This window comes from Desulfoluna sp. (assembly GCF_030145185.1).
Lineage (GTDB): Bacteria > Desulfobacterota > Desulfobacteria > Desulfobacterales > Desulfolunaceae > Desulfoluna.
On sequence record NZ_JAQYWB010000015.1, the window covers coordinates 1 to 90,240 of the forward strand.

Consider the following 90,240-nt stretch of genomic DNA (forward strand, 5'->3'; position numbering starts at 1 on the left):
GCCCGAAGGGTGAGAAAATCAGACAGAATACCGTGGATTACATTTTGCATTTTTGAAACGACTGAAAATATTACTGCAAAGAGCTCTAATTATATATTATTCCTTAGCCCTGATTGTTTTCTCATGAAATATCCGGGCTAAGGCACCATCTATTATGGGTATGGAGTGAGGGAGATCCAAGATGAAAAAAATCGGAATGGTGCTGGTCTTTTTTTTCTGTAGCGGGACGGCCATGGCGGCATTGCCCCCCCAATATCAAAACGCCAACGATCTGGATGTTATGGTGGCATACATCAAAGCACACCCTGAGGTTGCCGCGAGATTAAAATCGATTGATCTTAAGTCCTATACCATCCATTTTGGAGAGGGGGGCTCGGTCATTTTTGGTCGAAAAAAAAGGGTAAAACCCTTTGGTTGGGTCGGACCGGCAGCCCCCCTGGAGTTTAAGAAGCGAACCTGCGTCGGCAGCTAATGGGGGATGCGAGGTGCCCAGAGCCTCCGGCGGTCCTGCGGGGGGCTAAATTTTTGCTTGATTTTATAAAGACGGGTTTAAGAATTATCTTTTTTATTTAATTTATTTTGTACCCGCTGCTCACGACAGCAAAGCTGTCTTGCCCCTGTCTGATACCCTACGCACGCATTGTCTATATTTTGGTATGAATTGTGTCTGGACCCACGACGACAAAGAGGACATACTGCAGCCATGCAGGGCGGGCATCAGATCGTGGGGATGAACCTCCCCTTATGACAGCCTGATTTCTATAAATATCATTACAGGGTCAAGCCATCTGCCGGTTGCACCTATCAGCCGCCGATGGCTGACGTTCGGCGGACCTCACATGAACTTGCTTTTTGATCTCGACGGCACGTTAACGGATTCCTTTCAAGGCATCACGAAGTGCATCCAACACGCCCTTGTTTCCCTTGACCGACCGGAGCCCCCGGCTGAAAGCCTGCGCTGGTGTATCGGCCCTTCGTTGAAGGAGAGCTTTACCAAACTTCTGGGCGCGCAGGATGAATCGCTGGTGGATGAAGCGATCGACCTGTATCGAGAGCGCTTCGGCTCCATCGGGCTGTATGAGAACAAGGTCTATCCCACCATCGAAGAGACTCTCCATGAACTCAAGGAAGGCGGCCACCATCTTTGTGTGGCGACCTCCAAGCCCACGGTTTTTGCTCGCCGAATCCTCCATCACTTTGATCTGGCATCCTATTTTTCAACGATTGACGGCAGCGAATTGAACGGTGTGCGGTGCGACAAGGCCTCGTTGATTGCTCACATCATCGCACGCGACGCCATGATTCCGGCGGACACCGTAATGATTGGAGACCGTGAGCATGACATGATCGGGGCCTGCAGAAATGGAATTGCCGGATGGGGCGTTTTGTGGGGCTATGGCTCAAGAGAGGAGCTGGATGCGGCCGGTGCCTGTGCGTGCATCGAGACCCCCGGTGATGTGTGTAAAAAAATGTAACGATTCAGCTTATGCCTCCGGCGGCCCTGCCGGGGGCCAACCTTTTGAAAAGGTTGCCAAACAGGCCTTTAAAAAAATCTTGGGTCAATTTAAAACCTAAGGCAAATGTGATTTGACCTGAGGAATCGCCTACGCCCATGTCAATACGTCACCATTCGAACAACGCCAATGGGCTACGGCGCGACAAGCGATCCGTCTTCGCCTGCGGCTACGCCGTGACATGGGGACAAAGCGCATTTGCAACCTGCTTTCAAGGTGGCACACCTTGCCGCCGGAGGCATTTTTTTGGCCACTTTAACCATGGAAGGCTGTTTTTCATGAGCTGAACAGTGACAATCGAAGCAGCGTTTCATTAAGGAAGTGAAGAGTTTTCATGGGATATTCAATCGAACTTTATTTTGATCGTCAGTTTGAGACAAAAATTCGCCTGTTGTGGACTCAACTCGCAGAGTCCGGGGTGCCCTCCATCCTGCATAAAATTGGCAGCAGGCCCCATATCAGTCTGGCCGTCCTGGACACGATTGATGTCGGCCAGGTGGTGAATCTGTTGGACGCATTCAGTCAAGAGTCTTCTTCATTTTGCCTTGAATTCTCAGCGATTGGATTGATTCCCGGAGACCTGCAGTCCGTGTTCTTGGCTCCGGTGCCGACGAGTGCACTTCTTGAGATGCAAAGCGCTTTGTACCGGCTGTTGCAGGACCACGGGTGCCTGCCACGGGACCACTACAAGCCGAATCTCTGGTTGCCGCATTGTACGATTTCCAAGGAATTGATCGCCTCGGATGCTTTAAAAACCGTGGGTATGTGCCAGGCCGGTTCAGTCATCGGAATGGCTCATATTATCGAGTTGGGTTTGATTGAATTCAGGCCAAGAAAAAAAATAAAAGGGTTTGTCCTGTAGAACAGGCCCTTATGAATCGGGAAGGCCCGAAGCAGGCGAAGAACCTCAGAGCGAGGGTGACGCGTCAAGCACGTCGGGCACCCTCGCTCAGACCGGGCGGATTTTGTGTGATGGTGCTGGGCATTTTGTTTACATCTTTCCATGAGTCAGAGGTTGCTATGCCATATTTCACCCATGATGATCTTTCTCTTTTTTACCGGGAAAATGGGACCGGAGAGCTCCTGGTCATCCTTCCAGGAAACACCTCGTCTTCTTCCTGTCATGAGGAAGAGTTGGACTATTTCGGTCAAACCTATCACGCCGTCTCTTTTGATTTTCGCGGGACCGGCAAGTCTCAGCGTCTCGCCACCTGGTCACAGGACTGGTGGGACCTGTGTGCGGAGGATCTGGCCGCCCTTGTCTCCCACCTGGGCCAAAAACGGTGCGCGGTGATGGGAACAAGTGGTGGCGCTTTGGTCGCCTTGTTGTTTGCGATTAAATATCCAGATCTTGTGTCCGGGGTTGTCGCAGACAGTTGTGCCGAATTGTTTGCACCGGACAATTTGCGTAGCGAAGTGTCTGAGCGGTCGCTTCGATCCATCGATCAGGTTGAATTCTGGGCGTATGCAAACGGTGATGACTGGGACACTGTCGTGGCCGCCGATAACAAGCTGTTGCTTGATTTTGCGGACCAGGGCGGGGATCTTTTCAAGGGACGATTGAACACCATCACATGTCCGGTTTTATTTACCGGGAGCCTTAACGACTCTTTTATCCCGGATTTGGGGGTACAAAACATTGGGATGTCAAAACAGATTCCAGGCAGCCGTGTTTTCGTACACAACGATGGGGATCACCCGTTTATGTGGGCCTGTCCCACTGTTTTTCAATCCGAGAGCGACGCCTTTCTGAGGGATGTGGTTTATGTCGAATGAGGCCATAAGACTCCCTTGCACCACGGGGTTCCCGATGTCTATTTTATAAAAAGCACTCTGGCGGCAAGGCGAGCTTGCTCGAAAGCGGCCTTTTATGACGCCTTGTGCCGTTTCCCCCAGGTTTATTTCTTACGATTTACGTCACATTTTATTCCTTGGACGCCCCGCCGTAAGGGTCGGGGGTTCAAGGACCTTCCTTTTTACTGACCCGTGTCATCCTGATGGGCTGAGAGACAAATATTCCGGTCCTGTGCGGGAAAATTCATGGATATCAGGAGAGTGAAATGTCTGAAATGAACAGGAATAGGCTGGCAGGCGTTGTCTGTGTGGTTTCAGGTGTGTCGCTGGCTTTGTGGGCCTTTCTCAAGGGGGGGGAGGCGCCCATACCCATGGGTTTGATTTTTGTCGGGATTTACGTCCTGGTGATGAAGCCCTTGGGGAAGGGGTAAATTCTCCGGGGGGGCGGTCGAATACCGTCCAGGAATTCTGACCTTTGGGCGTATTCGTTGTGAGAGACCGTCCGCTGAAAACCCCTTTAAAATTGAAATCAAAGCCTGTTTGATTGTCTCATTTGTTGATTTGAGCGATAAACTATGTTCTCTTATGGCGAGAAATTTAAGGGACAACCAACCGGGCTTAACTTTTTTAAAAAAGGAGTTTCAATGCTCTATTCATTCGACGGAAAGCAGCCAATCGTGGGGGAACATTCGTATGTCAGCGAGCTGGCAAGCGTCATCGGCGACGTGGTGATCGGCGACAACTGCTATATTGGCCACGGGGCCATTATCAGGGGCGATTACGGCAGGATTGAAATCGGGGACGGCACCGCCGTGGAAGAGGGCGTCATCATTCATGCACCTCCCGGTGCCGTGAATCATATTGGAGCCCGCGTGACCCTGGGCCATAAGGCCGTGATTCACGGGAAATTTATTGGAGACGGCGCCGTCATCGGTATGGGGGCGGTCCTGAGCATCCTCTCCGATGTGGGGGTGGGCGCCATTGTCGCCGAAGGTGGAATCGTCAAGGCGAACCAGGTGATCCCGGACCACGTTGTCGCCGCCGGGAACCCGGCCAAAGTCATCCGGGAGGTATCCTCCGACGACAAGGCTCTCTGGGATTTCGGCAAACAGCTCTATATCGATCTGGCCCAAAAATACCTGGATGAAGGGATGGAGCCGGTTCCGCTTTAAGTCCTGAATGTGCCGACAGGGGGCGCATCCTTTCCGTCTGCAGGCGGGATGCTTTGCCATCCGAGGGGGTGCCACCCCGGCCACGATGCGCCCATGGCACTGCCTACTGCATCTGCCAGGTGCCGTCGTCGGCCAGGCATCCGTTTTTAACGGTATGCTCTTTTTTTCCTGATTTCGGGATGAGGTCAAATCGCAGTGAGACACAGGCTGTGTCGCCATCCTTGAAGGCCCGCTGGAGGGAGACGGTTCCTTGGATGCCGGAATCGGGGTTGGCCCAGTGGGTGGATTTGAGGTCCATATTATTCAGAAGGCGTGCGGTGGCTTCCACCACACGCTTTTCGTCTTCTTGGGTCAATTTTCGTGTGGTGAAAAGGGAGCCGGTGATGCTGTTACCGGCCGCCATGAGCAGTTTGAAGGGGGAGGTGAGGACCCCTTTGACCATGCCGGTCACCGCCTCTTGAGAGGCTTTGCCGGCAATGCCCTGGGCGTCTGCCACGAGGACCTCCACCCGCGTCAGGGTGTCGGGTATCTGCAATCGAATGGCTTCGGACTCTTTGAGAGCCTGTTCAATCAGGGGGAGGGCGGTTTCCACCTGGGCCGTGACGGTGTTCACGGTCTCGGTGAGCAGGGGCAGGTGTGTTTCAAGCTCTTTTGCCTGGGCTTGGATGGCATCGACCCGGGTGAGGATAGAGGGGAGCGTTTCTCGGATTTTTTCCACCTCTTCAAGGATGGCAGGGACCGCGTTGCGCACCTGCGCCATCTCCGTGAGAATGGACGGCACAGTTTTTCTGATCTCTTCCACCTCCGCCATAACAGGGGGGAGCGCGTTGGTGATCAGAGGAATGGTGTCCACGATGTCGTCAATTCGGGTGTTTACCTCCTCCACGTGGGAGAGGATGGCCGGGAGTTCTTTCGTGACGCCCTGGATGCTGCAGGCCAGCCAGGCCATGGCGCCGGCAAGAAGGATCAGGGCGACGGTCAGGGCGATGGTGAGGGTGTTTTTCATGGGAGCCTTCTATGGTTACAGACGTTTTAGCCTAAGTGGCTTCGCCACCCTTGCCGCCGGAGGCAGGTTTTTTGTTCTTTAAAACACCCTGTCGGCTAATTTTTTAGCCTTCTGGAGCCAGTGTCCCACCCGGGTGTCCACGGCCGTCAGGGCCGCGTGGGGGCAGACCTCGACGCAGCAGTAGCAGCGGATGCAGGTCTCAAGGTCAAAGGCCACGGCCTCGTCGGTCTCGGTGATGGCACCCACCGGGCAGTAGGTGAGGCATTGATTGCATTTTTTGCAGGCGGCCGGGTTCACCACGGGGCGCTGGACCATGTGTTTGCGGATGAGGTCTTTCATGAAAGGCGGGCCAAAGGTCACTGGGCTCTGGGTCGGCAGCTTGAAATCTGAGAAGATTTTTTCGGGCAGGGGGGCGTTCGGGATGGCCTGGATGTGCCCCAGGGTCAGGGCGGCCGCCAGGGTGGGCAGGGCTTCAGGGGCCAGGCCCGCCATACGGGCGCAGGCCGCGTCGACGGCATGGATGTCCGCTCCGGCCACGAGGAAGCCCATGGGGCGAGGCGTTCCATTTTTTCCGGGGCCCTGGCCCTCAAGGCCTGTGATGGCGTCAACAAGCGTCACCGTGGGGCGGATCGCCTCGGCGATGCCCACCAGGAGCCTGGCGAATTGGTCCCTTTGAATGCCTGCCCGCGCATGCCATTTTGGTTTTTCAAATCCCACCACGCAACCGAAGAGGTTTTTAACGCCCAGGGTCAGGGTCATCATGGCGTGGGTTTTAAACTTGGGCAGGTTGATGATTGTCTGAGTCTTCAGGGCCTCTGCGGCCAGGCCGATGGTGCCAAAGGGCGCACCGATGTCAATGGGTGCGGCTGTTTCGAATCCTTTTACCTCCACAGGCATTCCCTTTAAGGCTTCCTGAAAACCTCCCATCCTCCAGATTTTTTCCACACTTCCCACGGCCGGGCTGTCGGCGATGAGGGGTGTTCCCCCATGGTCGAGAACCCAGGCGGCTGCAGCTCTCACCACCAGAGGATGGGTGAGGATCGCCTTGTCGGGTGGCGCGGCCAGCAGCAGATTGGGTTTGATGAGGACCCGCTCACCGGTGGTGATGGCCCTGGGAATATGGCGGTCCAGCAGCTCCCCCACCTGACGGGTGAGTAAAGTCTGGTCGTAGGCGGATGGGACGATCTCAGGGGTGGGCATGGCGCAACCTTTATTACATAAAATGGGTTATGAAATATTGACAGTTCGAAGACCCGAGTGGTAACATTTTTTCCCTTTCATTGGGGAAAGAACCTTGTAAACCAGAAGGAGACTCGTACGTGTTTCAACAACCTGAACTCTGGCAAATCCTGGCCGCCAATGTGGCTGTGGCCTTCGGTGCCTTTATCCAAAGCGGCACGGGGTTCGGCATGGGGCTTTTGTGCGTGCCCCTCCTGACCCTTATTAATCCTGTCTTCGCGCCGGGCTCCTTTCTTTTGGCCAGCATGTTTCAGAACAGCGTCATGATCGTAAGAAACCGTCAGGGCATCCGGAAGGACTGGCTTGCGGCAATTCTTCCCGGTATTGTCATGGGTGCTGCCGTGGCCTATGTCGCTTTGAAAAACCTGAAAGGCTCGGGGGTTGAGCTATCCATCGGGATCACCATTCTTCTTGCGGTGGCCATAAGTGCCATAGGCCTTCGCGTGGCCTTGGGGCGAAAAACCCTTGTGGCCGGCGGGACCATCGCCGGTATGATGTCCACCGTGGCCGGTGTCCCCGGTCCCCCCCTGATCCTTCTGCTTCAAAACGAACCCGGCCTGCAGATTCGGGCCAACCTCGGCATTACCTTTATGGCGGGAAGCTTTTCATCCATTGTTGCCTTTTACTTTGCCGGACGTTTCGGCCTTCTTCACGCGCTCCTCGGCCTCTCTCTCCTCCCCGGAATTTTGACGGGCAGCCTCCTGGCCGGACCCTTTGCCCGCCTTCTCGATCGGTCTTTCCTGCGGCCCGCTCTCCTTATTCTCGTCAGTTTCGGTGGCCTGGCCCTGATTCTTCGGAATATTATGTAAGTTTACATCAGGTTTTTTCCGTCCTGCAATTTTTGAGCGAGGGTATCGTCCAGGGCTGTCATGCCACCAAGATCTGAACCGGTCGCCGAGAATGCGGAGCCGGTTTTTTCTTTGATGGCGGCCTGAAGCCCTTTCCCAAATTCAACAGAGAGCTCTTGGGTGGCGTTTTTAAGGGCCTTTTTCAGGATGGTATCGAGATCGGACGAGATCGAGAGGTCGTAGTCGTCCAGGGGGCCGCTTGCAGACCCCTGGATGGAGAAGGCCTTCACCTCTTTCAGGGAGCGGCTGAGGGCCTGCTGGAGTTTGCCCTGGTCGGTGGATGTGGCAAAACGCACCTGGGTTAATTTTGCGGTGAGGTCGGCGTCGAGGGTGGTTCCTCCGGAGATGTCCGCTTTGCCGGTGACGGCAGCTGAGGCACCCTGCATGCGCAGAGAGTCTTCAGAACCCACGGGTTTGATGCCGATGCCGGTACCCGAAAAGGTGAATCGGTCGCCCGCGGTTTTGGGGCTGACCCGGTCCAGGATGGCCGTCAGAGCCACCGAATCGATCCCTTTGAGTTTTTTGCCCGAAAGGGTCAAGGCCATGGGGCGCCCCACCAGGGGTTGCTGGGCGGTGACGTTTTTAAGGGTCCCGGCGAGGATGCCTGCGGGAATTTCCACTTCAAGCGATCCGTTTGAGATGAGAAAGTCCGGCAGGGGCCGTTTTTCCGTGAAGGCTATGTCGATCCCTTTTCCCCGGATGCGCTTGACCTCGGCCTCTTCTTTTGTCTCCGTTGCGGGCGCGTTCTTGTCCGTCTTCTTTTTTTCTAACATCGGCTGAATCTTTTTGTACCACTTGACTGCGGTCGCCACTTTGCCTTTGAAGGCATCTCCGAAGAGAAGGGAGGTGACGTTGTCGAGGCCCGTGGCGGAAGGTCCGTATTTTTTCTCAAGCCGATCGTAGTCCGCTCTGGCCAGGGACGGCAGGGCCTTTACTCGTGTCTTAAGGGTTTGGATATCCGTCTCGAGATCTTTTTTAACGGTTTTTATGGTGCCCAGGTCCTGCTCAATTTCATCCGTGATTTTTTTGAGGTCCGAGGCCTTGCTTAAGAGTGCCTTCCACCCTGATTTTCCGCTTTTCAGAGCTTTAATGCGGTCTTCGTAGGCCTTGAAGTGGGCCTCATCGGGCAGGGCGGCGATGCGTTCTTTATATTTTGTTTCCAGTTGCTTGATGTCGGTCTGAATTTTTTTTGCCTCTTCCAGGCTGGCGAGGGGCTCCTGTTCCAGAATTTTTCTCGGATCTTTCATATCCAGGGAGGGCAGTGAGAAGGTTTTTCCGTCTTTTTCCCCAGGCTTAAGGGGCGGGGTGGCTTTCTCTTTGCCGGCCACAGCGCCGGAGCGGCTCCGCTCGGTATCGAAGCGGATGCCCGTGGCGGACATTTCGGGAAGAATCCATTTTCGAAAGAAGAGGGGGGCCGTCTCAATGGAGAGGGCAATGCGCCGGGCTTCTACGGCGTTTCGCATGGGAGCGTCCGGGTTGGTGACGGCCAGCCCGGTGAGGGAGAGCCCGGCCGGGAAGAAGCTGAGGTCGGCGTCGGCCAGCTCGACCCGGGCTCCGACGATGAGGGTGCCGGTGGTCTCAATGGCTTTTTTCACGAGGCGGTCGGCGAAAAGAAAGGTGAAGAGAACCAGAACGGCTGTGATGACCGCAAAGGCAGCGACACCCTTGATACGAATCCATTTTTTCATGGGAAGCTCCTTTGGATCAGGCCAGGGCCTTGTAGACGTCGTAAATTTTGGATGCCTTGAAAATCTTCATCAGGCGGCTCTTGTCGACCCAGGCGAGAAGGTGGGTCCGATAGCCGGCGATGAGTCGGTTGGTTACCAGAAAGAGGGGGACAAAGAGCACCAGGGCCGTAAGAAGGCTTCCCATGACCACGGTGTTGTTGAACCGGGCCAGGCGGAAGAGGGAGAGGTTGTACAAGCTTGTCCAGAGCCCTTCCAGGGAGGGCAGGGTCAAAATCCAGTGGCCCAGGCCATGGAAGAGGGGGTCTATCAGCCAGGCGATGCCGGAAAAGATCGCCCACCCGAGAAGGCAGGCGGAAAGGTTCACCCGGACGACGCAAATAATAAATAGGATGATGAGGTTATGCAGGGAAAAGAGCGGCGTGAACCCCAGCACCATGGCGAGGCAAAGGGCCAGGCTGATCTGGGCTGGTTCCGCCTCGGAATTTAACAGTTTTAAGAGATTGGCAACCAGCTGGATCATGGGGCCTCCTTGGGATTGAAACGAAAGTATATAGATAATATCATTGGATTTTCGCAGCTTCTAAGTGGCAGGCTTTCGACTATGCATATATTTTAAATAGATTAGGTGGGGTATGTCGCAGTGTCAAGCTGAAATCAATGGTGTGGGAGACCCCTGGCGTGCGGCGAACAGGGCCGCGTCTTGCCCCATGCGTTTCGGTGTTGACGGTGTCGCCGGAGCGTCGGGGCGAATCTGCGTATGCAGAGGCGTTCGCCCCATGAGTCGCGACACCCGGCGTGCGTTCTCCCCTGGATTTCGGGAGGAAGTCTCGCTGCCGGGGGCATGCTTTTTTAATCCAGAGAGGGGAACATGTCGTATTCACCGCTCTTTTTTTTGAGGACGGCATCGGTTCGGTCGAGGATTTTTTTTACCAGGGTTTTTGAGGTCCGTTCGGCAAATCGGATGCCGTTGCAGTCGCATGGGGAGAGCATGTCGCCTTTGAGCCCCGAACTGCGGGTGATGGCACCCTGCCAGAGGATCTCACCGGTTTCGATATGAATCGCCTTGACCGAATAACTTATCGTGGTGCAGGAGATGGCCTTCATTTTTCCCTTCACACGTTCGTATTTTGCCTTTTTAAAGTCCCGGACCCTGCCGAGGATGATGACATGGGCGTGGGTCTTCTGGCCGATCTCTTTGAGCTTTGTGTCGTCTGCGTGGCCCATGTAAGTAAATTCCATCTCGCGTAAAACCCTCTCAATATCGCTCCGTTCCACGATCGTGTATCCGGATTTCATAAAGGCGGCTTCAAAGGCGTCGGTGACCACTTCGGAGACATTAAAACTGAAATTGTCCCGCGCGGCCGAACGTTTGTCGGCAAAGGGGAGGATGGCGAAGTGGTCATGCTCGAGTTCGGATAGCTGTGGGCTCAGCTCCACGTTCTGTGAGGGCTGGAGAATCGCGCATCCGGTGAGGAGCAGGAGGGCGGCAAGGGAGACAATGGATTTTTTCATGGCAATTTCCTGTGACCGGTGAGAGGTGTGAATACCTGGGCTCTGGGTGCCATCATTGGGTGTGTTACAAGTGACTTATATCCTATGGGGGCGCTGGGAGCAAGAGGGCTTGAGAGGGATCAGGGGTTTTCTTTTGGAATGAAGAGAATTAAAATAGGCACCCTGATCACATTTTTTAATTGAGGGAGATTTACATGGACGTAAAATTTAACGGCAACCTGCCCAAGGCGGAGTTGCATGTGCATATTGAAGGCACCCTGGAACCCGAGCTGATGTTTGCCCTGGCTGAACGCAATGGCATCAAGCTTCCCTATAAAAATACGGAAGCGATTCGGGCGGCCTACCAGTTTACCGACCTTCAGAGCTTTCTGGATATCTATTACGCTGGCGCGGGCGTGCTTCAGACCTCGCAAGATTTCTACGATCTCACCTGGGCCTATCTGGAGCAGTGCAAAGCCGATCATGTGGTTCACACCGAGATCTTCTTTGACCCCCAGACCCACACAGAGCGGGGGATTGATTTTGAGACGGTGCTGGAAGGAATCGACGGGGCGCTTTCTGACGCAAAGCAGAAACTCGGGATCACCAGCCATTTGATTCTCTCTTTTTTGCGGCACCTCTCTGAGGCGAGCGCTCTGAAGACCCTGGAGATGGCCCTGCCCTATAAAGACCGCATCATCGGGGTGGGGCTCGACTCCTCCGAGGCGGGGTTCCCCCCCGAGATGTTTGAGCGGGTGTTTACAAGGGCGCGTCACGCGGGCTTTATTCCCATGGCCCATGCCGGCGAAGAGGGGCCTGCCGATTACATTCATCAGGCCCTGGAGCTTTTGAAGGTGGTGCGTATCGACCATGGGGTCAGGGCCTGTGAGGACCCGAAACTCATGGATCGTTTGATTAAAGAGCGCATCCCCCTTACCGTTTGCCCCCTCTCCAACGTGAAGCTGAAGGTCTTTGAGACGCTCGCGGACCACAACATTCTCGAGATGCTGGATCAGGGGGCGTGCGTGACGGTGAACTCCGATGACCCCGCCTACTTCGGCGGCTACATGAACGCCAACTTCGAAGGGCTGATCAATGAACTGGGGATGACCGAGCCCCAGGCCCGCCGCCTCGCCGCCAACAGCTTTGAGGCCAGTTTTCTGCCGGACGCCGAGAAAAAGGCGTGGATGGCCAAGGCCCTGGGAAACGGGGGGGGCGAAGGGAAAGGGGATTGGTAGCCTCTGGCAGTGGGGGGGGCAACACTCCCTATATAAAAATGCCTAACCCGGATATTTCATGAGAAAACAATCAGGGCTAAGGAATAATATATAATTACAATTCTTTGCGGTAATATTTTCAGTTGTTTCACAAATGCAAAATGTAATCCACGGTATTCTGTCTCATTTTCTCTCCCTTCGGGCGAGCCGGGTGCACTCATCTGCCGCGTTATCAAAGCTTTGAGGTAAACCACTACATCTTCAGCTCTGATGCCTTGCATATGAGCGCACCCAACTCGTGAAATATCCGGGCTAATGTAGTGAGCTCCGAATGTACGTTGTTTCTTGTTTTTTTGAGACAACGTGCATTCGCCTTTGATGTGGCTAAATGGTTGGGTTCAATTTCGGCTGAAATTGCATGGTGAAATATCGTTTCATGCTGTTTTTGTCGACGGTTATATGTCAAAACAGTTTACATCGATATCTTATTGTTTTATATGTATAAAAATATATAAATTTTGAGATACGACTCCTCTCCTCTCCTCTCCTCTTTCAAGCCAGCATTTTTTGGCGACGTCAGATCGCCGACTTCGAACCTCGTCGCATAGAGACAGACTGCCCGATAATTCTTCGTGTGAATAAATCCTGAAAATATCTTCAAAGCCTCCCTTGTGAGTTTCTATAGGTGGGGACTTCCTCTTCTTTGCTTATGGCTGATGCTCCGCATTATCCATTGCAGGCTAAAGGGTGATAACAGAGACGATGCGCCAGACCATATTCGAAGCTAAACAACCATTTTATTAAGGCCTTTTTCGCTTGTATTGAAAGCCTTTAGTTCGTGCGAACTAAAGAACCCTAACCCGGATATTTCATGAGAAAACTGTTGATTCAGGTTAATGAGAATTTATTACCGTTGGTTGCGTAAGAAAATACAGACATTTCAAAAATACAAAATGTAATTCACCGTTTTCTGCTCGCTTTTCTCACCCTTCGGGCGAGCCGAGTGCACCCATCTTCAGCGTTATCAGAGCTTTGAGGTAAACCACTACATCTGCAGCGCTGATGCCTTGAATATGGATGCACTTAACTCGTGAAATATCCGGGCTAAAAAAGTTAACATCAGAGGAGACAGTAAAATGAAGAAAAAATTATTTGTCAGTTTGGTGTGGGTATTACTTTTATGTGTGTCACGGAGTGCCGATGCGACTCCCGTTCGCTATGATGTTTGTGGTAAGGCGAGCCTATGCAGCGAAGCGCCTGGTGGCGTATTAGCTTGTGCAATGAGCGGATACTTATTCATTGATGATGTTATGAACGTAGAAGATAACTATGAAATTTATTATATTAATCAATTCGAAATTGAACTGGGTGAGTATTCTTTTTACGGTGACTCGGGAAGTATCAAACGTAGTGAGCATGATGACTATTTATCCCTTGACGGTCAGGGTGATTGGACCCATTGGGGGTTTGATAACTGTTGTAATCATGTCGGGGCAGGCTTGCCTGATATAATGAAGTACAAAGGAGATTATGGCCATCAATGCTCACAGGACCTTGATGGCTTTCATATCGGCGGGGACAGTTTGTGTATGAAGCTGACGCGGTCTCAAGCCCCCGTTCCAGAACCATCCACGGTGTTTTTGTTTTGTACAGGATTTTTGGCAATCTTCGGTCATCGGTTCAAACGTAAAAAAAGAGAATATCCATTTGTCGTGATTGATTGAATGGTCAGGGTAAAACTTGGTTTTTTCAATTTATGGGGCATTTTTTGAAGAGATTGAAACGCCTCAAGTCCGAGGGGGGCAGCCCCCTGCCGACCTTCTCTAAGGGGTGGGGTTCAACTCCTCTGAGGCGGGGTTCCCCCCTCCCCCGAGATGTTTGAGCGGGTGTTTACAAGGGCGCGTAACGCGGGTTTTATTCCCATGACCCATGCCGGCGAAGAAGGGCCTCCCGATTACATTTACCAGGCCCTGGAGCTTTTGAAGGTGGTGCGTATCGACGATGGTATCCGGGCCAGTGAGGGCCCGAAACTCATGGAGCGCCTGATTAAAGAGCGCATGCCCCTCACCGTTTGCCCCCTCTCCAACGTGAAGCTGAAGGTTTTTGAGACGCTCGCGGACCATAACATCCTCGAGATGCTGGATCAGGGGGCGTGCGTGACGGTGAACTCCGATGACCCCGCCTATTTCGGAGGCTACATGAACGCCAACTTAGAAGGGCTCATCAACGAGCTGGGGATGACCGAATCCCAGGCCCGCCGCCTCGCCGCCAACAGCTTTGAGGCGAGCTTTCTGCCGGACGCCGAGAAGAAGGCGTGGATGGCCAAAGCCCTGGGGAACGGGGGGGCGTAACGAAAGGGGACCAGAAGCCTTCTATGGTAATGTTCAAAAAAGGTAACTATTCAGCTCATGCCTCCGGCGGCCCTGCTGGGGGCTAAACTTCTGAAAAGTTTAATAAACAGGTTTTAATAAATAATCCCAGATTTACACTGAATCAAAGGCCGATACGCTTCGTTCCACATTTCTTGGGGCCAATCACATCCGCCATTGATTCGAGAATGAGGTTAAAGCACGGATCGCCCCTGCTTGCCCTTTTTATCCCCAGATTATTTTTCATGACCCCGTTGGACGCGCGAAGGCGTCCCGCGGGGTTTTTTCTTTTTTAAGGACGGTATCCCCCTGAAAGAGCAAGTCCAGGGGGCTTTGGGTGGACGTGTGTGGAGTTCTGATGTCAAGAAAAGTTAGGCACCCCTAAAAATGTCCTTGAATCAAAATATTATTTGGGTTAAATAGTTCCCCTCTGCGGAACAGCAGGCGGGCCACGGGGAGTCCCCGAGCCTGGAAATGAGGATGGCCTCTCAGGATGGGGCCGGTTGTTTATTTAAGGGGGGAAGGCGGCGTGGCGAGACCCTGCCGACGGCAGACCGAGGATCCACCGGTCGGTCCGGGAATTCCCTGAAGATGATGGATTGATGGATTGAACGGCTGGCCTGGCCAGTTTATTTGTTGGAGGAATGATGAAGATTATACTCAGCGCTCTTTGCGCCGTTATGGTGACCTTGACCGGCCTGTCCCAGGCCTTTTCTGAAGAACTCGTCGTCTATTCGGCGCGAAAAGAACACCTGATCAAGCCCTTGTTTGATGCCTACGAGAAGAAGACCGGCGTGACGATTAAGTACATCACCGGCAAGGCGCCGGTTTTGCTGGAGCGCCTCAAATCCGAAGGGGCTCAGACCCCTGCTGACCTTCTTATGACCGTGGACGCCGGCAACCTCTGGCACGCTGCCCGTGAAGGCGTGCTCCAGCCCGTCTCCTCCAGCGTTTTGGCGGCCAATATCCCGGCAAGTTTGAGGGACCCGGAAAACCGATGGTTTGGCCTCTCGAGGCGTGCCAGGACCCTTGTCTACAGCACCGAACGCGTCTCCCCCTCGGAGCTGAGCTCCTACGAAAACCTTGCTGATCCTGCCTGGAAAGGGCGCTTGGCCTTGAGGACCTCCAAGAAGGTCTACAATCAGTCTCTGGTGGCGATGCTGATTGCCGAACACGGCGAGACAAAGACCGAAGCGATCATAAAGGGGTGGGTGAGCAACCTGGCCGCGCCTCCCTTCTCCAGCGACACCAAAGCCCTTGAAGCCATTATCGCCGGGCAGGGCGACGTGGCCGTGGTGAACACCTATTATTTTGGCCGCCTCCAGAAGAAGACCCCCGGTCTGCCCCTGGCTATCTTCTGGCCCAACCAGAGCACGGGTGGTGTCCACGTCAACGTCTCCGGTGCGGGCGTGACGGCCCATTCAAAGCACCCCGACGCGGCCAAAGCCCTCCTCGAGTGGCTCTCAGGTCCTGAAGCCCAGAATCTCTTTGCCGACGCCAACATGGAGTACCCCGTGAACCCCTCCGTAAAACCCCACGACTTCGTGGCGGCCTGGGGCGAGTTCAAAGGCTCGGATCTCGGTCTTGAAAAAGCCGGTGAACTCCAGTCCGACGCCATCAGACTCATGGATCGCGCCGGCTATAAATAAAAGGCACAGGCAGAGATAAAAAGCAGCCTCCGGCGGCAAGGTGGCGCCACCTTGAAAGCGGGTTTGCGAATGCGCATCGGGTCTCGGAAATTTGGATTGAAATGCGTTCGCATTCGCGTGAAACCTGAGGGCAGGCGATGTGCGCCACAAGCGCAAGATCTGCGGGTCATTCGCGTTCAATCCAGAGGGTGACTGTAACCGGAATAACTCCGGCGGCGGGGTGTGCCCCCTCGAAAGCGGGTTTGCGAATGCGCATCGGGTCTCATAAATTTGGACCGAAATGCGTCCGTATTCGCGTGAAACGTGAGAGCAAGCTCGCTGGGGGCTTCTTTAAGCATGCAGTGCAAGGAATTTCATGGAACGTTGTGACACCGATATGATGATGGAAAGGCCTTTGGGTCTGTTTCGGGCGGGGGGCAGGGTGGAGCCGTCCCTGGTGCTGGCCAGTGGGGTGGCACTTGTGGTGGTGTTGCCTATTTTATTTGTTATGGTCTCCATCTTTGCGGACACCCGGGATATCTGGGGGCATCTTCGTGAGAATCTTCTGGCCGGGTTGCTTTTCAACACGGCGGTTTTGTCTGCGGGGGTTTTGGCGCTCACCGCTCTTTTCGGGGTATGGGCGGCGTATTTGACAGCGTTGTGCGAGTTTCCAGGGCGACGTTTTTTCTCCTGGGCGCTTTTGTTGCCTCTTTCTATTCCCACCTATGTGATGGCGTTTGTCTACACGGGGCTTCTGGATTATTCGGGGCCGGTAGCGACCTTTCTCAGGCAGCATGTTCCGACGGTGGCGCCTTTCATGCCGCCCATCCGGTCCACGGGCGGGGTGATCCTGGTGCTGGCGCTGGCCCTTTACCCTTACGTGTTTCTGCTTGCAGCCGGCGGGTTCGCTTCCCAGGGGGAGCGGGTTCTTGAAGCCTCGCGGTCCATGGGCTTGAGCCGGAGACGCCTCTTTTTTCGGGTGATGTTGCCCATGGCGCGTCCCTTTATCTTTGGCGGCCTGATTCTTGTGTTGATGGAGACCCTGGCGGATTTCGGGGCGGTGGCTGTGTTTAATTATGACACCTTTACCACGGCGATATATAAAGCCTGGTTCGGGTTCTTCTCCATTGACGCGGCCTCCCAACTCGCCTCGCTTCTTGTGGTGATGGCCCTTGGGGTGCTTACGGCCGAGGGGTGGAGTAGGCGTCGCATGCGTTATTTCCGGGGGAGAGACGGGCGACGGGCCAAGCGAATACCCCTCTCCCGGCGGCAGGCGTTGGGGGCTCATCTTTTTCTGGGTGGGCTTTTTTCCGTGGCGTTTGTGATTCCCATGATCCAGCTTTTCGCCTGGGTGGGTGAGGCGTGGCGGGAGGAGTGGCACCTCGGGTATGGTGAGCTTCTCGGAAACTCTCTGGCTCTTGCAGGGGCGGGTGCTTTTTTGACTCTCTCCGCCGCCTTGATTCTGGCCTTTGCCGGGCGCAAGCTCACGGGCCGCTTTATGGCGATACTTTCCCGGATTTCCCTTTTGGGGTATGCCCTTCCCGGCACGGTTTTGGCTGTGGGTATGGTGCGCGTGCTTACCGGTATCGACCATATGGCCACAGGCCTTTTTGCCGTTTTGGGTGTGGCGATTTCCGGCCCTTTTCTTCAAGGCACGGTCTGGGTGATGCCTGTGGCCTATATGGTCCGCTTTTTGTCGGTGGGATTTAATGCTGTTTCAAGCAGCCTGGGGCGGGTTTCGCCCTCTATGGATGAGGCGGCCCGGACCCTGGGGGTCAGTGGCTTTTCCCTGGTGCGTAAAATTCATCTGCCCCTGATTCAGGGGGGGATGGTCACCGGCGCGATTCTTGTGTTTATCGATATTATGAAAGAGATGCCCTTAACCCTTATGACTCGGCCTTTTGGCTGGGATACCCTTGCGGTGAAGATCTTTGAGCTCACCTCCGAAGGGGAGTGGGAACGGGCCGCGATACCGGCGGTGGCGTTGGTGGTGGCAGGGCTGATTCCCGTGGGGATTCTGGTGTGGCAAAAGGAGAGAACAAACCGATGATGTATCTGAATGTAAAGGCGATCACCAAGCATTTTGGCGCTACCTGTGTGGCCCAGGGGGTTGGCTTTTCCCTTGCGCGGGGAGAGATTGGGGCTCTTCTCGGTCCCAGCGGCTGCGGAAAGACCACCCTCCTGCGAATGATCGCGGGTTTTGAAGAGCCTGACAGCGGCTCCATTCACCTTCAAAGCCGTCCTCTCTGGGAGGCTGGGCAGGGGCTTGCCGCCGAGGCGCGTCAAATCGGGATGGTGTTTCAGGATTACGCCCTGTTTCCCCACCTCACCGTGTGGGAGAATATTGCCTTTGGGATGAAAGATGTCAGCCGCAGGGAGATCAAGTCGACCATCGACGAGCTTCTTTCCGTCACGGGGCTTGCGGGCGTGGAAAAACGTTATCCCCATGAGCTCTCCGGCGGTCAGCAGCAGCGGGTGGCACTGTCCCGGGCCATTGCCCCCAAACCCCGGTGTCTCTTGATGGACGAGCCCTTTTCCAACCTGGACGTCACCCTGCGTGAGAGCCTCTCAGCCGAGGTACGGGAGATCATCAAGCGTTTTGGCATCACCGCTCTCATGGTGACCCATAATCAGCATGAAGCCTTTGCCATGGCCGATCGCATCGGGGTGATGATGGCAGGAAATATTCTGCAGTGGGACACCCCGGAAGGGCTCTATCACAAACCGGAAACCCTCTCCGTGGCTCGTTTTATCGGAGAAGGGAGCCTGCTCGCCGGAACGCTGACCTCCGAGGGCACCCTGGACTGCGGACTGGGTGCCTTTTCCGTGGCGGAAAATATCGGGCGCGAGGCCGTTCAGAAGGTGCATGTATTTGTCCGTCCCGAGGCGGTCCAAATCGCTACCTCCGGTAAGCAAGCCGTGGCACGGCTTGAAAAAAGCTGCTTTCGAGGACCGGGGCGCAGCTGCCTGTTTCAACTCCCCTCGGGTGAATGGGTGAGGGCCGCCGCTGAAACCCGGTGCTGCCTTCGGGAGGGGGATGCCTATGGCCTCAGCGTGTCCAGGGATGGGGTCTCTCTCTTTTCTGAGCATGAGGAAGAGCGGTTTGCCGGATTTTCAGAATGATGAAACCCAGTGTGTTCCTCCGGCGGCAAGGTAACCAGGGCGTAAATCAGGTTCGTCACAGCGGTTTTTTAAACGGACCCATCGGTTTGTCCCTGGGTCTGTATCAGGCTGTGTTTTTCCCCTTTGTGCATTGCCATCCACCATCCTCTGGGTTATTCTTCCTTTAGCCTTTTTGTTACGATTCAGCTCCTGTGAAATCAAAAGAGCTTCCGGTGGCCAGGTGTAAAGAAAGGGTGCGCAAGCACACGGGGTGTCGCATGGCGGGATGTTTTCGCCACCCCGGCCGTCAGAGGTTACGTGAGCTGAATCGTGAGGCCTTTTTCATGTTTGCTTGACCTCTGGCCCTGTCTTGCCCCTGCGATTGATCCCTTCGCCGACATTTTCCCGAAAGATCTGAACATCCTTTTCACCCTGCCGTTCCCACGGCAACTGAGACCTGTGATCCCTGATAAATAAGCCCCAAGGGGCCTCCGTGGCCTTTTTATATCTGGCAGAGAGAGGAGAGAGCCTGTGAAGATTGGTATTCCCATAGAGACCTGTAATGAAGAGAAGCGGGTGGCCGCAACGCCGGAGAGCGTGAAGGCATTGATTCACCTTGGATACGACCTGACCGTGGAGGCCGGAGCCGGAGAGGCGGCTGGTTTCCCGGACGGTGCGTATGAGGCCGCCGGCGCGGCCTTGAGTGACGCGAAGGCGGTGTGGTCCGACTCCGATATGGTGTTGAAGGTGTGTCCTCCCAGTCCTGGAGAAGCCCGACAGATGAAGGCCGGGGCCGCCCTGGTCTCCTTTGTTCAGCCTGCCGAGAACCCGGAGCTCCTGGAGGTTTTGAAAACCCGGAACATCACGGCCCTTGCCATGGAGCAGGTGCCGCGTATCACAAGGGCTCAGAAGCTCGACGCCTTAAGCTCCATGGCCAACATTGCTGGGTACCGGGCCGTGGTGGAAGCGGCGGGTGCGTTCGGGCGTTTTTTTACCGGTCAGGTGACGGCTGCGGGCAAGATCCCGCCCGCCAAGGTGCTGGTCATCGGGGCCGGGGTGGCCGGGCTTTCGGCCATCGGCACGGCAGGGGCGCTTGGGGCCGTGGTCCGCGCCTTTGACACCCGTCCCGAGGTGAAAGAGCAAGTGGAGAGCCTGGGGGCGTCTTTTCTCATGCTTGATGTTGAGGAGGAGGGGGCGGGCGCCGGTGGTTACGCTAAGGTGATGAGCGAGGCCTTTATCCAGGCGGAGATGGCCCTCTTCGCCGCCCAGGCCAAAGAGGTGGATATGATTATCACCACGGCCATGATTCCGGGGAAAACAGCACCGATCCTCATTACAAAAGAGATGGTTGCGAGCATGATGCCGGGGAGCGTCATCGTCGACCTGGCCGCCGGGCAGGGGGGCAACTGTGAACTCACAGAGCCCGGTCAATCCGTGGTGAAAGAGGGGGTGACCCTGATCGGCTACACCGACATGGTGAGTCGCCTGGCCAATCAAGCCAGCCGACTCTATGCCACCAACCTGTCCAACCTTCTGGCCGATCTGACCCCGGCCAAGGATGGGGAGGCGGTTTACGATATGGAGGACGAGGTGGTGCGGACCATGACGGTGACAAAGGGAGGCGAGATCACCTGGCCGCCCCCTGCGCCGACGCGGTTAGCGCTGCCACCCGAGCCCCCGAAAACAGAGAAAAAGGCCCCCGAACCCAGCGTGATCGAAACGAGCTGGCAGCGTTGGGCACCCCAGGTGAAGCCCTTTCTTTTTCTTGTCGTGGGGGGATTTTTGCTCTATCACCTCGGGCGCGTGGTACCTCCGGATTTTCTGCAGCACATGACGGTGTTTGTTCTGGCTTGTTTCGTGGGGTACATGGTGATCTGGAATGTGACGCCGTCTCTTCATACTCCCTTGATGAGCGTCACCAATGCCATCAGTGGCATCATTGTGGTCGGAGCGCTCCTGCAGGTCTCCGGTCCGTTTTTTAGTTTGAAAACACTGCTGGCGGCCGTTGCCATTTTAATTGCCACCATCAACGTGTTTGGAGGTTTTCTTGTGACCCAGCGCATGCTGAAGATGTTCAGGAGAGGGGGCGACCATGAATAGCGGCCTCATCACCACCGCCTATATTGCGGCAGGCGTTCTTTTTATTCTCTCCCTGGGCGGCTTGAGCAATCAGGAGTCGGCCCGACGCGGGAATATTTACGGCATCCTCGGCATGGCCCTCGCCCTGGTGGCAACCATCCTCGGCAAAGCCGTGACGGCCTACGCCCTGATCGGGATCACCATGGGACTCGGCGCGGCCATCGGCGTGATGGTGTCCAGAAAAGTTCAGATGACACAGATGCCTGAGCTGGTGGCGATCCTTCACAGCTTCGTGGGCATGGCCGCCGTGCTGGTGGGGATCACCGGGTACCTGGACCCTGAGATGCATTATGTCGGGGTTGAAAAGACCATCCATGAGGTGGAGATCTTTATCGGTGTTTTTATTGGAGCCCTGACCTTCACGGGGTCTGTGGTGGCTTTCGGCAAGTTGCGGGGGACCCTCAGCAGTCGGCCCCTGCTTCTGCCTTTCCGGCATCTTATTAACCTGGCCGCTGTGAGTGTCACCCTAGGACTCGGGGTTCTCTTTGTGGGGGCCGAAGGGATGGGGTTTCCCCTGTTGGGCCTGATGATCATGGCGTGTATCGCCTTTGGCCTGGGCTGGCACATGGTGATGGCCATCGGCGGGGCCGACATGCCCGTGGTGATCTCCATGCTCAACTCCTACTCGGGGTGGGCCGCGGCAGCCACCGGTTTTATGCTGGGCAACGATCTTTTGATCATCGCCGGTGCCCTGGTGGGGTCCAGCGGGGCCATTCTCTCTTATATCATGTGCAAAGCCATGAACCGAAGCCTGATGAATGTGATCCTGGGCGGTTTCGGGACTTCGGGGGGGACGGTCGTGGAAGGGGGCATGCAGGGTGACGCAATTCCCACAAGCCTTGAAGAGACCGCAGCCCTGCTTAAAAATGCGAAAAATGTGGTCATCGTTCCCGGATACGGCATGGCTGTGGCCCAGGCCCAGCACCCAGTTTTTGAGCTCACGGAGAGATTGCGGAAGGCGGGCGTGAACGTCCGGTTTGCCATTCACCCGGTGGCGGGGCGCATGCCCGGACACATGAACGTCCTGCTGGCCGAAGCCAGAGTCCCTTATGATATTGTCTTTGAGATGGATGAGATCAATGACGACCTGGCTGAGACCGATGCCGTGCTGGTCATCGGGGCCAATGACATCGTCAACCCCTCGGCCCTGGAAGACCCGGGCAGCCCCATCGCCGGCATGCCTGTTCTCGCCGTGTGGAACGCAGGCATCGTGGTGGTCCTTAAACGCAGTATGGCCACCGGGTACGCCGGGGTGGAAAATCCTCTTTTCTTTAAAGAAAACACCCGCATGCTCTTCGGTGATGCCAAAGAGAGCCTCACCGGCCTGCTGGCGGCGGTGTAGCAGGGCGGCTGGGAAAGTATCTGTGATACGAGGGGTATAGGACGGGTCTCGAGCTCTCGGTTTATTGTTTAAAATCGGGTCATGTTTCATGCCCATGAAAAGCAGCCTCCGCCGGAGGCACATTCGGGAAGGGGATCGGTGGAATCAGGCCGTTCCCCTTCCCCTGTTTTTAAGGCCTCCTTTTTTCGTTTTTTTGACTTTTTCGTGATCGAAACCCGTCTTCCATCCTTCCCCATGACACACTCTTTCCGCCTTTCTTTTTCCACCCCTGTTTTTCCGGCGTGTTTCTCCTTATCAAAACAAGGAAACACGCCCACTATATTTTGTAGGGTATTGATAAGACAGCTGATAGTGACCCCTTAATTTTGAATTAAAAAAAAGTAAAACGGATGTGCTTAATTTTATTGACACCCTTTATCAGCTCTGACATAAAGCGCCTCAAGTTGTGTGGGTGCTGTGGTCCAAATCCCTTTGGATTACGGTCTATTCTTTGTTGTCCTTTTTGCCTGAGTGGAGCGATTTTCGCACATATTTTTATCGTTGTCCGACGGGGTGGGTCCCACCGCATGAACTGCCCCATTTTTCATTGCTAAACTGATCGATACTTTTAAACATGACACACCCTATTCGGGATTCCGCAGTGTTGACGTTTTTTTTACGTCTTCCTTTGCATGGCCTGCAGGATCCGGTGCGTCAGGAGGTTCAGCCATGCGTAAAATAGATTTCACCTATTCCATTTTCTGGAACTGTTTTCTGATTATTTTCGGGACCCTGATCTATGTCGTGGGGCTCAAGGGCATTGCCGACCCGCACAGCTTTGTGCCCGGAGGGCTTTTTGGCCTCGCTTTTTATCTTTACTACCTCACCGACTGGATGAACCCGGGGATTATTTTCGCCCTGCTTAATATTCCCATGTTTATCATTGGTAAGATTTACATCAGCGGTCGTTTTCTCTCGTACAGTTTCCTGGCCATGGTGGTCTCTTCCGTCAGTTACAACCTGATCCAGGTGGATCTGGGGATCGTGAATCAGCTCTATGCGGCGGTCACCTGCGGGGTGCTGGTGGGGATCGGATCCGGCATTGTGCTGCGGTCCATCGGCTCCAACGGCGGGCTGGACATCATCGGGGTGATTCTTTATCAGAAGTTTAACCTCGGGCTCGGCAAGTTTTTCATGATCTTCAACGTGGTGCTCTACAGCTTCAGTTTTGCCACCATGAACACGGACCTGGTCATCGCCTCCATCATCTCGGTCTTTGTGACCTCGGTCAGCATCGATTATGCTCTGTCGATGTTCAACCAGAGGAAGATGGTTCTGGTGGTGACAGATAAGCCAGACTGCATCTCCCGCGAGATTATTGATAAGTTGAAGATCAGCACCACCTTTCTTAACGGGCAAGGGGCTTACACCGGACGAGAGAAGAAGATTCTCATGACCGTGATCAACAATATTCAGCTCAAACGTCTGGAAGAGATTGTCTTCACCAAAGACGAGGAGGCGCTCTTCATCGTGGAAAACACCTTCAGCGTGATCGGGGCCAACTTTTCCAAGCGGAAAGTCTACTAACCCGGATATTTCACGAGTCGAGGCGGCCCCTTGGGCTTTATGTATGGGCGGCGGGTCTTTGACTCGCCGCCTTTTTTTTCGCCTTCTTTCCACCTTGAATTTTCTCACCCGGGCTCTGTGTATTCTTCAATGACATTTTGGTTTTTCCGTCGTACAATATGGACGTCATCTCATTGAATATGGATCTAAAGCGGAGGTGAACCATGGAACATGCGAAGTGGGAGAATGTGACGTATCATGCAATGGTTGTCTCTGAAGAAGAGGGGGCCTTTGTCCGAAGCGTTGAGACCTTGTCTGTGAAGGATTTGCCTCCGGGCGATGTCTTGATTCGGGTGGGATTTTCATCCCTGAACTGGAAGGATTGCCTGTCGGCCATGGGGAACCCCGGGGTGACCCGGCGCTATCCTCATACACCGGGTATCGACGCGTCGGGGATCGTTGCAGCGTGCATCGACGGTGGCTTTCAAAAGGGCGACAAGGTGATTGTGACCGGATATGACCTTGGCATGAACACCGCAGGCGGATTCGCGGAGTACATTCGAGTCCCCGCAGGGTGGGTGGTGAAGCTTCCCGACGGATTGACCCGAAAGGAGGCCATGATGTTGGGCACCGCAGGGTTTACCGCGGGGCTCTCCATTAAACGTCTCTTGGACCATGGGGTGGCCCCAGGCTCCGGGACGGTGCTGGTCACCGGCGCCACCGGAGGCGTGGGAAGTCTGGCCGTGGGGATCCTGAAAAAATTGGGGTTCACCGTGGCCGCGGTCAGCGGTCGGGACGAGCGGGGTGAGTACCTTGCCTCCATCGGTGTGGATCAGGTGGTTCCTTTGGCCGAGGCCGTGGACTCACGTGGCAAAGCGCTCGGAGGAAAACTCTGGGCCGGTGTGGTGGATGCCGTGGGCGGGGACGTCCTGGAGACTGCCATTAAAAACACCGTGAACCGGGGCGTGGTGACCTGCTGCGGGAACGTCCGCTCTGATGATCTCAGTTTCTCCATCTATCCCTTTATCCTTCGCGGGGTTTCCCTTTGCGGCATTGACTCTGCCACCTGCCCCATGGAGGAGCGCCAGTTCGTCTGGAAGCAACTGGCCGATGCCTGGAAGCCTGACATCCTTGAGCTCGTAGTAGAAAGCCTCAACGGGCTGGATGAACTCAGTATTCAGATTGACCGTATGGTGAGGGGGGAACGGACCGGCCGCAGCATTGTTCATTTTCCCTGATTTTTTTGCCGGGGATCTCTTCGGGTCTCCGGCATTGTTTTTCTCTTTTTGTCATGAACCATGACCTTTCCCTTCTGCCGTTTAGACGCAGAGATTTAATCCCCGGCCCTTCGTTTATCCGAATATCCCAGAACATTTTTTTTGATGACATCAGGACTCATCAACCCAAGGAGGATCCATGGAATCCATTGTGGTAAAGCTTCAGGAATGGTTGGCTTTTTATGGCTTAAAGGTGGTGGCGGCCCTCATTATTCTCGTGTTGGGGCGGATCGCGGCAGGGGTTGTGCGCCGCCTTCTTCGAAATGTGATGACAAAGGGGCGGGTGGAGCCCACCCTCATCTCGTTTGTCTGCAGTGTGGTTTACGTGGGCCTGATGGCCTTTGTGATTATCGCGGCCCTGGGGAAGCTGGGGATGCAGACCACCTCCTTCATCGCGGTCCTGGGTGCTGCCGGTCTTGCCGTTGGCCTGGCCCTTCAAGGCTCCCTGGCCAACTTTGCGTCCGGCGTGCTCCTGGTGATTTTTACGCCATTTAAGGTAGGGAACTTCGTGGAAGCCGGCGGATCTGCAGGCGTTGTGGATGAGATCGGGATTTTTTCCACCATCATTAAAAGTCCTGACAACAAGCGGATTATTATTCCCAACGCCCAGGTGACCGGAGGCATCATCATCAATCATACGGCCGAGGAGATTCGCCGGGTAGATCTGGTGGCGGGGGTCGGATATGGCGATGACCTCGATCTGGTAAGGAAAACGTTAGAGGAGGTGCTGGCTGGTGAGCCGATGATTCTCGAGAGCCCGGCCCCGACCATCGCGGTGAGTGAGCTGGGTGAGAGCAGCGTCAACTTTGTGGTGCGTCCCTGGGTGAAGACCACCGATTACTGGACGGTTTGGTTTGCTCTCCATGAAGCCATCAAGAAGAGCTTCGACGCCAAGGGGATTTCGATTCCCTTTCCCCAGCATGACCTCCACTTTGATATGCCGAAGGAGGGTTTTAAAGTGGCTTCAGAGAGGTAAGGAGCGCAGACTGATTGACGGGGCGACCACCGGGGGCGGGGTCGCCCTTTTTTTATGCCGTGGAAGGCGTGCTGGGTCTGTCTCGGGGGCTTACGCCAGGCAGGTGCAGAGCTCTTTGAAAATGGTTCTATTGAATTTTCCCTCGATGATGACCTCATGTTTGATGAGGTTCAGGGTGTCAAAGGGACTTTTTATTTTGCGGTGCACCTTGGACCGGTGGGTCAGGTATTCGTAGCTGTCGATAAGCCCGATGAGTTGGGCTTCGAAGCAGATGTGGGCGATGCCTCTGGGGTAGCCGTTGCCGTCGAGGCGTTCGTGGTGTTCCAAAATGGCCTGGGCGATGGAGGCATCAAAGGTCCCCGCCTCCTTGATGAGGTCGTGGCCAATGGCGGCATGGGTTTTGTATTCTTCGAACTCGTTGTCCGTGAGTTTGCGATTGGTGATGACGATATTGGCGTCCAGCTTCGTTTTTCCGATGTCGTGGAGCAGGGCCGCAAGAGACAGCTTGCGTGTCTCCTCCTTCGACAGATTGCAGTGGCTGCAGTAGAGCATGGCCATGGCCATGGTGTTGATGACATGATCCATGGTGGAGCGGTCTGTGGAGGAGGTCTCGGTCAGTTTTTTCAGGAGCTGGGCGTTGTGCCCGTAGCCTTCAAACATAATGTCGATGGTTTCGGGCAGTTCTTTAAGAGAGCCTTCTGAGGGACGGCTCATGGCCTCGGTCACCACATCGCAGAGGATGGACTTCACCTTGGTGAGGCCCTTGGAGTTGAGGCATTGTTTGAGGTGGGTGTTGAAACTTTTTTGCAACTCGGAGACGGCGGTCTGGCTGTCCTGTTTTTGGATAAAGAACTGTGGGGGAAGGTTTCTTTTGTCCTGGGTAAAGTTGATGTACTTCCCTTTGGGTTTGTAGAGGACGTAATCTCCGTTGTCTGCCTTGCAGTAAAGGGGGATGTTTCGGTAATGGTGAACCTGACTCTCCTTGACCTGAATAAAATCATCCATATCGTTATCTACCCATACCGTCACTGACACAGAAAAAAATATCAAACTGTAAGAAAATGGCGTCACACACTCCAGTGTGACCGCGTGATTGTAAATCGGTGATATCGGTAGTGGAAGTCAAGGCTTTTATAGCAAAGGGAAGGAAAAGTGGTAAAGGAAAAGTGGCCTTTTCCTCTCGGATGCAGGGCGTTCTTGTGGGCCACCACGGCTCGCGGTATCAGGGGATAAGAAGATCCAGGCCGACGGGGCAATGGTCGGAGCCAAAGGTCTCATTGTCTATCCAGGCGTTTTTGATCCAGCCCTTGTCGAGGATGTCCTGACTCACGTAAAAGTAGTCGATGCGCCAGCCCGCGTTGGACTTTCGGGCGTTGAAGCGGTAGGACCACCACGAATATTTTTCTTCCTCCGGGTAGAGGTGACGGAAGGTGTCCACGTAGCCCATGGACAGGATGCGATCCAGCCACTCCCGCTCGACAGGGAGAAACCCAGAGCGTTTGGCGTTGGGTTTGGGGTGCCTCAGGTCGATCTCGTTGTGGGCGGTGTTCACGTCTCCGCAGATGATGATGGGTCGTCCCTTGTCCTTGAGGGCATTGGTGTAGGCGAAAAAAGCTTCGTAAAATCGGAGCTTGTAGTCCAGCCGTTCATCGCTCTGCTGTCCGTTGGGAAAGTAGACGTTGAAGAGGGTGAAGGCCTCGTATTCCAGTTCCAGAATGCGCCCTTCATCGTCAAACTCGGGCATGCCGATACCGTGCCTGACGGCGATGGGCTTGGACTGGGTCCAGGCCCCCACGCCGCTGTAGCCTTTTTTTACGGTAGAGAAAGACCAGTGGGCCTCCAGGCCGTTGATTCCGGTCATTTCAGAGGTGAGTTGTGGTTCCTGAAGTTTGGTCTCCTGGACCATGAGTACGTCGGCTCCGAGTTTCTCCATGGAGTCTGTGAAATCTTTCTTAAAAATGGCTCGGAGTCCGTTGACATTCCACGACACCAGCCGTATTTCCGTTGCTCCCAATGTTCATCCTTTCACATGTTAAGGGTTGGGTCCCGTGTCAGGCGAGGCTGGCCAGAATCTCGTCGTAGGGGGGCTCTTCCTTTAAATCCTTTGCAAAGGATGAATAGATGACCGTTCCCTCTTCGTCAAGGACCACCACCGCCCGGGCCAGAAGACCTTCCAAGGGGCCTTCGGCAATGCGGACGCCGTAGGCATCCCCGAAGCCTCGGGTGCGAAGCTCTGAGACCGCGATGACCCCTTCAATGCCCTCGGTTTCACAGAAACGCTTGTGGGCGAAGGGGAGGTCGGCGGAGACACTGAGGACTCGGGTGTTGGTTAAGGCAGCGGCTTCCCGGTTGAAGCGACGGACCGATGCGGAACACACCGGTGTGTCGATGCTCGGGAAAATATTCAAGACCACTCGCTTGCCCGCAAGGTCGGGCAGGCTGATATCGGAAAGGTCGGTTTTGGTCAGGGTGAACCCTGGGCCTTTGGAGCCGATATTCGGAAGGTTGCCTGAGGTGTTGGCGGGGCTTCCGCCGATCATGATCTCTGCCATGGAATTCTCCTTGAGTTGGGGTGTTGTGGGCAACCCCGTTAATCCATTTCTTTGACGGATACGGGCATCCGTGATGCGGACCGTGTCGAAGGCGTCGCTTGTGAGGTTTACTACATACAAAATGTATGCCAGATCGGGAAATATATACGTGCACAGAAACATAGAGAGGAAGAGGATTCTGTTCTATTTAAAAGTATATCAGTTCTTCGCATCGGTGGGCAAGAGGGGATAAGAGGGGGCAAAAGACAGGGGATCGCAAGGGGAGTCGCCTTGTCCGGGGCAGATATGTCTCAGGCTGTCTCTAAAGGGTTCCATTTTAAAGAATCGCACGATACAATGAAACTTCAAAAACGACATGGGCGGCGTCTCTGACGGGTCAATAGCTTATGTGAGACCGAAACCAGATATCTTTCCTATCACCCGTTTATTTCATGATTCCTCTGGGTGCTTGCCGCTTTCCTTCTTCTGCTTGTCAGTTTCTTTCTGCGCTCCCTTTTATATTTCTGATGATATGACTCGTTTTTTCAGTCTGTTGATCTTCTTGACAAGGTGTTTGCGCTTGAGGTATCTAATGGTTAAACCATTTAACTCTTCAGCGTTGTCCTGCCCTCCCCGGTTGCTCGATTGCGTACCAGTGAAGCAATCTATCGCCGTGAGGAGACTCGGGAGGTGATTTGCTGTGACTGCGTTTTTATCCGGTCAGGGAGCCATCAGAAAAAGATGTTTGAGAAAGCGAAGCAGAATCGAATTTTTCAGGACGTGGTGGACCAGATCCAGGAGGCGATTCTCGACGGGCGCATTCAACCCGGTGAGAAACTGCCCTCCGAACGCGAGCTCAAAGAGACCTTTCATATCAGCCGAGGCACCCTTCGGGAGGCCCTGCGTGTTTTGGAGCAGAAGGGTTTGATCGAGATCCGCCTGGGGGTCCACGGCGGCGCTATCGTGACGCAGGTCTCCACCGAACCCATGCTGGAGAGCCTCTCCCTGATGGTGCGGCGCAAGGAGATCCCCTTTGAAAACCTTCAGGAGTTTCGAAGCTCCGTGGAAGCCGATATCGCCTCCCTGGCCGCCCAGCGCCGAACCCCGGAGGATCTTGAGATCCTTGCCAAAATCCTTGAAGAGGCCCGCCATCACCTGACAGAGGCCTATGACTGGGACGCCTTCATCGCCGCCGATGGCCGGTTCCACCAGGAGCTGGCCCGCATCGCGCGGAATCGGCTTTTTTCCCTGGTTCAGAAGGCCGTTCATGAAAATATCCACGAGTACTACGAGGCCTATCTGTCACGAAAGCCAGAGATCCTGGATGAAAATCATCAGGACCTCATCGATCTTTTTAACGCCGTCAAAGACGGCAACGGCGTCCGCGCCGCCGCCCTCATGAGCAGCCACGTCGTCAAATTCGACCGCCACATGACAAGGTGAGCCACCTTGCCGCCGGAGGCTGCTTTTCATGAGCTGAATAGTTACCTTACGCCTTCGGCAACCCGCTTTCGAGGTGGCACACCTCGGTTTATTTTGCCCTTTATGTATGATTCGCAAGCCCCAGGAAGGAAGGCCGATGGAAACTCAGATTGAAGCACGACTGGTTCAGGAAGCAACCGAGCTGGCAGAGCGCTGGCAGACACGCGCCAACGAGTTGTTGATCCCGGATGAGAAGAAGATTCAGAAGATGATGAGCAGGCTTCTCACCCACCCCATGGACAAGGTGATCCTGACGCGGATGATCGATGAGAGTTTTCGGTCGAGTCTGACCCCCAAGGTGGCGGATCGGGTGCACGCGCTTTTGAAGGAGAAGGGGATCCCGAAGTTCATGGGGCCGCTGGAGAAATCGTTGATGCTGCTGTTTATGGGGGTGGGGCGTCATATCCCCTGGGTGGCCGTGCCGCAGATGGTAGCGCAGATTAGAAAGCAGAGCAGCCGGGCCGTGGTTCCCGGAGAGACCGAGCCTTTTATGGCCCACCTGGCCATGCGGAAAGAGGAAGGGGTTCGCATGAATATCAACCACATTGGCGAGGCGGTGTTGGGGGAAGAGGAGGCGCAACATCGGCTGGAGGCCTATGTCCGGGATCTCTCCCGCCCGGAGATCGAGTACATCTCGGTGAAGATCTCCACCATCTATTCCCAGATCTCCTCCCTGGCCATGGACGAGACGGTGGCCGAGCTCAAGACGCGTCTGGCTGTGTTGTTTCACACCGCCGAGGCCCATACCTACACGCGCAAAGACGGCACCACGGTGAAAAAGTTCGTGAACCTGGATATGGAAGAGTACCGGGACTTGGAGCTGACGGCTCGGGCGTTCATGGAGACCCTGGACCAGAAAGAGTTAAAGAATCACTCTGCGGGCATCGTGCTCCAGGCGTATCTGCCCGACTCCTGGGCCATGCAGCGAACACTCACCGAGTGGGCGAAGGCGCGTGTGGCAGGGGGTGGGGCGCCCATCAAGCTGCGGATTGTCAAGGGGGCGAACATGGAGATGGAGCAGGTGGAGGCGGCCCTTCACAACTGGCCCCTGGCTCCCTTCGACAACAAGCCCTTTGTGGACGCCAACTACAAGCGCATGGCCGAGTATGCCATGGAGCCTGAGAACATCAGGGCCGTGCGCCTGGGCATCGCCTCTCACAACCTCTTTGAGCTGGCCTTTGCCTATGCCATGGCCAGAGAGAACAAGGTCACCGAGTTTTTTGGTTTCGAGATGCTCGAAGGGATGGCAGACCATGTGCGGCGGGCGATTCTGGAGACCACCGGCGATGTCCTTCTGTATGCACCGGTGGCGGGCAAAGAGCAGTTTATTAACGCCATCGCCTATCTGATCCGTCGTCTGGACGAGAACACGGCCCCTGAAAATTTTCTCCGGTATGCCAACGACCTGAAGCCCGGGTCCAAGGAGTGGGTCTTCCTTGAAAAGGGCTTTAAGGCCTCCCTGGAACTGCGTGGGATCGTGCCGACAATCTCCAACCGCGTGCAGAACCGCCAGACGGAAACCTGGGAAGATTTTACGGGCGGAAGTTATCACACCGGTCGGTTCGTCAACGAAGCGGATACCGACTGGGCTTTATCCGGGAACCGAGCCTGGGCCGAGGCCATTCGAGACGCCTGGATGCCCACGAACGAAAAATCGCCCCATGAGATCCCCGTGGTGGTGGCCGGTGAAGAGCGTTTTGTCGGTAAAAGAATCCGGGAGAGCGTGGACCCCTCGCAGTTCAGTGAGAAAAAGAAGGAGAACCTCGTCAGCGCCCGCTGCGCCCTGGCCGATGACGCCGACGCAGAAGAAGCCCTTGAGACGGCCGTGGCCGACCCCGACGGGTGGCGAGACTTGGGCTGGGAAGGCCGTCATGAAGTTCTTTCCCGCGTGGCCTGCGAGCTTCGCGCTTCCCGCAGTGAACTCATGGGGGCCGCCGCTGCCGCCACCGGCAAGCTGATGACGGAAGGGGACGTGGAAGTCTCCGAGGCCATCGATTTTGTGGAGTTCTATCCTTTGAGCGCCCGCAAGCTGGCCGGACTTGATGGTGTCTCCGTCTCAGGCAAGGGGGTGGGGTTGGTGCTCTCCCCCTGGAACTTTCCCATCGCCATTCCCTGTGGGGGTATTTCGGCGTCCCTGGCAGCTGGCAATACGGTGATCTTCAAGCCCGCCTCGGATGCGATTCTTCCAGCCTGGATCCTCTGCAACTGTTTCTGGCGGGCCGGCGTGTCGAAAAAGGTGTTGCAGTTCCTGCCCTGCTCCGGGGCCACCACCGGTCAGAAGCTGGCCACGGATGCCCGCGTGGATTATGTCATTCTCACCGGCGGTACCGAAACGGGTTTGGCCCTGCTGAGGCAGAAGCCGGACATGGCGCTCTCCGCGGAAACCGGCGGGAAGAATGCCACCATCGTGACCTCCATGTCCGATCGGGATCAGGTCATCAAAAACGTCATCTACTCGGCTTTCGGCAACACCGGTCAGAAGTGTTCTGCCACCTCGCTGTTGGTTCTGGAAAAAGATGTGTACGAGGACGCCCAGTTCCGCCAGCAGCTGGTGGATGCCGCCCGAAGCTGGAATGTGGGGTCGGCCTGGGAGTATAAAAACAGCATGGGGACCCTCATCAACCCGCCTTCGGGGGATTTGAAGCGGGGCCTCACCACCTTGGAGCCCGGGGAAAACTGGGCCTTGAAGCCCGAGCAGGTCGGCGACAACCCCTACCTCTGGAGCCCGGGCATTAAATATGATGTGACGCCCGGCAGCTACACCCACATGACCGAATTTTTCGGGCCGGTGCTGGCCGTGATGAAGGCGGACAGCCTGGACCATGCCATGGCTCTGGTCAATCAAACCGGGTTTGGGCTCACCTCCGGGCTTGAGAGCCTTGACGATCGGGAGCAGGCCCTCTGGAAAAAGGGCATTAAGGCGGGCAACCTCTATATCAACCGGGGAACCACCGGGGCCATCGTGCTGCGCCAGCCCTTTGGCGGGATGGGCAAATCCGCCATCGGTTCGGGCATCAAAGCGGGGAGTCCCAACTATGTCAGCCAGTTTATGTCCATAGAGGAGACCTCGGCCCCGACCTTTTTGCCGATTCAAACCGAGACCCATTTTTTCCGCTGCTGTCAGGACCTTGAGAACAAGGCCCACTGGGGCGGACTCGGAGACATGGCGCCGGAAATTGTCCGGTTTACCCGGGCGGCTTTCAGTTACATGGGGTGGTTTGAGAAAGAGTTTGAAAAAGAGACCGACCATTTCCGGCTGCGGGGCCAGGACAACATCGTCCGTTATCTCCCCGTCGGGGGTGTGGTGGTGCGTGCCACCGGGGAGGAGCCTCTCTCGGATATTCTCTCTATGTGCGCGGCGGCCCTGATCACGAAGAATCAGGTGATCTTAAGCCTGCCGGTAAGCCTTGACGCGGAGGTGGATCGGTTCCTCGAAAGTGCGGACGGCAGCCGATTGGTACGGGATGTCACCGTGGTCCGCGAGGATGAAAAGGCCCTTGCCGCACGCCTTCACACGGCAGACCGCATCCGCTATGCCTCCCCGGACCGGGTGCCTGCGTCTCTGCTTAAAAAAGCCGCTGAAACCGGTGTCTACATCGCCCGCAATCGGGTGGTGGCCGAAGGCCGCGTGGAGCTGCTGCAGTATGTGCGGGAGCAGAGCCTCTGCAACAACTACCATCGCTATGGCAACCTGGGAGAGCGGGGGTTGCTTTAAGGACAAAAAACGCCTCCGGCGGCAAGGTGAGCCACCTTGAAAGCGGGTTTGCGAATGCGCACTGGGAGTCGTCACGCCGGGCTGAAATGCGTTCGCATTCGCGTGAAGTGCGAGGAAACGCACAGTGATTCGCAAGTGCATGAGCTGCAGGTGTTCAGAATTCAACTCAGCCGTTTACTTTAACCGGAATAACTCCGGCGGCAAGGTGAGCCAACTTGAAAACAGGTTTCCGGTGGGCTTTGCCCCTCGTTCCTCGGGTCAAAGCCCACCGGAATTCTATCGAGTCAATCTGTGATTCTTTAATTCCAACCGCCGAACCTATTTTCTGACCTCCTAAAAAAAAAACGGCCCCACCAGCATGTCTGCTGGCGGGGCCGTTGCGCAAAGGGTCTGAAATCATGAATCGATGCGGGGTGCCTGAAGAGGAACCATCCCCCCCGGAAGGGCCCTTTCAAACGACATCGCATCGGGTGATCCCGACCCTTTACAACCCGGTCTGACCTCTGGGCGTCAATCGATGGTGATGGTCTGGCCTTTTTTGGGGACAAAGGCCTTGAATCCTTTCTCTTTGAGGAAGTCGGCAAAGGCCAGGGATTGCTCCTCTTCTCCATGAACCACAGCGATATTTTTGATATGAAGGTTGGACTTGCGCAGGAAGGTGTACATCTCTTCACGGTCGGCATGGGCGGAGAAGCCGCCTATTTTAACCACATCGGCCTTGAGGGGATACTCCTTGCCCAGGATTTTGACGATGGGGGCTTTTCCTGTGCGGCCTTGTTTTTTGTACTCCCATCCTGCTTCCATGATGCGCCGTCCCAGGGTGTGCTGGGCCATGTAGCCGACAATCACGATGGTGTTGTTCGGATTGTGGACCCGGTAACGCAGGTGGTGAAGGATGCGGCCTGCTTCACACATTCCCGAGGAGGAGATGATGATGTGGGGGGTGGTGGTCTTCATGCACTCCATGGACTCCGCCACCGTACTGATATAGTTGAGCCCCTTGAATTCAAAGGGGTTCAGACCTTTTTCCAGGAAGGTCTTGTGGGTCGCTTTGTCGTAGACTTCCGGATGCTCTGCAAAGACCCGGGTGAGGTTGCCAGCCAGGGGTGAGTCCACGAAAACCGGAAGTTTTGGGATGCGGCCTTCGTTTCTCAGCTCGTGGATGATGTAGACCACGTCCTGGGTTCTGCCGAAGGCGAAGGCGGGGATCACCACCACGCCGCCTTTGTTGTAGGTGGCGTTGATCACCTCGGCCAGCCGGTCCTTGAGCTCTTCTGCCGGTTCATGGTGACGGGCGCCGTAGGTGCTCTCCATGATCATCAGGTCGATGGGGCCGATGTTCTCGGGAAAGGAGAGGGTGGGGTTTCTCAGGATCGGACGGCCAAATCGTCCGATATCCCCGGTAAAAATGACGTTGAACCGGCGTCCTTTCTCACGGAAGGAGAGCAGGCACAAGGCCGAGCCCAGGATATGCCCGGCTTCGAAAAAGGTCAGGGTCATGCCTTTGCCGACGGTAATGGGTGTGTTGTACGGGTAGCCATCAAAGGCGGAGAGGGCGGCCTCGGCATCGGTCATGGTGTACAGCGGTTCGACGCTGTTCAGGTTGTATTGGGTGAGGAGCTTGGAGATGGCCTCCTTATTTAAACGAAGGCCGTTGTGTTTGAGGAGCTTGGTGATTTCCGATTGCTCTCGGTTGGTCAGGTCGTTTTTTTTGCCGTTGGCCAGGTTGTACAGGTGTCCTCGAACCGTTTTGTAGTTGAGGTAGAGCGCGTCTGATTCCTGGATGTGGGCGGAATCCCGAAGCAGATAAGAGCAGGCGTCTGCCGTGGTTCGGGTGGTGAAGACGCGGCCGTTGAAGCCTCCCTTGATGAGCAAAGGGATACGTCCTGAATGGTCGATGTGGGCGTGGGAGAGAATCATGTTGGTGACGTGGCTTGGATCCACGGGAAAGATACGGTTTTTGGCGTCGCTTTCTTTCCGTCTGCCTTGAAATAGTCCGCAATCCATCAGAATCGAATCTTTTCCGGACTCAAGCAGGTGCATGGAACCGGTGACTTCGCGAATAGCTCCGTAGAACGTGACATGCATGGAAGACTCCTTTCACCCCGGATAGCTGCCGGAGTTGCATGGGATGGAATATATTAAGATCTTCACTGTATGGCAGGGGGATCGGGGTGTCAACGAAGAGGAAGTAAAAGTGGTAAATGTCTGCCGGCCAAGTCGGCGGTGGCGTTTCGTCGGTGAATTCAAGTGAAGAGGCATTCGGTGGTGGGGCGATCGGTTTTTCATGAGGGGAGGGCACACGGCCAGGGGGCGAGAATGATCTGCGCAAGTTGTCGTTGATTCAGGGCATATTCCTGGGTGACATGCCTCGTGAAATGGTTTATACAGCGTTCTCTATAAAAAGGAATGAGGAGGTGGCACCCGTTTTTCACGCCGCCGTGACGATGGGGAATCCATCACAACCCTAAACGTCCTGAAGCACTGCCTATGAAAACGAACACCTTTTTTCAGCATATCCCGGTCGCGCACCTGCGACATGGTATAAAAACCGGCCTCGCCTCTCTCCTCTCCTATGAGGCGAGTCGATCCCTGGGGCTCCCCTACGCCTTTTGGGCGGTCATCTCCACGGTCATCGTCATGCAGGTCTATGTGGCCGATTCGGTGAAGATGTGCCTCTACCGTTTTTTCGGTACCACCATGGGGGCGGGCATCGGTATTTTTGCCATCTGGGCTTTTCCTGCCGGCGATCTCTGGAACGATGTCGCCATTGTGCTTACCCTCGGCTTCTGCGGGTTTATGACCCGCTACAGTCCCCGTTATCGCATGGCGGCCATTACCGTTTCCGTGGTCTTTGTGGGCAGCTTCGGCGTCCCGACGGACGAACGGATTCTCTATGCTCTTTTTAGGGTCCTTGAGATCACCCTGGGGGTGGGGATCGCCTTTCTTGTCTCGGTTCTGGTTTTTCCGGAACGCCTTGAAAAGCACCTGGCTGAGAGGCTGAGCAGCCAGAAAACCCAGGCGGCCATCCTCTGCCGAGATTTGACTGCGGCCTTTGTGTATGGAGAGATGCGTCCCCCGCTTAAGGCATTGCAGGAGCTTTTCGCCCAGATTCGGAGCAATCGCGCCAGCCTTTCCGGCATCACGCATCACGAGCTCCTCTTTGCCCGAAGGCAGCGTGGACATACCCTGGAATCGAGCATCGGCCGGCTGGAGAGGACGGGAGATCATCTTGCTGTGATGGCCCATGCCCTTGAGAACGAAGCCCTGCTGAAGGAGCGGTTTCATATGGAAACCGAGCTTCTGGCCCTTTCCGAGGCCTGTGCCCTCACCCTGGAGCAGATGCGAGACACTCCGGCAGTCGTGGACTGCCGGGATCTTCACGAGGCCCTTATCGCCTGCGATGCTCGTCTTTTGGCCTTGCGCCATCAAGGGGCCACCTTTCGTTTTGACTTAGACATGCTCGCCGGCTTTTATGAGTTTTACAGCGCCTTAAAATCCCTGGCCCTGGATCTCGTGAGTGGGAACGCCGGACCTTTCGGGACCCTTTCCTCTGAAACACCGGATCCATAATACTCTGGGCTTCCTATGGACTTATTGACCGGTTGTGGTTTCATTCTTCGGTGTGTGATATGTGCTTCTTACTAATGGAGTACAGATTCACGAAATGAGAAAGGAACCGATTCATGAAGATATCTACAATTGCCGTGATTATGGCGATGTCCGAGGAGGCAGAGCCCTTTATCCGGGCCCACGGCTTGCAACGCGCCGATTCCGTTTTTGACCGTCAACTGCCCATGGATGTTTTCCTGGGAAAGGTCCATGGCCTGGATGTTTCTCTGGTGGTCTGCGGCAAGGACCCCCGCTTCGGGGTGGACAGCGTGGGCACCCAGCCCGCCACCCTCTCCACCTACCTTGCCATCGAGCGCTTTAAACCTGATCTTCTGATCAATGCCGGCACGGCCGGTGGCTTCCAGGCAAAGGGCGCTGAGATCGGAGATGTCTACGTGGGGTCCGGTTGTATTCGGTTCCATGACCGTCGTATCCCTCTCCCCGGATTCGAGGCCTACGGCGTAGGCTCCTATCCGATGCCTGAGTTTCATCAGTTTGCCGCCACGCTCGGGTTGAAGAGGGGCATTGTCTCAACGGGCAACTCCCTGGACATGGCGCCCGAAGACCTGGCGATGATCCAGGATAATGAGGGTGAGGTCAAAGAGATGGAAGCCGCCGCCATTGCCTGGGTTGCCGATCTGTACCAGGTCCCGCTGGTTGCCTTGAAATCCATCACGGATCTGGTGGACTCCGGCAGGCCGACCCATGAGGAATTTCTGGAGAATTTAAGCGTGGCCTCCGAGGCCCTTCAGGCGAAATTGACCGCGGCGATTGATTACTGCGCCTGCACAGATCTTTCCCTGGCCTGATCCTGATCATGGTCCGGTCCCGAGGCTTTGCGGTTCCTCTGAATGTACAGGAGAGGGGAGCCCGTTGTCTTGGGAACCGGCCCCTGGGTGGAAAATATCCGTAAAAAGAAAGACCTTATAATGAGGGGGGCGTGAGCAGTTCTCGTTGTGCTTCGGTCCTCAGGTCAAACCACATCCTCCTTCAAACATGAATTTATCGGGTTCACTCATAAAAGCCTGTTTGTCTACTCCAGCGCGAAAATTGGCAAAAGTTTGGTCCCCGGCAGGTCCGCAGCCGGAGGCGTATGCTGAATAGTTACTTGAGTATAAGGTTATCTCTCATCTGAGATTCAAAACTTTGGCATAAGATAGCTGCGGTAAAGAGCCGAATAGTAGATCATTTTTGCGAAAATGCTTGCGAATCAAAGCGTAAGAGCATTTAATAACTCGAAATATAAGATGGTGCCTGCTCTTTTCGAAGGAGCCCATTCAAACTTGAGCCCAGGGTGGTTTCAAATACTGTCGAGTACAACTTATTTTCTATGAATTTAATGAAATAGATTTTGTGCATCTTTATGCAGCGTTACAGTCCCTGTCCTGAGCGGATGTCATCTCAAACAGGCTTTCCTGAAAACAGATCCATTAAAAATTCTCGAAAACGTTTCACGAAATAAAACAACTCTTGTCGCATGGCCGGGGAGTTACCACCCGAAAGTTAATTTATGCGACAGCTTGAGCATCCCGAATACCGGTGCTGTGAAAATCCTGATGCCATTATTGTTTCAGAAAATGATTTATGAAAAGTAAAGAAGGGGTTTCCATCGCCATGAAATCACAGCCACACTCGACACAATCGAGTCACATCACGATTTTGTCGAAAAGAATGCTGATTATGTATCAACGCTGATGCGACCCATGCAGACCATATCGTATAATCTATTTCTTCCGAGGCCCTAAGCATGACAAAAGATGAGCTGATCGATCGCCTGAATGGTTACGAGTGGAAAGATTTTGAGTGTAAAAAGGCACAAAAAAGTGTTTCCAAAGATGCTTACTCCACGGTAACTGCCTTTGCCAACACCGAAGGAGGGTGGCTGATTTTTGGGGTGGTGGAAAAAGGGACATCTTTTGAGGTGGTGGGAGTCAAAGAGGTCGATCAGGTGCAGAATGATTTTTTGAGCACCCTAAGAAGCCGGGAAAAGATCAACCGTGAGATTTCCGTGGAAGCCGAGCAGTTAAATATAGATGATAAGGTCGTGCTCGCCTTTTACATCCCCGAAGCATCACGCTACGACAAACCTGTGTATCTCAAGGGCAATCCAAAAGAGAGCTATATCCGGAGAGGTGCCGGGGATGAAAAATGCACCCAAAGTGAGCTGGAACGGTTTCTGCGGGATGCAAACCAGGAGTGCTACGACGGCCAATTGCTCCAAGATATTCCTGTGGATCGATTTTATGATCAGGAAACGGTCTCGTGGTTTCAAAGCGAACTGGTCAGGAGAGATCCCGCAAAACGAGAAACAAAGGACCTTCTGAATTTTCTGATGCGCTGGAATTTTGTAAAGGAAAAAAGCCATTCCCATTACCCTACCCGGGCAGGTGTTCTTCTTTTCGGCACGCCTCGATATATCAACCAGATCCTTTCTCGCCCCATTTTAGAATACAAGCTGGTCAATTCGCCTTTTGATGACGCCTTTTATCATGAAGGCGAAAGATGGGCAGACCGCCATCTCTACGAAGAGAACCTTTTTGAAACATGGCGCGGGCTCGTGGCCCGATACATGCGCATGGCGGAAAGGCCCTTTGCACTGGAACCTTCCACCTTAAAACGTGTTGAAGACCCGCCGGATTACATTGCCTTTCGTGAAGCCACCATCAATCTATTGGTACACCAGGATTACGGAGATCATCGAAGAACAGCATCTATTCAATTCTTTACAGACGTCAACCGCTTCTGGAACCCAGGCGATGCCTCTGCAAGCCGTGAAGAACTTTTAAAAGCATCATATACCGAAATACGAAATCCCGACATCATCTCCGCATTCCGCCGCATCGGCTTAAGCGAGCAAGCAGGCTCAGGTATTACCGCCATCTACAAGAACTGGAACGACCTGGACCGTGTGCCCCCACTGATTCAAAATGACAAAGCAGGAAAATCCTTTCTGCTCACCCTAAACAAAAAGCCCTTGATCAGTGAGAAGATGCGGCATTTTCAGCAGGAACTCGGCGTCCAGCTGACCAAAGAGCAAGCCGATGTTCTGGCCCTTGCCATTGAAACGCCAACCATCGGACTTACAGATATCCGCGTTATCATAAGACGCCCCTATTCAGAAGTGAAAAAAATTGTAGAATATCTTGTTTGTCAGCAACTGCTCAATAAAACAGGGGATGCTATCTTTGGGTTGGCGGATGCCATCCGACAACGATACGACAAGAGCGTCTTGCCTGACGATACCACCGCGCCAGGTCCACTTGGGGCACAAGTCGGGACTAAGTCGGGACCAAGTCGGGACCAAGTTGGCACCAAGTTGGCACCAAGTCGGCACCAAGTCGACATACTGACTGCATGTACAACAGAACAGGCGATTCCAGATTTGCTGACCCTTGTAGGGCGGTCTGATAGAACAAAATTTCGAAGAGAGTTATTAAATCCCCTCCTCGAAGAGGGGCTCATCGAAATGACCATTCCAGACAAGCCCAAAAGCAGCAAACAGCGTTACCGCATCACTAAAAAAGGCCAAAGCGTACTAGTCGCATTGACCCTTGGTGAGAAATAAGCATTACGCACGAGACCGTGTGAACGATATAAAGGAATCTGTTGATGGCCAAGCAAAGGAATTTGTATTTAGAACAGGAGTGTCTCAAATAGATAGAGACAAGTCAGCGGGACCTGTCTTCATTTTTCAATGGGCGCCTGATATGAAATGGTATATGATACCAGATGTTTTAAGCCTCTTCGATGCCTGATGTCCCCTTCGTTTTTTTCGCACCTTTCCTCTCTGGCCCGGTTCTTGAATGCATTATCCCTGACTGGCATCACACAGAAGAACCCTTCTTCGCGAGTACGCCCTGTTTGAAACCCGAACTATAGGAGTCCAGGCCATGTCTCAAGATATCCTCTTTTCCCCTTTTCATATCGGTTCGTTGACCCTTCCCAATCGTATGGTGATGGCCCCTCTGACGCGAAATCGCGCGGGGGACGGCAACACGCCCCATGCCTTGAACGTTGAGTATTATGCCCAGCGGGCCACGGCAGGTCTTATGATCAGTGAAGCAACACAAATCTCGCCCCAGGGCGTGGGGTATCCGGGCACACCGGGGATTCATTCGCCAGAGCAGATGGCCGGGTGGGAACGGGTGACGGCAGCCGTGCATAAAAAAGGCGGGCGGATTTTTCTTCAGCTCTGGCATGTGGGGCGGGTGTCTCACCCGTCACTTCAGCCCGATGGAGGGAAACCCGTGGCCCCGTCAGCCCTTGCTCCCCAGGGGGAGACCTTTACCGCAGATGGCATGGCCCCCTTTGAGACGCCCCGGACCCTGGACGCCGAAGAGATGCCCTTTATTGCGGCTCAGTATGCTCAAGGGGCGGAAAATGCCATGGCGGCCGGTTTTGATGGGGTGGAGATCCATGCGGCCAATGGCTACCTCATTGACCAGTTTTTAAGGGATGGGACCAACCAGCGTACGGATCTCTACGGCGGCAGCCCGGAGAATCGGCGGCGGTTTTTAAAAGAGGTGGTGGAGGCTGTCCTGGAGGTTGTGGACGCCGGAAAAGTGGGGGTGCGTCTCTCCCCGGAAAACACCTTTAACGACATCTGCGACAGCGAGCCCCAGGCCACCTTTGACGCCGTGGCCGAGATGTTGAACTCTTACCATCTTGCCTACCTTCATGTGGTGGAGGGGGATTTTGTCTCCGGAGAGAAAACCCTCGATTACCCCCGGATAAAAGACCTTTTTGGGGGGCCTTATATGGCCAACGCCGGGTACACGAAGGAGCTCGCGGAAAAAAGTTTGCAGGCGGGAACCGCCGACCTTATCTCCTTCGGGTCCCTGTATATCGCCAACCCCGATCTGGTGGTGCGCTTTGCAGAGAACGCCCCCTTGACCGAACCGGATGAGGCCACCTACTACGGGGGCGGCGCAAAAGGCTACACGGATTATCCTTTTTTACCTCGTTAAGGGGTTGAGCCCCGGGTCTCTCTATACCAGGCTTGATCGTCTTGAAAAAACAAAATGACCCCGCTTTATCCCGTTGATACGGGGAGAGCGGGGTCGTTTCTTTTTGAGCTTTTTCAGGGCCGCGTTTTAAACGATGGCCCAGGCCGGTCTTTCGATGTCTGACGTCTATCTGTGACACCTCGCCAGCGGAATACCCATAGCGTATGCGCTTGTGGTGAATCTCGCAAACCCTCAAACGTCGCGCGAATGCGGACGCATGACAACTCGAAGTAACGACATCCGAATCGCATTCGCAAACCCGCTTTCAAGGTGGCACACCTTGTTATTTTTTCAACGCCGCCAGGCGGTTGGCGATGGATTCGGTGGCCTGGGGCTGGCCGCTGGCTTCTTTCATGGCTGAGGCGATAAGCTCGCTCTCTTTTTCGGCCTTGCCGGGGGCGAGGAGCCTGGCTTTCATCTGGGCGGCCTCGGCTTTGGCGTTTGCGGCGTCGGCGTTTTTCTGCATGGCGGAGAGGGCACTTCCCAGCTGATTGGATTCGTCACGGAGCCCTGCGAGCTTGGCGGCCCGTTCGGCCGACTCCGAGGCACGTTCTTCACGAACTTTGGCCCGCTTCATCTCCTGAACCGCCTTTTCGAGGCTCTTTTTGGCGGTTTTCAGCTTCTCGGCGGAGAGGGTGGCCACGGCTTCGAGCTCTTCCATAAAGGCCTTGGCTTCCACGGCTTCCTGGGCTTCGATCTCCATTTCAGGCTGCATCTCTTCTAACAGCTGCACCAGCTCGGTGAGAGCTTTTTCGGTTTCAGCGCTCTCCGGTGCCTCGGCAAGACGCCCCTGAAGGATTTCCGCGGCCTTGAGGCGCTGGTTATAAAGGGCTTTTATGGCATCGGCCTCCGCCTGCTCTTTCTTGTAAACCTGGCGGGCTTCCCCCACCTCCTGAACCAATGTGTTGAGCCTTTTTTCCATCTGCTCAAGCTCCGCCTTCGAGGCCGTTTCCGGGTCCCAGGAGGCCAGGATCTGGACAATGCTCTGCCCAACGTTTTCGCTCTTTTTCTTGCCAAAAGATGAAACAAAACTGAAAAAACCCATGGAATGACTCCTTATCTGTCATGGTTGCTGAAAAAAATAAACATGCCTCCGGCGGCAGGGTGGCGAAGCCACTGTACCAAAAACCACCTTGAAAGCGGGTTTGCGAATGCGAGTCGGGTGTCGTTATCCGCAGCCCCTCGCGTCCGCATTCGCGTGGAGGGTGAGGGGCTGCATTTTACGTCGTAAGCGCGTAAGTTGTGGTGATCCGGTCTCTTTCCTGTCGGTTGGTTTTCTTTGGAATATTTCCGGTGAAAGCCAAGGTCAAAATTAGTCTCAGGCGGTGTCGGTTTGCATAGATGGATCCCCGGTGATCAGGTCGAACCTCGGTTTTCATATATCTGGCAGCCGTGAAATACGGCATAATCAGCTGCTGCTGAAATGTCACGGGCGAAGCCCGTCAGCGAATGCGATCATCCCGAGGAACGAGGGATGGGAGCATTCGCAACCCGCTTTCGAGGTGGCTCACCTCGCCGCCGGAGGCATGTGTTCTAATATTTTACGGTGATGGACTCGGGGATCACATCAATGCCGGAGGAGAGCTCGATGAGGGCGGCTCCATCTGTGTGTTCTTCCCGGGAGATGAGGATGAACTCGGCCATCTCGCTCTCTTCATCGATCCAGCGTCCGTAGAGCATGGAGGCGTGGGTGACGGTGGCGGTGTTTTCGCCGAAGCGGTCCAGGTAGAGGGTCTCGGTGATTTCAGAAGGGGCGATGCGGCCTTCGCCGTCACCCCAGACCCGCTCGTAGGGGCGGCCCTCTTTGTCTTCAAAGGCGGGCAGGCCGATGTAGCCGTCGGCTTCACCGATCCAGAAGTCCCATTCATCGGCGGACTCGGGGTATACTTCATCCAGGGCGGCGAAGAGACGGCACTCCTCGATGCCTTCGCCCACCACCACCTGAAGCACCGATTTCTGGTCGGGGTCGTCGGAGGACTCCAGGTAGAATCGATGCACAAGGGCCTCTCCCAGTTCCATGCGGCCGTAGGCAAACACCAGGGACTCGGCACCCGGCTTGGGCTGGGTGATCGCCTCCCCATGAATTAAAAACGGCGTCTGATCCAGCACCAGAGAGCTGCCCAAGTGAATCTGGAGGGGCAGTGAGGTGTCGATGGCCTCCCGTTTCCCCTGGGTCAAGGTCTCCTTGACGTCTTTCATCTTTTTTCCGGTCACGGCTTTCAATATGTTTAAGAATCCCACGCATCTCTCCTTTATTTAAAAAAAAGCGACCCACCGAAGGCAGGTTTTGGGGTTAACGGGTCAACCCGTTGGTCCGATTTCGGATGATGGGTTTACTCTCCATGATGGCGTAGGAGAGGGCATCCAGGGCTTCGGAGCCGTATTTCCTGGCCCAGTCGGTGCGGACCACGAGGACGGCAGAGACGGCGATGCTTTCCACGTCACTGCCCAGGAGAAATCCTTTCTGGAGGCCGGGGTAGGTGCGCGCCGGGATGGTGACGAACTGGTAGATGCGGTTTCCGCGGGTGTCTCGGGCGTCGTTAAAGTCCCAGTCGTTGACCTCGACGAGGCGGATTTTTTTGGTTCTTTTGGCTTCGTCTTCCGCTTTGTTCAGGAGGCTTGAGTTGAGGCCGGAGACGAACATCATGACGGCGTTGGGGTCTTCCATGACCCGCGTGAGGGCGCTCTCATAGCTCGCGTGGCGGGTTTTGATCTTTCGGTAGCTTTCGTCCTGGAGGCAGAGGCCTTCCCAGGTCATGGCGGTGCCGGAGCCTTCAGGCCCGATGAAGAGGATGTGGGTGCCGCCGGGCTTGATGTCCTGGACGCTCTGGATACCCGATTCCCGGTTGGCGATCATCTGGGTCACCTCGGGGTAGAGGGCCACCTGTTCTGAGGCGGTCAAGGGCGTGTTGGGGTAGGTGCGCCGGTAGACCTGAAAGGCATCAGATTGCACGATGGCGGCGTCTACCTTGTGGTTGGCCAGGAGGCGCAGGTTTTCCATGGACCCTGCCGTGGTGCGGATACGGATATCCACAGACGGGGTCGCCTGTTTTATCAGGTTGCCGAAATAGGTGTAGTTTCCGCCGGAAGAGGCCGTGGCCAGGGTAAATTCGGGTTTGGAGGCTTTTTTGTCGGCCATGGCCGTGGCGGCGAGGGCCACTTCCGGGGGCATGCCTTCGGGGAGGTAGTCGGCCTGGACCGGGGTCCCTTCAAGGGTGGCCACCTTGGCATCGAGTTCGGTGAGTTTGGCTTTTAAGGAGGTGTCGTCTTCGGCCAGGCGGTTGGCTTCCTGTCGCCACTCTTGGTAGCCGGGGTCATTGGCGTGGTGGTAGCCCATGGCGTACGAGTTTCGGCTTCCCAGGTTGTCTAAGACCATCCACCAGACCATGGCGTCCCACATGCCGAAACGGGGCCGGCTGCGGTAGGCGTAGCCTGGGGCTGTCCACCCGCGTCCCCTGTAGTAGCTGTCCCGGCGCTGGTAGTGGGTCTGGTAGTTAAAATCGCCCTGTTTTTTGGCTTTCGAATAGATGGGATTCGAGTTGTAGGAGCGTTTTTCTGAGGTCGTATTGGGTTGCTTGAACTTGCCGGTCTCTTTCTGATGGGCGGCGTAGGAGGACGCGGCCTTTTTTTTCTTCAGGGCCGTGGCGTTTTTTTTGTCAAAGGAGGAGGCCCCGGAGAAGGATTTTCCCGTTTTTGAGCCGGGTTTGCTGTAGCCCTTGGAGGTGGCGTTCTTCGGGTTGCCGGTGGCGGTACCTGTGGCCTTTTTATCCGTTCCCGGTTTGGCGTAGCCGGAGGATTTTTTCGTTTTTCCGAAGAGCCCCCCGCCGTTTCGCTGGCCCCACACATTTTTGCTGGGGCTTGTTTTTTTACTCCAGCTTTTGGAGCTTCGTTTAAAAGAAGAACGTCGGGATCTTCTGGCATCGGCATCGCTTGCGGAAAAGGAGACCACAAGCACGAGAAGCAGGAGAATGGTGAATCGGGAGAGAAATCTGGGTGTCATCTTAAAATTCATAGAAGCCCTTATGGTGCCCTCAAGTGTGTGAAACATGTTTTTTCGCGTGCCGGGTTCCAAAGGCCGCAGGACGGCCTTCGGATCTCGCCGAAAGATCAAACTTATGTATAGTTTGGGGGGTTGTCAACGCCGGATGGGTTTTGGGAGAGGACCCTCCACCGGAGAGAAACCGGTGAAAAAAAGCCCCCGGCGGCAAGGGCGGGGGGGCAAGGTATTGAAACGTCATGTAAATCGATCCAGGATGATCGCTTTATGCCCCGGAGAGGCCTGCTATCGCCAGTGGATGGCGTCAAGGACTCGGGTGATGGGGCCTCGGCCACCCAGGAGGTCATAGAATTCGGGCCAGATCCAGGCCTGGATCTGGTCGTTGGTGAGGACTGGGCGGGTGCGGGCTTCTTCCCGATTGATGGGTTTTAGAGCCTGCATGAGCAGGACGTATTGCTGGGCCTCTTTGCCGGCATTGACGAGAAGGGCCTGGTGCTCCGGGCTGAATCGCCGCCATGAGGCCCCACCGATGACAAAGGGGTTCATGCAGTAATAGTGATAGAGGGGCAGGCCCCTGTCACGGGAAGCGATCCGTGATTCAACGGAGGGGTCCGGTCCCGCGTCCCATTCTGCAAAGGCGGCGGAGACAACGAGATCCCGGATTTGTTCAGGGTTTTGTGGGAGGGGGCCGGGAGCGTAGACGGTGCGGACGCCGGAATAGGACCATCCCAGGATGCGGAAATCGGCTTTTTTGAGGCACCGGTCGTTCCAATAGCGACCGATGCTGCCGGTGGTGGCTTTGACGGCTTCTTCATGGGATTCCACGAGGCCGGGAAGGGCCAGGGTGCCGAGCTCTTCTACCGCCGAGACAGCGTTGCCTGTCGAGACGGTGACCGCGGCGAGGTTCCCTTCCCGAAGGTGATCCAGCAGCTCAAGATCGTTGCCAAAGGCGCCGTCGGCAAAGAGTGAGACATGGATTTCATCATGGGACAGGGTCTCGACGATGGTTTTGAATCGGCGGGCAAAGAGCCCCTGGTCAGATGCCAGGGAGGGACTCATACCGATGCGGAGGATCTGTTTTGCCGAGGCGTGGGTTGCCGGACAGGCCAGGGTGAAAAAGATGATGATTGCCATGGAAATTTGTTTCAGCATAGGGACACCTCATGTGGCATGAGTCGGGATACCCGGCGTGGAAAATTATATAGGATCGTCTGGTGTTAGAGTCGCGCCTGCGCGGTCATCTTTTCAAGACATCCGTTTGTCGATTATGATAAGCGAGTGGTCGTTTTTTTGATAAGAATTTTTTTTGATTATTATAAGAAAAATTGAACGACGTGTTTGAGTACCAGAAAGAACTCGGCTTGAAAAGGAGGCTTTTTTGGATCGGAGGCCTTGAAATACAGGGTTTTTCGATGGGTCAGTAGGGAAGGTGGCTAAAATGAAATGTTACTTTAGGGGGTTAAGCGGGGCGGAGAAGGAGGGGGTTGAAAGCAATATTACATAAAATATATTCTAAAAAACGTTGTTCAGATTTCGGGCTATTTTATCATGAGGGAAAGGGACCTCTCCGGCCCCTTTCCCACGCAGCAAGATCTCCCCTGGGCAGTGGCCTGCCCAGGGACGATTTATTTTTTTTTGTTTCGGCATTGCCGGGGCCGTAAGGTTTAGGCTTTGCCCGGCCCGAAGGGCCTCAATACGAGGATCAACTTAGGCAGGAGCGTCAGGGAAGAGATCAGGGCAATGGCCATGGCGAGGCCGGTGAGCAGCCCGAAGAGAATGCTCGGGATGAAGTTGGAGAGGATCAAAATGGAGAACCCGGTGATGATGGTGATGGAGGTAAAGTACATGGCGTGGCCGATGGAGCCGTGGCAGCGGTGCAGGGTGGCCATGTAGTCTCCGTCTCTTTTCAATTCGTCGCGGAAACGGTGGATGTAGTGGATGGTGTCATCCACGGCAATGCCCACGCTGATGGCGGCGATGGTGATGGTCATCATATCCAGGGGGATCCCGATCCACCCCATGAGTCCCAGCACCATGCCGATGGACAGGATGTTGGGGAGCAGGGCGATCAGGGCAATGACGGGGGAGCGAAAGAGGATCAGAAACATGCAGGCCAGCGCGATCAGCACAATGCCCAGGGTCAGGATCTGAGAAGAGAAGAGGCTCTGGAGCATGTTGTTGTAAAGCACCAGCATGCCATTGAGTTTCAGGTTTTCGGGTTTCAGCCCCACCTCTTCCAGGAGTCCTTTTTTCACTTTTTTCAGGAAGTCGTCGCGCCGGAGATCGGGGGCGGAGTCTTTGATACGGATGGAGAAGTGGGCTTCATTGTGTTCGACGGAGACGTAGGGTTTCAGGAGAAGCTCACGGTACTGATCGGGGATTTCACTGTAGAGAAGGGCCAGGGCAAAGTTATCCAGGGGCTTGCCGTCGTTGAGTTTTTCGGCGATCCGGGTCATGGAGGCCAGGGAGAGGACCTTGCCGGTTTCAGGCAGAGTCTCCAGATAGGCGTGGGTTTTTTCGACCAGGGCCACTTTGTCTTCGGTGAACCAGTATTTATCCCCGGTTTCGATTTCGTCAAACTCTTCGAAATCCGAGAAGTCATCGCTCTCTTCTCCTGGGGCCATCTCGTCGCCGAGAGCCGTCAGGGGCGCCACGGGGACCGGGTCAAAGGTGATGACCACGTCCAGGGGCGTGGTGCCGCCCAGGTGGTCATCGATGAGCTTCATGCCCTGGTAGATCTCGGTGGATTTTTTGAAGTAGTCGATGAAGCTGTTTTCCACCTGGAGCCGCATCATGCCTGTGAGGCAGAAGAGAACAGCCAGAACCGAGGCGACGAGGATCCCTTTTCCGTGTTTTTCGGTGAAGCTGCCGAGGAGCTCAGGCAGGGGGAACCGGAGGGTCAGGCGTTTGGGTGCCGGGCCTTTGGGGATCAGCACCAGCAGGGCGGGCAGCAGGACAAAGGTGACGCACAGGGAGACCACGATGCCTGCGCTCATCATCCACCCAAAGGTGATAACAGGCAGAATCCCGCTGTAGAGGAGGGACCCGAAGCCGGCGATGGTGGTCAGGGAGGCAAAGAGGCAGGGGGTGGCCATAAGGGCTGTGGTCCTCGCCGTCAGGTCCAGCTGGCTCCAGTCCGGGTTTGCTTTGTGAAGCTCCCGGTGGCGCACGATGAGGTGAATGGCGATGGCCATGGTGATGATGAGCTGCAGGGAGATGAAGTTCGACGAGATGACCGTTACCTCCCATCCCATGAATCCCAGGATGCCCGACATGTGGATCACCGAGATAAAGCAGCAGAGCATGGGCAGGATGATCCAGCGGACCTGGCCAAAGATGAGGCCCAGGGTGACGACGAGAAAAAGGGCCATGCCGCCGCCAAAGAGGCGGATGTCATTTTTGATGAAGGTGATGAGGTCGTCGGCGATCATGGTGACCCCGCCGAGGAAGAGGTCTGCCTTGTCCCGGTGGGTGTCCATGATGGCACGCACGACGCCGATGTCATGATGTCTTTCGCTTCGGGCCTCTTCCCGGTATTGCCAGAAGGTGGTCTCGGCTTTTTTCAACGCGGTTTTTTCTTCCGAGGTGAGGGCACGCTCACGGGAGAGATTTTTGAGGGTGTCCCTTTTGCCCAGCAGCTCCATGTATTTGTGATCGTATTTCAGGTTGATGATCACCGAAGTGAGGGTGCCTTCCGGGCTGACGAGGAGGTCCTTGTAGACGGGGTGGTGCAGGACCTCTTCTCTGGCCATGACCTGATCAGTTTCCGGGGAGAGAAGGGTTCGGACGCCTGCGGTGAGCTCTTTGACGGGTCGGGGCGGGCTCTCCAGAAGGGGCACATCCAGGAGGGTGAGGACCGATTCCACCAGGCCCACCCCTTGAAGCTCTTTTTTAAGGGCCGTGATGTCGTCGTACACCGGCTGGGAGAAGAGGTCCCCTTTGGGTTTGTAGGCGATGATCAGGTAGTCCTGCTGGCCGAAGCGCTCGCTGAGCTGGCGGAAGTAGTTTAAGTCTTCGTCGTCGTCCAGGACCAGAGTCTCGGCCGAGGCATCCAGCCGGAAGTCTTTCATCTCGTAGGCGAAAAAGAGCGTCAGGGCCGTCAGGAACAGCAGGGTGATGACGGGGCGCTTTAAAATGGTGCGGCGGTAAATCCGTTCGATGAGGTGGTTGAATCGCTCCATGGAGATCAGGCCTTTTCAGGATGTGAATGAGGGCGTTGAGCCTCCGGTCGCCGTTTTTTTACACGGGCCGGGAACATGTCGAGTTGTGGTGTACCGGATCAGGGGAGAGGAGACACGCTGCCTGGCCCGCAGGTTGCAGGCTGCGTGGGGTGTCTTACACCTTGATATGGCTGAGTTTACTGATCAGCTCGTCAAAGCCTCCTTCGGCGAGGACTTGATTGAACTGGCTTTGGTAGGTTTTGACCAGGCTGACCCCCTGGAGTTCGATGTCGTAGATTTTCCAGCCCTGTTTGGACTTATAGAATTTATAGCTCATGGCGTATCGGGTCTCTTTGGAGATGAGCTCCGTGGGGATGATCGCTTTTTTGGGCTTGGTCTGCTGGACGGGCAGGATTTTGATCTCCTCGTTGGTGTAGAGGGAGAGTTTTTCCGAATAAGAGCTCTTCATCACATCGGTAAAAGTCGTGATGAAGGTGTGCCTCTGTTTTTTGGTGAGGCCGGACCAGTTTTTTTTGCCCAGGGTGAGTTTGCCCATCAGGGAAAAATCAAAAATCGGAGAGATGTTCTCCACGATCAGGGCCTTTTTTTTATCGATCTGGATGTCGGTTCGCTGCAGGGTAGAGAAGACAAAATCCAGTTTTCCTTTGAGCAGGGATTCCACGGAGTCTGTCCCTTCGGCGCCGACGGTCTGTACCAGCAGCAGGAAAAGGGCCAGGGTGGTCATCACTGTTTTTTTAATCATGGGGTCCTCCGTGACGTGGTGCAGTTTTTTTGTGCAGGGGGTCACCGCGTCGGTGTGTGCCGGAACAGGGTTTCGGCAAGCGTGGTTAAGTAGTCGTATTCAATAGATTAGTTGACGTTTTCTCTTGTGTCAAGCAAACTGGGTTTGCCGGGGTCGCGTTTGGATACGTCGATGGACAGGTTCCATAGGATCCGTCGGAATGATCGATCGACACGGTCGGGCAGTTCCCAATGAGGGCTTTTAAAAAAAATCTTTATCTCAGGTGTTGAATGCATGTTGGCATAAAGTGGTCACCATGTCAGTGTCCGGGGTCACTCCGGGTACCGATTGACATCGGACCTTACTATGGACGCCTTAGAAAGGAAACTATGTTTAAAAGGAGAGCGCTGTGAAAACACCGATTACGGAACTGTTGGGAATCGAGCATCCCGTCATTGAAGGGGGGATGCAGTGGGTCGGCAGGGCGGGCTTGGCGGCGGCTGTTTCAGAGGCCGGTGGCCTGGGGATCATCACCGCTCTCACCCACCCGACGCCGGAGGCATTTGGGGAGGAGATTGCCGCCGTCAGGCGTCTCACCGAGAAGCCTTTTGGTGTGAACCTGACGTTGTTGCCGACGTTGAAGCCCGTCCCCTACGAGGCCTATGTTCGGGTGATGCTCGATGCGGGGATCACCATCGTGGAAACGGCCGGTCGCAGCCCGGAACCCTTTATGCCAGCGTTTCTTGCGGCCGGGATCCACGTGATCCACAAGTGTACCTCGGTGCGTCACGCCTTGAAAGCAGAAAAGTTGGGGTGCGCGGCGGTGAGCGTGGACGGGTTTGAGTGTGCCGGCCATCCCGGTGAAGACGATATCCCGGCCCTGGTGCTCCTGCCCCTGGCCAGTGATGTCCTCTCCATTCCCATCATCGCCTCAGGCGGGTACGGGGATGGCAGAGGTCTGGCCGCCGCCCTGGCCCTGGGAGCCGATGCCATCAATATGGGGACTCGGTTTCTGGCCACCCGTGAGGCGGAGATCCATGACAACGTGAAGCAGGCCCTGGTGGCCGCCGATGAACGTCAGACCTCCCTGATCCTGCGGACCTTTCACAACACCGCCCGGATTTATAAAAACAGGGTGGCCGAGGAGGTGGTGGCCCTGGAGAAGAGGGGGGATGTGACCATTGAAGAGCTGGCCCCCCTGGTGAGCGGGATGCGTGGGGCCGAGGTGTATAAAACCGGGGACCTTGACGCTGGGGTCTGGACAGCGGGGATGGTGGCCGGCCTGATTCATGACATTCCCACCGTACAGGAGCTGGTGCACCGTATCGTGGCTGAGGCCGAGGCCCTGATCCGAGAGCGGCTTTGCGGGGTTTTGATATAGATTGTGATGGATTAGCTGTTCATCCTGTGATAATTTTGTTTATTGTCATTTACAGATATATCATTCTTGTCCTTAGAGCTAGTTGGGCGCAACGCCCGATGTCAGGGGAGAGGGGCCCGGTCTCCTTGTAATCCTGCCGCGAATCCATCTTATCATGATCGCGCACAGAGTCTTTTCAGGGGTGTTCATGACGCACGACGCACTTCAAACTATTTCTTTGTCGATCGCCTTGGGAGTTTCTTCGTACATTATCTCAAGGGCTTATAAGATTCCCGCCATTGTTTTTTATCTGATGTCCGGGTTTGTCTTCGGGCCGGCCGGTTTCAACCTGATTCGAACGGAAGAGGCCATCGGCGGGGGCATTGCCCCCATGGTCGAGATCGCCGTGGCCATTATTCTGTTTGAAGGGGGGCTCTCTCTCTCGATTCAGAGTTTTCGCATGGAAAAAAAGGCCATCCGGCGGCTCCTTTTTATCACCATCCCCATTACAGGCGTGGCGGCGGCCCTCCTCAGCCACTTTTTGACCGGACTTCCCTGGCTGTTTGCTATCTTTTTCGGTGCGTTGATTGTGGTGACCGGTCCCACGGTGATCGGCTCCATTTTAAAAAGTGTGGCCCTGACTCCGCGGCTGGAGACACTTTTGAACTGGGAATCCCTTTGGGGGGATGTGATCGGCGTTATGGTGAGCGCGCTGGCCCTGGAGCTGATTCTGATCTCCAAGGGGGGGGTGATCACCGCCGGTGTGTTTTCTCATCTTCTGTTGGGAACCTTTGCCGGGTTCCTTGTGGGTCTTGCCGGCGGTGTGTTGCTGAAATACATCGTGGCCTGGATAGAGAAAATGAAGGACCCGGCCCTTTCGGGGATCGCCTCCTTTGGTGGGGCTGTGGCCCTGTTTTTCATCTCTGGGAGGATTGTGGAATCGTCGGGGCCTCTGGCGGTGGTTGTCGCCGGGATGTATCTCTCGTTGAAGTGCGGGGACGCCGTGGTGGGCATTCGTCATTTTAAGGAGCAGATTGCCAGTCTTTTTATCAGCACCCTGTTTGTGCTCCTTTCGGCCTTCGTGAATCCCATGGAGCTTCTGCATCTGTGGCCCACCATGCTGGCCGTGGCCTTTATTCTGGGGGCTGTTGTGCGTCCCCTGGCTGTTCATCTGGCGCTGATCGGATCGGCGGTGACCTTTCGGGAGCGGTGGTATATCGGGGTTATTGGCCCCCGGGGGATTGTCGCGGTGGCCACGGCCGCCTATGCGGCCTTTCTGGTGCCTGGATTTCCCCATGAGATGAAGGTGATTCTCAACCAGACCCTGGCCATTATTTTTTTCTCTGGTGTGGTGTCCACTGTTTTATGCCGGCCCCTGGCTTCGTTGCTGAAGGTGCGGGTCCCCCAGGCTCAGACCGGGATTCTGCTGGTGGGCTCCAATTTGATGAGCCGGGAATTTGCCCGGCTTTTATCCCAGCATGTGCCGGTGGCCTTTTTGGAGACCCGGAAAGAGGCCTGCACCCTGGCCACGGATCAGGGGTATCAGACCGTGTGCGCCGATATGCTGAGCGCCGAGGTGTACGAGGAGGCCTCCCGGGAAGGCTACAGCCGCCTGGTGGCCCTGACACGAAATAATGCCTTGAATGAACTGGTGGCCTTGCGAGCCGCTTCGCATATGGCTCCGGGGCGGGTCTATCGCGCGGTGGCCCGCCGTGCTGAGGAGACCCTGCTGACCGGCAGGGACAATGTGGCTCATATTGCCTTTTCCGAAGGGTTTTTTATCACGGAAGCGGTGAGACGGATGGAGAAGGGGCTGGCCTTTCTGGTGGAAAAGGATGCCGGGGAGTTGGGGGTGGGGGATATCCCCCTGGCGCGTATTAACGATGAGGGCAAGAGTGTGATGATTTTGCGTCCGGGGATTGAGCCCACCGGGTTGTTGATCTGTTACAGTCGAAAAAAGAGGCGGACGGTCGAGGGCGCTTCCTGAGAAGGGCGACGGTCCTGAAACGGCCTTTCGAATGGACTCAAAAAAATTGATTCAGGAGACCCATGGGACAGAGAATAGCCATTGTGACGGATTCCACCGCTGATTTTCCCAAGGGGGTGGCAGAGACGCTGGGCATTCGGTTTATGCCGGTTCATGTCGTTATCGATGGGGTGGATTATCGAGATGGGGTGAACATGACGGCCCGCCAGCTGGTGGATCGCATGACGCAGGGGGCGGTGGTCTCTACCCGTGCGGCGGCTCCGGCCGAGTATGCCGATCTCTTTGAGTCGCTTCTGGGGCGTTATGACCGGGTCCTCTCTTTTCAGGTCTCTTCGCAGTTCTCGGACAGCTATGAAAGCGCCGGCAATGCCCTGTCACTTCTCTCCCCGGAGGATGCCACGCGGGTGGATATCTTCGACACGGGGTCTGTGAGCATCGGGCAGGCGATCTATACCATTATGGCCGCGCGGTATCTCAAGACCTACGGGCGCATTGAGGGCATGAAAGAGACCTTGGATGCGGCCATGGCCGAGAGCGTGAACACTATCACCGTGGACGACCTCGTCTGGCTTCGCAAAAGCGGGGCGCTGGGATCCTTGCCAGCCCTGTTCGGGGGGCTGTTTGATATCAAGCCCATCATCGCGTTGAAGAATGGTCGCATGACACGGGTCAGTCGGGTCCGAGGCATGACCCGGGCCCTGGATGAGATGGCTGTCTGTGCCGGGCAATTGAAGGAGACCGATCTGGGGGGCTGGGAGGTTTGGGTCTGCCATTGCGATGCCGAAGCGAACGCCTTTTATTTGAGGAACAAGTTGGCGGAGGTCCTGGGCAAGGAGATGGACTCCATTCCCGTGGTGGCGGCAGGGGCGTCCATCGCCGCCAGGTTCGGACCCGGCAGTTGCAGCTGGGGTATGATCCCCTTGAAACGATGACGCCCCGCCTCCGGGGAGTATAGGGTCAGGACGCCTTTTCCAGCAGGGTTTTCAGCTCCTGTTGTGTGGGGACCCGGCCGGCGAGCTTCAGCTGGTCATTGATCACCAGCCCCGGATACGCAAAACATCCATACGCCGCGATCTCCCCGGGGTCCCGAAGGTGGTCGCATTCAGCGGTGATTCCTGTCTCACTGAGAATCTGACGGACGTCTGATTCCAGTGTCTCACATCGGGCGCAGCCCGTCCCCAAAATCAGCACCGACAAGGGGCCTGTCCCCGTCTCTTCCGTCTCTCCCGGTAATTCCCGTCCTGTAAAATTCAGGTAGGCTTTGAAAAAGGCGTGGCGGTATCGCTCCGACACCCCCGGGGCGATGAAGTTGCGTTTTTTCAGGCGGGTGAAAAGGGCTTCGGTGATTTCAGTATCCGAGGCCTCTCCATGGCTTTTGGCCACCTCGGCGAGGTGGTACGTGAGGCCGATGATTCCGATGGCGTTTGTGCCTACCCTGAGGCGTGTGATGGTTTCGGGCATGGGGTCTCCTTGTTTCAGACGTGTCGATGCAGAATAAGGAGATACCTTATCGGATTGTGGGCGGGAAGTCTTCTTTCATCCCCTTTATTCCGGGCGAGGATGCGTGGCGGTTGAAAGACGCTGTTTCTGGGAAAGCGCCAGGAGTCCCAGGAGCGCAAGCCCGATGAGGTAGGTCCAGTACCTCTGGTCCTGGGGCATGCCGAGCCAGCGGGCGATCTGATCGGGTCGCATGAGGATGAAGGTGATGGCCAGGAAGAGGGGGATTTCCCAGGCCTTGTTCCGGGTCAGGAACCACCCCTGGGTAGCTGAGGCAAAGGCAAAGTTGCCCAGGCAGGCCATGACGAAGATGAGAATCCCCTGGGACCAGCGGGTGACGTTGTGGAGAATCAAGTCACTGTTGAAGATGAACATGAAGGGGAGGATGGCGGTTCGAATATCATACATAAAGCCCTGAATGCCTGTCTGAATGGGGGGTGATTTGGCGATGGCGGCGGCAGCATAGGCGGCAAGGCCCACCGGGGGCGTGTCATCGGCCAGGATCCCGAAGTAGAAACAGAAGAGATGGGCGGCCATGGGAAGGACGAGGAAGTTCTGGGCATGGGCGATGGTGACGATGGCCGGGGCGGTGAGGGAGGCCATGACGATGTAGGTGGCGGTGGTGGGCAGCCCCATGCCGATGAGGAGGCTTGCCAGGGCAGTGATAACGAGCATCAGGTGGATGTTGCCCATGGAGATGGTGTCGATCACCTGGGTGATGAGACCGCCCAAACCCAGGGCCACGACCCCGACGATGATGCCGGCCGCTGCGGTGGCCAGGGCCACGGCGACCATGTTTCGTCCGCCCATGGCCAGAGCCGAGATGATGTTCTTAACCCCTGCCAAGAGGGAGGGCACTACGGGCTCTCGGTTGCGGAAGGCCTTGATCGGCTCTTGCACCAGCATGATCAGGGCCATGATCCAGATGGCGTTGAAGGCGGCCAGCTCAGGGGAGTGGCGCATCACCACCAGCTCGTAGATGAGAAAGCTTAAAGGGATCAGATAGTGAATGCCACTGATGAAGGTGGCGAAGATGGGCGGAAGTTCTTTTCTCGGGATGCCCTGAAGGCCGAGTTTGGAGGCTTCGATGTGGGAGATGTAAAAGAGGGCGGCATAGGAGGCGAAGGCCGGAATGGCGGCCGCTTTGACCACCTCCACGTAGGGTACGTTGACGTATTCGGCGATGATAAAGGCCGCCGCGCCCATGATGGGGGGGGCGAGCTGACCGTCGGTGCTGGCCGCCACCTCGATGGCGGCGGCCTTGGTGGCGGGGTAGCCCACTTTCTTCATCATGGGTATGGTGAAGGTGCCGGTGGTGACGATGTTGGCGATGCTGGATCCGGAGACCATGCCGGTGAGGCCGGACCCCAGGATGGCCGCTTTGGCAGGGCCTCCCTTGAATCCCCCGAGGAGACTTAAAGCCAGGCGAATAAAGTAGTGCCCGCCGCCGGCTCTCTCCAGCATGGCGCCGAAGAGAACAAAGAGAAAGACGATCTTGGCTGAGACATCTAAGGGGATCCCGTAGATCCCTTCGGTGGACATGGTCATCTGCCCCATGTATCGGTTGAGGGAGGTCCCTTTATGGGCGATCAGGTCGGGCATGTGGGGGCCGAAGAAGGCGTAGGCCGTAAAGATCAGGGCGATGACGGGCAGGGCCGGTCCGATGACCCGACGCGCCGCCTCCAGCAGAAGCACCACCAGGGTCATCCCGGCCACGAGATCCATGGTGATGGGCTGTCCCACCCGCGCGCTGATGCTTTCGTAGTGAAGGATGAGGTAGAGGGCGGACCAGGAGGCCAGGCCGGCCAGGATCCAGTCGATGAGGGGGATTCTCTTCGTGGTGGCCAGGGCCTTGATGCCAAAGAGGCTTTTTTTAAAGGCGGGGTAGTTCAGGAAAACGATCAGAAGGGCAAAGGTGAGGTGAATGGCTCGCGTGTGGGTGGAATTCAAGGTGACCCATCGGGCGATGGCGAGCTGAAAGAGGCTCCACATCACGGCAATTCCCGGGATGACATAGGCGGCCCAGCCGTCGGGTTTTCGGTGGATTCCTGCCTCTTCTTCGGCGAGTTTATCAGCGATCTCAAAATCACTGTCGGTGTCGTTGATAAGATAGTTATCCATGAAAAAACCTCACGCCAGGCGTTATGAACCATTCCCACACAGGGTGTGCGGCAGTTCTTAATCGATGGGTTGCCAGAGAGAATCCGAAATGGGGGCGAGGCTCTGGCGCGTCGCCCCCCTGGATTCAGAGCCGGGACATCCTACATCAGGCCCGCTTCTTTGTAGTACTTCAGGGCACCGGGGTGGAGAGGGGCGGAGAGTCCTTCCAGCATGCTCTTTTTGGTGAGAACCTGATAGGCCGGATGGAGCTTTTTGAATGCTTCAAAATTTTCAAACACCTCTTTGGTGATGGCGTACACCACCTCATCGGAGACGGTGGCCGAGGTACAGAAGGTGGCTTTCACTCCGAAGGTGGGGGTGTCCTCTTCGTTGGCTGCGCCGGGGTAGAGGGCTGCGGGGATGTATGATTTGGCGTAGTAGGGAAATTTCTGGACCAGGCTGTCGGTCTCGGTGATGGCGACAAATCGGGTCTTGCGTCGACCGGAGGTGGCCTCTTTAAATGCGCCGCTGGGGTGTCCCACGGTGTAGAAGAAGGCATCGATCCGGTCATCCTGAAGCAGTCCGGGGGCTTCAGCGGCCTTGACCTGCTCGGGATCGATGTCGATTTCCCAGTTGATTCCCGCCGCTTCCAGAGCGTCGATGGCGTTTCCCCTCTGGCCGGAGCCGGGGTTGCCGATGTTGACATGCTTGCCCCTGAGATCCGAGATCGTCTTGATATCGGCATCGGTGGCAGCCAGGAGCGTCACGGATTCGGGGTGGATGGAGAAGACGGCGCGCAGGTTTTTCTGGGGGGAGCCTTCCCACTCCTTCTTGCCGTTGATGGCCTGATACTGCCGGTCGGATTGGACGATGCCGAATTCTAAGTCTCCGGCCATGATGGCGTTGACGTTGAAGACAGATCCAGCGGTGGATTCCACGGTGGCACGGATGCCATACTCCTCGCGTTTATTGTTAACGATTTTGGCGATGGCCCCGCCGGTGGGATAATAGACCCCGGTGATGCCACCGGTTCCGATGGTGACAAAGGTGGTTTTTTTCTTTTTGGCCGTGGCTTCATCATCGGCAGGTTGGCTGCATCCCACAGCGAGAGTGAGGAGCAGAACGGCACTGAGGAAAATCCATCTTTTCATATGATACTCCTTGCTTAAATTAATCTTTGGGGGCTTCACCTTATGTGAAGGATCCCGGATGCGTCTATCACCACGGGTCGTCCGGGCTGGGGGGGAGGGGCGGACAACCTTTGAAACAATAGAATGGATAATGAAACAGGTCGATAATGAAACAGGTGGTTAGAGCGGCGCAGGGGGGATGGGTTGAGAGGAGGCGCCGGCCTCAAGGTTAAGCCGTCTGAGATTTTTTAAAAAAACCTGAGAGATCGAGTTCTCAGGTGAGTTTCAGGAACCCCCGCGTCTCGGAAGGCGCGGGGGGACCGATTTATTTCAAGGCCTCTCGAATGCGCACCATGGCTTTTTCAACATTTTCCAGGCTGTTGAAGGCGCTGATGCGGATAAAGCCGTTGCCGCAGGATCCAAATCCGGCGCCAGGGGTGCAGACCACACCGGCTTTCTGGAGCAGGAGGTCGAAGAATTCCCAGGAGTCGCATTTCCCGTTGATCCAGATGTACGGGGAGTTGTCCCCCCCGACCAGCTCGTATCCCAGGGCAGAGATCTCTTTGCGAATGATGGCCGCGTTGTTCAGGTAGTAGTTCACCAGCTCCTTGACCTGGGTCTTGCCTTCCTCGGAGTAGACGGCGGCGGCGGCTTTCTGAACCGGGTAGGAGACGCCGTTGAACTTGGTGCAGTGTCGGCGGTTCCAGAGAGCGTGGACTGAGTGGGCCTTGCCGTCGGTGTCCCAGGCCATGAGCTCCCTGGGGACCACGGTAAAGGCGCAGCGGGTGCCGGTGAATCCGGCGGTCTTGGAGAAGCTGCGGAATTCGATGGCTACCTCTTTGGCCCCTTCGATTTCATAAATGGAACGGGGAAGGCTCTCATCGGTGATAAAGGCCTCGTAAGCCGCATCATAAAGGATGATGGCGCGGTTTTCTTTTGCGTAGTCCACCCAGGCTTTGAGGGCGGCCTTGGTGATGGTGGTGCCGGTGGGGTTGTTGGGGAAGCAGAGGTAGATGAGGTCTACGGGCTCTGTGGGCAGCGCGGGGATAAAGCCGTTTTCCGCCCGGCAGTCCAGATAAACCACCCCTTCATAGCGACCGTCCTGGCTTTGGCCGGTGCGACCGGCCATGACGTTGGTGTCCAGATAAACCGGATATACCGGGTCGGGGATGGCGATTCGGGCGTCCCCTGAAAAAATCTCCTGGATGTTGCCGGTATCGCATTTGGCGCCGTCGCTGATGAAAATTTCATCGGCGGCGATGTCGGCCCCCCGGCTCTGGAAATCGTTTTCGGCGATGACGTCCCGAAGGAAGGCATATCCCTGCTCGGGGCCGTATCCGTGAAATCCGGCCTCATCGGCCATGTCGTCGACGGCCTTGTGGAAGGCGTCAATGCAGGCGGGGGGAAGGGCGCGGGTGACGTCACCGATACCGAGCTTGATGACATCCATTTCAGGGTTCGCTTCCTGGAAGGCGGTGACGCGCTTGGCAATATCGGAAAAAAGATAGGATGCTTTGAGTTTGGTGAAGTTTTCGTTTATTTGAATCATGGTGTCGTCTCCCTGTCAAAATGTATTCCAGTCACAATGTGGGTCGTCTAAAGGAGACGTGCATTGTGTGGGTGTCGAAAACACTTGGCGTGGACGGCATGGGGATCTCCCCGGGAAACGGGGTGCATTTCCTTAAGGTGTTCGTGCCTGTTGACGGCTGTCGTTGTGGGCTTTGGGAATCACCTGGATGCCGAACTGCGAAATTATAGAATATTGTTCGTTGCGTGTCAAATGGTGGAAAATTGCTCAGGTAGGTAATTCATGACGTTAATCCACCTGTGGCGAGACCCTTTTGAATGATTGCTGAATTTTGGAATGGGAGGTAACATCTTATCTCTATGAGGAAAAAAGGCCGGGCAGGCGCGGGGGGCTGGCCATGTCGAGGGCCAAGGGGGCTCTCGTGGCGGGCAGAAACGAGGTCAATAGAGAGAAAAAAGGTTCCCTCACGGGGAATATCGGAAAACATGAAATACCGATTTCTGTTCGTTATTTTCCCCTTTTCCCAGAATCACCGGCCCCCGGGCCGGTGCTTTGACAGCCCCCATGAAACGTGACAGAATGCGCTGCCTGAATAAAGACCGTATGGCGGGTTGGCCGCTTGAATTTGGATTGGATACCTTAGGATACGTGTGACGTGAACCCTTCTCTTGAACAGATAGTGCGCCTCTCCCGGCTTCATGGCGGGATGGTGCTGGTGGATGTAAATATTGCTGCATTTATGCGCGCTTTTTTCCCGGGGGTTCCCGAGGGCCGGCGTGGCGTTCCCGGAGTCGATGTGATGGGCCTTCCTGGCCTGGATGTCCTGTTTGCCGTCGCAGAGAGAGCGCGGGCCTCCGAGTTTCGCGTGTTGAAAAAACAGGCGGAGTGGCTGTCCGGTCGGCTGGCGGTGAAGCAGGCCGCGGCAGAACTCCTCGCCGTGGATCCCCGGGGGGTGGTGGTGGATACCGAGCCTGAGGGGTCGCCCTTTCTTGCAGACCACAAAGCCTATCCCATCTCCATCAGTCATTCTGGGGATCACGCCGTGGCCGTGATGTCCACCCGAAAGGGGCGGCGCGTGGCTGTGGATGTCGAGCAGGTAGAGGCGGGGCGTATGCCCCATGTCTCCCGTGTGGCCTTTACCCCCCGTGAAATTTCTGAGCTTCACGGCGCCTCCGATACCGAATGGTACCGGCGGTGGACCTTGAAAGAGGCCTACCTCAAATACATTGCCAAGGGGTTTCACGAGAGCCTGAAAAAAGTGGAGATTCTGGATCGTGGTATTTGCCACAACAGTGAGGAGGTCGACGGGATTGCCTGGGACACCCCGGAATTTCATCCAGGGTACCAGCTCAGTGTGGTGTGGGAGGTGGCTTGAGGCAAACGTCTGCCCTATGCAGCAAAGTGCGTCACCTTGAAAGAGGGGTTGGGTGTCGGGAAATAAAACGGCCATAGGCCATAGGCCATAGGCGATGGGCAATAGGCAAAGAGCCAGGGTCATGAAATGACCTGGCTCTTTTGAATGGCCGAAACGATGATCAAGGCCCGTCGCGAGTTCCTGATGGAAGGTGGCTCCGGCCCCTGTATGGCTGCCGGAGGCATGGGGAATGTTGGGTGTCTTATCCTAGGAAGAGGCTCCAGAAGAGGGCGATGATGCCGGAGCAGACGAGGTGGCTCTCGACCAGAAATTCAAGCTGTACCCCGGCCAGAACGAAGCGTTTCTGGTAGGCGATGAGCAGAATGAACATCATCACGGGATTGACCCAGAGGACAAAGCCGAGCCCTGTAAAGATACCGAACGCGCTGAAAAGGGGCAGCATGACCGCCAGGGTGATCAGCAGGTTTTTGAGGAGGCGCACCGTCTTGTCATCCCCTAAAATAATGGGGAAGGTCTCCTGGCCGACGATGCGGTCTCCCTGCATGTCGAGGATGTCAAAAAAGACCGTGCGGGAAAAGACCATGCCGGCGGCCAGGGCCAGAGCGGGCAGGGTGGAGAGGGCAAATCCCTGGGAGCTTGTCAGGGCGGGGAGCAGGGCGGTGACCGTGGCCCAGGCCGCGGTGATGAGGATGGTTTTTGAGCCGGGGATATCGCGCAGGCAGCGGTATTTTCCCTGAAAAAAATACCGGGGGATGATGGGCGCGTTGTAGGAGAGCCCGGCCAGACTCATGATCAGCAGCACGAGAAAGGGAAAGAGCCCGAGGCTGTAGGCGAGCAAAAGGCCCACCCCTCCGCCTGTGAAGGCAAAGGCGGCCAGCGCCCACTTGTTGCGGTCGTAAAAATCGGCCCGCTCCGGGTCGTTGTAGCGGTCGGCGGAGATGGCGGTGAGGTGATTGAAAATGTGCATGGAGAGCACGTAGAGCATGGCCACCGCCGCCGGAACCAGCCAATTGTCAATCCCTTGAAGCATTGAGCAGGCATAGGAGAGGAAGGCGGCCCCCAGGGCCAGGTAGGCGTTGCTGCGCAACAGGGCCATTTTAAGGGCCGACACGGGAATACCGAAGAGTCTTTTTTCACTGGCGGTGCCGCTTTCAATGGCACGGTAGACTTTGTTGATGATCCAGTTCGGGGTGGAGGCTCCGGCGGTGATGGCCAGGGACTTCAGCCCTTTGAGTTGGTCGAAGTCCAACTCGTCGGAGTCTTCGATGTGAAAGGTGAGTTTGCCCGATTCCCGGGCCAACTCGGCCAGACGCTGGGTGTTGCCGCTGCTTTTACCGCCCACCACCACCACCGCATCCACTGTTTGGGCAATGGCCAGGATATCGGCCTGCCTTTTTTCCGTGGAGTCACAGATGGTGTCAAAGGTGAGATAGTGAGGGTGGGTTTCGGCGACCCATGTTTTGACCTCGGTGAAAAATTTGACGCTCTGGGTGGTCTGGGCAACGAGGATGGCATTCTCAAAGTCGGGGAGGGCTTTGGCCTCGCTCAGGGTCTCCACCACATGGCCCAGGCCGTAGGCGTAGCCATTGAGCCCGATGACTTCGGGGTGGTCCCGGTCACCGATGATGATGGCGTGGTGACCTTTTTTAGCGTAGCGGTGGATGATGCGCTGAACCTTGATGACGCGGGGGCAGGTGGAGTCGATGACCGCAAAGTTCGCCTCCTTCAGGGCCTCTTTGGCTTCGGGAGGCACCCCGTGGGCGCGAATGACCACCGTGCCTTTACCCTTTTCCGGGATGGTGGCGATGGCGGGAATGCCCTTTTCTTTGAGAAGATCCAGGACCTGGGGGTTGTGAATCAGGGGGCCGTAGGTGCAGATGGGGCCTTTCTGGTCGTTGGAGGCGTCCAGGACCGTGTCCACGGCCCGTCTCACACCCATGCAAAAACCGGCAGTTCGGGCGATAACAATCTTCATTTATGCAGGTTCCAGAAGGGTGAGCAGGCGATTTAAGTCCTCATCCCCAAAAAATTCAATTTCAAGTTTGCCCTTTTTACCCCGCTTGCTGATCTGAACTCGGCTGCCGAAGCGATGGCTCAGGCGTTCAGAAATGGTGTCGAGCTGAAGCTGGTAAGCAGAGGGCATCACAGGCTCTTTTTCAGGGTCTGAACTCTCGGCTTTAAGGCTTCGAACCAGGTCTTCCGTCTGTCGGACGGAGAGCTCTTTTTCCAAAACGGTACGGAACGCCTCCTTTTGGGTCAGAGGGTTGTCCGTTCCCAGCAGGGCCCGGGCGTGTCCCATGCTGAGGCGCCGGTCGCGAATGCAGGTTTTGATCTCGGGGGGAAGCTGCCTGAGGCGAAGGAAGTTGGCCACCGCCGGGCGGCTTTTTCCCACCTTGACGGCCATCTCTTCCTGGGTAAGCGAGAAAAGATCCATGAGGCGATGGTAGGCATCGGCCTCTTCAATGGGGTTTAAATTTTCACGCTGGATATTCTCCACGATGGCCAATTCGAGCAGCTCCGAATCGGAGACCTCGCGGATCACCACGGGGACGATCTCCAGCTCTGCCAGTTTGGCGGCCCGCAGGCGTCTCTCGCCCGCGACCAGCTCGAAGACGCCGGATTCTGTCGGGCGGACGACGAGGGGTTGAATGACTCCCTGTTCTCGAATGGAGGCGGCCAGCTCGGAGAGTTCGGCATCGGCAAAGGTGCGCCGGGGCTGATAGCGGTTGGGGGTGATGCGATGGATGTCGCACCGAAAGAATTCATGGGGCGCTTCCGGTGTGGCATCAAAGGAGAGGCTGCCGTCGGGAATCAACGCGGAAAGTCCCCGACCCAGGCCCTTTTTTTTTCGTGATTTGGCGGTTGTGGTCATGATTTTTGTGTCACCATTTTTTAGGTGAAAGTTAAGTCCTTCCGCCACGGATGCCCTGTTTAAAGCGTTTTTATCGCTCAACCACTTCTTTGGCCAGGGCCATGTAGCTTGTGGCCCCCACCGATTTGGGGTCGTACAGGAAGATGGGTTCTCCGTAGCTTGGGGCTTCGGAGAGCCGGACACTTCGGGGGATCCGTGTGGTGAAAACCAGATCGTTAAAATGTTTCTCGGCCTCTTCGGCCACTTGAAAGGAGAGATTGGTGCGACGGTCGAACATGGTGAGCAGAATGCCGCTGATGCGAAGGCGAGGATTCAAACTGGCTTTTATGCGTTTCACCGTGTCGATGAGTTGGGTCAGCCCTTCCAGGGCATAAAATTCGCTCTGCAGGGGGACCAGAATGGAGTCGGCCGAGGTCATGGCGTTGAGGGTGAGCAGGCTCAAGGAGGGGGGGCAGTCAATGACGATGTAGTCATAGTCCTTCTGGATGTCGGTAAGAAGCTCGCGCATCACCAGCTCTCGGCCTTCGTGGGCCATCATCTCCACTTCAAAGCCGATGAGCTCCACCCGTGCGGGAATGACAAAAAGTCCCTTCACGGCCGTGGTGTGAACCAGGTCCCTGGCATCGACCTCACCAATCAGCCCGTGGTAAAGGTTTTGCCTGAGGGCTGTCTTGTCGATGCCAATGCCGGTGGTGGCGTTGGCCTGCGGGTCGCAGTCCACGAGGAGGGTGCGTTTCCCCAGGGTCGCAAGGGCCGTTGCCAGGTTGATTGATGTGGTGGTTTTACCCACCCCGCCTTTCTGGTTTGCTATGCAGATAATCTGTGCCATGGTCGAGGAGATTAGCATAAAAAAGGGGTTTTGCAAAGAAAATGAGCAAAAATCAGCCTTGCAAAAAATGACTGTATATTGGCGGTGTTAGGGTTTGGGTTTAAGGGGTCTCCTGGGTGACTGTTTCGGGGGATTGATCCTTGCGGGTTGGTTGTGAGGTCGTGGGGGGTATGGTAGAGTGAGCGGGCGGTTCCTCTCATCGGGTTTCTATCTGCCGTCTGTGCGACATATCATAGACAGATGGCTCGGTGCAGGGTATTTGTTTTTCAGCGAAAAGCGTTACGGAGTGCAGGGTTGGCTCCGGTCCCCGAACGGGGTGGAATAATCGTAAGGTGAGGTTGGCATGATAAAAAAAGGACGATGGCTCTCACGGGTCATCTGTATGGCGATTCTTCTGGTTTTTCTCTGCGGACAGGTGGCTTCGGCCATTACCATTCGAGAAGAGAATGAGGTCGCCGGAGAGTTTATTCGCATGATTCGGGCTCATTATCGGATTATCGATGATCCCGTGGTGAACGATTACATCGTCGGCCTTGGGGAGCGGATTCTGTCGGCGTTTCCGGAGCAGCCCTTTAACTATCACTTTTATGTGGTTGAAAGTGATGTGTTCAATGCCTTTGCCGGTCCGGGCGGGCATGTCTTTATCCACAGCGGGCTGCTGCAGGCCCTCCCCAACGAGGAGGCCCTTGCAGGCATCATGGCCCATGAGATCTCCCATGTTTACAGCCGCCATATCTCCGATCGGATTGAGCGCTCCAAGAAAATCGGCATGGGGACCCTGGCCGGCGTGGCCGCCGGGATTCTGGTGGGGGTGGCCGGAGGCAATCCCTCGGCAGGGGGGGCTCTTACCATGGGAACCCTGGCCGGGTCTCAGTCGGCGGCCCTGGCCTACAGCCGGGAGGATGAGATGCAGGCCGACCAGGTGGGCATGAGCTACATGATGGCGGCCGGTTATGGCGGCGAGGAGATGCTTACGGGCCTGAAGACGATTCGTGAAAAACAGTGGTTCGGCCCCTCTCAAATTCCCACCTACCTGACCACGCACCCTGCCCTGGAAGATCGTATCGCCTATATCGGCAATTGGATCGAGGCGCATAAGGAAGAGATCGCCGCACGCAGGAAATCCATTGATCAGGCCTCTTTTTTAAAGACCAAGGCGCGGCTGACCGCATTGTACACACCGGTGGCACTTGCGGAAGACCTTTTTACCCATGCCATGGAGCGGGGGGCGGCTCCCCTTTATACCGAGTATGGGCTGGGGCTTCTGATGGATCGCATGGGTAAATACGACAAAGCCGCCCTTCACATGCGCAAAGTGCTGGAGAGACGTGCCTTTGACAAGGATGCCTTAAGGGGCCTGGGTCGGATCTATTTTCATCAGGGTAAATACAAAGAAGCGCGCCAGCTTCTGGAGGGGGCCATGAGCCTGGACCCGGATGATTTCGAAAGCAATCTCTGGCTGGGACGGCTTCTCATCGAAGAGGGGGCTTTTCATGAGGCGGTGAATCGCCTGGTCCCCCTGGCCACCGACTACGGCCCTGGAGCCCTGGCCCACTACGACCTGGGCAATGCCTTTGCCAAGCTGGGCAAGGTCTATGACTCCTCTTATCACCTGGGTTTCTACTATCGGGGCGTCGGGGATCTTCGCAATGCCGTTTTTCAGCTGAAACGGGCCAAAGAGATGGCGCCGAATGAGGCGTTGCGCAAGGCAGCGGAAAAGATACTGGCTGAGATTGTGGGCAAAAACGGTAAAAAAAAGAAGAAGAAAAAACCGGAAGAGCCAGCTCCTGGGGAGGAGGTGGACGGTGAGTAGTGAAAAGTGAAAAGTGAGTAGTGAAAAGTGAGTGGTGAGGCATCAGGCTCTTTGGCAAAACCATGAAATGTATGAAGACGTATCACGCCAGAAACCAGCACATGGTTTTTTTATTATTGATGGAGCGCAGCGACTCCTCGAACGAAGCACGAAGAACGAAGCACGAAGAACGAAGCACGAAGAACCAAGCACGAAGAACCAAGCACGAAGCACGCTTTTTATAAGTCACCATGCTCGGTTTCCCCATGGCCTCGATGGCGGCTGAAGAAGGAAGGTCATCAAAAATAAAAAAGGGCCGCTTTCCCCTGTGGGAACGCGGCCCTTTTTTTGTCTCTATTTCGATGAACGCGGCCCCTGTCACTGAAAGGGGCTCACCCCCCGCATCACGGGGAGTCATGGCGATCCTTTATTTGTCCACAGCGCGGTCGAAGTGGGAAAACTTCATGGTGAAGTTGCCCCGGCCCTGGGTGGCGGAGCGCAGGGCGGTGGAGTAGCCGAACATGCGTGACAGGGACACGGCGGCGTTGATCTCGTGAATGCCCATGTTGGGGTTGATGGCTTCGATCTTCCCACCACGGGAGTTGAGATCGCCGATGACCTCTCCCATGAAGTCGTCGGGGACAAAGACCTCTACGGCCATCATCGGCTCCAGGAGGAAGGGGGCACCGCCCGAGAGGGCTTCTCGCATGGCCATGGAGGCGCTGACGGAGAAGGCCAGCTCGGTGCCGTGGCCTTCGCGGGTTTCGGCTCCGGTGACCGTGGCTTCCACATCCACCACGGGGTAGCCCAGGAGGGTGCCGCTGTCCAGGGCGTCCATGACTCCTTTTTCAATGGCGGCACGGAAGTGGGGTTGCAGGATCTCTTCGTCCAGGGTGCAGACCACTTGGTTGCCGGTACCCAGGGGAAGGGGTTTGAGGGTGAGGGATACCTGCCCGAAGTGGGTCTGTCCGGCCATCTCACGGTCAAAGGTGGCCGTGGCGGAGGATTCATTCGTGATGCTTTCGCGGTAGACCACCTGGGGTTTGCCCACATTGACATCGGTGTGGAATTCTCGCTGCATGCGGCTGATGATGATCTCTAAGTGGAGTTCCCCCATGCCGGAGAGGATGGTCTGGCCTGTGTCCTCATCGATCTTGACCTTCAGGGTCGGGTCTTCCGTGGTGAACTTGGCCAGGACCGTGTCCAGCTTGTCCTGATCGGCGTGGGTTTTAGGCTCCACGGCGATGGAGATGACCGGCTCGTAGGTGTCGATACGTTCCAGGATCACCTGATGGTCGGTGTTGCAGAGGGTGTCGCCGGTGGAGGTGTCTTTGAGGCCCACGATGCCTACGATGCTGCCCGGTCCTGCTTCATCGACACGTTCCTTACGGTTGGCGTGCATCTGGAGAATACGAGAGAGCTTCTCTTTTTTCTTCAGCAGGGGGTTGTACACCTCTGAGCCGGCGACCAGCTTGCCACTGTAAACGCGGGCGAAGGAGAGCTTTCGCCCCTCGATCATGGAGACTTTGAAGACCAGGGCAGAAAGAGGCTCTTTGGCTCTCTGCTCAAAGGTGAGGGTCTCTCCAGTGGTGGGGTCGATGCCGTGGGCCGATTCGATGTCTATGGGGCTGGGCAGGTAGTCGCAGATGGCGTCCAGCAGGGGCTGGATGCCTTTGTTCTTCAGGGCTGTTCCGCACAGCACGGGCACAATGGCAAGATCAATGGTCCCTTTTCTCAAGGCGGCCGTGATCTGCTCGTTGGTGACAGGCTCTTCGGCAAGGTAGGCGTCCATGATCTCTTCGTCCACATCGGAGAGGGCTTCAATCATGGCATCGCGGGCGATGTCGGCCTCCTCCGCCATCTCAGAAGGGATGGGGCAGGTGTCGAACTCTGCGCCCTGGGAGTCGTCGTTCCAGGCGATCATCTCCATTTTGATGAGATCGATGACGCCCCGGAAGGACTCTTCAGCCCCGACGGGAAGCTGAATGACCACGGGGTTGGCGCCGAGTTTTTCCTTGATGGCGTTTACCGCGTTGTAAAAGTTGGCCCCGATGCGGTCGAGCTTGTTGATGAAGGCGATGCGGGGGACCTTGTATTTGTCGGCCTGTCGCCACACCGTTTCAGACTGTGGCTGCACACCGCCCACGGCGCAGAAGACACCGATGGCTCCGTCGAGCACGCGCAGGGAGCGTTCCACCTCAATGGTGAAGTCCACGTGACCCGGGGTGTCGATGATCTGAATCTGTTTGTTTTTCCACTGGCAGGTGGTGACCGCAGAGGTGATGGTGATGCCGCGTTCCTGCTCGTCGGTCATCCAGTCCATGGTCGCTTCCCCGTCATGGACCTCACCGATTTTATGGGATCGCCCGGTATAATAGAGGATGCGCTCGGTCACGGTGGTTTTTCCCGCATCAATGTGGGCCATGATGCCGATGTTTCTTATCTGTTCGATCTTTGTCTGTTTCATGTCTGCGTGTTTTTCCTGATGGCCTCGCAAAAAGTCGGGCAAGGATGCCCGGTGTCCACCGTTGTTGCCTTGCAGGCGGATGTCTGCGAGGCGCGCGTGATGTCAACTTTTTGGTGATATTTTTTTTATGAACGGACCAGGGGGGAGACCCCGCAGCTCGTCAAACAAGTTCCTTACTCTCTCTTAAATTATGTCATCGTATGGCTCTGATGTGGGCCTTACGGTTGTCCTGTTCTTTATGTTATGTCGGGTGGATGTCCGCCACGGTGTGCCGTCTTGTCATCGCATCGGTGCCCGCCTAGATGCCTTCGGGTTATCGTACCAGAAGCATGTCGGGTGTGAGGGGCTCGGAAATATCGATGTGACCGGAGAGAGTCTCCGCCCGGCTTCCTTCGATAAGGATACGGACAGTATCGATCTCCGGAATGTTGACGGCCAGTGAATTGACCACCGAATAGACGGTGAGCAGCTCGGATGACGCCCCTTTGGGTTCCCCGGAAATATCCCGGGAAAAATCGACCACCGCGACCTTGGGAGCCATGATGTAAAGAGCTCGCAGGCGCGTAGCGGCCGGAAGGGTGCGGGCACTTCCCCGTTCAGGGCCTTCGATGAGGGCCGCAATGATTTTTTGGCTCAGCTGCCAGGGATCGTTTGTCGTGGAGACGGTTCGTTCCTCGGAGGTGAGGAAACGTCCCTCCCGCTCGGCAAAGTAGAGGAAGAAGCTCTCCTCTTCGATGCGGTTCGCAGGGGTTGCGTGCCGGGGAATGGTGGCTGCTTCCGGTGTTGCCGCATCGGGACCCGTCCAGAAGGAGAAGAGGATCACGATCAGTAGCGTGGCGACCGCTGCTGCGATAAAAACGCCCGTTTGTCCTTTGCCGTTATCCGTCATGGTGGATATGGGCTCCCTTTGCATGGCCCCGTGCGTGTTGCGTCGACGTCCGACAGCTCGCAGCACCCAGTGCTGAAATGATACGGCCCCAATCTCCTCGTTACCCCTTGCACCATGAGGGACAAGCCCGGGACTGTCCAGGGGTCGGTTGTGAGGATGGCTGCCTTTATGAGCCAGCAAAATTTAGGCTATAATGGAAAGCTTGTCAAGCAAGAGGCAGGGGATTGCCCCTGTATTTGAATATTTTAGATGAGAGCGTGTGATAAATCCACTGTTGATGGACCCTGGCGGGATAAAGCACCTGGAACAGGTGCAACTCGGGACCTGGTGGGGGGCTCTCTGGCAGGGCTTTTACTTGTTTGCCTCTCGTTGTCCTGTGGGATCTTTTTTTTTCGGCTCGTCGTTGTTATTTTTCGGTAAACGGGATATATGCCATCATGATGGATGGTTGTGTCTTGATAACAGGGGGCTTGACGGGGGCATGAAAGAACAGGTTAGTGCAGTGAAACGCAGTGAAAAACAGCAGGAATGGGTAAACTTGATTCGGGTGTTTACCTGCCCGGAAGATGAGAAAACACGGGACGTTCTGGTTCACCATATGCGGCTGATCCTCTTTGAACTCCATGATTTTCTGATTCAGAACGTAGGGATTACTGAGGCAGTCAGTTTAAAGGAGATCGCTGATCGCTGCACCAATACCGTGATGAACGGGTACCCTGAAAAACGGCTGGCAGATGTGATCACGGGTGTTTTTGAAGAGATTTCACCCCACGTTGTGAATGTGGCCTCCCCTTATTTTGTGGGGCATATGACGGCTGCCATTCCCTATTTTATGGTGCATCTCAAAGCCATTGTGGCCGCCCTGAACCAGAACGTGGTGAAGCTGGAAACCTCCAAAATGCTCTCCGTACTGGAAAAGCAGGTGGTGGCCAAGGTGCATCGCATGATTTATAAAAAGGGCAATCCTTTTTATCTTGAGCACGTTCAGAACGCTCACACCTCCCTCGGCTCCTTTACCGAAGGGGGAACCACCGCCAACTTAACCGCACTCTGGGTCGCCCGAAACAAGGCCCTGGGCCCCTTACAAGGGTTCAAGGGGGCCGAGATCGATGGCCTCCCGGCGGCCTATGCAGCCCACGGTATCGACCGGTGCGTGATCCTCGTCTCCAAGCGGTGTCATTATTCCCTGAGAAAATGCGGCGGGATCCTCGGGATTGGAAACGCCAACATTGTGCCGGTTCCCGTGGATCACACCAACCGCATGCGGGTGGATCGCCTGGCGGAGATGATTGACAGCTTAAAAAAAGAGGGGCGAATTCGGATCGTGGCTGTCGTGGCCGTGGCCGGAACCACAGAGACCGGAAACGTGGACCCCTTGTCTGAAATCAGCGCCCTTTGCCGGAAGGAGGGCCTCTTTCTGCATGTTGACGCGGCCTGGGGGGGACCGACTCTGATGTCCGAGACCTACGCTCCCATTTTGCGCGGAATTGAGCACGCTGACTCCGTGACCATTGATGGCCATAAACAGTTTTATATGCCCATGAGTTCCGGTATGATCTTTTTTAAAGATCCCACCAGCCTGGATGCGGTGGCCTACCACGCCAATTATATCATTCGGAAAGGGAGCGTGGACCTGGGCAGTAAAACCCTGTCCGGTTCCCGTGAAGCCAACTGCCTGATCCTTGACAGCGCCTTTAAGATCATGGGCAGTCGGGGCTACGGCATGCTCATTGACCATGGCATCGAGCTGGCTCGAAGCTTTGCCGATGAGATTGAAACACGGGACACCTTTCAGCTGGTGACCCGGCCCGAGCTTAACATCCTCACCTACCGCGTCTGTCCGAAATCGATTCAAGAGGAGTTGAGCCAGGCCTCCGACGCGCGAATCCTCGAAATCAATGACTACTTCAACGAGGTGAACCGCTCTCTCCAGCAGGAGCAGCGGGAAGCGGGCAACAGCTTTGTCTCGCGTACCGTCCTCGAACAGGAGACCGTTTTTCCGGGATCTCCCGAAGGCAGAGTCGTGGTTCTTCGAAGCGTTCTCATGAATCCTTTGACCACCATCGAGGTCCTGCGAGATATTCTCGACGAGCAGGAAGATCTCTATGCCGCCTGGCTCCAGGGTGCTTCCACTCGAAAAGGGCGACATCGCGAAGAGGAAGGGTAACCGGGGCTTCTTTTTTCTTTCCCTTTTTGGCATCTATGGTAAGAAGCCAGGGCTTCGACTTGGCGATCCAGTACCCTGTCAACCCTTACTCAAGATGTGGAAATAAGATGATTCTTTTTGAAAAATCCGGAAAAATCAACACCGACGATGTTCTGAAATGTGTGAAAGAGAAAGGGGAGGCCCTCGGCATCAAGACCTGCGTTCTCGCCACCACCCGAGGGTTTACGGCGGAACGGGCGGCGGACATTCTGGAGGGGTTTTCGGTTGTCGCCGTCACCCACTTCACCGGCCTCAAAGGGCCCAACGTTCAGGAAATGAGCGCCGATAAACGGACGGAACTGGAGAACTCCGGGGTGACCGTCCTGACCTCCGGCCACACCTTTTTCGGGATCGGACGGGCCGTTCGGATGCGGTTTAACACCTATCAGGTGGACGAGGTCATTGCCGAAACGCTGAAGCTCTTCGGGGTGGGCGTAAAGGTGGCTGTTGAGGTGAGCCTGATGGCCGCCGATGCCGGCCTGATCCAGACCGGTGAAGACGTCCTTTGTGTGGGTGGAACCGGTGCCGGTGCCGATACGGCGGTGCTCTTGCGGGCCGTCAACACCGCCGATTTCTTCACCCTGAAAATTCAAGAAATTCTCTGCAAACCGGTGGCTTCAGTGTAACCCAAGGAGAGGCTAAACGGCTTGGGCACACTCTTCCTGTAATTCCCTGTTCTTCTCACCCATGACGCGCTCAAGATTTGACCGTTGCTCTTCAAAGGCTTCGGAGGTCTCGGTTTTGGGAAAGTTCATTTCATCGCCAAATCGCAGGATGACTTTGGAACCGGGTTTGGGCAGCAGGAAACGATCCCAGCTGCGGGCATACCAGGCGTGGTTCGCGTGGATATAAAAGGGGATGATCACGGTCTCCCCTTCATGGGCCAGTCGGATGGCACCGGGCTTGACCACGCCAAAGGGACCGCGCGGCCCATCAATGATGTGGGCCGCCAGCCTGTGCTCGGTCAAATGATCAATCATCCCTTTCAACGCTTCGACCCCGCCTCGGGTCGACGAGCCTCGAACCGTGGTCCATCCTGATCTGTTGGCCACCGCTGAGATGAGCTCTCCGTCCTTGCTCTGGCTGATCATCAGTCCCGGCTTGTAGGCCTTGTATTTCTGAAAATAGCGAATCGCCGCAAAGAACTGCTGATGGTGAGTACAGAGGATGATGCGCTTGTTATCGTTTAAATACGCATCCAGCCAGGCCGCTTCGTTCTGGACCTCAAGCCGGAAGGTCAATGAGTAAAGCCGGATGGATTTGTACAGGACCCATTGGGGGAATTTGGACGCGAAGAATTTATTGATTCTGAGGGACATGATCACCTTACATATGAATGTGAGACGTTAAAGCAGCCGCAGCCTCTCTGCCTGGGGGCCCCTGTGAAAGAGGTCGTGCAGGCCAGACAAAATTATTTCTCTGCCGAGAGTTCGATGGCCAACGTCAGATAAGGAAATAACTTTGAGGGTTTGAAAAACGTATAACATGTGAGATGGGAAAGCAAATACCATTTCAGGTCATGGTCTCTTGTCTCGTCTCCGCCCTTTTGTTACGTCTGTTTTTCTTCCAGATGTTGGCAGACGTGGTTTGGCAGGAGTCAGGAGAGGGGCGAAAATACTCTCGGTGCTGATCGCTTTTGAGGGCTCAGGCCAAAAATAAATCCACACGCGGTACAACCTTGCGGATGGGGTTTGCCTTTATGATGAAATGCTCTAAACGTTTGGCCCCCGGCAGATCCGCCGGGGGCCTTTCTTTTACAGGCAGGCCGCGAGGATTTTTCCCACCTGGTCAGGGGGCAGGCTCTGGTGCTCTCCGAGCTTGTTCAGGCCGTGGGCGGTGAGTTGCGCGCAGACCTTTTCGATGGCCTCTTCGCCGATGTCATAGGCCGCGAGGCGGGTGGGGATCCCCATGGCTTCGAAGAAGGCGCGGGTTTGGGCGATGGCTTCCGTCATCCGTGCTTCGTCCGATCCTTCGGAGAGGTTCCAGACGCGGGAGGCGTACTGGAGAAGCTTCTCTTTTTTCTCCTCGCGCCGCGCTTCCATCATGGCGGGAAGGACGACGGCCAGGGTGCGGGCGTGGTCCACGCCGTAAAGGGCGGTGAGCTCATGGCCCACCATGTGGGTGGCCCAGTCCTGGGGAACACCCGCACCGATGAGGCCGTTTAAGGCCAGGGTGGCGACCCACATGATGTTGGCCCGGACGTCATAATCTTCCGGGTCTTTCAGGGCTTTCGGTCCCTCCTCAAGAAGGGTGAGGAGCAGCCCTTCGCTGAAGCGGTCCTGTACGCCACCCTGTACCGGGAAGGTCAGGTACTGTTCCATCACGTGCACAAAGGCATCCACCACCCCGTTGGCCAGCTGCCGCTCGGGGAGGGTAAAGCTCTTGGTGGGGTCGAGCACCGAAAAGGTCGGAAAGACCGACGGATGGGAGAAGACCAGCTTGGCCTGGAACTCTTTTCTCGTGATCACGGCCCCGCAGTTCATCTCCGAACCCGTGGCTGGCAGGGTGAGGACCGTGCCAAAGGGCACGGCCTTCGTTACCCTGGCGCCATAGGTCTCTAAAATGTCCCAGGGTTCTCCCTCATAAAGGGCCGCCGCCGCAATAAATTTGGTTCCGTCGATGACGGAGCCGCCCCCCGCCGCCAGAATGAAATCCACCTTTTCCGCCTTCACCCGAGCCACGCACTGCATCAGGGTTTCATAGGTGGGGTTGGGCTCGATGCCGCCGAATTCGCTGACGGTAAAGCCTTTCAGGGCGGTTTTGATCTCGTCCATGACGCCTGTCTTGACGATGCTGCCGCCGCCGTAGGTGATCATGACATGGGATCCGGCTGGGATTTCAGACGCGATGTCTTTGATGCGGTTTTGGCCGAAGAGAATGCGGGTGGGGTTATGAAAGGTAAAATCAAGCATGGTGATTTCCTTGTGGTTTGGGTGGGCGTGCACAGCCGTTGAAATATCCGGGCTAACCCGGATATTTCATGAAAAAACGATCGATTCAAAGCAATGAACAGTTATTGCGGAAAATCCAGTTATTTCAAAAATACAAAATGTAATTCGCGGTTATCTGTTCGCTTTTCTCACCCTTCGGGCGAGCCGGGTTAAGGGGATGATGATCTGAGAGAGATGCCTTAAGGATACATTAGGGATGCCCCCGCAGGTGTCAAGTCGGCGGGCGTCAAAAAAAAGAGAACCGAGGGGCAAACCGGGTGCCGGAGGCTTTTTTTCTGTCGAAAAAAAAGGGTGGCCTAAAAATTTGTAAAAAGGATATAAGTGATTTGACAGGCACCTTACATTAATCGAATTTTGAGGAATTGTAATGTTTAAAGCAGCCACCCGCCGTACGGTCAAAATTTTGAAAGCCCCTTTTTTGTTAGCCGTCCTGACTCTTCTTTGCAGTTGTACAATGATTCAGAAGTTAAACCCCATGGGGCCTCCTGCACCTCACTATAAATACACGGTGATGGTTGATCAAAGCGATCGCTTTGTTGTGCTGCCGTTTAATCATCGCCTCAATCAGACGGAATTTGCGGCAAAAGTCGAGGGGGTTCTGATTGATGCCGGGTTGAGTGTCGTGGCCGTACCCCAGGAAAAAAAGACCATTGAGGAGAGAAAAGATGATGGTCTTTCTGCGGCGGGCAGCCGTTCGAGCGGGGCGTCATCGGAGGCGGGGAAGCGATTCAATTCTGTCCGAATCGAGAGGTACACGGTGTCGACCGTGATCAATGCTGAATACATTGTCGAGACACTGCTCAAGGATTCTTATGGAACCCTTAAGTTTACACGCGTCAGCGACAATAAAATTTTGAGTGTTTTGACCCTCAAGGGCTCTAAGTCGGCTTTGGAAAAAGAGATCAGGGAAAAACTGGTGGCCATGAAGTTTGTTTCAAAGAGTCTGCTTCCGAATTAGCCGGAGGGCCGATGGCGGCCGCGTAGAGGTCGTGCGGGGGGGGGCATGGAGGGTCGCTCATGCGTCAGGGTGGGGGCTCTCACCCGTCACGCGAATGCCTTTCAGGCCAGGAGGGTGATGCCCGACGCGTATGTCCCCTGGGAAAAAGGCATAAAAAAAGGATTTAATCGTTACCGATTAAATCCTTTTGTATTTTCTTCTGTTGATTTGGTCGGGGCGAGAAGATTCGAACTTCCGACCCCTTGACCCCCAGTCAAGTGCGCTACCAGGCTGCGCTACGCCCCGCCAAATACAAAAGGGTTATACTCTCTTGCTTCAATTGATGTCAAGGGAATAAGGGGATAAATCTACATATTCCAAGGAATGTGTTTTCTCTCCTAATAACAGGCCTTTGTGGAGTTCAAGGGAGGCCGGTATGAAGCGAGGAAGCTTCCTTTTCTGGCTTCATTTATCCATTATTCTGGTGTGTTATCAGAAAAGGCTGCGTTGCGGGTGCCTGCGGTATCGTGCCTGTATAAAGCATGTGTTCCTCTGTGGGGGGTGGTTTTATTTTTTAAGGGGGGAGGGGGCGCTGTCCCTTGACGCGCGAAGCCCTGTTGATAAAGGATTCTGGGGTAACACCCGATATTTTATAATTTTTTTTCTAAAGTTTACTTTGGAGGGTGCGAAAAATGGGGTATACTTCTGCACTGCAGATAAGGTGTCTGTAAGATGAATGATTGGTTACAACCTTATGCAATCACATGAAAAGGGTTGCTTGAAGTTTTGAGGGTAGATAGGGCGTATGCAGGCAAGTGAGCGGATCGAGACACCATTGATCCTGGTGGGGGAAATAGGGCTTCCCGATGAAATGAAGCGTAATTTCCAGTGTTTGACAGATCTTCTGGCAGATTTTACCGCTGCATCAGCGGTTTTGATTTTGAGTGAACGTCATGGGGCCTTGGAAGTCGTCAGTCGAAGTGAACAGACATCGGACCGGCATGTGAATCGGTGCCGGGTGCTTCTGGCCAGGTCAGCGGCCGAGGATGGCAAAATTCGAGAGGCCGATGACGGGACGTGGGTTTGTTACGGTCAGCCTGTCCAACGAGCCACGGGGGAGCCGTTTGGCTTTATAGCCGTCCTGAATCGGGTTGATCACGCCTTGTCTTCTGCCGGGCGTGAGTTACTGGAGAAATCAGGGTGCAGGGTGCAGCGTATGCTCTCGTCTTTCCCCGAAAGGTTGGAGGTCCCGAGCGTCATGATAGGGGCCAGAGATGGCATTTTGAGCGCTCTGAAAGCCTGCTATCAGAAGCTGTTTAATGAAGTCACGGACGGCATGCTCCTCATTGATGTGGAGAACGGTAGGGTTTTGGGGCATAACCGGGCTTTTTCACAGCTTACGGGGCTCAACCATGTTGAGATGCTGTCAGATCTGAAGGAGATGTTTCCCTCCGTCGAGGATTACGATGTTCTGTCAGGGACCGCCCAGATCCGTGGTATGGGTACGGAGATTCCCATGTTTGAGGCCCAGATTGAGCATGTGGCGGGTGCCCTCATGGATGTGGAGATTCGGTCCGGGTTTATGGACTGTGAAGGCACACGCCTTCTGCAGCTTGTTTTTCGGGACACTTCGGAGATGAAGCGGGTTGAACATCACTTCAGGCAATCCCACGCCATGAACACCATGGGGCAGGTCGCTGCCGGTATCAGCCATGACCTCAGCACGGTGGTGGATGGGATTCGATTGACCTCAGAGCTGCTTATGGCACAGGCCGACGATTATGATGAGAGGGTGAAACACTATATTCAGGTTGTTGCCGCGTCCACGGAACAGGCCTCGGTCTTGAGCGGCAAGCTTCGGGCCCTGGGCCGCACCGCCGGTTCAACCGCTGCGGTCCTCGATCTCCATGAAATGATCGACGACACCCTTTTGATGTTGCCCTACACCCTGGGACACCGTGTGCGGGTTTCTCTTGAGGCGAAGGCTGAAGAGCCTTTGATTTTCGGGGACGCGGCGCAGATCCAGTCCGCCTTGATGAATCTTTGCATAAACGCGGATCACGCCATGCCCGGCGGGGGGGCCTTGCGCATCGAGACCCGAAACGTCATCCTGGAAAAGGAGAAGGCGCGTGTCGGTGGGTTTCCCCTCGCTGCCGGGACGTATCTCCAGATGACGGTGGAAGACAACGGGTGCGGGATGGATCCAGAGACCCAAAAACGGGTTTTCGAGTCTTTTGAATCCTCCACGGATGGCGGACGCAAGGCCGATGACGGCCTGGGGATGATGATGGTTCATCGCATCATGAAGAACCACCATGGAGCCGTGGCGTTGACGAGCGAGCCGGGGGTCGGTACACGATTTTTTCTATTTTTCCCCCTGGAGGACAGCGCCCTGGGCGGGCACGACGAGGTGTACGAGGTGGGTGAAGGAGACGACACGATTCTGCTCTGCATCTGAACCGAGACAGAAAATCCCGCCCCTTTTGTGGCAGATGCCTAAGGGACTCTTTGTGTCTGTCAAAGCCAGGGAATGCATGAAGACTTGCCACACCAGAAATCAGCGTATATTTTTTTATAATTGATGGAGCGCAGCGACTCCTCGAACGAAGCACGAAGAACCAAGCACGAAGAACGTTTTTTTATAAGGTTTCCCCCTGGCCTTTATGGCCGTTGAAAAAAGAGGGTCATCCAATAAAAAAAAAGCCCCGAACAGATGTTTTCTGTTCGGGGCTTTTTTTGTGAATGGGACGAGCTGCCGCGCCGTCTTATGACGCTGTCCTTCAAGCCGGGGGTCGCTTTGACAGGCCCGGACTAGTGGTTTCCGCTGACGCCTAACTTTCGCTCAAGGGCAGCCAGGGACTGCGAAATGATAAAGGTGAGGGCCAGGTAAACCAGGCCTGCCCCGAAAAGAAACTGGACATAATCGTAGTATCTGGCCCCCATGACTTTGGCGGAGTACATTAACTCACCGGCTCCGATGACGGAGACCAGAGAGGTGTCCTTGAGAAGGACGATGAACTCGTTGCAGAGGGGAGGGATGACCTTGCGGAGTGCCTGGGGCAGGATGATGTCTCGCATGGCTTGCCAGTGGGTCATACCCAGGGAGCGAGAGGCCTCCATCTGACCGCTGGGGACGGCCTGGATGCCTGCCCGGACAATTTCGGCGACGTAGGCCCCTGAGTTGAAGCCCAGGGCGAAGATACCGGCTTTGATGGGTGAGGGAATGAGGGGAGATCCCGTCAGGGCCAGGTAGATCTGGGGGACGCCGAAATAGATAAAGAAAATCTGCAGCAGCATCGGCGTTCCACGCAGCACGTAGACATAGACACTGGCGATTGCCCGGATAAAACGGTTTCTGGCGATGCGTCCCATTCCGGCAAGGCAGCCGAGAATAATTCCGATAACCACGGCACCGAAGGTCAGTTGAATTGTGACCACGGCTCCATTCAACAGAAATAGCTTGTGCTGCCAAACCAGCGCAAAATCGATCAACGTCGTTTTCCCTTTTTATTTAATGACTCCGGTATAAAAGTCCGGGGCCTGACCTGTTTGTGAAGTTCAGATGCCCCCTCGGGTCGCCGGGGGCATCTTTTATGGCTTGGGCCTTAAACGCCCCACTTGGTCCGAAGCTTTTTGATGGTTCCGTCGGCTTCGAGTGTTTTAATGGCCTTGTTGAGGGCATCCAGGAACTCAGGAGCTCCTTTGCGTACGATGGCAGCGGTCTCCTCATAGCTCAGGGGTTTGGCAAAGAGGGTGAACTCGGGTCTTTTGGCGTAGTTTTCGGCGATGGCCACATCGAGGACCGCCCCCTGGACCGCGCCGTTTTTCATCATCATGACGGCAATGTTGGCGTCGTCCACGATCTGAGCCTGAGCGCCCTTGATTTTCTTGGCCGCCTCAGCGCTGGTGGAGCCGATCTGGGCAGAAACGCGCTTGCCCACCAGATCCTCTACCGTCTTGATGACGGAGTCGGCGGTGGTAAGAACCGTGGAGCCGTTTTTGAAGTAAGGGATCGTGAAGTCGACACTGTGCTTGCGCTCTTCGGTGACGGAGAAGCTGGACATGCCGAGGTTGATCTGCTTGTTTTTCACCGCAATGATAATGGAGTCGAAGCCCATGGCTTTAAATTCGGTCTTGAGGCCGAGTTCCGCGGCGACGGCGTTGATGAGGTCGATGTCGAAGCCCTCAATTGTATTGGTGTCGGGATTCACGCTTTCAAAGGGGGGGTAGTCGGGGCTTGTGCCCACCGTCAGAACGCCTGTTTTTTTGATTTTTTCCCAGTTATTATCCATCGCGGACGCCGGGGAGGCGCTTGCGATGCATACCACTGCCATGGCCACCATGGTCATGAGTTTTGTCAATTTTGCCATTTTCATATTCCTCCTGTTGCATCATGGCGATGGCTCCGAAATGAACGGGTGTCTTCCCTTGCCCGACGTTTAAAGCCTCGACGGCCCAGGGTGCAAGGGGTCGAGGGGAGTGCTTTTGCACCGGTAACGTGGACGGGATGTGTTCCCGTTGTTTGTCAGATCCATCAAGTGAAAACCTTTATTTATATGGACGGTTGGAAAATAAGTCAAGTCAGGGGTTGTCCAGGGCGACAGGTTTGTGATGAGAAGCGGTTTTGTAAATAGCTTGTAAACAATGATCATTAAAGATATGTCTGATTCACATTCTTTCTCTCCCCCCCCACACACACGTCACACAGAGACCCGGGACACGCGTGTCATGATGAAGCAAGAGGTTGGGTCTTGTACGCAGCTTTCCTGAATGCCGCCACCTCATGCGCAAGCCTGTTTTCAGGTGGCATACCTTGCCGACGGAGGCTTTTTTTGCCCTTTGGAATAGAGACTCAGTTTCGCCATATTCGTTTTTTAACCCCTCCCCATCCATTTAAGGATGCCGGGAACTGCGACGGAGGTTTTTGCGATGCGAAAGCGTTTGGTTTTGAGGGTTTTACTGGTTTTCATGTGCGGGTTGCTCTTTTCGGTTCAGGCCGCAGCGGGGTCACTGACGGATGACCTTCGGGAGAGGCTGAAAGGATTGGCGAGTCAGGAGTTTCTGCCGGTGATTGTGACCTTGAAAGAGGACCCTTCCCTTCGGGCCTTTGCTTCCAAGGGGCTCGTGGACAGGGCGGCAATCCGTCGGGCTCAGGATGAATTTCTGGCTCTCCTGAAAGGCCCTGCACCCCGCTATCAATACAAACACATCCCGGCTTTGGCCCTGGACCTCAGCCGCCTCGATATTTCCACGTTGTCCCAGCTTGGCGCCATCGCGCGTATTGAATACGATGCACCGGTCCACGCCTTTATGGAGACGGCCACGCAGTGGACCGGGACGGTTGCTGCTCGGGAGCGGTATGGGCTAAACGGCGAGGGCGTGACCGTGGCGGTGGTTGACACCGGCATTGACGCAGGCCATGCGGCCTTTGGTGATCGTGTGGTGGCCTTCTGTGATCTGGTGGGGGATGATTTGGCGGCAGAGGCTTACGATGACAACGGGCACGGCACGCATTGCGCGGGGATCATCGCCGGTGGCGGAGACGGGAACGGCGCCAACGCTGGGGTGGCGCCTGCAGCTTCGCTGGTGGGGGTCAAGGTCCTTGACAAGCGCGGAAGCGGCAGCATGAGTACGGTGATCGCCGGGATCGAATGGTGTATTGAAAACAAGGACGCCCTTGGTATTGATATCATCAGCCTGAGCCTGGGCAGCAGCGGCAGCTCAGATGGAACCGATGCCAACTGCCTGGCCGCCAATGCGGCGGTGGCCGCAGGGTTGGTCACCGTGGTTGCCGCGGGGAACAGCGGCCCGAAGCCCAGTACCATCGGATCTCCAGGGGCAGCCGAACAGGTGATCACCGTGGGGGCCATGAGCGATCCCGGGGAGGGCGGTTTTTTTCTGGCTGATTTTTCCAGCCGGGGTCCCACGGCCGACCAGCGCATCAAGCCGGACATCGCGGCCCCCGGTTTGAACATCCTGGCTCCGGAAGCCAACACCGCAGACGGCTATATCGCGCACAGCGGAACCAGCATGGCCACTCCCTTTGTGGCGGGGACCGCTGCGCTGCTCCTCCAGGGCGATCCCTTACTGTCTCCTGTGGCGCTTAAAGCCTCTCTGACCGTCACGGCCGAGGCGTGGGGCTCTCCTGGCAAAGACAACGACTTCGGAGCCGGTCGTCTTGACGGTCTTGCGGCCATCAGCACCGTTGTGGACGGGTATGCGGCTGAGCCCCTTTCCGGCGGGCCGGGCCATCTCAGCAAAACGGATTCCTTAAGTGGCTGGGACTGGTTTGTCTCGGCCACGGACAAGCGGGACGAATGGACCTTCGAGGTCACCGAGACCACCCACCCCATCGCGGTGAGCATGATCATCGCGTCCTGGCGTTCGATTCTGCTCGCTTTCGCCAGTCACGATTTTAACCTGAGCCTGTATGATCCCGATGGCAGCAAGGTGGCCTCATCCGCCAAACTCCTGAACCGGCAGGAGACCCTTACCTTTGCTCCGACGCAGACCGGCACCTACACCCTTCGTGTGGATGCCCGCAAAGGCACCAGCGCCTACACCCTGGACGTGAGCGCCGTGACCTCGAGTCTTGAGCTTGTGGGAGAATAGAGGGCAAGGCCGCGTCCTTGTGAAAACGGGGGTGCGAAAAGGGTGATGCCCGTCCTGCCGTCCCCGCATCCGGGAGGCGGTGGGCTGTTTGCTCAGTCGACAATAAAAGCTCTGTTTCAAAGACCTTAACGGTCTGAGGGCAGAGCTTTTTTTTGTTCCGGACATTTCCTTGGGGCCGATGCGTCGTTCTCTTTTTATCCGCTGGTTTTTTGGCCGAGCCTTCCAGGTCTGTTTTGACTGTTTGACAAAGGGGGAGGCTCCCCGTCAAAATGGATTCTGGAGAATTTTCATTTGAGACGTTTTACGGCAGGCATGCCGCCAGGGAGTGATGTCATGAGCTATACCATCGAAGAGAGTCGTCCTGAATGGGACGCGGCCATCTGCCGAATTATCAAAGATATCGGCGCCGAGTACGGAGCCGTGGGGGAGGGGTTTGGCCCCTCCGATGCCGAAGTGGCTGCCATGAGCCAGCATTATGCCCGGGAGACCAAGAGCCTCTACCTGATCGCGAGGGTGGGTGATGAGGTGGTCGGAGGGGGCGGGGTGGCCTCATTTCAAGGCAGCGATGAGGTGTGTGAGCTGCGAAAGCTCTTTTTGCTCCCGGAGAGCCGGGGCTTAGGGATCGGAAAGGACCTGGCACAGCGGTGTCTGGCGTTTGCCGAATTGGCGGGGTACAGGAGCTGCTACCTGGATACCCTGGCCGGCATGGCCGGGGCCATTGCTCTGTATGAGAAGCTGGGGTTCAGGCATTTGGAGAGGCCCCTTGACGGAACCCTGCATGGGGGCTGTGACGTCTGGATGTTGAAAGAGTTCCAGGGCAACGAGCCGGAGGCGACGACTCAGCTCTAATAAAAGCCTCCGGCGGCAAGGTGACGCCACCTTGAAAGCGGGTTTGCGAATGCTCTAAAGTTGTCGGTACCCTGGATACCTCGCGTCCGCATTCGCGTGAAGGGTGAGAAGGCGCATTGTACGCCACAAGCGCAATAGTTGAGGGTGCTTCTCTTTTAATCCATAGGTTGACTTTAACCGGAATAACTCCGGCGGCAAGGTGTGCCACCTTGAAAGCAGGTTACGATGATTTTTTGTTGACCCGTCTATGGCTTCACCCTTTATACCTTTTTCTGTCATGGCCGTGACACAGAGGGAATGTGTCAGGATTCAGCTCATGCGATGGCGAGGTGACTCTACCTTGCTGGAGATGGGTATTTATACGATTATTTATGAAGGAGTGTGATCATGCAAAAAAAGGTAAGCAAGGAAGAGTGGGTCGCCATGTTTCAGGAGATTGGGTTGTCAGAAGAGCAGATGATGGCATGGCACCGGTTGTTCGAAATGCGTCATCCGGGAGGCCATGAGGGTTTTCTTGAGTGGCTGGGCCTTACGGAAGAAGAGATCTCCGGTATTCGGGGGCGTTGCCGTTAGGCTGGGTCAGAGAATCCCCGGCTTTTAATGGGGCTCAAGCCGATCGGGCTTGAGCGGTGGGCGGACGTCTCTGTCTGTTTTATTATCGATCCCTGTTTCCCCTGGACGTGTCATGAAAACGTACACCATTTCACAATTGGGCCGAAGCTTTGGGTTGTCCCGGAGCACGCTGCTTTACTACGATCGCATCGGCCTGCTGCGGGCCCCGGAACGGACCTCGGCCGGGTACCGCGTATATACGCAGGCCGAGCATGATCGTCTGGCGCGGATTTCGATGTTCAGGGGAGCAGGGATGCCCCTTGCCGATGTGCAGACGCTGTTGGAAAGCGGAGAGGCCCCCCGTGTTCAGATTCTTGAAACCCGCCTGAAAGAGCTGGATGGGGAGATCCTTGCCTTGCGGCATCAGCAGCATGCCATCATCGGGATGCTTAAGACGCTGCCGGGGGGAGCCCCAGCGCTGGTGGTGAACAAACAGATGTGGGTGGCCATGCTGGAGGCGGCGGGGATGGACGAGGAGGCGATGGCCCTTTGGCATGCGGAGTTCGAAGCACGAGCGCCGGACTCTCATTTTGAATTTTTGCTCTCCTTGGGCATTTCTGAGGCGGAAGCGCGGAAGATCCAGGCCTGGGCCCGTGACAAGGGCGAGGCATAGAAGCGGTTATGGGGGCACTGTGTTGTGGCCCCAAACCCTTTTCATTTGTTTGATCTTCTGCACCAATATCGTTATGATCTTTACTCATTAGAAAATTCTTTTACGCATCCATCACACATGATTCTGTTGACATGAAAGAGAGAGCGATGCCTGAGAAAACAAAAAAAACAGTCTCCCTGGTCCTGGGAAGCGGGGGAGCCCGCGGCCTTGCCCACATCGGTATTATCCACTGGCTGGAAGAACACGGCTTTGAAATCGCCTCCATCTCCGGATGTTCGGTGGGGGCCATGGTGGGCGGTGTTTACGCGGCAGGCCGCCTGGATGAGTTTGAGGCCTGGGTGCGCTCCATCACGCGCATGGATCTGGTGGCGCTGATGGATCTTTCCTGGGGGAAGAGCGGGCTGGTGAAAGGTGACAAGGTGATGAACGCCCTTGTGGGGCTGGTGGGCGAGCAGCTCATCGAGGAGTTGCCCATACCCTTTACCGCGGTGGCCACCGATATCGTGAATGAAAAAGAGGTGTGGTTGAGGTCCGGGAGTCTCTTTGACGCCATTCGGGCCTCGGGCTCCATCCCTTTTTTTCTGACGCCGGTGCGGTTGAACGGGGTGGAACTCATCGACGGCGGGGTATTGAACCCGGTCCCCATTGCTCCCACCTTCGGAGACGCCACCGAGATGATTCTGGCGGTCAACTTAGGGGGAGAGGCGTCGAAGAGTCCCGTGCCGAGGGTGAAACATGGGGGACATCATGCCGGATCTTCGGTCATTCGGAAAAAAATCAATGGGTTTGTCAAACGATTCAAGGAGAATGGCAATGGGACTGCGGAGAAGGATTGGGGCGTCTACGATATCGCTCATCAGGCCTTTGACGCCATGCAGAGTACCATCGCACGACAGAAGCTCGCCGCCTATCCACCGGACAAGCTGGTGGTGATCCCCAAAAATGCCTGCGGGACCCTGGAGGTCTATCGGGCCGCCGAGATGATTGAGCTGGGGTATCAGCAGGCGGAAGCCTGTTTAAGCGATCTGCTGGAGCGGGACCCCATCGAATGAGCCGGAGGTTTTTGTTGAGCAGGGCCACTTCTGGCCTCCGGTGGCCCTGGCCATGGCGACAGGAAATACCTTTGTCGCCATGGGGGTGGGAACGGCGTTGGTGGCTATTTTCCGTGCTCTTGGGGGGTGACAGCTCCTTACCAGAGTTTCAGGGAGAGTCTCACGGCCAGCAGGAGCAGGACGACGCCCAGGCATTTTTTGACCGAGGCGGGTTTCATCTTTCTCTGCATGACAAGGGTCCCCAAATACCCGCCCCCCCAGGCGGCCAGGCCGGCAAAGGCGAGGAGCTTTATGGAGACGGAGCCCATGGCCGCATAGGTGAGGAAGGCGGAAAAAGAGGAGAAGGGCACGGCAAAGGCCGTCACCGCCGCAATCTTTTTGGGGTTGAACCCCTGGGCAATCATCAGGGGAGAGATGAGCCCGCCGCCCCCCACGCCCAGGAGGCCGGATAAAAATCCCGCCACGATTCCCACCAGCACCGGCCCGACCACGGGCCGATCATCCCGATACTGAGACGCATATTTAGACCCTTTAAAAAAGAGCATCATGGCCCCGGAAAATGCCAGGAACCCCACAAACACGATAAGGACAATTCGGGTCGGGAGGCGGTGGCTCACCCAGGCGCCGACGGGTGCCAGGAGGATGGACGAGGCGATAATCGGAAGTCCCATCTGGATATCGAGGCGTTTTTCCCGAATATTGGAGACGGTGGCCCCGAGCATGCTGACGGTGTTGACGAACAGGGCCGTGGGCCTTGCCTGGGCAAAGGGAATGCCCAGCCAGGTCAGGGCGGGGATGAGAGCTAGGGCAGAGCCCACACCGCCCAGGGCGAAGATGAAGCTCAGCACGAAGGAGAGAAGGGTAATGATCAGGGTGAGATGATCCATGGCGCAAATCCCAGTATTCTCGATGTCTGTAAAAAAAGATGCAAAAAACAAGCCCGATGACCGGGTTGATCCAATGGGTGGAGTGAAAGCCCTAAGGCGGGCCTTACATTTTTGACAGAGGGCCGGGCTTGAAAATTTTGACCAGCTCTTCTATAGAGGCGGTCAGCCCTTTGACCTCGTCAAACCCGTTGGCCATCAGGTAGGTATAGGCCACCGCCCCGCGAAAAATGGATGAGCAGAAGGCGACGATGCATTTGTCTTTGGGCAGTTCGCTTACGCGGTTGGGCAGCTCGTGCAGGGGGATGTGGATCGCAAAGGGGAAAACGGTGTAGGCGAGCTCCTGATCGGTGCGGACGTCGAGGAAGACAAAGTGATCGTTGCCCAGGACTTTGCGGACCCCCTCCACGCTCATGGAATGGTCACCTGTCCCCAGAAAATCAAAATCCATTTCAGCGATGACCTGATCGAGTGCGTTCATAGTGGCTCCTTGGTTGGGTTGTTTCGAATACAGGGATTGTAATATTTCTACATTCCCATATTGCCAAATAGCAATTTACACGGATCGGTGGGTGTGTCAACCCATTCACCGCGTTTTTTCATAAGAAATGGGCCAACGGTGGAATAGGGAATTAAAGTAAAACGTCCCGGTTTTACACGATTATGGTTTGTGTGATGTAGGAAATTTATTGACAAGTTGTTGATGAAAGGATTATTTTATCTTCATTTTTAATGAGTTAATACATTTAGTAAAATGGTCAGGATAATGATTTTTTTCAGGGCTATTGTTTTTTAGTTGAGCCGTCAAGCCCAAGGAGACGACACCATGTTTCGAGCAACCCTCACCCTGATGATCAGCCTGCTACTGCTGGTCAACTCGGCCTTTGCCTTTGATCTTGAAAAGGCAAAAAAAGACTACAATGGAGCACATTTTAGCGTGGCCTCCATGAAAGAGGTGCTTTATGAAAATGCACCGGCCATTGCCGTCAGTTTTACCGTTCCTGTGGATAAGGAGGGGCTGGAAGAACACCATGTGACCCTGTCCGGAGGCACCTCTGATCACTGGGTGATTAACGAGGACCGCACCAAGGTGATCTTCCCCTTTGTGACCCCGGACGCTGAGTATACGGTCAGGGTGTCCAATGCGGTTCCGGACATCACCGGTCAGACATTGGAATTCCCCGAAAGCCAGACGATCAAGACGGCGGCCCTGTCTCCCTCGGTGACCTTTACCTCCAGCGCGCATATCATCAGCAGCTCCAGCCCGAAGCGTCTGCCCGTTACCACCTTGAATGTGGATGAGGTGACCCTTGATTTTTTTCGTATCGATACGAAAAATATTCCGGGCATGGTGGGCGGCCTTCTCCGAAACGGCACGGACAGCTACTATCAGGTGGACAGCCTGAAGCAGATCGGCAAGCTGGTCCACACCGGCCGTTTTCAATTGAACCCGCGTAAAAATCAGCGCACCGATTACAACATCGACCTGACCAAGATAAAAGCCTTGAAAGCTCCGGGCGCCTACGTGGCGGTGATGACCCAGCCTGGCAGCTACCAGTACGAATATGAACATGCGTTTTTTATGCAGACGGACATCGGGATCCACCTGCGCCGGTATGAAAAATCCTTTGACGTGTATACCCAGAATATTGCGACCGGTAAGCCCATGGACCATGTTCGGGTGGATATCACGGATGAAAAAGGGAAGATCATCGACACCGGGGAGTCCGACGAACTGGGCCGGATCTCTTTCCACGCGAAGCCAGGTCAGCATCATCTCCTGGCCACCTTTAAGGATCAGCTCTCCGTGCTTCCCTTGAATCGGGATGCCCTGGATCTCTCCGGCCTGAAAAATGCCGTGACCCCCCACAGCGAATATCAGATTTATCCCTGGGGGCCCCGGCAGCTTTACCGGCCCGGTGAAAAAATTGAGGTCAATATGCTGGTCCGGGATTTTGATGGGAAACTTCCCGCAGGCCTTCCCCTGGGCTATTCCCTGTACAAGCCCGATGGCAGCAAGGTAAGTTCCGGGCAGCTGCAACCCACGGAGACCGGATTCTATCGGTTTGACCATGTGACCTCCGCCTCCAGTCAGACGGGGTCCTA

69 protein-coding genes and 1 tRNA gene are annotated in these 90,240 nt (G+C 55.6%); 39 read left to right on the forward strand and 31 right to left on the reverse strand.

Annotated elements, in window-relative coordinates; all coding sequences use genetic code 11:
* The first annotated feature begins 181 nt into the window (after positions 1-181).
* The 6 genes from Q1Q75_RS06420 to Q1Q75_RS06445 all read left to right on the forward strand — a co-directional run bounded on the left by Q1Q75_RS06420 (position 182) and on the right by Q1Q75_RS06445 (position 4,480).
* Positions 182-472 (forward strand): hypothetical protein, encoded by a 291-nt coding sequence (locus tag Q1Q75_RS06420; protein WP_300668445.1) that lies wholly within the window; start codon positions 182-184, stop codon positions 470-472.
* Between the two features lie 367 nt (positions 473-839).
* Positions 840-1,475: an HAD hydrolase-like protein gene (locus tag Q1Q75_RS06425; RefSeq protein ID WP_300668447.1), complete on the forward strand. Its 636-nt coding sequence runs from the start codon at positions 840-842 to the stop codon at positions 1,473-1,475.
* A gap of 373 nt (positions 1,476-1,848) precedes the next feature.
* The gene (locus Q1Q75_RS06430) at positions 1,849-2,376 is read left to right on the forward strand and encodes a 2'-5' RNA ligase family protein (RefSeq protein WP_300668449.1); all 528 of its coding nucleotides are present in this window, start codon (positions 1,849-1,851) and stop codon (positions 2,374-2,376) included.
* A 158-nt stretch (positions 2,377-2,534) separates the two neighbouring features.
* Positions 2,535-3,290, forward strand: a complete 756-nt coding sequence (locus tag Q1Q75_RS06435; RefSeq protein WP_300668450.1) for an alpha/beta hydrolase — start codon at positions 2,535-2,537, stop codon at positions 3,288-3,290.
* Between the two features lie 284 nt (positions 3,291-3,574).
* Positions 3,575-3,739: a hypothetical protein gene (locus Q1Q75_RS06440; protein WP_300668451.1), complete on the forward strand. Its 165-nt coding sequence runs from the start codon at positions 3,575-3,577 to the stop codon at positions 3,737-3,739.
* Positions 3,740-3,952: 213 nt separating this feature from the next.
* A complete protein-coding gene (locus Q1Q75_RS06445) occupies positions 3,953-4,480 on the forward strand; it encodes a gamma carbonic anhydrase family protein (protein ID WP_300668453.1) in 528 nt (175 codons plus the stop codon).
* 103 nt (positions 4,481-4,583) lie between these two features.
* Here the strand turns inward: Q1Q75_RS06445 and Q1Q75_RS06450 are convergent, their stop codons facing one another.
* Together Q1Q75_RS06450 and Q1Q75_RS06455 are read right to left on the reverse strand one after the other, a co-directional pair.
* Complete coding sequence (locus tag Q1Q75_RS06450) at positions 4,584-5,486, reverse strand: hypothetical protein (RefSeq protein WP_300668454.1); 903 nt, start codon at positions 5,484-5,486, stop codon at positions 4,584-4,586.
* Positions 5,487-5,564: 78 nt separating this feature from the next.
* Entirely contained in the window at positions 5,565-6,686 is a 1,122-nt protein-coding gene (locus Q1Q75_RS06455; RefSeq protein ID WP_300668456.1) for a DUF362 domain-containing protein, read from the reverse strand.
* A 119-nt stretch (positions 6,687-6,805) separates the two neighbouring features.
* On the opposite strand from Q1Q75_RS06455, the gene Q1Q75_RS06460 reads away from it, so the two are divergent.
* Positions 6,806-7,534 carry a sulfite exporter TauE/SafE family protein gene (locus Q1Q75_RS06460; protein WP_300668458.1) on the forward strand — a complete coding sequence of 243 codons (729 nt, stop codon included), beginning with the start codon at positions 6,806-6,808 and terminating at the stop codon, positions 7,532-7,534.
* Positions 7,535-7,536: 2 nt separating this feature from the next.
* Here Q1Q75_RS06460 and Q1Q75_RS06465 read toward each other — a convergent pair whose 3' ends face one another.
* The 3 genes from Q1Q75_RS06465 to Q1Q75_RS06475 form a co-directional block, all read right to left on the reverse strand.
* A complete protein-coding gene (locus Q1Q75_RS06465; RefSeq protein WP_300668460.1) occupies positions 7,537-9,261 on the reverse strand; it encodes a TIGR03545 family protein in 1,725 nt (574 codons plus the stop codon).
* A gap of 16 nt (positions 9,262-9,277) precedes the next feature.
* On the reverse strand, positions 9,278-9,781 hold the full coding sequence (locus Q1Q75_RS06470; RefSeq protein ID WP_300668462.1) for a TIGR03546 family protein: 504 nt from the start codon (positions 9,779-9,781) through the stop codon (positions 9,278-9,280).
* A gap of 329 nt (positions 9,782-10,110) precedes the next feature.
* Positions 10,111-10,773, reverse strand: coding sequence for a CsgG/HfaB family protein (locus tag Q1Q75_RS06475; RefSeq protein WP_300668464.1), 663 nt, complete (start codon positions 10,771-10,773; stop codon positions 10,111-10,113).
* Positions 10,774-10,967: 194 nt separating this feature from the next.
* Between Q1Q75_RS06475 and Q1Q75_RS06480 the strand changes: the two genes are divergently transcribed.
* The 11 genes from Q1Q75_RS06480 to Q1Q75_RS06530 all read left to right on the forward strand — a co-directional run bounded on the left by Q1Q75_RS06480 (position 10,968) and on the right by Q1Q75_RS06530 (position 26,347).
* Positions 10,968-11,990, forward strand: a complete 1,023-nt coding sequence (locus tag Q1Q75_RS06480) for an adenosine deaminase (RefSeq protein WP_300668466.1) — start codon at positions 10,968-10,970, stop codon at positions 11,988-11,990.
* Positions 11,991-13,105: 1,115 nt separating this feature from the next.
* Positions 13,106-13,693: a PEP-CTERM sorting domain-containing protein gene (locus Q1Q75_RS06485; RefSeq protein ID WP_300668467.1), complete on the forward strand. Its 588-nt coding sequence runs from the start codon at positions 13,106-13,108 to the stop codon at positions 13,691-13,693.
* A 198-nt stretch (positions 13,694-13,891) separates the two neighbouring features.
* Positions 13,892-14,320 carry a hypothetical protein gene (locus tag Q1Q75_RS06490; RefSeq protein ID WP_300668468.1) on the forward strand — a complete coding sequence of 143 codons (429 nt, stop codon included), beginning with the start codon at positions 13,892-13,894 and terminating at the stop codon, positions 14,318-14,320.
* A 662-nt stretch (positions 14,321-14,982) separates the two neighbouring features.
* Positions 14,983-15,987, forward strand: a complete 1,005-nt coding sequence (locus Q1Q75_RS06495; RefSeq protein WP_300668470.1) for a Fe(3+) ABC transporter substrate-binding protein — start codon at positions 14,983-14,985, stop codon at positions 15,985-15,987.
* Positions 15,988-16,342: 355 nt separating this feature from the next.
* Entirely contained in the window at positions 16,343-18,016 is a 1,674-nt protein-coding gene (locus Q1Q75_RS06500) for an iron ABC transporter permease (RefSeq protein WP_300668471.1), read from the forward strand.
* Positions 18,013-19,089, forward strand: coding sequence for an ABC transporter ATP-binding protein (locus Q1Q75_RS06505; protein ID WP_300668473.1), 1,077 nt, complete (start codon positions 18,013-18,015; stop codon positions 19,087-19,089). The genes Q1Q75_RS06500 and Q1Q75_RS06505 overlap by 4 nt, the downstream gene beginning before the upstream one ends.
* Before the next feature lie 510 nt (positions 19,090-19,599).
* On the forward strand, positions 19,600-21,168 hold the full coding sequence (locus Q1Q75_RS06510; RefSeq protein WP_300668475.1) for a Re/Si-specific NAD(P)(+) transhydrogenase subunit alpha: 1,569 nt from the start codon (positions 19,600-19,602) through the stop codon (positions 21,166-21,168).
* Positions 21,161-22,549 (forward strand): Re/Si-specific NAD(P)(+) transhydrogenase subunit beta, encoded by a 1,389-nt coding sequence (gene pntB / locus Q1Q75_RS06515; protein ID WP_300668477.1) that lies wholly within the window; start codon positions 21,161-21,163, stop codon positions 22,547-22,549. The genes Q1Q75_RS06510 and pntB overlap by 8 nt, the downstream gene beginning before the upstream one ends.
* Before the next feature lie 708 nt (positions 22,550-23,257).
* Positions 23,258-24,115 (forward strand): YitT family protein, encoded by an 858-nt coding sequence (locus Q1Q75_RS06520; RefSeq protein WP_300668479.1) that lies wholly within the window; start codon positions 23,258-23,260, stop codon positions 24,113-24,115.
* A gap of 203 nt (positions 24,116-24,318) precedes the next feature.
* Positions 24,319-25,332: a YhdH/YhfP family quinone oxidoreductase gene (locus Q1Q75_RS06525; RefSeq protein ID WP_300668480.1), complete on the forward strand. Its 1,014-nt coding sequence runs from the start codon at positions 24,319-24,321 to the stop codon at positions 25,330-25,332.
* A 178-nt stretch (positions 25,333-25,510) separates the two neighbouring features.
* Entirely contained in the window at positions 25,511-26,347 is an 837-nt protein-coding gene (locus tag Q1Q75_RS06530; RefSeq protein WP_300668482.1) for a mechanosensitive ion channel domain-containing protein, read from the forward strand.
* Between the two features lie 90 nt (positions 26,348-26,437).
* Here Q1Q75_RS06530 and Q1Q75_RS06535 read toward each other — a convergent pair whose 3' ends face one another.
* From Q1Q75_RS06535 to tpx, 3 genes are all read right to left on the reverse strand, one after another.
* Positions 26,438-27,352 (reverse strand): HD domain-containing phosphohydrolase, encoded by a 915-nt coding sequence (locus Q1Q75_RS06535; protein ID WP_300668483.1) that lies wholly within the window; start codon positions 27,350-27,352, stop codon positions 26,438-26,440.
* 217 nt (positions 27,353-27,569) lie between these two features.
* Positions 27,570-28,361: an exodeoxyribonuclease III gene (locus tag Q1Q75_RS06540; protein ID WP_300668484.1), complete on the reverse strand. Its 792-nt coding sequence runs from the start codon at positions 28,359-28,361 to the stop codon at positions 27,570-27,572.
* Positions 28,362-28,398: 37 nt separating this feature from the next.
* Positions 28,399-28,899: a thiol peroxidase gene (gene tpx / locus Q1Q75_RS06545; RefSeq protein ID WP_300668486.1), complete on the reverse strand. Its 501-nt coding sequence runs from the start codon at positions 28,897-28,899 to the stop codon at positions 28,399-28,401.
* A 720-nt stretch (positions 28,900-29,619) separates the two neighbouring features.
* On the opposite strand from tpx, the gene Q1Q75_RS06550 reads away from it, so the two are divergent.
* The gene (locus Q1Q75_RS06550) at positions 29,620-30,321 is read left to right on the forward strand and encodes a FadR/GntR family transcriptional regulator (protein WP_300668488.1); all 702 of its coding nucleotides are present in this window, start codon (positions 29,620-29,622) and stop codon (positions 30,319-30,321) included.
* A gap of 136 nt (positions 30,322-30,457) precedes the next feature.
* Positions 30,458-34,075, forward strand: coding sequence for a proline dehydrogenase family protein (locus Q1Q75_RS06555; RefSeq protein WP_300668490.1), 3,618 nt, complete (start codon positions 30,458-30,460; stop codon positions 34,073-34,075).
* 510 nt (positions 34,076-34,585) lie between these two features.
* Here Q1Q75_RS06555 and Q1Q75_RS06560 read toward each other — a convergent pair.
* Positions 34,586-36,163 (reverse strand): MBL fold metallo-hydrolase, encoded by a 1,578-nt coding sequence (locus tag Q1Q75_RS06560; protein ID WP_300668492.1) that lies wholly within the window; start codon positions 36,161-36,163, stop codon positions 34,586-34,588.
* A 402-nt stretch (positions 36,164-36,565) separates the two neighbouring features.
* Here Q1Q75_RS06560 and Q1Q75_RS06565 point away from each other — a divergent pair, with 402 nt between their 5' ends.
* From Q1Q75_RS06565 to Q1Q75_RS06580, 4 genes are all read left to right on the forward strand, one after another.
* Entirely contained in the window at positions 36,566-37,648 is a 1,083-nt protein-coding gene (locus Q1Q75_RS06565) for an FUSC family protein (RefSeq protein WP_300668493.1), read from the forward strand.
* Positions 37,649-37,761: 113 nt separating this feature from the next.
* Positions 37,762-38,496 (forward strand): hypothetical protein, encoded by a 735-nt coding sequence (locus Q1Q75_RS06570; protein WP_300668495.1) that lies wholly within the window; start codon positions 37,762-37,764, stop codon positions 38,494-38,496.
* Positions 38,497-39,434: 938 nt separating this feature from the next.
* The gene (locus Q1Q75_RS06575; RefSeq protein ID WP_300668496.1) at positions 39,435-41,252 is read left to right on the forward strand and encodes an RNA-binding domain-containing protein; all 1,818 of its coding nucleotides are present in this window, start codon (positions 39,435-39,437) and stop codon (positions 41,250-41,252) included.
* A gap of 325 nt (positions 41,253-41,577) precedes the next feature.
* On the forward strand, positions 41,578-42,654 hold the full coding sequence (locus tag Q1Q75_RS06580) for an alkene reductase (RefSeq protein WP_300668497.1): 1,077 nt from the start codon (positions 41,578-41,580) through the stop codon (positions 42,652-42,654).
* Positions 42,655-42,976: 322 nt separating this feature from the next.
* Here Q1Q75_RS06580 and Q1Q75_RS06585 read toward each other — a convergent pair whose 3' ends face one another.
* The 6 genes from Q1Q75_RS06585 to Q1Q75_RS06610 all read right to left on the reverse strand — a co-directional run bounded on the left by Q1Q75_RS06585 (position 42,977) and on the right by Q1Q75_RS06610 (position 51,613).
* Complete coding sequence (locus Q1Q75_RS06585) at positions 42,977-43,738, reverse strand: hypothetical protein (RefSeq protein ID WP_300668498.1); 762 nt, start codon at positions 43,736-43,738, stop codon at positions 42,977-42,979.
* Positions 43,739-44,226: 488 nt separating this feature from the next.
* Positions 44,227-44,934 (reverse strand): DUF2491 family protein, encoded by a 708-nt coding sequence (locus Q1Q75_RS06590; RefSeq protein WP_300668499.1) that lies wholly within the window; start codon positions 44,932-44,934, stop codon positions 44,227-44,229.
* 52 nt (positions 44,935-44,986) lie between these two features.
* A complete protein-coding gene (locus Q1Q75_RS06595) occupies positions 44,987-46,693 on the reverse strand; it encodes a TAXI family TRAP transporter solute-binding subunit (RefSeq protein WP_300668501.1) in 1,707 nt (568 codons plus the stop codon).
* 282 nt (positions 46,694-46,975) lie between these two features.
* Positions 46,976-47,842, reverse strand: coding sequence for a hypothetical protein (locus Q1Q75_RS06600; protein ID WP_300668502.1), 867 nt, complete (start codon positions 47,840-47,842; stop codon positions 46,976-46,978).
* A gap of 512 nt (positions 47,843-48,354) precedes the next feature.
* On the reverse strand, positions 48,355-50,871 hold the full coding sequence (locus Q1Q75_RS06605; protein WP_300668503.1) for an MMPL family transporter: 2,517 nt from the start codon (positions 50,869-50,871) through the stop codon (positions 48,355-48,357).
* A gap of 154 nt (positions 50,872-51,025) precedes the next feature.
* Entirely contained in the window at positions 51,026-51,613 is a 588-nt protein-coding gene (locus Q1Q75_RS06610) for a phospholipid-binding protein MlaC (protein WP_300668504.1), read from the reverse strand.
* A 388-nt stretch (positions 51,614-52,001) separates the two neighbouring features.
* Between Q1Q75_RS06610 and Q1Q75_RS06615 the strand changes: the two genes are divergently transcribed.
* From Q1Q75_RS06615 to Q1Q75_RS06625, 3 genes are all read left to right on the forward strand, one after another.
* Positions 52,002-52,973, forward strand: a complete 972-nt coding sequence (locus tag Q1Q75_RS06615) for a nitronate monooxygenase family protein (RefSeq protein WP_300668506.1) — start codon at positions 52,002-52,004, stop codon at positions 52,971-52,973.
* Positions 52,974-53,160: 187 nt separating this feature from the next.
* On the forward strand, positions 53,161-54,939 hold the full coding sequence (locus Q1Q75_RS06620; RefSeq protein ID WP_300668508.1) for a sodium:proton antiporter: 1,779 nt from the start codon (positions 53,161-53,163) through the stop codon (positions 54,937-54,939).
* Between the two features lie 62 nt (positions 54,940-55,001).
* Complete coding sequence (locus Q1Q75_RS06625) at positions 55,002-55,871, forward strand: DegV family protein (RefSeq protein ID WP_300668509.1); 870 nt, start codon at positions 55,002-55,004, stop codon at positions 55,869-55,871.
* Between the two features lie 25 nt (positions 55,872-55,896).
* Here the strand turns inward: Q1Q75_RS06625 and Q1Q75_RS06630 are convergent, their stop codons facing one another.
* From Q1Q75_RS06630 to Q1Q75_RS06645, 4 genes are all read right to left on the reverse strand, one after another.
* Positions 55,897-56,400 (reverse strand): thioredoxin family protein, encoded by a 504-nt coding sequence (locus Q1Q75_RS06630; protein WP_300668510.1) that lies wholly within the window; start codon positions 56,398-56,400, stop codon positions 55,897-55,899.
* An 84-nt stretch (positions 56,401-56,484) separates the two neighbouring features.
* A complete protein-coding gene (locus Q1Q75_RS06635) occupies positions 56,485-58,557 on the reverse strand; it encodes a TRAP transporter permease (RefSeq protein WP_300668511.1) in 2,073 nt (690 codons plus the stop codon).
* Positions 58,558-58,697: 140 nt separating this feature from the next.
* Positions 58,698-59,687: a TAXI family TRAP transporter solute-binding subunit gene (locus Q1Q75_RS06640; RefSeq protein WP_300668513.1), complete on the reverse strand. Its 990-nt coding sequence runs from the start codon at positions 59,685-59,687 to the stop codon at positions 58,698-58,700.
* Positions 59,688-59,991: 304 nt separating this feature from the next.
* Positions 59,992-61,215, reverse strand: coding sequence for an LL-diaminopimelate aminotransferase (locus tag Q1Q75_RS06645; RefSeq protein WP_300668514.1), 1,224 nt, complete (start codon positions 61,213-61,215; stop codon positions 59,992-59,994).
* 634 nt (positions 61,216-61,849) lie between these two features.
* Between Q1Q75_RS06645 and Q1Q75_RS06650 the strand changes: the two genes are divergently transcribed.
* Positions 61,850-62,569: a 4'-phosphopantetheinyl transferase superfamily protein gene (locus Q1Q75_RS06650; RefSeq protein ID WP_300668515.1), complete on the forward strand. Its 720-nt coding sequence runs from the start codon at positions 61,850-61,852 to the stop codon at positions 62,567-62,569.
* Between the two features lie 241 nt (positions 62,570-62,810).
* On the opposite strand, the gene ispH is transcribed toward Q1Q75_RS06650, so the two are convergent.
* From ispH to Q1Q75_RS06665, 3 genes are all read right to left on the reverse strand, one after another.
* The gene (gene ispH / locus Q1Q75_RS06655; protein ID WP_300668517.1) at positions 62,811-64,544 is read right to left on the reverse strand and encodes a 4-hydroxy-3-methylbut-2-enyl diphosphate reductase; all 1,734 of its coding nucleotides are present in this window, start codon (positions 64,542-64,544) and stop codon (positions 62,811-62,813) included.
* Entirely contained in the window at positions 64,545-65,441 is an 897-nt protein-coding gene (locus tag Q1Q75_RS06660) for a ParB/RepB/Spo0J family partition protein (protein ID WP_300668519.1), read from the reverse strand.
* Positions 65,442-65,511: 70 nt separating this feature from the next.
* The gene (locus Q1Q75_RS06665) at positions 65,512-66,270 is read right to left on the reverse strand and encodes an AAA family ATPase (RefSeq protein ID WP_300668550.1); all 759 of its coding nucleotides are present in this window, start codon (positions 66,268-66,270) and stop codon (positions 65,512-65,514) included.
* A gap of 343 nt (positions 66,271-66,613) precedes the next feature.
* On the opposite strand from Q1Q75_RS06665, the gene Q1Q75_RS06670 reads away from it, so the two are divergent.
* Positions 66,614-68,083 carry a M48 family metallopeptidase gene (locus Q1Q75_RS06670; protein WP_300668521.1) on the forward strand — a complete coding sequence of 490 codons (1,470 nt, stop codon included), beginning with the start codon at positions 66,614-66,616 and terminating at the stop codon, positions 68,081-68,083.
* A gap of 406 nt (positions 68,084-68,489) precedes the next feature.
* On the opposite strand, the gene fusA is transcribed toward Q1Q75_RS06670, so the two are convergent.
* Together fusA and Q1Q75_RS06680 are read right to left on the reverse strand one after the other, a co-directional pair.
* Positions 68,490-70,529, reverse strand: coding sequence for an elongation factor G (gene fusA, locus Q1Q75_RS06675; protein ID WP_300668522.1), 2,040 nt, complete (start codon positions 70,527-70,529; stop codon positions 68,490-68,492).
* Positions 70,530-70,842: 313 nt separating this feature from the next.
* Positions 70,843-71,418, reverse strand: coding sequence for a GerMN domain-containing protein (locus tag Q1Q75_RS06680; protein ID WP_300668524.1), 576 nt, complete (start codon positions 71,416-71,418; stop codon positions 70,843-70,845).
* A 481-nt stretch (positions 71,419-71,899) separates the two neighbouring features.
* Here Q1Q75_RS06680 and Q1Q75_RS06685 point away from each other — a divergent pair, with 481 nt between their 5' ends.
* Together Q1Q75_RS06685 and Q1Q75_RS06690 are read left to right on the forward strand one after the other, a co-directional pair.
* The gene (locus Q1Q75_RS06685; RefSeq protein ID WP_300668525.1) at positions 71,900-73,585 is read left to right on the forward strand and encodes an aminotransferase class V-fold PLP-dependent enzyme; all 1,686 of its coding nucleotides are present in this window, start codon (positions 71,900-71,902) and stop codon (positions 73,583-73,585) included.
* 107 nt (positions 73,586-73,692) lie between these two features.
* Complete coding sequence (locus tag Q1Q75_RS06690; protein WP_300668527.1) at positions 73,693-74,250, forward strand: pyruvate kinase alpha/beta domain-containing protein; 558 nt, start codon at positions 73,693-73,695, stop codon at positions 74,248-74,250.
* Positions 74,251-74,262: 12 nt separating this feature from the next.
* Here the strand turns inward: Q1Q75_RS06690 and Q1Q75_RS06695 are convergent, their stop codons facing one another.
* On the reverse strand, positions 74,263-74,943 hold the full coding sequence (locus tag Q1Q75_RS06695) for a lysophospholipid acyltransferase family protein (protein WP_300668529.1): 681 nt from the start codon (positions 74,941-74,943) through the stop codon (positions 74,263-74,265).
* Positions 74,944-75,378: 435 nt separating this feature from the next.
* Positions 75,379-76,536, reverse strand: a complete 1,158-nt coding sequence (locus Q1Q75_RS06700; protein WP_300668530.1) for an iron-containing alcohol dehydrogenase — start codon at positions 76,534-76,536, stop codon at positions 75,379-75,381.
* A gap of 493 nt (positions 76,537-77,029) precedes the next feature.
* Here Q1Q75_RS06700 and Q1Q75_RS06705 point away from each other — a divergent pair, with 493 nt between their 5' ends.
* Positions 77,030-77,533 (forward strand): hypothetical protein, encoded by a 504-nt coding sequence (locus Q1Q75_RS06705; RefSeq protein ID WP_300668532.1) that lies wholly within the window; start codon positions 77,030-77,032, stop codon positions 77,531-77,533.
* 208 nt (positions 77,534-77,741) lie between these two features.
* Here the strand turns inward: Q1Q75_RS06705 and Q1Q75_RS06710 are convergent.
* Positions 77,742-77,818: transfer RNA gene (locus Q1Q75_RS06710), tRNA-Pro, on the reverse strand.
* Positions 77,819-78,317: 499 nt separating this feature from the next.
* On the opposite strand from Q1Q75_RS06710, the gene Q1Q75_RS06715 reads away from it, so the two are divergent.
* Positions 78,318-79,970: an ATP-binding protein gene (locus Q1Q75_RS06715; protein ID WP_300668533.1), complete on the forward strand. Its 1,653-nt coding sequence runs from the start codon at positions 78,318-78,320 to the stop codon at positions 79,968-79,970.
* A 353-nt stretch (positions 79,971-80,323) separates the two neighbouring features.
* On the opposite strand, the gene Q1Q75_RS06720 is transcribed toward Q1Q75_RS06715, so the two are convergent.
* Both Q1Q75_RS06720 and Q1Q75_RS06725 read right to left on the reverse strand, forming a co-directional pair.
* A complete protein-coding gene (locus Q1Q75_RS06720; protein ID WP_300668535.1) occupies positions 80,324-81,004 on the reverse strand; it encodes an amino acid ABC transporter permease in 681 nt (226 codons plus the stop codon).
* A 113-nt stretch (positions 81,005-81,117) separates the two neighbouring features.
* On the reverse strand, positions 81,118-81,882 hold the full coding sequence (locus Q1Q75_RS06725; protein WP_300668536.1) for a transporter substrate-binding domain-containing protein: 765 nt from the start codon (positions 81,880-81,882) through the stop codon (positions 81,118-81,120).
* 559 nt (positions 81,883-82,441) lie between these two features.
* Between Q1Q75_RS06725 and Q1Q75_RS06730 the strand changes: the two genes are divergently transcribed.
* The 5 genes from Q1Q75_RS06730 to Q1Q75_RS06750 all read left to right on the forward strand — a co-directional run bounded on the left by Q1Q75_RS06730 (position 82,442) and on the right by Q1Q75_RS06750 (position 87,250).
* The gene (locus Q1Q75_RS06730; protein WP_300668538.1) at positions 82,442-84,124 is read left to right on the forward strand and encodes a S8 family serine peptidase; all 1,683 of its coding nucleotides are present in this window, start codon (positions 82,442-82,444) and stop codon (positions 84,122-84,124) included.
* A gap of 333 nt (positions 84,125-84,457) precedes the next feature.
* Positions 84,458-84,973 (forward strand): GNAT family N-acetyltransferase, encoded by a 516-nt coding sequence (locus Q1Q75_RS06735; protein WP_300668539.1) that lies wholly within the window; start codon positions 84,458-84,460, stop codon positions 84,971-84,973.
* A gap of 387 nt (positions 84,974-85,360) precedes the next feature.
* Positions 85,361-85,546 (forward strand): hypothetical protein, encoded by a 186-nt coding sequence (locus Q1Q75_RS06740; RefSeq protein WP_300668540.1) that lies wholly within the window; start codon positions 85,361-85,363, stop codon positions 85,544-85,546.
* Between the two features lie 112 nt (positions 85,547-85,658).
* A complete protein-coding gene (locus tag Q1Q75_RS06745) occupies positions 85,659-86,198 on the forward strand; it encodes a MerR family transcriptional regulator (RefSeq protein WP_300668541.1) in 540 nt (179 codons plus the stop codon).
* A gap of 146 nt (positions 86,199-86,344) precedes the next feature.
* Positions 86,345-87,250, forward strand: coding sequence for a patatin-like phospholipase family protein (locus Q1Q75_RS06750; protein WP_300668543.1), 906 nt, complete (start codon positions 86,345-86,347; stop codon positions 87,248-87,250).
* 137 nt (positions 87,251-87,387) lie between these two features.
* Here Q1Q75_RS06750 and Q1Q75_RS06755 read toward each other — a convergent pair whose 3' ends face one another.
* On the reverse strand, positions 87,388-88,137 hold the full coding sequence (locus Q1Q75_RS06755) for a sulfite exporter TauE/SafE family protein (RefSeq protein WP_300668545.1): 750 nt from the start codon (positions 88,135-88,137) through the stop codon (positions 87,388-87,390).
* A gap of 103 nt (positions 88,138-88,240) precedes the next feature.
* The gene (locus Q1Q75_RS06760) at positions 88,241-88,615 is read right to left on the reverse strand and encodes a rhodanese-like domain-containing protein (protein ID WP_300668546.1); all 375 of its coding nucleotides are present in this window, start codon (positions 88,613-88,615) and stop codon (positions 88,241-88,243) included.
* Between the two features lie 345 nt (positions 88,616-88,960).
* Here Q1Q75_RS06760 and Q1Q75_RS06765 point away from each other — a divergent pair.
* Positions 88,961-90,240 (forward strand): MG2 domain-containing protein (locus Q1Q75_RS06765; protein WP_300668548.1); only part of this gene is annotated, 1,280 nt, incomplete at its 3' end.

What these genes read in the sequence shown, in the direction of transcription:
- Q1Q75_RS06455 (WP_300668456.1), bottom strand. Translation starts at nt 6,686, where the DNA reads ATGCCCACCCCTGAGATCGTCCCATCCGCCTACGACCAGACTTTACTC.
- Q1Q75_RS06705 (WP_300668532.1), top strand. Translation starts at nt 77,030, where the DNA reads ATGATTCAGAAGTTAAACCCCATGGGGCCTCCTGCACCTCACTATAAA.
- Q1Q75_RS06500 (WP_300668471.1), top strand. Translation starts at nt 16,343, where the DNA reads ATGGAACGTTGTGACACCGATATGATGATGGAAAGGCCTTTGGGTCTG.
- fusA (WP_300668522.1), bottom strand. Translation starts at nt 70,529, where the DNA reads ATGAAACAGACAAAGATCGAACAGATAAGAAACATCGGCATCATGGCC.
- Q1Q75_RS06635 (WP_300668511.1), bottom strand. Translation starts at nt 58,557, where the DNA reads ATGGATAACTATCTTATCAACGACACCGACAGTGATTTTGAGATCGCT.
- Q1Q75_RS06555 (WP_300668490.1), top strand. Translation starts at nt 30,458, where the DNA reads ATGGAAACTCAGATTGAAGCACGACTGGTTCAGGAAGCAACCGAGCTG.
- Q1Q75_RS06760 (WP_300668546.1), bottom strand. Translation starts at nt 88,615, where the DNA reads ATGAACGCACTCGATCAGGTCATCGCTGAAATGGATTTTGATTTTCTG.
- Q1Q75_RS06680 (WP_300668524.1), bottom strand. Translation starts at nt 71,418, where the DNA reads ATGACGGATAACGGCAAAGGACAAACGGGCGTTTTTATCGCAGCAGCG.
- Q1Q75_RS06480 (WP_300668466.1), top strand. Translation starts at nt 10,968, where the DNA reads ATGGACGTAAAATTTAACGGCAACCTGCCCAAGGCGGAGTTGCATGTG.
- Q1Q75_RS06745 (WP_300668541.1), top strand. Translation starts at nt 85,659, where the DNA reads ATGAAAACGTACACCATTTCACAATTGGGCCGAAGCTTTGGGTTGTCC.
- Q1Q75_RS06695 (WP_300668529.1), bottom strand. Translation starts at nt 74,943, where the DNA reads ATGTCCCTCAGAATCAATAAATTCTTCGCGTCCAAATTCCCCCAATGG.
- Q1Q75_RS06440 (WP_300668451.1), top strand. Translation starts at nt 3,575, where the DNA reads ATGTCTGAAATGAACAGGAATAGGCTGGCAGGCGTTGTCTGTGTGGTT.
- Q1Q75_RS06550 (WP_300668488.1), top strand. Translation starts at nt 29,620, where the DNA reads ATGTTTGAGAAAGCGAAGCAGAATCGAATTTTTCAGGACGTGGTGGAC.
- Q1Q75_RS06565 (WP_300668493.1), top strand. Translation starts at nt 36,566, where the DNA reads ATGAAAACGAACACCTTTTTTCAGCATATCCCGGTCGCGCACCTGCGA.
- Q1Q75_RS06660 (WP_300668519.1), bottom strand. Translation starts at nt 65,441, where the DNA reads ATGACCACAACCGCCAAATCACGAAAAAAAAAGGGCCTGGGTCGGGGA.
- Q1Q75_RS06665 (WP_300668550.1), bottom strand. Translation starts at nt 66,270, where the DNA reads ATGGCACAGATTATCTGCATAGCAAACCAGAAAGGCGGGGTGGGTAAA.
- Q1Q75_RS06505 (WP_300668473.1), top strand. Translation starts at nt 18,013, where the DNA reads ATGATGTATCTGAATGTAAAGGCGATCACCAAGCATTTTGGCGCTACC.
- pntB (WP_300668477.1), top strand. Translation starts at nt 21,161, where the DNA reads ATGAATAGCGGCCTCATCACCACCGCCTATATTGCGGCAGGCGTTCTT.
- Q1Q75_RS06520 (WP_300668479.1), top strand. Translation starts at nt 23,258, where the DNA reads ATGCGTAAAATAGATTTCACCTATTCCATTTTCTGGAACTGTTTTCTG.
- Q1Q75_RS06585 (WP_300668498.1), bottom strand. Translation starts at nt 43,738, where the DNA reads ATGGGTTTTTTCAGTTTTGTTTCATCTTTTGGCAAGAAAAAGAGCGAA.
- Q1Q75_RS06625 (WP_300668509.1), top strand. Translation starts at nt 55,002, where the DNA reads ATGGGACAGAGAATAGCCATTGTGACGGATTCCACCGCTGATTTTCCC.
- tpx (WP_300668486.1), bottom strand. Translation starts at nt 28,899, where the DNA reads ATGGCAGAGATCATGATCGGCGGAAGCCCCGCCAACACCTCAGGCAAC.
- Q1Q75_RS06725 (WP_300668536.1), bottom strand. Translation starts at nt 81,882, where the DNA reads ATGGCAAAATTGACAAAACTCATGACCATGGTGGCCATGGCAGTGGTA.
- Q1Q75_RS06610 (WP_300668504.1), bottom strand. Translation starts at nt 51,613, where the DNA reads ATGATTAAAAAAACAGTGATGACCACCCTGGCCCTTTTCCTGCTGCTG.
- Q1Q75_RS06750 (WP_300668543.1), top strand. Translation starts at nt 86,345, where the DNA reads ATGCCTGAGAAAACAAAAAAAACAGTCTCCCTGGTCCTGGGAAGCGGG.
- Q1Q75_RS06700 (WP_300668530.1), bottom strand. Translation starts at nt 76,536, where the DNA reads ATGCTTGATTTTACCTTTCATAACCCCACCCGCATTCTCTTCGGCCAA.
- Q1Q75_RS06575 (WP_300668496.1), top strand. Translation starts at nt 39,435, where the DNA reads ATGACAAAAGATGAGCTGATCGATCGCCTGAATGGTTACGAGTGGAAA.
- Q1Q75_RS06640 (WP_300668513.1), bottom strand. Translation starts at nt 59,687, where the DNA reads ATGAAAAGATGGATTTTCCTCAGTGCCGTTCTGCTCCTCACTCTCGCT.
- Q1Q75_RS06450 (WP_300668454.1), bottom strand. Translation starts at nt 5,486, where the DNA reads ATGAAAAACACCCTCACCATCGCCCTGACCGTCGCCCTGATCCTTCTT.
- Q1Q75_RS06630 (WP_300668510.1), bottom strand. Translation starts at nt 56,400, where the DNA reads ATGCCCGAAACCATCACACGCCTCAGGGTAGGCACAAACGCCATCGGA.
- Q1Q75_RS06425 (WP_300668447.1), top strand. Translation starts at nt 840, where the DNA reads ATGAACTTGCTTTTTGATCTCGACGGCACGTTAACGGATTCCTTTCAA.
- Q1Q75_RS06570 (WP_300668495.1), top strand. Translation starts at nt 37,762, where the DNA reads ATGAAGATATCTACAATTGCCGTGATTATGGCGATGTCCGAGGAGGCA.
- Q1Q75_RS06530 (WP_300668482.1), top strand. Translation starts at nt 25,511, where the DNA reads ATGGAATCCATTGTGGTAAAGCTTCAGGAATGGTTGGCTTTTTATGGC.
- Q1Q75_RS06715 (WP_300668533.1), top strand. Translation starts at nt 78,318, where the DNA reads ATGCAGGCAAGTGAGCGGATCGAGACACCATTGATCCTGGTGGGGGAA.
- Q1Q75_RS06605 (WP_300668503.1), bottom strand. Translation starts at nt 50,871, where the DNA reads ATGGAGCGATTCAACCACCTCATCGAACGGATTTACCGCCGCACCATT.
- Q1Q75_RS06730 (WP_300668538.1), top strand. Translation starts at nt 82,442, where the DNA reads ATGCGAAAGCGTTTGGTTTTGAGGGTTTTACTGGTTTTCATGTGCGGG.
- Q1Q75_RS06735 (WP_300668539.1), top strand. Translation starts at nt 84,458, where the DNA reads ATGAGCTATACCATCGAAGAGAGTCGTCCTGAATGGGACGCGGCCATC.
- Q1Q75_RS06495 (WP_300668470.1), top strand. Translation starts at nt 14,983, where the DNA reads ATGATGAAGATTATACTCAGCGCTCTTTGCGCCGTTATGGTGACCTTG.
- Q1Q75_RS06580 (WP_300668497.1), top strand. Translation starts at nt 41,578, where the DNA reads ATGTCTCAAGATATCCTCTTTTCCCCTTTTCATATCGGTTCGTTGACC.
- Q1Q75_RS06685 (WP_300668525.1), top strand. Translation starts at nt 71,900, where the DNA reads ATGAAAGAACAGGTTAGTGCAGTGAAACGCAGTGAAAAACAGCAGGAA.
- Q1Q75_RS06535 (WP_300668483.1), bottom strand. Translation starts at nt 27,352, where the DNA reads ATGGATGATTTTATTCAGGTCAAGGAGAGTCAGGTTCACCATTACCGA.
- Q1Q75_RS06595 (WP_300668501.1), bottom strand. Translation starts at nt 46,693, where the DNA reads ATGACACCCAGATTTCTCTCCCGATTCACCATTCTCCTGCTTCTCGTG.
- Q1Q75_RS06465 (WP_300668460.1), bottom strand. Translation starts at nt 9,261, where the DNA reads ATGAAAAAATGGATTCGTATCAAGGGTGTCGCTGCCTTTGCGGTCATC.
- Q1Q75_RS06620 (WP_300668508.1), top strand. Translation starts at nt 53,161, where the DNA reads ATGACGCACGACGCACTTCAAACTATTTCTTTGTCGATCGCCTTGGGA.
- Q1Q75_RS06445 (WP_300668453.1), top strand. Translation starts at nt 3,953, where the DNA reads ATGCTCTATTCATTCGACGGAAAGCAGCCAATCGTGGGGGAACATTCG.
- Q1Q75_RS06600 (WP_300668502.1), bottom strand. Translation starts at nt 47,842, where the DNA reads ATGCTGAAACAAATTTCCATGGCAATCATCATCTTTTTCACCCTGGCC.
- Q1Q75_RS06560 (WP_300668492.1), bottom strand. Translation starts at nt 36,163, where the DNA reads ATGCATGTCACGTTCTACGGAGCTATTCGCGAAGTCACCGGTTCCATG.
- Q1Q75_RS06755 (WP_300668545.1), bottom strand. Translation starts at nt 88,137, where the DNA reads ATGGATCATCTCACCCTGATCATTACCCTTCTCTCCTTCGTGCTGAGC.
- Q1Q75_RS06670 (WP_300668521.1), top strand. Translation starts at nt 66,614, where the DNA reads ATGATAAAAAAAGGACGATGGCTCTCACGGGTCATCTGTATGGCGATT.
- Q1Q75_RS06525 (WP_300668480.1), top strand. Translation starts at nt 24,319, where the DNA reads ATGGAACATGCGAAGTGGGAGAATGTGACGTATCATGCAATGGTTGTC.
- ispH (WP_300668517.1), bottom strand. Translation starts at nt 64,544, where the DNA reads ATGAAGATTGTTATCGCCCGAACTGCCGGTTTTTGCATGGGTGTGAGA.
- Q1Q75_RS06420 (WP_300668445.1), top strand. Translation starts at nt 182, where the DNA reads ATGAAAAAAATCGGAATGGTGCTGGTCTTTTTTTTCTGTAGCGGGACG.
- Q1Q75_RS06485 (WP_300668467.1), top strand. Translation starts at nt 13,106, where the DNA reads ATGAAGAAAAAATTATTTGTCAGTTTGGTGTGGGTATTACTTTTATGT.
- Q1Q75_RS06470 (WP_300668462.1), bottom strand. Translation starts at nt 9,781, where the DNA reads ATGATCCAGCTGGTTGCCAATCTCTTAAAACTGTTAAATTCCGAGGCG.
- Q1Q75_RS06430 (WP_300668449.1), top strand. Translation starts at nt 1,849, where the DNA reads ATGGGATATTCAATCGAACTTTATTTTGATCGTCAGTTTGAGACAAAA.
- Q1Q75_RS06435 (WP_300668450.1), top strand. Translation starts at nt 2,535, where the DNA reads ATGCCATATTTCACCCATGATGATCTTTCTCTTTTTTACCGGGAAAAT.
- Q1Q75_RS06475 (WP_300668464.1), bottom strand. Translation starts at nt 10,773, where the DNA reads ATGAAAAAATCCATTGTCTCCCTTGCCGCCCTCCTGCTCCTCACCGGA.
- Q1Q75_RS06740 (WP_300668540.1), top strand. Translation starts at nt 85,361, where the DNA reads ATGCAAAAAAAGGTAAGCAAGGAAGAGTGGGTCGCCATGTTTCAGGAG.
- Q1Q75_RS06645 (WP_300668514.1), bottom strand. Translation starts at nt 61,215, where the DNA reads ATGATTCAAATAAACGAAAACTTCACCAAACTCAAAGCATCCTATCTT.
- Q1Q75_RS06490 (WP_300668468.1), top strand. Translation starts at nt 13,892, where the DNA reads ATGACCCATGCCGGCGAAGAAGGGCCTCCCGATTACATTTACCAGGCC.
- Q1Q75_RS06690 (WP_300668527.1), top strand. Translation starts at nt 73,693, where the DNA reads ATGATTCTTTTTGAAAAATCCGGAAAAATCAACACCGACGATGTTCTG.